Here is a 112,516-nt window from a genome sequence, read left to right as displayed (position 1 = left end):
GTCCGGGCGAGAAGCTCATCGCCGTGGCCAGCACCAGCAGCGCGGTGAATTCTTGCCAGTTCATGTCACAGACTCTAAACTTTGGACCATTACAGTTCCAGTACAGATGGTCGAACAAATCTGAAATCTGTATTGGTCATTCCTTCGACACACGCCGCCCTTTTCTCGCTCTCTGTGCGATGCAGCCCGACTCGATGCTGACCCGAACCTCCACCCAGTCGCTGACCGGGCAACTGGCCGACCGCCTCGCCGAGCGCATCCGCAACCGGCTGCTGGCGCCCGGCGCGCGCCTGCCTTCGGTGCGCGAATGCGCGCGCCAGCAGGGCGTGAGCCCGTACACCGTGGTCGCCGCCTACGACCAGCTGCTCGCGCAGGGCCTCGTCGAGGCGCGCCGCCAGCGCGGCTTCTACGTGCGCGACGCGGCGCCGGCGCCCGAGAGTTCGCGCAACCCGGCGCATGCCGTGCCCGTGGTGCCGCCGATGATGGCCTCGCGCGTGCCGGCCGACGCCAGCTCGCTGATCCGCAGCATGTTCCACCGCCCGAGCGACAAGCCGCAGCCGGGCATGGGCGTGTTCCCGCCCGACTGGATGGCCTCGACCTTCCTGGCGACCGCGGTGCGCCGCGTAACCACCACGTCGGCGCTGCAGGAACTGTCGCTGCAATACGGCGAGCCTTCGGGCGACCTCGCGCTGCGCCGCAGCCTGTCGCAGAAGCTGGTGCGCATCAACGTGCCGGCCGGGCCGGACCAGATCGTGACCACCATCGGCGCCACGCATGCGCTGGACATCGTGAGCCGCACGCTGCTGCGCGCGGGCGATCCGGTGATGGTCGAGGAGCCCGGCTGGGCGCTGGAGTTCGCGCGGCTCGAAGCGCTGGGCATGCGCATCCTGCCCGTACCGCGCCGTGCCGACGGGCCCGACCTCGACGTGATGGCGCAGTACTGCAAGCTGCACAGCCCCAAGCTGTTCGTCAGCGTGAGCGTGCTGCACAACCCGACCGGCTACAGCCTCACGCCGGGCAGCGCGCACCGCGTGCTCAAGCTGGCCAACGAACACGACTTCCACATCGTCGAGGACGACACCTACAGCCACCTCGCGCCCGAGCACGCCACGCGCCTGAGCGCGCTCGACGGGCTGCAGCGCACCATCTACGTCAGCGGCTTCGCGAAGATCCTGGCGCCCAACTGGCGCATCGGCTTCCTGGCCGCTTCGCCCGCGCTGAAAGAGCGGCTGCTCGAGACCAAGCTGCTGGCCACGCTGACCTCGCCCACGCTGTTCGAGCGGGCGCTGTCGTGGTGCATCGACCAGGGCCAGCTGCGCCGCCATTCGGAGCGCGTGCGCATCCGCCTGGACGGCGCGCGCGGCCGCGCGGTGAAGCTGGCCATGTCGCACGGCTGCACCTTCGCCTCGGAGCCGGCGGGGCTGTTCGGCTGGGTCGACACGGGCGTGGACACCGACGCGCTCACGCAACGCATGCTCGACCAGGGCTACCTGCTGGCGCCGGGCTCGCTGTTCCATGCGCGCCGCCCGCCGAGCACGATGATGCGGATCAACTTCGCGACCTCGCAGGACGCGAATTTCTGGAAGGTTTTCAGCCGGGTCAGGGACGAGCTCTGATTCGCTGGCAAGGGGCTTGGAGTAAGCTGGCAACACAAGAAAACCCAGCCAGGAGACCTCCCGCATGAGCAACGCCAGCAAACCCTTCGACTTCAGCCAGTTCGTCCCCGGATTCGACTTCCTGAAGAACCTCGCCGGCGGTGCCGCCGCGGGCTCCGGCTCGGTGCCCGGCATCCCCAGCCTGGCGAGTTGGGTCGCGCCGACCATGAGCGTCGAAGAGGTCGACAAGCGCATCCAGGAACTCAAGACCGTCCAGTACTGGCTCGAACAGAACGGCCACGCGCTCAAGGCGACCATCCAGGCGCTCGAGGTGCAGAAGATGACGCTGTCGACCCTTCGCGGCATGAACGTGCGGATGGAAGACATCGCCAGCGCGTTCACCAAGCAGGCCGCGGCGATGGCGCCTGCACCGGCTCCCGCCCCGGCCCCCGCACCGCGGCCCGAACCGGAAGCTGTCGAGGAAGAGGAAGAAGAGTTCGACGAGGCCGAGGAAGAGGCGGAAGAAGAGGAAACCCCGGCGCCGAAGAAGGCGTCGCGCGCCAAGCCCGCAGCGTCCAACGGCGCTGCCGGTGTGGTCGACCCGATGCAATGGTGGGGCTCGCTCACCGAGCAGTTCCAGCAGATCGCGAGCACCGCGCTGCAGGATGCGGCGCAACTCAAGGTGCCCGCCATGGCGCAGCCGCTGGCCGACGCCGTGGGGCAGGTCATCGGCAAGGCAACGGCGGCGCGCAAGCCGGCCGCCAAGACTGCCGCGAAGAAGGCCGCAGCGAAAAAAGCCGCGCCGGCACCCGCCGCGCGCAAGAAAACCACGTCCACCGCCGCGCGCAAGCGAACCTCCGGCCGGCGCTGACGTCTTACAGACACCTTTCCAGACGACGACGCACGGGTCGGTACGCACCATGAAACTGTTTCCCACCGGCCATGCCACCCACCCGCAATGGCGCATGGCCGCCGGCCTCGTGCTGGCCCAGTTGCGCGCGCAGATGGCGCTGCCCGACTACGCGTCGAACCCGACGCTCGGGCTGCTCTACATCACCGACCACTACGCGGCCGAGGCGCAGGAGATCCTCGATCACCTGAGTGCCGAGCTGCCCGAGGTCACCGACTGGTCGGGCACGGTCGGCATCGGCGTGTCGGCCAACAACGCCGAGTATTTCGACGAACCCGGCCTGAGCCTGATGCTGTGCGCGCTGCCCAGCGACCAGTACCGCGTGTTCTCGGGCGTGGCGCCGCTGGGCAGCTCCGAAATGAGTGGCTTCGAGGCGCACACCGCGCTCGTGCACGCCGACCCGGCCACGCCCGACCTGGGCGAGCTCATCGGCGAGATGGCGGGCCGCACCGACACCGGCTACCTGTTCGGCGGGCTCTCGTCCGGTCGTGGCGGGGCGCTGCAGTTCGCGGTCGGCGGCAACGGCAACATCCGCGGCCACGGCGCGGCGGGCGGCGTGTTCTCGGGCGGCTTGTCGGGCGTGGTGTTCGGCGAGGGCGTGCGGCTGGTGTCGCGCGTCACGCAGGGCTGCCAGCCGCTACGCACCGGCGGCGCACGCGAGCGCGAGATCACCGAGGCCGACGGCAACCTGCTGCTGTCGCTCGACGGCGAGCCAGCGCTCGACGTGCTGCTGGCCGATTTGCAGGTGTCGCTCGACCGGCCGCAGGAAGCCATCGACGCCGTGCGCAACACGCTGGTCGGCCTGGCCGACGCGGGCAGCGACGGCATCCGCCGCACCGGCGACCTGGGCGCCGACGTGCTGGTGCGCCACATCATCGGGCTTGATCCGACGCGGCGCGGCATCGCCATTGCCGACAACGCCGAGGCCGGCATGCGGCTGAGTTTCTGCCGCCGCAACGCGCAGGCGGCGCGCGCCGACCTGATGCGCATCTGCGCCGAGATCCGCGAAGAACTCGAGCCCGAAGAACAGACACTGGCCACCGCGCGCGCCGTGGCGGCCGGCGAGGCCGAGGCCGCACCGCATCCCGCGCGGCGCATCGCGGGCGCGGTGTACGTGAGCTGCTCGGGGCGCGGCGGCCCGCACTTCGGTGCGCCGGGCGCCGAATTGCAGATCGTGCGGCATGCGCTGGGCGACGTGCCGCTGGTCGGCTTCTTCGCCGCCGGCGAGATCGCGCGCCATCACCTGTACGGCTACACCGGCGTGCTGACGGTGTTCACGGCGCCGGACTGACTGACGGGAAAAAACGACGCGGCGCCTGCGCCCTGTGTTCGCAGGCGGTTCGCGTCGCTAGAATCCGCCCGCTTTCTTGAATCTCTGCTGCTGCAAGAAAGAGTGATCCGCGCGCCCCGAGGCACGCGGTCGATCTCTTTCGCCCCGCCATGCGATGTGACGGGGCCCGGAAACCGACACGGTTTCCCCGAATGGAATTGCAGCCATGGGCAGCCCCACCAATAGTCATTTTTCGAGACTTCAGCGCGCCTTTTCGCGCGCCCACATCGCCGTCGATTACCGCGACGGCATCTATCACCTGCGCAACGAAGCCGCGCAGGCGACCGTTCTTCTGCCGCAGAGCCTGCCGCTGGAAGAAAAAGCCGTGAACCAGCTGCTGGCCTTTGCCAGCGTGCGCTCGCCCGACGGCGCGCACGGCGTGTGCAAGGCCTGCGCGACGCCGGACTTTCATCCGGGCTCGGTCGCGCCGGTGGGCAGCGTCGTCGCCACCGATGGCGACTTCGTGATCCCCGCCGCGGTCGGCACCGACATCAACTGCGGCATGCGCCTGCTGACCACCGGCCTCACGCTGGACCAGGTGGCGCCGCACAAGACGCAGCTGCTCGCGCGGCTCACACGCAGCCTGCTCGACAACGGGCGCGACGTGCCGGTGCACACGGCGGCGTTTCGCGCGCTGTTCGACGAAGGGCCGGCCGCGTTCCTGGATGCCGTGCGCAACGACGGGCTCTGGGCCGCGTGCGACCGCGACCGGCTGCAGGCCGAGATCGGCGCGTGCATCGGCCTGGCGAGCTTCGGCGGGCAATCGCGGCACGCACCGCCGGCCTACACCGGCGCGCGCCACGAGGTGTTCCGCGATCCGTGCCTGGGCACGCCGGGCAGCGGCAACCACTTCGTCGAACTGCAGGTGGTCGACCAGGTGATGGACCGGCACGCGGCGTACCGCGCGGGGCTCAAGGTGGGCGAGGTCGTGGTGATGATCCACAGCGGCTCGCGCGACATCGGGTTCCATGTCGGCGGCCGCTGGATGGACCGCGCACGGGCCGAGTGGCCGCAGGGCCTGCGCCATCCGAAGAGCGGGCTGTACGGTCTGGCCGGGCCGCTGGCGCAGGAGTACCTCGAGGCCATGGGCGTGGCCGCGCGCTATGCGTGGGCAAACCGCGTCGTGCTGGCCGAGCTGGTGCGCAAGGACTTCGCCGAGCTGCTGGGCGCCACGGCGTCGACGCTGGTGGTCGACGTGCCGCACAACGTGGTGCTGCGCGAGCACGGCATGAACATCCATCGCAAGGGCGCGACGCCGGCGCACGCGGGCGACCTGGCGCTGATTCCCGGGTCGATGGGCGATCACTCGTACCTCGCGACCGGGCTGGGGCATGAGGACTGGCTGTGGTCGTGCAGCCATGGTGCCGGCCGGCGCATGCGTCGGCAGGAAGTGCGCGCGATGCGGCCCGCACCCGGCGACGCTGATGCCAGCTGGCAATGCGTGACGCTGCGCGAAGAGCGCCGCATCGAGGAGGCGCCGCAGGCCTACAAGCCGATCGGCGCGGTGATCGAGGCGCAGGAAAGCGCGGGGCTCATCCGCTGCGCCGTGCGGCTCAAGCCCTGGGTCACGTTCAAGGCATGACCCGAGGGCGCGTGTCGTGTCAGCCCAGTGCGGGTTGCACGGCGCGCGGCGCGGGCGCCGGCATGCCGGCGAACGCGAAATCGACCTCGGGCGCCAGCCCGCTCACGATGCGCGCGATCGACTTGCCCGAGCCGCAGGCGTGCGTCCAGCCGAGCGTGCCGTGGCCGGTGTTGAGGAACAGGTTCGGCAGTTTGGTCTTGCCGATCAGCGGCACGTTGCTCGGCGTGGCCGGGCGCAGGCCGGTCCAGAACTGCGCGCGTTCGGTGTCGCCGGCGCCGGGGAAGAGCTCTTCGACGCGCCGCACGATGGCTTCGCAACGCACGCGGTTCAGGTCGCGGTCGTAGCCGTTGAGCTCGGCCGTGCCGGCGATGCGCAGGCGGTCGCCCGATTCGGAGGTGTAGCGCGAGAACACCAGCTTGTATTCGTCGTCGGTGAGCGAGACCTGGTGCGCCTTCGACGCGTCCTTCACGGGCAGCGTCACCGAGTAGCCCTTGGCCGGGTAGATCGGCAGGCGGATGCCCAACGGCGCCGCGTACAGCGGGCTCAGCGAACCCATCGCAAGCACGAAGGCATCGCCGCGGATGCGCTGGAAGCGGCCTTCGTTGTCGGTCGCCTCGACGTGGTCGATGCTGCCGCCGGCTTCGCGCAGCGCGGTCACCGTGTGGCTCATGAGGAACTTCACGCCGGCCGCTTCGGCCAGCTTCACCAGCTCGCGCGCGAAGCGGTTGGCGTCGCCCGATTCGTCTTCGGCGGTGTAGGTGGCGCCGGCGAGTTGGGGGCGGATGTGGGCGAGGGCGGGTTCGATCTTGATGGCTTCGTCGGCCGAGATGACCAGGCGTTCGCAGCCCAGGGCGCGCATCTGCTCGGCGGGCGCGAGGGCGCCGTCGAATTCTTTTTGCGTCGTGTAGAAGTGCAGGATGCCTTGCGTGCGCTGGTCATAGTTCAGGCCGGTGTCTCGACGCAATTGCTGCAACATTTCCCGGCTGTATGTACCGAGACGAACGATCTGTTCGATGTTGTGGCGGGTGCGCGCGGGGGTGCATTCGCGCAAAAACTGCAGGCCCCAGAGCCACTGGCGCATGTCGGCGCGGATGCGGAACAGCAGCGGCGCGTCTTCCTTGCCGAGCCATTGCAGCACCTTCAGCGGCGCGCTCGGATTGGCCCACGGCTCGGCATGGCTGACCGAGATCTGGCCGCCGTTGGCGAAGCTGGTTTCGGCGGCCGGGGTGGCCTGCCGGTCGATCACGGTCACCTCGTGGCCGAGTTGCTGGAGGTAGTAGGCCGAAGTCACGCCGAGCAGGCCGGCGCCAAGAACGATCACACGCATTGCAAGTGCCTTTGAGTTTGCAGCGCTTGAACGGCGGGCGTGGAGTGCTATTGAAAAAATAGCAAGCAACCGGACGACCGATGTCCAAGTTGCCGCTCCCCCTGTCCTCGGTACCTGAGAGATTCACCCTGCTGCACCCGCAGCGGGTTTGCTCCTTCGGTGCGCCACATGGCGTGGCGGCTCTCCAGACGGCTGTATCGATGAGTGCAGTACTGACCCCTTGCCGAAGTTCCTGGGCGTTGCCTGGAATTTCGTCGGGCCGACCTGAGCGTTTATGGGAGTTTGCGCCTTCGGTAGGGCCTCCGTGGAGGCCCGCTCTCCTGCAATTGTTGGCGATTGTAGGCGGGCCCCGCAAGCCGGCCAAGCCCTGTACATCGGCACTTCACACCGATGGGATAATTGAATGTTGATTTTTGGTAAAGCAAACTTTTTTCTACATGCAGGGGACTCCATGATCCTGGTTACCGGCGGCGCAGGCTTCATTGGCGCCAATTTCGTGCTCGACTGGATCGCGCAGGGCAACGAGCCCGTCGTGAACCTCGACAAGCTGACCTACGCAGGCAACCTCGAGACCCTGGCGTCGCTCAAGGGCAACGCGAACCACGTCTTCGTGCAGGGCGACATCGGCGACAGCGCGCTGCTCGATCGCCTGCTGGCCGAGCACAAACCCCGTGCCGTTGTGAACTTTGCCGCGGAATCGCACGTGGATCGTTCGATCCACGGCCCCGAAGACTTCGTGCAGACCAACGTGCTCGGCACCTTCCGCCTGCTCGAATCGGTGCGCGGCTACTGGAACGCCCTGCCGGCCGACCAAAAGGCGGCCTTCCGCTTCCTGCATGTGTCGACCGACGAGGTCTACGGCTCGCTCTCCAAGACCGACCCGGCCTTCACCGAAGAGAACAAGTACGAGCCCAACAGCCCGTACTCGGCCAGCAAGGCCGCCAGCGACCACCTCGTGCGCGCCTGGCACCACACCTACGGCCTGCCGGTGGTCACCACCAACTGCTCGAACAACTACGGCCCGTTCCACTTCCCCGAGAAGTTGATCCCGCTGATGATCGTCAACGCGCTGGCCGGCAAGAACCTGCCCGTGTACGGCGACGGCATGCAGGTGCGCGACTGGCTCTACGTGAAGGACCACTGCAGCGCCATCCGCCGCGTGCTCGAGGCCGGCAAGCTCGGTGAGACCTACAACGTCGGCGGCTGGAACGAGAAGCCCAACATCGAGATCGTCAACACCGTGTGCGCGCTGCTCGACGAACTGAGCCCCCGCGCCGACGGCAAGCCGTACAAGGAACAGATCACCTACGTCACGGACCGCCCGGGCCACGACCGCCGCTACGCCATCGATGCACGCAAGCTCGAGGCCGAACTCGGCTGGAAGCCCGCCGAGACCTTCGACACCGGCATCCGCAAGACCGTCCAGTGGTACCTCGCCAACGGCGAGTGGGTGCGCAACGTGCAAAGCGGCGCGTACCGCGAATGGGTCGAGAAGCAGTACGACGCCGCACCCGCGAAGGCTTCCGCATGAAGTTGCTGCTGCTCGGCAAAGGTGGACAGGTCGGCTGGGAGCTGCAGCGCAGCCTCGCGCCGCTCGGCGAAGTGGTCGCGCTGGACTTCGACAGCACCGACTTCCACGCCGACTTCAGCCGCCCCGAGCAGCTGGCCGCCACGGTGCTGGCGGTGCGCCCCGACGTCATCGTCAATGCCGCCGCGCACACCGCCGTCGACAAGGCCGAGAGCGAGCCCGACTTCGCGCGCAAGCTCAACGCCACCTCGCCCGGCGTGGTGGCCGAGGCCGCGCAGCAGATCGGCGCGCTGATGGTGCATTACTCCACCGACTACGTCTTCGACGGCAGCGGCACCCGCCCCTGGAAAGAAGACGACGCGACCGGCCCGCTCAGCGTGTACGGCCAGACCAAGCTCGAAGGCGAACAGTTGGTGGCGCAGCATTGCGCGAAGCACCTGATCTTTCGCACCAGCTGGGTGTACGCCGCACGCGGTGGCAACTTCGCCAAGACCATGCTGCGGCTGGCCAAGGAGCGAGACAAGCTCACGGTCATCGACGACCAGTTCGGCGCCCCGACCGGTGCCGAGCTGCTGGCCGACATCACCGCGCACGCCATCCGCGCCACCTTGCAAGACCCGGCCAAGGCAGGGCTGTACCACGCCATCGCCGGCGGCGAGACCACGTGGCACGGTTACGCGCGATTCGTGCTCGAGATGGCGCAGCAGGCCGGCGTCGAACTCAAGGCCGGCCCGCAGGCCGTGGAGGCCGTACCCACCAGCGCCTTTCCGACGCCCGCGAAGCGGCCGCACAACTCGCGGCTCGACACCACCAAGCTGCAGACCACCTTCGGCCTGCGCTTGCCGCCCTGGCAGGAAGGCGTGGCACGCATGCTGCGCGAGACGCTCTGACCGACTGATTTTTCCCGGCCTCCCACACTAGAAGACCCCATGACGCAACGCAAAGGCATCATCCTTGCCGGTGGCTCCGGCACCCGCCTGCACCCGGCCACGCTCGCCATGAGCAAGCAACTGCTGCCGGTGTACGACAAGCCCATGATCTATTACCCGCTGAGCACCCTGATGCTCGGCGGCATGCGCGACATCCTGATCATCAGCACGCCGCAGGACACGCCGCGCTTCCAGCAGCTGCTGGGCGACGGCAGCCAGTGGGGCATCAACCTGCAGTACGCGGTGCAGCCGAGTCCCGATGGCCTGGCGCAGGCGTTCATCATCGGCGACAAGTTCGTGGGGAACTCGCCGAGCGCGCTGGTGTTGGGGGACAACATCTTCTATGGGCATGACTTTGCCCATCTGCTGTCGGACGCTGATGCGAAGCAGAGCGGTGCGACCGTGTTCGCGTACCACGTGCACGACCCGGAGCGTTATGGCGTGGTGGCCTTCGATGCCAACGGCAAGGCCAGCAGCATCGAAGAAAAGCCCGTGAAGCCCAAGAGCAGCTATGCCGTGACCGGCCTGTACTTCTACGACAACCAGGTCGTCGACATCGCCAAGGCCGTGAAGCCGAGCGCGCGCGGCGAACTGGAGATCACGGCGGTCAACCAGGCGTACTTGGACTTGGACCAGCTCAACGTGCAGATCATGCAGCGCGGCTACGCGTGGCTCGATACGGGCACGCACGAGAGCCTGCTCGAAGCCGGCCAGTTCATTGCGACGCTGGAACATCGGCAGGGACTGAAGATCGCCTGCCCTGAAGAAATTGCATGGCGCAATGGCTTCATCGACAGCGCCCAACTCGAAAAGCTCGCTGCACCGCTGCAGAAGAACGGGTACGGAAAGTACCTGAAGCACCTGCTGACCGAAGAGGTGCGTTCGTGAATGTCATCCAAACCGAGATCCCCGACGTTTTGATCATCGAGCCGAAAGTCTTCGGCGATGCCAGGGGGTTTTTCTACGAGAGCTTCAACCAGCGCGCCTTTGAAGATGCGGTCGGGTCGAAGGTCGACTTCGTGCAGGACAACCATTCAAGGTCGTCCAAAGGCGTGCTTCGCGGCCTGCACTATCAGGTCCAGCAAGCGCAAGGAAAACTGGTGCGCGCGGTGCGTGGCGCGGTGTTCGATGTGGCCGTGGACATCCGCAAGTCGTCGGCGACCTTTGGGAAATGGGTTGGCGTGGAACTCAGTGAGGACAACCACAGGCAGCTGTGGGTTCCGCCCGGTTTCGCACATGGTTTTCTCGTGCTTAGCGACAGTGCCGACTTCCTCTACAAGACCACCGACTACTACGCGCCTGCGCATGAGCGATGCATCTTGTGGAACGACGCCTCACTCGGTATTGCGTGGCCGGATGTGGGGCAGGCCCCTGCGCTTTCAGCCAAGGACAGCGCTGGGCTGTCGATGAAGCAGGCGGAAGTTTTCGAGTAAGAGACGAGCGCTGCGGATTGGTTTGCCGCCGCGATGTGACACAGGGGTAGTCAAGGCCGTGGGATCTGCCTGCCACCCCGAATTTTTATAACTACTACTACCCGGGATTTTTATGCCTTCGTTCTTTCCAGATCACCAGATACAAGATGCTGGGCTTTACGCGGACGCGTATTTCGAAAGAATCACGGCCGCAGCCAAGACCGTGGACCGTGGCGCGCTGGCAGCCGCAGGGCGCCTTCTTGCGGAACGTGCTGCCCAGGGAAAGATGATCTTTTCGTGTGGCAATGGGGGCTCCGCAGCCATTTCCAACCACCTGGTCTGCGACTGCATGAAAGGTGTTCGCAGCAACAGCTGGCTGAAGCCCAAGGTGAACAGCCTCTCGTCCGCCGTCGAGCTGATTACCGCGATCGTCAATGACATCGGGCCCGACGAGATGTTCTCGTTCCAGCTGACGTCGATGGCGTCCGAAGGAGACGTCCTGATCGCCATCAGCTCGTCTGGCGCATCGCCCAACATCATCAAGGCGCTCAACACGGCGCGCGAGATGAAGATGGCAACGATTGCCATGACCGGGTTTGCGGGTGGCGATGCCGCTCGCCTGGCCGACGTCAGCCTTCATGTCGATGCGCAGAACTACGGTGTCGTCGAGGACGTGCACCAGTCGCTCATGCACATCCTGGCGCAATACCTTCGCCAGAGCCACCTGACCGATCCTTCCTTGCTGGGAACGCTCAAGTTCTAGCAGCCGACATGCCGGCCTGGGCCAGCAACTTCCAGCTCGAGGTCGGCCTTCTTATTGTGAGATCCCCATGAAATTGCACCTGATCACTGGTGGCGCTGGTTTTGTCGCCGTCAATCTGACGCGCCGTCTGCTTGAAGAAGGTGACGCTGTTCTGGCCCTGGATGACCTGTCGCGTGGACGGCGTGAGCTGGTGGCGGAATTCGACAGCGAGCCCCGTTTCAGTTTCAAGCAGGTGGACTGCTCCGATCTGGAAGCCCTGTCGGCAGCGATCCGCGAGGCTGGTGCCCCTGTGGCGCATGTCTGGCACCTGGCCGCCAATTCGGACATCCCGGCCGGGGTGGCCGATCCGCGCATCGACCGCGATCGCACGTTCCTGACCACCTTTGCCGTGCTCGAGGCGATGCGCCGGCATGACATTCCCGAGCTGCACTTCGCATCGAGTTCGGCCATCTACGGCGATCTCGGCGAGCGCGAAATCCACGAAGACATCGGCCCGTTGCAGCCGATTTCCAACTACGGGGCCATGAAGCTGGCATCGGAAGCGCAGATCCGGGCGGCCGTCGAGGCATTCCTCCCGCGCGCAGACATCTTCCGATTCCCGAACGTCATCGGCGTGCCCGCGACGCACGGCGTGATCTTCGATTTCATCCGCAAGTTGAAGGCAACCCCCGAGCAACTGCAGGTTCTCGGGGACGGTACGCAGCAGAAGGCGTATCTGCATGTCGACGACCTGATCGACGCCATGCTGCACGTGAGCCGGCTCGAGGGGCGCTACAAGGTGTTCAACATCGGGCCGAAGGACGATGGCGTCACGGTGCGCATGATTGCGCAGACGGTGCGCGACCGGGTGTCTCCGAAAGCCGACATCGTCTTTGGTGAGGGCAACCGCGGCTGGGTGGGCGATGTGCCGCGCTTCCGCTATTCGACCCAGCGCCTGGCCGCCAGCGGCTGGAGCCCTCAGCTTGATTCGACGCAGGCCATGGTGCGCGCGGTCGACGAGATCGCGCGCGAGGAGCTGGCGGAGTGACGCAGGCGGTCATTCTTGCGGGCGGCAAGGGCACCCGGCTGGCAGAGCGCCTGAACGGGCGTCCCAAGCCGCTCGTGGATGTCAATGGCACGCCATTGCTGGAGCTTCAGGTCCGAACGCTCACGCACCACGGGATTGATGACGTCGTCGTTCTGGTCAACCACGCAGCAGACCAGATCCAAGCCTTCTTCGAGCAGCGCCAGTTTCCCAGCCGGGTGCGCCTTTTCGACGATGGCGAGCCGCGCGGAACGGCGGGCGCCCTCCTGGCATGCCTGGACGACCTGGACGATCGATTCATCGTCGTCTATGGCGACACGCTGTTCGACATCGATATCGGGCACATGCTGGCCGCACACGAGGCTTCGGGTGCGGATGCCACGCTGCTGCTGCATCCGAACGACCATCCGGCGGATTCGGACCTGGTGGAAATCGATGCCTCCGGTCGGGTGCAGGCGTTTCATGGTTACCCGCACCCGGATGGCGCCGAGTTGCGCAACCTCGTCAATGCTGCCTTCTACATCGTCGAAAAGAAGGCGCTCCTGGCTTGGCGCGACTTTCCCGTGCCCAGTGATTTCGCCAAGGATCTCTTTCCGGCCATGGTGCGCGCCGGGGCGCACATCTCGGGCTATGTCAGCTTCGAGTACATCAAGGACCTGGGCACGCCCAAGCGACTCGACAAGGTGGAAAAGCACCTGCGTTCAGGCGTGGTCCAGCGCGCTAGCCGGCAGCACTTGCAAAAGGCTGTGTTCCTGGACCGGGACGGAACCCTCAATGTGCTTCGCGACTATGTGCGCAGGCCCGCGGATTTCGAACTTCTTTCGCATGCCGCTGAAGCGGTGCGTGCATTCAACAACGCGGAGTACCGCGTCGTCGTGGTGACGAACCAACCGGTGCTTGCGCGTGGGGAGGCCAGCTTCGATGACCTGCAGCGCATCCACAACCGGCTGGAAAGCCGGCTGGGTGAGGCCGGCGCCTATGTCGATGCGATCTACTTCTGCCCGCATCACCCCGATGCCGGTTTTGCCGGCGAAGTGCCGGCGCTGAAAATCGCCTGCGATTGCCGCAAGCCTCAGCCCGGCATGATGCGCGAGGCCATGGCGGCGATGAACATCCAGGCCGCCGACTCCTGGATGATCGGTGACAGCACCGCCGACATGCTGGCAGCGCGGCGAGCCGGGCTGCGTTCGGTTTTGGTAGAAACCGGAGAAGCCGGGCGCGATGGCAAATTCACCGCTGCGCCGGACTTCCGCTTCGCAGACGTCGGCGCTGCAGCGCATTTCATCGTTCACATCTATCCGCTGCTCGCTGCTGCCGTCAATGAATGGGCGCTCAAGGTCCAGCCGGGCGATCTGGTGCTGGTGGGCGGCTTGGCGCGCAATGGGAAGTCGACCCTTGCCAGCGTCTTGAAGTCCGAGCTGGTGGCTCGCAAGCTGGATGCCCAAGCGCTGTCACTCGATCGCTGGCTGCGGCCCGCCGCCGAACGCGGCGCGGGCGTGCTGGGGCGCTATGCGCTGGAAGAAGCGCAAGAAGATCTCAAGGACTGGCTCCGCGGTGGCGCGATCGACGCTGACCTGCCGACCTACGACCGGATGCTTCGCGAACGGGGGCAGCCCGAGCGCACTGTGCTGGCGCAAGACACGGTGCTGATTCTGGAGGGGGTTCCCGCGCTGCTCGCCGATTGGCGGGGCGAGCGGCGGATCTGGCGCCTTCACATCGAAGCGACCGAAGCGCCGCGGCGCGCTCGCGTCGAATCCGACCTCATCGCACGTGGCCTCGCCGATGCACAAGGGGCGGCGCACGCCTACGAGCAGCGACAGCAGGACGAAATGCCCTCGGTGGCCGCTGCGCGGGCCACGGCGGACGGCGTGCTCGACCTTGATTCCATTTTTTCCATCGACACCCCATGATCATTAGCCGGACACCGTTGCGGATGAGCTTTGTCGGCGGCGGAAGCGACCTGCCAAGCTACTACCGACAGCATGGCGGAGCGGTGCTTTCGACCGCCGTGGACAAATACGTCTATGTGAGCGTCAACAAGAAGTTCGACGGCGGGATCCGAATCGCGTATTCCAAGACCGAAGAAGTCGATCACATCGAAAAGATCGAGCATCGCCTGGTTCGTGCGACGCTTCAAATGCTCGAAATCCCAGGAGGAATTGAAGTCACAAGCACCGCCGATATTCCATCGCGCGGCACCGGGCTGGGGTCGTCCAGCGCCTTTACCGTCGGTTTGATCAATGTTCTCTCGGCCTATTTGGGTCGGCATGTCTCGGCTGAACAGCTGGGACGTTTGAGCTGCGAAATCGAAATAGATCGGTGTGGTGAGCCGATCGGAAAGCAGGACCAATACGCGTCTGCATACGGTGGGTTGAGCCTTATCGAATTCAAGCCGGATGACAGCGTCCTGGTGACGCCGCTCGTGTTGCAGCGAAAGATCCGGGAGGCCGTCGAAAGCAATATTCTGGTTTTCTATACGGGAATTACGCGCAGCGCGTCGGGCATCCTGAAAGAGCAGTCGTCGAATGTGGCCGACAGTGCGGGCAAGCAAAAAATGCTGAATCGCATGGTCGAGCTGGTTTATGAATTGCGCGACGAATTGCAGAGCGGGCATCTGGATTCGATGGGCGAAATTCTCGATGAAAACTGGCGGCTTAAAAAGCAGTTGGCCTCAGGCATCACCAGCAATGCAATTGACGACTGGTATGAGAAGGCCAAGGCCAATGGTGCGCTCGGCGGCAAGTTGTTGGGTGCCGGCGCAGGCGGTTTTCTGATGTTCTACGCGCCGTCCGAACGCCATGACGCTATTGAGAAGGCGCTTGGCCTGCGCCGGATTAATTTTGGATTCGAGCCGTTGGGCAGTCGGATAATTTTCTACAACCCGACCGACCTGTAGTTTGAATGAGCACCTGCCCCGCGCTTGCATTGATTTTGCGCAAACGATCACTTTGAATTAAAAAATAAAACTGCTCATGTATCCACCACGCGTATCAGTCGTCATTCCAACGCGAAACTCCGAAAAATATCTAAAGGAGGCGCTGGATAGCATTCTGGGGCAGACCTTCACGGATTTCGAGCTGCTGATTGTTGATGACAATTCAACGGACGGCACTCTGGATCTCATCCGTGGCTATGAGGATGCTCGCATCACAGTGTTGAAAGGGCCGGGCAAAGGCCTTGCTGCTGCGTTGAATTTTGCTTTTCGCGAAGCACGAGGTGAATTCATAGCACGCATGGATGCGGATGACATCGCGGAAGCGACGAGGCTCGGAAAGCAGGTAGCGTTTCTCGATGAGCATCTCGACGTGGGGGTGTGCGGCACGAAGTTTCAGCAGTTCATGGACGGTGATGCCATTCATCATCACATGGAGAACGTCCGCTATGCCGACATGCTCATGGGCTGCTATATCGCGCATCCCACGGCCATGCTGCGACGCCAGTTGTTCGTTGAAAACAATCTTTTCTACGACGAGTCGATGCGTTTCAGCGAGGACTACGATTTGTGGACGCGTGCCATTCGCGTCACGAAACTGGGAAATGTCCAGGAGATCCTGCTTCGCTATCGCCGACACAATGAGAGTGCGTCGATTGCCCACATGGACGAGATGCACCGGCTGGATGTCGGTGTCAAGCTCCGGATGATCGGGTATCTGGTGGGCGACCTGCCACCAGCCGATGTGGAACAGGTCACGGCGATGCTGAAAGGCGAGTCCGGCAATGAGGCGGCCAAGCTCGACATGCTGGCGAAATTGATGGCTTCCATCAAGCGCCCCGACCTTTGCTCGCCGCTTGAGCTGGCCTCCGTATTCCACCAGATCAAGCCACTGCCCAAGGACGATTTCGTTCACCTGTGCAAAGACGTCATCCGCGAAATTCCGATCTTCGTCATCTCGTTCAACCACCTGACGTACCTGCAGGCAAGCATTGCGTACTTCGAAAAGGCAGGATTCAAGAACATCCACATCATCGACAACGCGTCGTCCTATCCGCCGCTTGTCGAGTACCTGCGTGCCTCTCCCCACAGAGTGCACTACATGGGCGTCAATTACAAACACACAGTATTGTTCGACTCGTTGAAATTCAAGGAGATCGTCGATTCGAACTATTTCGTGTTGACCGACCCGGATGTCCTGCCCGTCGATGAATGTCCATTTGACTTCTTGTATGTCTTTCTTGATGTCTTGCTGAGTCATCCAGCCAAGAACAAGATCGGTTTTTCCCTCAAACTGGACGATCTGCCCGATCACTACGAGCTGAAGGAAAACGTTCTCAAATGGGAGGGTCGATTCTACGAAAAGGTGAAGGAGCACGGCACGCTGACGGTTTACGATGCACCGGTGGACACGACATTTGCGCTGTATCGTCCGCGAGAAGAATGGCGCACCTCCGATTTCTTCTCGGCATTTCGAATGGGCTATCCCTATGAAGCAAGGCATTTGCCCTGGTACCGGGATCTGACGAAGCTGACAGATGAAGAGCTTTTCTATCGCAGCCTGGATCAGGGAAGCAGCAATTGGAATGGCACGATGAGTGCTGAGCAGCTTCACAAGAAATACGGCACAGGTGTGACGCCGGACGCGAATGCCGATCAGGCCGCATTGGACGCGCAAGCCGCGCTGCAGGGCACCTTCAGCGATACCTTTCGACGTCGCCGTGTGGGCGAACTGCGCGGATATTTTCTCAACGGGCGTTGGCCATTGCTCAATTTGCAAACTATTCCGGGCGAGAGCATCTGTACCACGCTTTATGTCTTTGGAAAGTTGCCTTTGATGAGCAAGACCACGGACGCTCAGCATCACGTGTATCGCGCCTTCGGCGTGCTTCCGATCTGGAAGATGATTAAAGAGGATATTGAATGAAGCGTTTGTGCCTTTTTGCCGGGTATAGCCCTGAGAGTCGGGTTGATGACTATGTGGTTCACTACCTACGTGAGCTTTCAAGGTTTGCCGATGTCTATTACCAGGCGGCAAATGAGGCCAGTGAGGAAGAGCTCAAGAAGCTGGATTCGGTCACCCGTGGGCGATGGGCGGAAGCGCACGAAAAGTATGATTTCGGATCTTGGCAGAAATTGATTTTTCGGCTGGGGTGGCAAGAAGTCGAGAAATACGACACCGTCATCCTGGCGAATGACAGCAATTACGGACCTGTGCGGGAGCTGGCGACAGTCTTCGCCCGCATGGATGCTGCCGGTCTGGATGCCTGGGGCATCACTGAAAACTATGGCAACACGCGACACCTGCAGAGCTATTTCCTGACACTGAACCGGCCTGTGGTGGGGAGTGCAGTTTTCCGGGATTTCTTCGAGTCCATCGCGGTCGAAGAATCGAAGCAAAAGATATGTGAAAAGTACGAAATCGGACTCAGCAGGTTGCTGGCCGCGAATGGATTTTCCTTTGCGCCGCTGATTGACCGGTCTGTTCTTGACGTTCCGTTCGGTGCAGATATTTCGACCTATCAGAACACGCTTCTTCAGAAGGGTTCGCCGTTCCTGAAGCGCAAGGTGTTTTCATCGCGCAACTTTGCGAATGAAGACCTCACGCTGACGCGAACGCTGTTGGAAGAGTTGAAGTACCCACTCGACTGGATTGCCCTCCCTGCGGCATTGCAAGAGCCGGTGGGCGAGAGTGGCCCGGAAGCCACGCAAAGGTCGTCGGACGCGGTGGAGTCTCAGGCGCAAGCGGGACCACCGCCTGCGGGGGGGCTGTCCATTCGCGCGGTGATCAAGCGGATGTTGTGGCCGCTCTACCTGCCATTCAAAGCGAGGGTGGTCGACAAGCTGGCCGGTATCGAGCAGCGGGTCGGGCATCTGGCGGAACGGACCGTCAAGATCGATGGTGATGTCGGCCATCTGCGAGGCTCGGTTAATGGCTTGGTCGATGGCTTGCCCAGCTTCTTCGTCGATGTCCGCGCACAAATGTCGGGCCTTGCTCAAGGGGCCCGGGACGCCGCCTCGCAAATTGCTGCGCTCCAAGTCCAGATGACGGCGCTCTCTCAGAATTCGACGAACGCGGTCGCCCGTGTGAGTGACGTTCAGACTTCCGTCGCGGAGCTGCACGGGCATCTGGATTGGGTGCAACGGGATATCCTGATTGCGCTGATGTCGAACATCGACCTCGAGAGCTTGAAGGGCTTCAAGTGCGTCACGGACTATCCGGTGGCCTATGACAGCCCGGATCACATCCATCCCGTCGGAACCGTTCTCGATCACACGCGGCACCCGCGCTTCATCCGCGCGTGCGAGGACTACTTTGCTGGTTCAGGCAAGCAGTTGTCCTTCCTGGACCTCGGCTGCTCGGCGGGCGGGATGGTGCTCGACGCAGTCCTGCGGGGTCATATTGGCGTTGGCCTCGAGGGAAGCGACATCTCCAGGCTGCAGCAACGTGCTGAGTGGCGGCTCCTGCGCGATTCTCTTTTCACGTGTGATGTGACCCGCCCTTTTGAACTGGGTCGCGGCGAGATCGAGACGTTCAAGTTCGACGTGATCTCGGCCTGGGAAGTGCTCGAGCATCTGACGGCGGAGGGGGTCGAGGGCCTGTTTACCAATCTTGCGCGCCATACCCGTCCGGGAAGCATCTTCGCCTGCTCCATCTCCCAGGTGGACGGCGGCTTCACGGAAGATGGCACGCCCTTGCACCAAACGTTGGAGCCGCTGCCATGGTGGCAGGAACGGGCAGCGAAGCACGGCTTTGATGTGCTGGAGTCCCAGGCGTTCTTGCCGCTGGACTTCGCTCGGGGCAATGGCAATTCCAGCGTTTACTACCGCCCGGCGCACAGCTACCAGGAGAAGGAAGGCGATTGCTTCCTCGTCGTTTTCCAGCGCCGGTGAGGCTGGCACGGCGTGCGGGTCGGGGCCGGCATGCTGCCGCATGTGGCCCGGTGCACTACCGGCCCTTCACGCTGAATTTCAGCTTTCGACGATCCGCCCGTGTTCCATATGGATCACGCGATTGCACTCCTTGGCAATCAGCTCGGGCGAGTGCGATGCCAGCACCAGGATGCCCGACTTGGAGACCACGTCGCGCATCCGCTTCTCTGCCTTTTCGGTGAACGCGGCATCGCCCACCGACAGCCATTCGTCCATCAGCAGGATGTCGGCTTCGACGCTGGTCGAGATCGAGAACGCCAGCCGCATCATCATGCCGGTCGAGTAGGTGCGAACGGGCATGTTGACGTACTCGCCCAAGCCGCTGAACTCGCAGATCTCAGGCGTGAGCCGTTCGATCTCCTTCATGCTCATGCCCATCACGAGGCCGCGCAGCATGATGTTCTCGATGCCGGTGGCGTCCATCTCGATGCCCAGTGCGGGATCGATCAGGCTGGCCACGGAGCCCTGGCGCGTGAATTCACCCGCTGAAGGTTCGTAGACCCCTGCCAGCGTGCGCAGCAGCGTGGACTTGCCCGCGCCGTTGTGACCGACCAGGCCCAGCCGGTCACCGCTCTTGAGCTCCAGGTTGAGGCCGCTGAGCGCCTGCACCACGGTGACCCCGGTTTCCTTGCCGAAGCGTCCGCCGGTGACCGAAGCCGCCAGCGTTTTCTTGAGCGATGCCGAGCCCGCCCCGTAGATGGGGAAGCTGACCGAAACGTTTTTGAGTGAAATGGATGCCATGGATCAGAGCCAGTAGACGACGCGGCGGCGGTATTTGACGAACAGCACGCTTGCGATAGACACGCACAGCACGGTCCACACGGCGATGCCGATCCAGCTGTGCAGGTGCGCCACGCCGCCCATGAGCGGCGTGCGCAGCAGGTCGAGCATCTGTGCGAAGGGGTTCCACAGCACGTACTTGGCGCGGCTTGGAAGGTTCTCGGGGAGCCAGAACACGGGCGTGAGGAACATCAGCATCTGCATGAGGCTGGTGATGATCTGGGTCACGTCGCGGTAGCGCGTGCAGATGAGGCCCAGCAACAGGCCCAGGGCGTGCGCGTTGATGATGAGGATCGCGAAGGCGGGAATGATCAGGAGCACCGACCACGACAGCGTGACACCCGCCCAGATGGCCACGGGGATGTACAGCACGATCTGGTGGAGGAACTGGATCAGGTTGCGCGCCAAGCCTCGCCAGACGAACAGGCTGATGGGAAAGTAGCCCTGCTTCAGGTAGTTGGACGAGCCGACGAAGGCATTGCAGGCGTCGGTGACCACCGCGGAGAACGTGCCCCAGAAGATCACGCCCAGTGCCAGGTGCGGGAAGAACTTGTCCAGGTGGGTGCCGAAGAGCGAGGCATACAGCGGCCCCATGCCGCCGATCATGACGCCCATGCTCAGCGTGAGCCACAGCGGCCCCAGCATGGAGCGGCGATAGCGCAGCACGATATCGAACCAGGCCAGCGTCCACCAGATGTCGGTGCGGCGGGTGCCTTCCCACCAGTCGGCCAGGGGGCTTCGATGGAGATTGGAATGAACTTGGCTCATGCGTGTGCGTCAGTGTCTTTGTCTGCCATGCGGACGGTGATGTGCAGGGTCAGGGTCCCACCGCCGCATGAAACGGCGATGAGCAAAAGCGCTTCGTGGCCGAGGGGGTCAAGCGGGATTTCTTGGAGGGCTATGGCCGCAGGGGCCGGGACGGTGCTCGTGCGAGCCCGCGCATTTTATTCAGAGTATCAACTGAGAGATAATTTTACCGGCTCCGGTTCCGCTGCAATTCGTAACCATCGAAGAGCCCCCCGCTCCCCGATCGGACGGGCTGCGGCTGCCATCGGCAGCATGCCCGACAGAAAATCGATCAACCCATGCGTATGTCCCGTCCCCTCGAAGTCTCCGTCGCCCTGTGCACCTACAACGGCGCCCGCTTCCTGCGCGAACAGGTGCGCAGCATCTGCCTGCAGACCCGCCCACCGATCGAAATCGTGCTCTCTGACGACGCCTCGCGCGACGGCTCGGTCGATGTGGTACGCGCCACGGTCGCCGAATGCGCAGCGGAGCGTCCCGGCCCGCCCATCGCCCTGCGGGTCTTCGAGAACCCCGTGGCCCTGCGGGTCGTCAAGAATTTCGAGCAGGCCATCTCGGCCTGTACCAGCGACCTGATCGCGCTGAGCGACCAGGACGACGTGTGGGTGCCCGACCGGCTCGAGCGGATGGCGGCGCCTTTCGTGCAGGACGACAACCTGTGGCTGCTGCACACCGACGCGCGTCTGGTGGATTCGCAAGGCAGCGACCTGGGCAACACGCTGTTCCATGCGCTCGAAGTCACGCCGTCCGAAATCGAGCGGATCCACACCGGCCGGGCCTTCGACGTGTTCCTGCGCCGCAACCTCGTGACCGGCGCCACCACGGTTTTCCGTCGTACGCTGCTCGCCGATGCGCTGCCGCTGCCCGTCGAGTGGGTGCACGACGAATGGCTGGGGATCGTCGCATCGACGACGTCGCGGGTCGACCTGCTGGAAGAGCCGCTCATCGAGTACCGCCAGCACGAATCCAACCAAATCGGTGCCCGCCGCGACACCTTCAAGGAAAAGGTGCGCAAGGCGCTCGCCTCGCGGGGCAACACGCACGTCGAGCGCGCGATCAAAGCCGAGTTGTTGCTGGAGCGCCTGCTCCAGCTCGGCGATCGCGTGCCCCCCGAGATCATCGACAAGGTGCGCAGCAAGATCGTGCACCAGCGCTTCCGCGCCGCCTTGCCCGCCTCGCGCCTGGCCCGGTGCGTGCCGATCCTGCGCGAGGCCATGACCGGTCGCTATGACAAGTTCGGCCGCGGGGTGCGCGGCGTGGTCCGCGATCTTTTCGAATCAGTCTGACACAACAACAATGAACCCAACCAACGTCCCCGCGAACCCTTCCCGGCCCGGCGAGCCGACGGCCTGGCCGAACGTCGTGGTCATCATCCCGTTCTACAACGGCGCCGATTTCATCGAGCGCTCGGTGAGGAGCGTGTTCGAGCAGTCGGTGCCCGCGCACGAGGTGATCCTGGTCAACGACGGCTCGCGCCCCGAGGAGCGCGACGCGCTCGACGCGCTGGCCGCGCGCTACCCGTTTCGCATCCTCGACAAGGAGAACGGCGGCCAGGGCTCGGCGCGCAACGCAGGTGTGAAGGCCTCCACCTCGGACTTCATCTGCTTTCTCGACCAGGACGACTTCTACCTGCCCAATCACATCGAGACGCTGGCAGCCGCGATCCCGCCCGGCGACCGGCTGTTCGGTTATGTCTATGCCGACCTGTACGAGGCCGATGCCGATGGCAACGTGATCCGCACCGGCGTGATCAAGGAGCACGCGACGCACCCCAAGCGCAACATCAACGACCTGCTGCGCAACGACATGTTCGTGCTGCCGTCGGCCGCGCTGGTGAGCCGCAGGGCCTTCGAGGCCGTAGATGGCTTCGACTCGCAGTTCATGGGCTTCGAGGACGACGACCTGTTCCTGCGCATCTTCCGCAAGGGGTTCAGCAACTACTTCGTGGACAAGGCTGTCACCGTCTGGTGCATCCACACGGCGAGCACGTCCTTCGGCATCCGGATGATCCGCAGCCGCTTCAAGTACTTCAACAAGCTCGTCCAGATGTTCCCCGACGAGCACCTGCGGGGGCGCTACTACCTGCGCGATTTCCTGGTGCCGCGCTTCCAGCCGTACTTCGTCAACCACGCGATCGAGTCGATCAAGAACAACGACCAGTACCGCGAGGAGATGAGCGCGATCCTCAACGAGTACGGCGCGATGGTGCTTTCCAACCCGTATGTGGGACGCAAGAAGAAGCTGCGCCTGCGGATCACGCTGTTCCTGCTCAACCACTGCCCGCCGGGCGTGGTGCGCCTGGTCGGCACGGTGACGAAGCTGCCGGGCATTCGCAGCCTGCGCAAGCTCTATAAGGCCTGATGCGCACCGCGGCGGCCGGGAGGCCGCCGCAGCCCCATTCTCAGCGCGCCGGCGCCGGTGTCGTCATCGCCGGGTCCATGTAGGTGGCGTGCTTGCGCACGTACTCGGCGCGCAGGTGCCCGGCGTCCTTGTAGATCGGCGTGGCGTCGGCGTCAGCCCGGGTGCACTGGTCTTTCTCGCACAGCGTCGGGATCGGGTCGATCACGATGGCGCCGCTGCGCTGCGCCATCTGGCGCATGCGCTCGTGCAGCGCCTTCTGCTCGGAAGCCCAGGGCGCGGTCGACGACATGCGACCGACGGTCATGCTGCCCAGGCGGCCCCCCTTCACGAACTCTTCGGGACCGAAGCCCGCGCCGACCGGGTTGTCCAGCAGCAGGTAGACCTGCTTGTGCTTGGAAAGTGTGGTCATCACGGTCTCGAGCGTGCTGAGGGCCAGTTCCGCGCCGTTGCCGCCCATGAAGCGGTGCTTGTTCTTGCCGTCGAAGTAGTAATAGCGGTCCGCCGCGGCATCTTCGGCGGTGGGCTTGCGGGTCACCGAGAAGTAGCAGTTCCAGCAGCCGCCGAAGACGACGGCATCGAACTTGTCGCTCATCGCCAGACGCATGCCGCCGTCGCGGCGCTCCGCACACAGGTTGTTCTGCTCGTCGACGACACCGGGAACCGGCGGGCAGGCGCCCCAGGTCGTGAATGACAGCGAGTCCAGCCTGTCCGGCGCGATCTTGCTCAGCTCTACCGCGCGCGGCCCGTACTGCTCGATATGGCTGTCCCCGAAGAACAGCACCCGCCGCTTGCCTTGCCCGATCTGCTGCAGCACCTCGCCGTCGACCTTGATCGGGCTCAGGCCGTCCGGGTAGGCCCAGTCCTTGGCGGCTGCGGCGGTCTTGTTGAAGTACGGATCGCTGTGGCGGCCGACGTAGTAGCGCGTGGTCGCCAGCAGGCCGAGCACGACGAAGCCGATCATCACGGCCACCAGCCCCGCCGTCACCGTCGGGTTCTCGCTGCGGCGCGTGTAGCGCTCGACGAACCGGTAGGTGAGCCACGCCAGCACGAACGACGCCACCAGCATCAGCGCGCGGATGCCGTCCGACGGCAGTTTGCCCTCGAGGATGCGCGCATAGGCCAGCAGTGGCCAGTGCCACAGGTACAGCGGATAGCTGATCAGGCCGACCCACACCATCGGCTTGGAGGCCAGCACATAACGATTGAGCACGCCGCTCGGTCCGGCCGCGATGCAGAAGAAGGCGCCCACCGACGGCAGGATGGCCCAGAACCCGGGGAAGGCCTTGCCGCCGCGGATGTAGCACAGGCCCAGCACGATCAGCACGAGGCCGGCGATCGACTGCGCGTGGCGGCTCCAGCCCGCCTTCGGCGGCGGGCGGTGCAGCCGCGCGTAGGCCAGCATGCCGCCGATCATCAGCTCCCAGAAGCGCGACAGCGGCGAATAGAACGCGGCCGTGCGGTGGCTGTGGATGGTCGTCACGTTGAGCAGGAACGACATCGCCGCCACCGTGCCGAGCACCGTGAGCATGCGCCACTTGCGCTTCCAGGCCAGGCCCAGCAGCACGGGCCAGAAGATGTAGAACTGCTCTTCGATGGCCAGCGACCACAGGTGCAGCAGCGGCTTGGTCTCGGCGGCGTTGTCGAAGTAGCCGGCCTCGCTCCAGAAGGCGAAGTTCGAGACGAAGCCCGCGCCCGCGGCCACGTGCTTGCCCAGTTGTTCCCATTCGTGCGGCAGCAGGGCGAACCAGCCGAAGGCCATGGTGGCCAGCAGCACCAGCGCCAGCGCCGGAAAGATGCGCTTCACGCGCCGCGCATAGAACTCGCGGTAGCTGAAGCCGTCGCCCTGGAAGCTGCCCAGGATGATGGTGGTGATCAGGAAGCCCGAGATGACGAAGAAGATGTCGACGCCGATGAAGCCGCCCTTGATCCACTGCGGGAACGCGTGGTAGCCGAGCACCGACAGCACCGCGACGGCGCGCAGCCCGTCGATGTCCGGGCGGTATTTCGGGTGAACCAGGTGGGCGTGTTCGGGGAGGGAGGTCGGGCTGCTCGTGGTCGTCATCGTCGGTGCTGAAAGCGGCGCTAGCGGGCTTTTCGTGCGGGGCTTTTCGGCCCCGATTGTCCTCGCAAACGCCGCCGTGCCTTTTTCAGGCGGCGGCGCGCTGCAGCCGCCAGTAGCGCCAGAAAGCGCCCGACAGCCACACCTTGAGCAGGCTGGTCACGTGCCAGTACAGGTACTTCTTGCTGCGGTGGCTGGCGCGCTGGGCGTCGTGGCGCGCGCGCAGGTCTTCGGTCACCTGGAGCTTCCAGCCGGCCAGGCGGGTGCGGGCGCAGATGTCGAAGTCTTCCCCGTACATGAAGAAGCGTTCGTCGAAGCCGCCGATCTTGCGGTAGGCCTCGCTGCGAAACAGCATGAACAGGCCGGGAATCCAGGCCGGCACGGTCGGCGGCTGGTAGCCGGGCTTCTTGCGGCCCAGGATCTCGAAGGGGGTCAGCAGCGCGCGGTGCGGCTCGGGCTCGGGCCGGCCCGACTCCAGGATGCGCGGCGTCATCAGGCCGGCGTCGGGCGCGGCCTGGGCGAGCATCGGGGCGAGCACGTCGGCGTCGAAGCGGATGTCGGGGTTGAGCACCAGGAACCAGGGCGTGTCGCAGCGCGCGAAGGCCTGGTTGTGGTTGGCGCCGAAGCCCAGGGGCGCCGCGTTCTCGATGCGCTCGATGGCGAAGCCCCACTGTCGTCCTGCGAGCAGGTCGGCCTCGGGAATGTTCAGCGTGAGCACGACCTTGGCGATCGCGTCCCGGCTGTGCCGGTCGAGCTGCTCGAGCAGCGGCAGCACCAGCGCGAGCTGGCCGTGGCTCACGATCGACAGGGTGACCGGGGCGTGGGGTGAAGAAGGGGGCGTGGGCATGGTCTAATTTCGCTCGGGAATTCTAGGGTTCCCCCAACCCCACTCATGATTGCCCTGATCATCCTCAGTTTCTTCGTCTCCGCCATCGCGGTGCAGCTGTTCATGCGCCGCGCGCGCAGACACGCACGCCGCTACGGCGCCGACATGCCCCAGCGTTTCCACAAGGGCCACGTGCCGCGCCTGGGCGGGGCCGGCATCATGCTCGGCATGAGCGCGGCCTGGCTGGGCGCCGGCCTGATCGAGCCGCTGAACATCGCCTGGCCGCTCAAGTCCTCGATGCTCACGCTGGTGTGCATCCTGCCCGCTGTGCTCGGCGGCATCGTCGAAGACGTGACGCAGCAGGTCAAGGTGCGCTACCGGCTGGGCCTGACCATCGGCTCGGCGCTGCTGGTGTGCTGGGTGCAGGGGCTGGGCGTGGCGCGCACCGGCTTCGAGACGCTCGACGGCTGGCTCGCGCTGCTGCCCTATGCCTCGCTGGTCTTCGCGGCCCTGGCCATCGGCGGCCTGCCGCATGCCTTCAACATCATCGACGGCTACAACGGGCTGGCCGGCACCGTGGCCGTGCTCGTGTGCCTGGCGATCTCGCACGTCGCGCTGCAGCTGGGCGACCGGCAGCTGGCCGCGATGGTGATCTGCCTGGTCGGCGCCACCTTCGGCTTCCTGGTCTGGAACTACCCGCGCGGCAAGATCTTCGCCGGCGACGGCGGCGCCTACGTCTGGGGCATGGTGATCGCCGTGGCCTGCGTGACGCTGGTGCAGCGCCACCGCGTGGTGTCGCCGTGGTTCCCGATGCTGCTGCTGATCTACCCGGTGTGGGAGACGCTGTTCTCCATCTACCGCAAGCTGGCCCGGGGCCAGTCGCCGGGCACGGCCGACGCGCTGCACTTTCACCAGCTGATCTTCCGGCGCATCGTGCGCGTGGCCTTCGCGGACGACGAGGCGCGCCAGCTGCTGGCGCGCAACAACCGCACTTCGCCGTACCTGTGGATGTTCGCCGCGCTGTCGGTGGTGCCCGCGGTGCTGTTCTGGAACAACACCTTCGTGCTGATGCTGTTCTGCCTTCTGTTCGTCACGACCTACGTCGGGGCGTACCTGATGATCGTGCGCTTCAAGGTCCCGCGCTGGCTGCGGCCCTGACCGCCGGCGCCGCCTTGTTGCGAGAATTCTTCCCATCGTCCACCGCTTTGGAGCCTGACCGCCCATGACCGACCCCGTCCTCAACATCCCTCCGCGCGACAAGGCCGAGATCCTGGCCCAGGCGCTGCCGTACATCCGCAAGTTCCACGGCAAGACCATCGTCATCAAGTACGGCGGCAACGCCATGACCGACCCGGCGCTGCAGGCCGACTTCGCCGAAGACGTGGTGCTGCTCAAGCTGGTCGGCATGAACCCGGTGGTGGTGCACGGCGGCGGCCCGCAGATCGAGGCCGCCCTGAACAAACTGGGCAAGAAGGGCAGCTTCGTGCAGGGCATGCGCGTGACCGACGCCGAGACCATGGAAGTCGTCGAATGGGTGCTGGCCGGCGAGGTGCAGCAGGACATCGTGGGCCTGATCAACCAGGCCGGCGGCAAGGCCGTGGGCCTCACGGGGCGCGACGGTGGCCTCATTCGCGCGCAGAAGCTCAAGCTGGCCGACCGCACCGACCCGAACGTGCACCACGACGTGGGCCAGGTCGGCGACATCGTCTCCATCGACCCCAGCGTGGTCAAGGCGCTGCAGGACGACGCCTTCATTCCCGTCGTGAGCCCGATCGGCTTCGGCGAGGAGAACGAGAGCTACAACATCAACGCCGACGTCGTCGCCGGCAAGCTGGCCACGGTGCTCAAGGCCGAGAAGCTCATGCTGCTGACCAACACGCCCGGCGTGCTCGACAAGAACGGCAATCTGCTCACCAACCTGAGCGCGCGCGAAATCGACGACCTGTTCGCCGACGGCACCATCTCGGGCGGCATGCTGCCCAAGATCGAAGGCGCGCTCGACGCGGCCAAGAGCGGCGTGAACGCGGTGCACATCATCGACGGCCGCGTGCCGCACGCGATGCTGCTCGAGATCCTGACCGACCAGGCCTACGGCACGATGATCCGGGCGCGCTGAGCGCCCTCCGCGTGCCTTCCGTCGGCGGAAGGCGCGCGCTCACTGCGCTGTGCGAGAATCAATTGATTACATCTTTGCACGCGCTCCCATGCAGAACGAAGAGACAGCTGCCCCCGGCGTAGAGACCCCGGCCGACACGCCCGCCGCCGCACCGACGCGCAAGCGCCCCAAGCCGGGCGAGCGACGCGTGCAGATCCTGCAGGCGCTGGCCGCCATGCTGGAGCAGCCCGGTGCCGAGCGGGTCACCACCGCCGCGCTGGCCGCGCGGCTCGAGGTGAGCGAGGCGGCCCTGTACCGCCACTTCGCGAGCAAAGCCCAGATGTTCGAGGGCCTCATCGACTTCATCGAGCAGAGCGTCTTCACGCTGGTCAACCAGATCCTCGAGCGCGAAGGCGCCACCGGCAGCCAGCAGGCGGCCCGCATCCTCGTGCTGCTCGTGCAGTTCGCCGAGCGCAACCCCGGCATGACGCGCGTCATGGTCGGCGATGCGCTGGTGTTCGAGAACGAGCGCCTGCAGCAGCGCATGAACCAGTTCTTCGACAAGATCGAGGCCACGCTGCGCCAGGTGCTGCGCGGCGCGGCCGCCGCCGACGGCTCGGCCACGCCCAGCGTCGATGCCCAGGTGCGCGCCGCGGCGCTCACGGCCTTCGTGGTCGGGCAGCTGCAGCGCTTTGCGCGCTCGGGTTTCCGCCGCGCGCCGTCCGAACACCTGGAAGCCACGATCGCACTGATCGTTTGACGGCAAGGCTGGCTGGTCCGGCGCAGCCATGCTGAACTCGACGCGGCCCTTTGCGGCGCGTACGATCAATCTCCTCCCTTGCCGCCACGCGGTGCCGCGGTGACAAGCCCGTTTCGCATGACCTCTGGATCGGAGGCTCGCATGAGTGCTTGTCCTTCTCGCAGCCGCCGGCCTTCCGGGGCGCGCCATGCCTGACGCCGCCGCTGCCCGCCCGGCTCTTCTCCTGCACGCCGTCGCGCTCACCGCGGTCGCCATGGTCGCGTTCGCGGCCAACTCGCTGCTGTGCAGGCTCGCGCTGCAGCACGGCGGCATCGACCCGGCCAGCTTCGGCAGCATCCGGCTCGCGTCGGGGGCGATCACGCTGGCGCTCGTCGTGCGCTTCCGGGCGCAGCCGTCCACCCTCGGGCGCACCGGCTGGCTGCCGGCCGTCATGCTGTTCGCGTACGTCGCGTTCTTCTCCTTCGCGTACCTCAGCCTCCCGGCGGGCACGGGCGCGCTGATCCTCTTCGGCGCGGTGCAGCTCACGATGCTGGGCGCGGGCCTGGGCGGCGGCGAGCGCTTCGGGGTGCTGGCGTGGTGCGGCTTTGTCCTTGCGGCGGCCGGCCTCGTCTACCTGGTGTCGCCGGGCGTTGCCGCGCCGCCGCTGCTCGGCGCCGTGCTGATGGCGGTGGCGGGCGTGGCGTGGGGCGTGTATTCGCTGCGCGGCCGGGGCGTGGCCGATCCGCTGGCTGCGACCGCGCGCAACTTCCTGCGCGCCGTGCCATTGGCTCTGGCACTGAGCCTGGTGTTCGCCACGCGCGCGCACGCCGATGCGCACGGCGTCGCGCTGGCCGTGGCCTCCGGCGCGCTGACCTCGGGGCTCGGCTACGTCGTCTGGTACGCGGCGCTGGGCCGCCTGTCGGCGTTGCGGGCGGCGACCGTGCAGCTGTCGGTGCCGCTGCTGGCGGCGTTCGGCGGCGTGCTGTTCCTGTCGGAAGCGATCACGCCGCGGCTGGCGCTCGCCTCGGTGGCGATCCTCGGCGGCATTGCGCTGGTGCTGAGCCAGAAGTCGCGCCAGGCGGCGCGGCGTTAGGCGACGGCCACGCCCACCTTCGCGCCGGCGGCGACGATCTCGCCCCAGGTCGCGTCATCGACCCATACCCCGTCGCGCCGGCGTGCCGCGCGCGCCCGGCGCTCCGGCTCGCCCGCGATCTGCACGGCCTCGAAGCCCTGGCCCGGCGGGCTTTGCCGCAGCCAGCCGATGAACTCGCGCGCCTCCTCGTCGAAGGCCTTCTGCGTGCCGAGCTTCACGGGGTCGATCAGCACCGTCAGCATGCCGTTGAGCACCGTGCGCGCCGTGTCCGCGGGCCGGTGCCAGGTGCCGCCGCCCGTGAGCGCGCCGCCCAGCAACTCGCAGGCCACGGCCATGCCGTAGCCCTTGTGTTCGCCGAAGGTCATGAGCGCGCCGAACAGGCCGTTGCCCTGCGGCACCACGACCACGCCCGGGTCGTTGGTGGGCGCGCCGTGTTCGTCGATCAGGTAGCCGTCGGGCACCTGCTCGCCCTTGTTGTGGGCCACGCGCATCTTGCCCTGCGCCACGCGGCTGGTCGCGTAGTCGAGCACGAAGGGCTCGGCGCCCGCCAGCGGAATGCCGATGCAGCACGGGTTGGTGCCGAAGCGCCCGTCGCCGCCGCCCCAGGGCGCCACCACGGGCCGCGAGAGCACGTTGACGAAGTGCATCGCCACCAGCCCCTGGGCCGTCGCCATTTCCGCGAAATGGCCGATGCGCCCCAGGTGGTGCGCGTTCGCGAGCGTGAAGATGCAGCTGCCGTGCTGCTTCGCGCGCGCGATGCCGAGCTCCATCGCCTGCACGCCGACGATCTGCCCGTAGCCGTGCTGGCCGTCCAGGCCCATCAGCGTGCCGATGTCGAGATTGACCTTCACGGCGGCGTTGGGCACGAGCCCGCCTTCGGCCACCGCATCGATGTAGCGCGGCAGCATGCCCACGCCGTGCGAGTCGTGCCCGCTGAGGTTGGCCAGCACGAGGTTGGCGGCCACCTGCTGTGCTTCGGCGGCGCTGCTGCCCGCGGCTTCGAGGATGCGGGCGACGTTGGCTTGCAGGCCGTCGGCCGGCAGGGTTCTGGACATGGATCAGGCTCCTCGTGCGTTCAATGGGATGGCATAGCCGAAGGGGAGGGCGGGCCTCACATCACCGCGCCGACTTGCCACGGCACGAACTCGTTCTGCCCGTAGCCGTGCTGCTCGCTCTTCGAGTGCGCGCCCGAGGCCGTGGCCAGCACCAGTTCGAAGATGCGCTGGCCCATCTCCTGGATCGAGGCCGTGCCGTCCACGATCTCGCCGCAGTTGATGTCCATGTCTTCTTCCTGCCGCTGCCACAGCGCCGAGTTGGTCGCCAGCTTGAGCGAAGGCGAGGGCGCGCAGCCGTAGGCCGAGCCGCGACCGGTCGTGAAGCAGATCAGGTTCGCGCCGCCGGCCACCTGGCCCGTGGCGCTCACCGGGTCGTAGCCTGGCGTGTCCATGTAGACGAAGCCATGCGCGGTGACGGGCTCGGCATATTCGTACACCGCCTCGAGGTTGCTGGTGCCGCCCTTGGCGACCGCGCCCAGCGACTTCTCGAGGATGGTCGTGAGCCCGCCCGCCTTGTTGCCCGGCGAGGGGTTGTTGTTCATCTCGCCTTCGTTGATCTCTGTGTAGTGCTCCCACCACTTGATGCGATCGACGAGCTTCTGGCCCACCTCGCGCTTCACCGCGCGGCGCGTCAGCAGGTGCTCGGCGCCGTAGACCTCGGGCGTTTCGCTCAGGATGGCCGTGCCGCCGTGCGCCACCAGCAGGTCGACTGCCGCACCGAGCGCCGGGTTCGCGCTGATGCCCGAGTAGCCGTCGGAGCCGCCGCACTGCAGCCCGATGGTGATGTGCGCCGCGCTGCACGGCTCGCGCTTCACCGCGTTGGCGCGCGGCAGCATCTCGTTGATGAGCGCCACGCCTTTCTCGACCGTCTTGCGCGTGCCGCCCGTGTCCTGGATGTTGAAGGTGCGAAAGTTCTCGCCCTCGGCCAAGTGACCCGTCGCGAGCCATGCGTTGATCTGGTTGGCTTCGCAGCCCAGCCCCACCACCAGCACGCCCGCGAAGTTCGGGTGCGTGGCGTAGCCCGTGAGCGTGCGCTCCAGGATCTGCATGCCCATGCCCTGCGTGTCCATGCCGCAGCCCGTGCCGTGCGTCAGCGCGACGATGCCATCGACGTTCGGGAACGCCGCCAGCGCCTGTGGGTTGGTCTTGCGCGAGAAGTGGTCGGCAATGGCGCGCGCAGCGGTGGCTGAGCAGTTCACGCTGGTCAGCACGCCGATGTAGTTGCGCGTGGCCACGCGGCCATCGGCGCGCTTGATGCCCATGAAGGTGGCCTCGCGTTTCGCGGGCGCGGGCTTCACGTCGGCGCCGAAGGCGTAGTCGCGCTCGAAGTCGCCCTTGTCGGGGCCCATGTCCAGGTTCTGCGTGTGCACGTGTTCGCCGGCCGCAATGGGCTTGCTCGCGAAACCGATGATCTGGTTGTAGCGCCGCACCGGCTCGCCCTGCGCGATGGCGCGCATGGCGACCTTGTGCCCCGGCGGAATCAGGCCGCGCACGGCCACGTTCTCGACGAGCGTGCCGCCCAGCAGTTGCGAGCGCGCGATGACGACGTCGTCGGCGGGATGGAGTCGGATGTAGGGGGTCATCGTGGGTATCGTTCTCGGAGCCGGCGCGGGGGCGCCGGCGGTGGTCGTTACTGCATGATCTTCGGCAGCCACAGCACGGTGGCAGGCCAGTAGGTGATGATGCCCAGGCTCAACAGCAACGGCACCAGCCAGGGCAGGATCGCCATCGTCGTGCGCTCGATGCTCAGGTTGGCGATGCGCGCCAGCACGAACAGCACCATGCCCATCGGCGGGTGCAGCACGCCGATCATCAGGTTGAGCACCATCACCACGCCGAAGTGCACCGGGTCGATGCCCAGCTGGTTCGAGATCGGCAGCAGGATCGGCACCAGGATCGTGATGGCCGCGGTGGTCTCCAGGAAGCAGCCCACGAACAGCATCAGCAGGTTCGCCAGCAGCAGGAACACCCACGCTTCCTTGGTGAAGTTGAGCACCCAGCCCGCGATGTCGGCTGTGACGCCGGTGGCCGTCAGCATCCAGCCGAAGATCGAGGCGGCCGCCACGATGAAGAGCACCGTCGAGGTCGACTCCACCGTCTCCAGACAGACCTTGACGAACATCTTCCACTGCAGCGTGCGGTACCAGAAGAAGCCCAGCACCATCGCCCACACGCAGGCGGCAATGGCGCCTTCGGTGGCAGTGAACAGGCCCGTCGCCATGCCGCCGATGAGCAGCACCGGCGTCATGATCGGCAGCACCGCCTCGAACTTGAAGACCTTGTCGGCCGCGAAAAGAATCACCAGCGCAATGGCCACCGCCGGTTGGGCCGGCGCGCCGAACTTGTCGACCGCGAACCACAGCAGCGTGGGCCACAGGCACACCACCAGCAGCTCGACCAGCGCCTTCATGAGCCGTGGCCACTGGAACTTCACGTCCGCGCCCCAGCCGTTCTTGTGCGCGTAGTAGGCCACCGTGAGCATCATGAGCAGCGTCATGATCAGCCCCGGCATGAGCCCCGCGATGAAGAGCGCACCCACCGACACGTTGGCCATCATCCCGTAGATCACGAAGGGCAGGCTCGGCGGAATGATCGGCCCCAGCGTGGCCGAGGCCGCGGTCACGCCGACCGCGAACTCGGTCGAGTAGCCGTGCTCCTTCATGGCCTTGATCTCGATCGTGCCCAGGCCTGCCGCGTCCGCGATGGCGGTGCCGCTCATGCCCGAGAAGATCACCGAGCCCAGGATGTTCACGTGCCCCAGGCCGCCCTTGAGCCAGCCCACCAGCGCGAGCGCGAAGTTGTAGATGCGGTTGGTGATGCCGGCGTTGTTCATCAGGTTGCCGGCGAGGATGAAGAAGGGAACGGCCAGCAGCGGAAAGCTGTCGACGCCGCTCACCATGCGGTGAATGACGACGAAGCCCGGCAGGTTGCCGCTCCAGAGGATGTAGACCAGCGAGGCACCGGCCATGGCCACGGCGACCGGGATGCCGGCGCTCATGAAGAGCAGGAAGGCGATCTTCAGCATGTTGTTGTCGTGATGGAGTGGGGTTGCGACCTCAGCGGTCGTCGATCGTGGATTCGGGCCGCTCCAGCACGCAGTAGCCGCGGCGCCAGTGCACCACGCTCACCTGCACCGAGCGCACGCACATGGCGACGAAGCCCAGGAGGCACACGCCGTAGACGATGTTCATCGGCAGGTCGACGATGGTCATGCTCGCGTTGTTGCCGATCTTGAGCATCATCTGCACCGTCATGACCACCGCCGCCGCGAAGAACGCCGTGCGCAGCACGTCGACCAGCAGGCCCAGCGCGCGGCCCATGGCCGGCGGCATGTGGCGGTAGAAGAAGTCGACCTGGATGTGGTTGTTGCGCGCCACGCCGATCGACGCGCCCACGAACACCGTGCCCACCAGCAGGTAGCGCGCGATCTCCTCGGTCCAGGAGGCCGAGTCGTTCAGCACGTAGCGCGTCACGAACTGGTAGAGCACCGTGAGGCCCAGCACCCAGAAGATGCCCAGGGCGGCCCAGGCCTCCACGGTGGTGCCGGACAGGTCGACGACCTCGTCCTTGGCGTGGAACTCGCCGTCGTCGCCCAGCAGCTTGTCGTCGCTCATCGTGTGGCCTTACTTGATCGCGATGATGCGGTCGTAGTCCTGCTGGCGGTAGCCGTGGTCGGTGGGCTTGGTGTTCTTGAGCACGGCCTCGCGGAACGCGCCCTTGTCGACCGTGATCACGTTGTTGCCCTTCTTCTTGAACTCCTCCACCAGCCGGGTCTCGGAGGCGATGATCTCGCGGCCGGTTTTTTCGGCGGCTTCCTGCATCACGTCGTTGAACATCTTCTTCTCGTCGGCGCTGAGCTTGGCCCACAGCTGGCCCGAGACCACGGTGAGCAGCGAGTCGACGATGTGGCCGGTCAGCGAGATGTTCTTCTGCACCTCGTAGAACTTCTTGGCCTCGATGGTGGGCAGCGGGTTCTCTTGCGCATCCACGGTGCCGCTTTGCAGCGCGAGGTAGACCTCGGCGAAGGCGATCGGCGTGGCGTTGGCGCCCAGCGACTTGGGGAAGGCCAGGTAGGCGGGCGCGTCGGGCACGCGGATCTTCAGGCCCTTCATGTCCTCGGGCTTGCTCACCGGCTTGGCCGCGCTCGAGGTGACGTGGCGCGCGCCGTAGTAGTTGAGCGCCGTGATGTGGTTGCCGGTCTTGTCGTCGTAGCCCTTGGCGAGCTCCTTGAACACGTCGCTCCTGGCGTACTTCAGCTGGTGCTCCGCGTCGCGGAAGATGAACGGAAAGTAGGTGATGGCCAGCGGCTTGTAGCTGTTGCCCGCGAAGCTCGCGCCGGTCAGCACGATGTCGACCGTGCCCAGCGTCAGGCCCTGGTTGATGTCGGCTTCCTTGCCCAGGCTGGAGGCCGGGAACACCTGGATGTCGTACTTGCCGTTGCTGCGCTTCTTGATCTCCTCGGCCGCCCACACCGAGTACTTGTGGAAGGGCTCCGAGGTCTCGTACACGTGCGCCCACTTGAGCTTGGTCTGCGCCGAGGCGATGCCCGATACGCCCAGCGCGCCGGCTGCGAGGGCGCAGGCGGCCAGGGCCTTGAGGGCGGTGCGTTTGCTGTTCTTGCTGCTGCTGATCATGGGGTGTGTCTCCGTTGTAGTGAACTGGCAGGAAGGCTGGCGAGAAATCAGGCGGGCTTGGCGCGGCGCCAGCTCGCGCTGAAACGGTGGTGCGAGTTGTCCATGTGCGTGTGCATCGCGCTGCGCGCGGCGTCGGCGTCGCGCGCGGCAATGGCGTCGCGGATCGCCTCGTGCTCGGTGATGGCGGCGCGCCACGAGGTCACGGTCTCGAAGTAGCCGCCCAGCCGCGTGAAGATCGGGCCGCGGCGCGAATCCCAGAAGCCCTGCACCGTCTCGACCAGCACCACGTTGCCGCTGGCGCCGACGATGGCCAGGTGAAAGGCGCGGTCGCCGTCCAGCGGCATGACGTTGCGGTCGGCCATCTCGCGCATGGTGGCGATGGCGCGCGTCATCGCGTCCACGTCCTTGCGCTTGCCCGAGAGGGCGGCGATGGCGGCGGTCTCGCCCTCGATCACGCGGCGCGCGCGGATCAGCTCCAGCGGCCCCCATTCGGTGGGCGCCACCGGCGCGCTGGCGCGGTGCGAGCGGTCGAGCACGTACACGCCCGAGCCGGTGCGCACCTCGACCCAGCCCTCGACCTCCAGCGCGATGAGCGCCTCGCGCACCGACGGCCGGCTCACGCCGAGCTGCTTGGCCAGGTCGCGCTCGGCGGGCAGGCGCGCGCCCACGTCGAATTCGCCCTTGGCGATCAGCCCCCGGAGCTGGTCGGCAATCTGGCGATAGAGGCGTTGGGGTTCGACGGTCTGGAGCGGCACGGGAGCAGGGTGTGGGTGCGGGCGAGGCGGTGGATCGGCTTAAGGGTTGTCCTGAATTGGACAAGTGGTAAGGCCAATTCAGAATACGGCGATTCACAGATGTCACCCATCGGGCCTAACCCGAACCCACCCCGCATCCGCAGAACACCCCAGGAGACACCGACCATGAGATTGAAGGGAAAGACCGTGCTCGTCACCGCCGCCGGCCAGGGCATCGGCCGCGCCAGCGTGCTGGCGCTCGCGGCCGAGGGCGCCCATGTGTGGGCCACCGACGTCAACGAGCAGCTGCTGTCGGCCTATGCCGGCGTGGCGAACGTCACGGCCCTGAAGCTCGACGTGCTCGACAAGGCCGCCATCGGCGCGGTCGTGGCGCAGCTGCCCACGCTGGACGTGCTGTTCAACTGCGCGGGCGTGGTGCACAACGGCACCATCGAGCAGGCCGGCGACGACGACCTCGACTTCGCCTTCCGCCTCAACGTGCGCGCGCAGATGTGGACCATCCAGGCCGTGCTGCCCGGCATGCTCGCGGCCGGGCGCGGCAGCATCATCAACATGGCCAGCGTGTGCTCCAGCATGAAGGGCCTGCCCAACCGCTTCGTCTACGGCACCACCAAGGCGGCGGTGCTCGGCCTCACCAAGAGCGTGGCGGCCGACTACGTGGCCCGCGGCATCCGCTGCAATGCCGTGTGCCCGGGCACGGTCGACACGCCCTCGCTGGGCGATCGCATCAACGCCAACGCCGACCCCGAAGCCGCGCGCAAGGCCTTCGTGGCGCGCCAGCCCATGGGCCGGCTCGCGCAGGCCGAGGAGATCGCGCCGGTCGTGGTGTTCCTGGCGAGCGACGAATCCATCTTCGCCACCGGCCAGTACTTCACGGTCGACGGCGGCATCACGATATGAACCGGCTCGATTTCGAAGGCCGCCACGCCGTGGTCACCGGCGGTGCCACGGGGCTGGGCTTCGGCATCGCGCAGCGGCTCGTCGCCTCGGGCGGCAGCGTCACGTTGTGGGACCGCGACGAGGCCGCCGCGGTGCGCGCGGCCGAAGCGTTGGGCGCCAAGGCCTTCGCACTGAAGGTCGACGTGACGCAGCAGTCCTCGGTCGCGAAAGCCGTGGCGGCCACGCTCGCGCACGCGCCGCGCATCGACGCGCTGGTCAACAGTGCCGGCATCACCGGGCCCAACGTCAAGCTGTGGGACTACCCGGTGGACGAGTGGCGCCAGGTGATGGAGGTCAATGTCAACGGCGTGTTCCTGTGCTGCCGCGAGGTGGTGGCACAGATGCGCAGGCAGGGCACGAAGGGCGAGGGCCGCATCGTCAACATCGCCTCGGTGGCGGGCAAGGACGGCAACCCCAACGCCAGCGCGTACAGTGCGAGCAAGGCCGCCGTCATCGGGCTCACCAAGTCGCTCGGCAAGGAGCTGGCCGACACCGGCATCCGCGTGAACTGCGTGACGCCCGCGGCGGTGAAGACCGCCATCTTCGACCAGATGAGCCCCGACCACATCGCCTTCATGCTCTCGAAGATTCCCATGGGCCGCTTCGGCACGGTGGAAGAGGTGGCGGCGATGGTCGGCTGGCTGTGCACCGACGATTGCTCCTTTTCCACCGGCGCCGTGTTCGACCTGTCGGGCGGCCGCTCCACCTACTGATTCCCCATTCAATGCACTGAAAGGAACGCATGAAACTCGTCCGCTACGGCAACCCCGGCAAAGAAAAGCCCGGTCTCATCGACAACGAAGGCAAGCTGCGCGGCCTGAGCGCCATCGTCAAGGACATCGGTCCCGACCAGCTCGGCGATGCCGCCCTTGCCAAGCTGCGCAAGACCAAGGTCGACAAGCTGCCGCTGGTCAAGGGCAAGCCGCGCTTCGGCAGCCCCGTGGCCAACGTCGGCAAGTTCATCGCCATCGGCCTGAACTACGCCGACCACGCGGCCGAATCGGGCCTGCCGGTGCCCAAGGAGCCCATCGTCTTCATGAAGGCCACCAGCTGCATCCAGGGCCCGAACGACCCGGTGATGCTGCCCAAGGGCTCGGTCAAGTCCGACTGGGAGGTCGAGCTCGGCGTGGTCATCGGCACGAAGGCGCGTTATGTGTCGCAAAAGAGCGCACTCGACTACGTGGCTGGCTACTGCACCATCAACGACGTGAGCGAGCGTGAATACCAGATCGAGCGCGGCGGCACCTGGGACAAGGGCAAGGGCTGCGACACCTTCGGCCCCATCGGCCCCTGGCTCGTCACGCGCGACGAGATCGAGAACCCGCAGAAGCTCGCGATGTGGCTCGACCTCAACGGCCAGCGCGTGCAGACCGGCAGCACCAAGACCATGATCTTCAGCGTGGCCAAGCTCGTGAGCTATGTGAGCCAGTTCATGACGCTGATGCCCGGCGACGTGATCACCACCGGCACGCCGCCCGGCGTCGGCATGGGCATGAAGCCGCCGCTGTTCCTGAAGAAGGGCGACGTGATGACGCTGGGCATCGAAGGCCTGGGCGAGCAGCGCCAGGAAGTCGTGCCCTTCAAGCTCTGAGCACGCGCACCAGCTCGTCGTACACCAGCCGCACGCGCGCCGGCACCGGCGCGCGCTGCGGGCGGTAGACGTGGATCGGCCAGGGCTCGGGCGCCTCGGCTGCCAGCACCTCCACCAGCGCACCCGACTGCAGCCACGGCTGCGCCAGCGGCCCGATGAGCTGGCCGAAGCCGATGCCCGCCAGCACCGCGGCGCATTCGGCGTCGATGTTGTCCGACACGAACGCGGGCGACGACACGGTGAACACCCGTTTCTTGCTGAAGGCCCACGGCCACGGCCGGCCCGAGCTGTGGTCGATCAGCGCCGTCACCGGCAGCCCGGACAGCGCATCGACGGTGCGCGGCGCACCGACCCGCTCGATGAGCGCCGGTGAGCCCACCACGCACAGCGACATCTTTCCCACACCCCGGGCCACGAAGCGCGCGTCGCGCATCGGGCCGACGCGCACGCCGAGGTCGATCTGCTGGTCGACCACGTCGGCATGCTGCTCCGACAGCCGCAGGTCGAGCACCAGCCCGGGATGCTGCGCCAGCAGCGGCGCCAGCGCTTGCGGAATCAGCCGGGCGTACACATGCGGCGCCGTGACCCGCACCGTGCCCGTGTGCTGCGACAGCGCGCGCCGGTCGATGCGGTGAAAGAGGTCGTCGACGCCGCCCACCGCGATGCGGGCGCGCTCGGCGAGTTGCCGCCCGAAATCGGTGAGCTGCACGCCGCGCGTGCTGCGGTGAAAGAGCGGTTCGCCCAGCTCGTCTTCGAGTTCGCGCACCGCGCGCGTCACCACCTGCGGCGACACCGACAGGCGCACGGCCGCCTCGCGGAAGTTGGCGGCATCGGCGGCGGTGAAGAACACGCGCAGGGCTTCGAGGCGGTTGGACATGGGGTGTTCCTGATTGGGGAATTCTGAAGTCGCCAGAGTTTCATTTACGGGAACGCGTGGATTTTCCACACTGCATGCACTTCTTCAACACACCCCAAAGGAAATCTTCATGACCTCCGTTCAAGACAACATCCAAGGCAAGGTCGCCATCGTCACCGGCGCGAGCAGCGGCCTGGGCGAATCGACGGCGCGCCACCTGGCCGCGCGCGGCGCCAAGGTGGTGCTCGCGGCCCGCCGCACCGACCGGCTCGACAAGGTCGTCGCCGAGATCCGCGAGGCCGGCGGCGAAGCCATCGCCGTGGCCACTGACGTGGCCAAGCGCGCCGATCTCGAAAAGCTCGCTGCCGCCACGGTCGAGGCCTTCGGCCGCATCGACGTGCTGGTCAACAACGCGGGCGTGATGCCGCTGTCGCCGCTGGACAAACTCAAGGTCGACGAGTGGGACCGCACCATCGACGTCAACATCAAGGGCGTGCTCTACGGCATCGCCGCCGTGCTGCCGCGCATGCAGGCGCAGGGCAGCGGCCACATCGTGAACGTCGCCTCGATTGCCGGGCTGAAGGTGTTCACGCCCATCGGCACGGTCTACAGCGCCACCAAGCACGCGGTGCGCGCCATCTCCGAAGGCCTGCGCGTGGAGGTGGGCAACAGCGGCGTGCGCGTGACCATGGTGTCGCCCGGCGCGGTGGACTCGGAGCTGAAGTTCGGCAGCAGCGACGCCGAAAGCGCCGCCGGCGTGAAGGCCTTCTACGACGCCAACCAGATTCCGGCCGACTCGGTGGCTCGCGCCATCGTCTACGCGGTGGAGCAGCCGGCGAACGTGGACATCAACGAGGTCGTGCTGCGGCCTGTGTCGCAGGAGTTCTGATCCCGCCGGAGCAAGGGTGCGGCCCCCTGGCGGCCGCCCCTTGCTTTGGCTAACCTTTATTAACCCAGCGCCGCCCAAGGTCATTTGCGGTCAAAAGTGCAAAGCCCCTGCAAAATAGAACGACCGTTCGTTTTATTCGGAGCTTTCACGATGTCTGCCACCGCCGTTCCCGCCAAGCCGGCCCGCGCCGCCCCCAAAGGCCAGCAGACCAAGGCCATCATCGTCGACGCCGCACTGGCGCTGGCCGCGCAGATCGGGCTCGAGGGCCTGTCGATCGGCGCCGTGGCCGAAATCACCAAGATGAGCAAGTCGGGCGTGTTCGCCCACTTCGGCTCGCGTGAAGAGCTTCAGATTTCCGTGGTGCGCGAATACCACGCCCGCTTCGAGCAGGAGGTGTTCTTCCCGGCTCTGCAGGCGCCGCGCGGCCTGCCGCGCCTGCGCGCCATGTTCGCCAACTGGATGAAGCGCACCTCGACCGAGATCGACTCGGGCTGCATCTACATCAGCGGCGCCTCCGAGTTCGACGACCGCCCGGGCCCCGTGCGCGACGCGCTGGTCGAGTCGGTCAGCATCTGGCAGGCCGCCGTGCTGCGCGCCATCGTGCAGTCCAAGACCGAAGGCCACCTGCGCGCCGACGCCGACGAGCGCCAGGTCGGGTTCGAGATCCACGGCCTGATCCTCGCGCTGCACTACGAAGCCCGCTTCCTGCAGGTGCCCGGCTCCATCGGCCGCGCCAACGTCGGCTTCGACAACATCCTTGCGCGCGCCGCCACGCCGGACGCGCCGCCTGCTTCCAACGCCGCCGAGTCCGCGCCCGCTGCGCGCGGCACGCGCCGCCTCAAGACCGTGCGCTGAGCGCCACGGCTGCCCGTTTCGTTTTTCCGTTTTCGTTTTTTCCAATCTATCTAGCTTCGACCAGGAGAGTCCCGGATGCCTACCTACAACCCCCCCGTGCGTGACATGCAGTTCGTGCTGCACGAAGTGCTCAACGTCGCCGAGGAACTCAAGGCACTGCCGGCCCACGCCGAGACCGATGCCGACACCATCAACGCGGTGATCGAAGAGGCCGGCAAGTTCGCCGCCGAAGTCACCTTCCCGCTGAACATCAGCGGCGACGAAGAAGGCTGCGTGCTCGACAAGGCCACGCACGAAGTGAAGACGCCCACGGGCTTCAAGGACGCCTACGCCAAGTACGTCGAAGGCGGCTGGCCCGCGCTGTCGTGCGACCCGGCCTTCGGCGGCCAGGGCCTGCCGTTCGTGGTGAACCAGTGCCTGTTCGAAATGCTCAACAGCGCCAACCAGGCCTGGACCATGTACCCGGGCCTGTCGCACGGCGCCTACGAGGCCCTGGCCGCGCACGGCACCGACGACCAGAAGAAGACCTACCTGCCCAAGCTCACGAGCGGCGAGTGGACCGGCACCATGTGCCTGACCGAACCCCATTGCGGCACCGACCTGGGCCTGCTGCGCACCAAGGCCGAGCCGCAGGCGGACGGCACCTACCGCATCACCGGCAGCAAGATCTTCATCTCGGCCGGCGAGCACGACATGACGAGCAACATCATTCACCTGGTGCTGGCCCGCCTGCCCGATGCGCCCAAGGGCAGCAAGGGCATCAGCCTGTTCGTGGTGCCCAAGTTCCACGTCAAGGCCGACGGCTCGCTGGGCGAGCGCAACCCGATCTTCTGCGCCGGCCTGGAGCACAAGATGGGCATCCACGGCAACGCCACCGCACAGATCGTGATCGAAGGCGCCACCGGCACGCTGGTGGGCGAGCCCAACAAGGGCCTGGCCGCCATGTTCGTGATGATGAACGCCGCCCGCCTGGGCGTGGGCAACCAGTCGCTCGGCCTGACCGAAGTGGCCTACCAGAACGCGCTGGCCTACGCCAAGGACCGCATCCAGATGCGCTCGCTCTCGGGCGTGAAGGCCAAGGACAAGGAAGCCGACCCCATCATCGTGCACCCCGACGTGCGCAAGATGCTGCTCACGGCCAAGGCGTACGCCGAAGGCGGCCGCGCGCTGCAGATCTTCTGCACGCTGCTGCTCGACAAGGAACACAACCACCCCGACGAGAAGGTGCGCAAGGACAGCGGCGAGCTGGTCGCGCTGCTCACGCCCATCGTCAAGGCCTTCATCACCGACAACGGCCACATCGCGACGAACTCGTGCATGCAGGTCTTCGGCGGCCACGGCTTCATCAAGGAATGGGGCATGGAACAGTTCGTGCGCGACAACCGCATCAACATGATCTATGAAGGCACCAACACCATCCAGTCGCTGGACCTGCTGGGCCGCAAGATCCTGGGCAACAACGGCGCGTCGCTGAAGAAGTTCGGCAAGCTCGTGGCCAAGCTGGTGGAAGAAGAAGGCGTGAACGAGAAGATGGCCGAGTTCATCAACCCGATCGCGATGCTGGGCGACCAGCTCACCAAGTTCACGACCGAGATCGGCTTCAAGGGTTTCCAGAACCCCGACGAAGTGGGCGCTGCCGCCGTCGACTACCTGCGCGTGGCCGGCCACTTCGTGTTCGGCTACCTGTTCGCCCGCATGGCGCAAGTGGCCCTGCGCGAAATCGCCGCCGGCAACAACGACCCGTTCTACGTCGCCAAGCTGCAGACCGCACGCTTCTACTTCGCCAAGCTGTTCCCCGAGACCGTGATGCTGATGCGCACCGCGCGCGCCGGCAGCAAGGTGTTGATGGACACCGACGCCGCACTCGCTTAAGCGACACACAGCCTTTCTTCATCGACCCACCGGGAGCCCGCTCATGAAAGCAATGCTTGCAGCCGTCTTGTTCACCGTCACCGCCGCTTCGGCCATGGCCCAGAGCACGCCGGTGGGCCTGTGGCGCAACGTCGACGACAAGACCGGCGAGGCCAAGGCCGAGATCCGCATCGCCGACGCCAACGGCGCGCTGCTCGGGCGCATCGAGAAGTCGTTGAAGAAAGACACCAAGCCCGACGCCACCTGCGACGAATGCGCCGACGACCGCAAGGGCAAGCCCATCGCGGGCCTGGAGATCATCCGTGGCGGCAAGAAAGCCGAGGGCAAGGACGTCTGGGAAGGCGGGAAGATCCTCGACCCCGAGAACGGCAAGGAGTACCGCGCGAGCTTCACGCCGATCGACGGCGGCAAGAAGCTCGAGGTCCGTGGCTACCTCGGCCCGTTCTGGCGCACCCAAACCTGGAACCGTGTGCAGTAAGTGTGCAACGGAGGGCAGGTGACATGAGCGTCTCGTCGGGAAAGTTGATCGGTGGCCTTGCTCTCGTGGTGGTTGCTGCTGGTGCGGCCGCTGTCATCACCTTTATTGGGGTACTCGCAACTGTCCCCCTTGCACCCGGGTACAGAGGTGGCGGCGGCGCGATGGCATTCCCGTGGTGGGTCGGTTTCGGTTGGGCGATCTGCGGTCTGTTGGGTTTTGGAGGACTGGTTCTCTTTGCAAATTCACTGGAAGCAGACGAATCGCCATCGACACCAGGTGCCGAGTCGGACTCGGCGTAGCGCATCACCGATGCAGCGGAGGTTCCCTTTTGTTTTTTGATAGCTTGACCCACTCCCGTAGCTGCTCACTTCGTGTAGCAGCCTCCCCCTCAAGGGGCAGCACCAGCGGTCCGGCCAAACCGGTTCCGCGGTGTTTCCCGAACTGATTCATAACTTCGAAACTCAGCCATGTCCCGATTTCAAGTGAAGAAGGTCGCCGTGCTCGGCGCCGGCGTGATGGGCGCGCAGATTGCCGCCCACCTCGTCAACGTGCGCGTGCCTGTCGTGCTGTTCGATCTGGCCGCCAAGGAAGGCCCGAAGAACGGCATCGTCACGCGCGCCATCGACAACCTCAAGAAGCTCAAGCCCGCGCCGCTCGGCGACGTGGCCGATGCGGGCCTGATCGAGCAGGCCAACTACGAAGACGACCTGGCCAAGCTCGGTGAGTGCGACCTCATCATCGAGGCCATCGCCGAGCGCATGGACTGGAAGCTCGATCTGTACAAGAAGATCGCGCCCCACGTCGCCAAGCATTCGATCCTGGCCTCGAACACCTCGGGCCTGTCGATCACCAAGCTCAGCGAAGCACTGCCTGAAGCCCTGAAGCCGCGCTTTTGCGGCATTCACTTCTTCAACCCGCCGCGCTACATGTTCCTGGTGGAGCTGATCAACACGCCCACCACCCAGCCCCAGGTGCTCGACGACCTCGAGGCCTTCGTCACCAGCACGCTCGGCAAGGGCGTGGTGCGTGCGCACGACACGCCCAACTTCATCGCCAACCGCGTCGGCATCGCCGGCATGCTGGCCACGCTGAAGGAAGTCGAGAAGTTCGGTTTGACGCCCGACGTGGTGGACGACCTCACCGGCAAGAAGCTGGGCCGCGCGAGCTCGGGCACCTTTCGCACCGCCGACGTGGTGGGCCTGGACACCATGGCCCACGTCGTGAAGACGCTGCAGGACAACCTCAACGCCGAGACCGATCCCTTCTACGCCAACTTCGCGACGCCACCCGTGCTCGCCAAGCTGCTCGAGCTGGGCAACCTGGGCCAGAAGACCAAGGCCGGTTTCTTCAAGAAGGCCGGCCGCGACATCCTGCGCTTCGACCTGAAGAGCGGCGAGTACGTGCCCGCCGGCGCCAAGGCCGACGAGGTGTACGGCCGCATGCTCAAGAAGCCCGCGGGCGAACGCCTGAAGCTGTTGCGCGAGAGCGAAGGACCGCAGGGCCAGTTCCTCTGGGCCATTCTGCGCGACGGTTTCCACTACGCCGCCGTGCACCTGGCCGACATCGCCGAGAGCGCGCGCGACATCGACTTCGCGATGCGCTGGGGCTTCGGCATGAAGCAGGGCCCGTTCGAACTCTGGCAGGAAGCCGGCTGGGCGCAGGTCGCCAAGTGGGTGCAGGAAGACATCGACGCGGGCAAGGCGCTCAGCACCGCACCGCTGCCGAAGTGGGTCTTCGAAGGCCCGGTCGCGCAGGCCGGCGGCGTGCACACGCCCGAAGGCTCGTGGAGCGCCTCGCAGAACAAATTCGTGCCGCAGCGCAAGCTGCCCGTGCACGACCGCCAGCTGTTCCCCGAGAGCGTGCTCGGTGCGAACGCGGCCGATGCCAACACGGCCGGCACCACGATCAGCGACGAAGGCGATGTGCGCGTGTGGACGCTCGACGGTGAAGTGCTCATCGCGAGCATCCAGTCGAAGATGCACGCCATCAGCCCCGACGTGGCCGAGGCGCTCGGCGCCGCGGTCGACCTGGCCGAAGCCGAATACAAGGGCCTGGTGATCTGGTCGCCCGACGAGGTGTTCTCGGTCGGCGCCGACCTGCAGGCGATGCTGCCGGCCTTCGTGGTCGCGGGCATCGGCGCGGTCGAAGGCGCGGAAGAAGAGCTGCAGAACGTCATGCTCAAGATCCGCTATGCCAACGTGCCGGTGATCTCCGCCGTGCGCGGCATGGCACTGGGCGGCGGCTGCGAGCTGGCCATCCACTCGGCCAAGCGCGTCGTCGCCATGGAAAGCTACATCGGCCTGGTCGAAGTCGGCGTGGGCCTCATCCCCGGCGCGGGCGGCCTGACCTACATCGCACGCCGTGCGGCGGAGAACGCCTCGGCTTCCACGGGCACCGACCTGCTGCCGTTCCTCACCGAAGGCTTCACCGCCGCGGCGATGGCGAAGGTGGGCACCGGTGCGCTCGACTCGAAGAAGCTGGGCTACCTGCTCGACAGCGACGTGATCGTGCCGAACAAGGACGAGCTGCTCTACGTGGCACTGCAGCAGGCCAAGGCCATGGCCGACGCCGGCTACCGCCCGCCGCTTCGCCGGACCTTCCGCGTCGCGGGCCGCAGCGGCGCCGCGACGATCAAGGGCCAGCTCGTGAACATGCGCGACGGCGGCTTCATCAGCGCGCACGACTTCCACATTGCCAGCCTGATCGCGAACGTGGTCACCGGCGGCGACGTGGACGCGGGCTCGCTCGTGACCGAGGAATACCTGATGACGCTGGAACGCAAGGCGTTCTGCTCGCTCATCGTGCACCCCAAGACGCAAGAGCGAATCATGGGGATGCTCAGCACCGGCAAGCCCGTGCGCAACTAAGGACAGATTTCATGAGCAAGCAAGTACAAGACGCCTACATCGTCTCCGCCACCCGCACGCCCATCGGCAAGTCGCACCGCGGCTACTTCCGCAACTACCGTCCCGACGACCTGCTCGCGACCACGCTGAAGGCCGCACTCGCGGCAGTTCCCGGCCTCGACCCGAAGGCCATCGAAGACATCATCTGCGGCTGCGCGATTCCCGAATCGCAGCAGGGCCTGAACGTCGCGCGCATCGGCGCGGTGCTGGCCGGCCTGCCGACCAGCATCGGTGGCATCACCGTCAACCGCTTCTGCGCCTCGGGCCTGTCGGCCGTGCAGATGGCGGCGGACCGCATCCGCGTCGGCGAGGCCGACGTGATGATCGCGGCCGGCGTCGAGAGCATGAGCATGGTGCCGATGATGGGCAACTCGCCCTCGCTGTCGCCCTCGATCTTCGAGCGCGAAGGCGACGTGGGCATTGCCTACGGCATGGGCCTCACGGCCGAGAAAGTCGCGCAGCAGTGGAAGGTAAGTCGCGAGGCGCAGGACGCGTTCGCGCTGGCCTCGCACCAGAAGGCACTGGCCGCGCAGGCCGCCGGCAAGTTCGCCGACGAGATCACGCCGATCGAAGTGACCGACCGCACGCCGAACCTGGAAACCGGCGAGTCGATCGCCAAGACCCGCACCGTGAGCCTGGACGAAGGCGCGCGCCCCGACACCAGCATCGAAGGCCTCGCCAAGCTGCGCACCGTGTTCGCCGCGCGCGGCACGGTGACGGCCGGCAACAGCTCGCAGACCTCGGACGGCGCGGGCGCGCTGATCCTGGCGAGCGAGAAGGCCATCAAGCAGTACGGCCTCACGCCGCTCGCGCGCTTCGTGAGCTTCGCCAGCAAGGGCGTGCCGCCGCACATCATGGGCATCGGCCCGATCGAGGCGATTCCGGCCGCGCTGCGCTATGCGGGCCTGAAGCACGAAGACATCGACTGGTTCGAACTCAACGAAGCCTTCGCCGCGCAATCGCTCGCGGTGATGAACACGCTGGGGCTCGATCCGTCGAAGGTCAACCCGATGGGCGGCGCCATTGCACTGGGCCACCCGCTGGGCGCGACCGGCGCGATCCGCGCAGCCACCGTGGTGCACGCGCTGCGCCGCGAGAAGCTGAAGTACGGCATGGTCACGATGTGCGTGGGCATGGGCCAGGGCGCAGCGGGCATTTTTGAAAGGGTTTGAGCTAACCCCCAGTCTTCGCGCACTTCGTGTCGCTTCGCCAACCCCCTTGCAGGGGGCGACACCAGCGGCCCGGCAAAGCCGGTTCCGCGGTGTCTCGCGAAGGGACCGTGTCTGTTTTGAGGAGAAGGGCATGCAACAGCAGGTTCTGCCGGTCGACGCCGGCGCCCACGTGGCGGTGCGCCGCTACGACCCCGCCGGCGCCCCGCGCGCCAGCATCGTCATCGGCGGTGCGATGGGTGTGCGCCAGTCGTTCTACGAGCCCTTCGCGCACTGGCTCGCGGGGCAGGGCCTGCGGGTCTGGACCTTCGACTACCGCGGCAGCGGCGACTCGCTCGGCGATGCGCCGCTGCGTGGTTTCCAGGCCGACCTGTTCGACTGGGCGCGCGACTACGAGGCGGTGATCGACGCCGCCAAGGCCGCGCTGCCCGACGAACCTCTGTACCTGCTGGGCCACAGCCTCGGCGCGCAGCTGCCGGGCTTCCTGCAGCGGCCCGGGCAGGTCGACGGCCTCGTGAGCATCGCGGCCGGCAGCGGCTACTGGCGCGAGAACGCGCCGAAGCTGCGGCGCAGCATCCTGTACTTCTGGTTCGTGCTGGTGCCGCTGGCGACGCGCCTGTGGGGCTACTTCCCGGGCCGCAAGCTGAAGAAGGTCGGCGACCTGCCGCGCGGCGTGATCCTGCAATGGCGCCGCTGGTGCCTGAACCCGCGCTACAGCGTGGGCGCCGAAGGCGAGCCCGCGCTGCAAAGCTATGCGCGCGTGCGCTTCCCGGTGCTCGCGCTCTCGATGACCGACGACGAACTCATGACGCATGCCGGCACGCGCAGCCTCGTGAGCTTCTACGCGGGCGCGCCGAGTGCGGTCGAGCGCATCGCGCCGGCCGACGTGCAGGCGCGGCGCATCGGCCACTTCGGTTTCTTCCGCGAGCAGTTCAGTCAGAGCCTGTGGCCGAGCACGCTCGACAAGCTGCATCGGCTCGCCGCACTGACCGCGCCTGCGGCAGTGCAGCACGCCAACGTCCCGCACACGACTGCGTGACGTCATCCTCCGCAGGCACACTGGCGATCACCATGAGCAGTACGACCCCACACCCCCTCGACAAAGCCCTGGCCCTGCACCACAGCGACATCCGCGTGGGGCACTTCACGGGCACCACGAGTCCCGACTACTGGAACATGGTCGGCCCGTTCGGCGGCACCACCGCGGCGCTCGCGCTGCAGGCGGTGCTCCAGCATCCCGACCTGCTCGGCACGCCCATCGCGCTGACCGTCAACTACGCGGCCGCGCTCGGCGAGGGCGCGTTCGACATCCAGGCCACCGCCGTGCGCACCAACCGCTCGACGCAGCACTGGACGGTGACGATCACGCAGCCCGGCGCCGACGGCACCGCAAACATGACGACCACCGCCACCGTGGTCACCGCCGCGCGCCGCGACACCTGGAGCCAGGCCGACCTCACGATGCCCGAGGCGCCCAAGCCCGAGGCGGTCGATCGCATCCGCATCGGCCCGTCGGGCGTGGCCTGGCTCGAGCAGTACGAGATGCGTCCCTTCAGCGGCGGCATCCCCGCCAAGTGGGACGGCAGCCTGCAGCACAGCGAAACCCGCCTGTGGGTGCGCGACGCGCAGGCGCGCCCGCTCGACTTCGCTTCGCTCGCCGCGTTGAGCGACGTGTTCTACCCGCGCGTGTGGCTGCGCCGCGCCACGCACGTGCCCGCGGGCACGGTGTCGATCACCACGTACTTCCATGTCGGTGCCGCCGAGCTGGCCGAGGTCGGCACGGGCTACCTGCTGGGCTGCGCGGCGGGGCAGCAGTTCTTCAACGGCTTCTTCGACCAGAAGGCGCAGCTGTGGAGCGAGAAGGGCACGTTGCTGGCCACGTCGAACCAGATCGTCTACTACAAGGAATGACGCGATGACGCTCACCAAGGCCGCATTGATCGTCGGCGCGGGCGATGCCACCGGCGGCGCCATCGCCCGCCGCTTCGCGCGCGAGGGCTACGCCACCTGCGTCACGCGGCGCAGCCTCGACAAGCTGCAGCCGCTGGTGGCGCAGATCGAGGCCGACGGCGGCCGGGCCCACGCCTTCGCCTGCGATGCACGCAAGGAAGAAGAAGTGGTGGCGCTCATCGAGCAGATCGAATCGACCGTCGGGCCGATCGAGGTGATGGTGTTCAACATCGGCGCGAACGTGCCCGAGAGCATCCTCACCGAAACCGCGCGCAAGTACTTCAAGGTGTGGGAAATGGCCTGCTTCTCGGGTTTCCTCAACGGCCGCGAAGTGGCCAAGCGCATGGTGGCGCGCGAGATGCCCGCAGGCGGCCACCGCGGCACGATCATCTTCACGGGCGCGACGGCCTCGCTGCGCGGCGCGGCCAACTTCGGCGCCTTCTCGGGCGCCAAGATGGCCCTGCGCGCGTTGGCCCAATCGATGGCGCGCGAGCTGGGGCCGCAGGGCATCCACGTCGCGCACGTCGTGGTCGACGGCGCCATCGACACCGAGTTCATCCGCAGCAACTTCCCCGAGCGCTATGCGCTGAAGGACAGCGACGGCATCCTGAACCCGGACCACATCGCCGACAGCTACTGGATGCTGCACGCGCAGTCGCGCGATGCGTGGACGCACGAGCTGGACCTGCGCCCCTGGTCCGAGAAGTTCTGACCGGCGCCGCGCTACGCATCGCGGCGCGGCGCACAGACCCAAGGAGACGACACCCATGACGAAATCCGTCGCGTTCTATTTCGACGTCGGCAGCCCCGCCGCCTACCTGGCCGCCACGCAGCTGCCGCACGTGTGCGCCGACACCGGCGCCGAGCTGGTCTGGAAGCCCATGCTGCTGGGCGGCGTGTTCCAGGCCACGGGCAACCATTCGCCCGCCGAGATCAAGGCCAAGGGCCCGTACCTCACGACCGACCTGCAGCGCTTTGCCAGGCGCTACGGCGTGCCCTTCGTGCACAACCCGCACTTCCCGATCAACACGCTGCTGCTGATGCGCGGCGCCACCGGCGTGCAGATGAAGATGCCCGAACGCTTCGGTGCGTACATCGACGCGGTGTTCCACGCGATGTGGGTCGCGCCGAAGAACCTGAACGACCCTGCGACCGTCGGCGCCGTCTTGCAAAATGCGGGCTTCGACGCCGCGGGCCTGCTCGCGCTGGCCGGCGCGCAGGAAGTGAAAGACCGCCTCAAGGCGGTCACGCAGGAGGCGGTGGAGCGCGGCGTGTTCGGCGCCCCCACCATGTTCGTCGGCGACCAGATGTTCTGGGGCCAGGACCGCCTCGATTTCGTCCGCGAATCGCTCGAAGCCTGAGCGCGTCGCCCCCCGTTTTACCTACCCAAGGATCTTTCCATGAGCGACATCCTCGTCCACACCGAAGCCGGCGTGATGACCATCACCTTCAACCGCGTCGACAAGAAGAACTCGATCACCAGCAGCATGTACGCCGCGCTGGCCGACGCGCTCGCCACGGCCGAGAGCGAAGCGGCCGTGCGCTGCGTGCTGATCCAGGGCGACCCGACGATCTTCAGCGCTGGCAACGACATCGGCGACTTTCTCAACGGCCCGGCCTCCACGCAGGAATCGCCGGTGTTCCGCTTCCTGCGCGGCATCGCCACCTTCCCCAAGCCCATCGTCGCCGCCGTGTGCGGCCCGGCCGTGGGCATCGGCACCACGATGCTGTTCCACTGCGACCTCGTCTACGCGGGCGACAACGCGGCCTTCTCGATGCCCTTCGTCAACCTGGGCCTGTGCCCCGAGGCCGCGTCGAGCCTGCTGGTGCCGCAGATGCTGGGCTACCACCGCGCCGCTGAAGCCCTGCTGCTGGGCGAGCCCTTCATGGCCGAGGCCGCGCTCGAAGTGGGCCTGGTCAACCGCGTGGTGCCGCCGACCGAAGCCAACGGCATCGCACAGACGCAGGCGCGCAAGCTCGCGGCCAAGCCGCTGAGCGCGCTGATCGAGACCAAGCGCCTGCTGAAGAAGGCGCAGATGCCCGCCGTGCTCGAGCGCATGGGCGAAGAAGGTGCGAGCTTCGGCCGCATGCTGCGCGAGCCTGCTGCCAAGGAAGCCTTCGGTGCTTTCATGGAGAAGCGCAAGCCGGATTTCTCGAAGGTCTAAGCCTTCCGTGGACTTGCCTGCGGACGGTGCCTGCGTACACTGTTCCTTGTGCCTGCTCCAGACATCAACCCGCCCACAACGCCCGCCAAGCGGGCGATGCGTGCTACTGAAAAAGTAGCATTCGGGCCGACGCGCCGGCATGCTTTGGGCTTACTCGCGGGCACGCTCGCGGCGCCCTCGCTGGTGCTGGCACGCGTGCGGCCGTTGCGCATCGGGGTCATCGGTTCGTGGTCGGGGCCCTATGCGGGCGGCGGGCGCCAGTTCGACGCCGGCATGGCGGTCTGGCTGGCCGACCACAAGCAGCAGATCGCGGGCCGGCCGGTGGAGCTGCTGCGCCGCGACGTGCCCGGCAGCGCGCCCGAACAGGCGCGGCGCCAGGCGCAGGACCTCATCGAGAGCGAGCGCGTCGACCTGCTCACGGGGCTGGACTTCAGCTCCAACGCCTACGCCGTCGGCACGGTCGCCACGCAGGCGCGCGTGCCGACCGTGATCATGAACGCCGCCTCCTCGGGCATCCCCGGGCGCTCGCCGTTCATGGTGCGGGTGTCGTTCACCATCGCACAGGTCACGGCGCCGCTGGCGCGCTGGGCGCTGCAGCAGGGGCTGCGCGACGTGTGCACCGTGGTGGCCGACTACGCCTCGGGCGTCGACGCCGAAAGCGCCTTCGTCTCCGGCATCACCGCGGGCGGCGGGCGCGTGGGCGCGATGCTGCGCGTGCCGCTGAACACACTCGACTACTCGGCCTACATGCTGCGTCTGCGCGAGCTCAAGCCGCAGGCCGTGTTCTTCTTTTTGCCGTCGGGTCAGATGCCGGCCATCTTCCTGAAGTTCTGGCGCGACCGCGGCATGGCCGACACCGGCATCCGCCTGCTCGCCACGGGCGACGCGACCGACGACCACTACCTGGACGGCATCGGCGAACTGGCCGAGGGGCTGGTCACCAGCCACCACTATTCCTTCGCCCACGAGTCGCCGGCCAACCGGCGTTTCGCGGGCGCCTTCGAGACCGAGTACGGCAGCCACCTGCGCCCGGGCTACTTCGCCGTGGCGGCGCACGACGGGCTCGCGGCCATCGACGCCGCGCTGAGCGCGCCGGGCGCGCGCGGCGGCAAGGCGGGCGCCGAGCGGCTGGTGGATGCGTTCCGCGGCCTGCAACTGGACAGCCCGCGCGGGCCGGTCGAGATCGACGCCCACACGCGCGACGTGGTGCAGTCGGTCTACATCCGCCGCGTGGAGCGGCGCGACGCGCGCTGGATCAACCGCGAGTTCGAATGCTTCGAGCGCGTGCGCGACGCCGGCATGGGCGTCGCCTGAAGGCGGCTCAGGCCGCCGGCTGTTCGATGGGGCGGGGGCGGCCGTTGTCGTCGATCGCCACGTAGGTGAAGGTGGCCTGCGTCACCTTGATGTACTCGCCCTGTGCCCGGAAGCGCTCGGCGAACACCTCGACCGTCACGGTGATCGAGGTGCGGCCCACGCGCACCAGCTTCGAATAGAACGAGAGGATGTCGCCCAGCCGCACCGGCTGCTTGAAGATGAACTCGTTGACCGCCACCGTGGCCTGGCGGCCCTTGGCGTAGCGCGCCGGGATCACCGAGCCGGCCAGGTCGCACTGCGCCATGACCCAGCCGCCGAAGATGTCGCCGTTGGCGTTGCAGTCGGCCGGCATCGGGATGACCTTGAGCACCAGCTCCATGTCGGTGGGCAGGCTCTTGAGGGTGGCGGCGGCGGCCGCTGCGGCGGAAGCGGCACTGGAAGGGGTGGACATGGGCACAATCTGAAGCAACAACAACACCCACGATTGTCCCCCATGCGCCGAAGCGGCGAAGCCCTTTCCTCCTCTCCCCATGCGCCCGGCGGCCATCCGCCCGCGCGCTCCGACCGTTCCGACTGGGCGACCCTGCGCCGCCTGTTTCCCTACCTCTGGCAGTACAAGTGGCGGGTGATCGCCGCGCTCGGCTTCATGATCGCGGCCAAGGTGGCGAACGTGGGCGTGCCGGTGCTGCTCAAGAACCTCGTCGACACGATGACGCCCAAGCCCGACATGGCGCAGGCGCTGCTCGTCGTGCCGATGGCGCTGCTGGTGGCCTACGGGCTGCTGCGCTTTTCGACATCGCTGTTCAACGAGCTGCGCGAGCTGATCTTCGCCAAGGCCACCGAGGGCGCGGCGCGCAGCATCGCGCTGCAGGTGTTCGGCCACCTGCATGCGCTGAGCCTGCGCTTTCACCTGGAGCGCCAGACCGGCGGCATGACGCGCGACATCGAGCGCGGCACGCGCGGCGTGCACTCGCTCATCTCGATGTCGCTGTACAGCATCGTGCCCACCATCATCGAGCTGGCGCTGGTGCTCACCATATTGGGCGTGAAGTTCGACGCGCTGTTCGTGTGGATCACGGGCGCGGCGCTGGTGCTGTACATCACCTTCACCGTGACGGTGACCGAGTGGCGCACGCAGTTCCGCAAGACCATGAACGAGCTCGATTCGATGGCTCAGAGCCGTGCGGTCGATTCGCTCCTGAACTACGAAACGGTCAAGTACTTCAACAACGAGGAGTTCGAGGCCAAACGCTACGACGCGAGCCTCGACCGCTACCGCAAGGCCGCCATCAAGAGCCAGCGCACGCTGAGCATGCTCAACACCGGCCAGCAGCTGCTGATCGCCGTGAGCCTCGTGCTGATGCTGTGGCGCGCCACCTCGGGCGTGGTCGAAGGGCGCATGACGCTGGGCGACCTGGTGATGGTCAACGCCTTCATGATCCAGCTCTACATTCCGCTCAACTTCCTGGGCGTGATCTACCGCGAGATCAAGCAGAGCCTGACCGATCTGGACAAGATGTTCGTGCTGATGGAGAAGGAGCGCGAGGTGCGCGACGCGCCCGGCGCGCAGCCGCTGGCGGGCGTCGACTCGACCATCCGCTTCGAGGACGTGAGCTTCGCTTACGAGCCCGACCGCCCGATCCTGAAGCACGTGAGCTTCGAGATTCCTTCCGGCAAGACGGTGGCCGTGGTCGGCCCGTCGGGCTCTGGCAAGTCGACGCTCGCGCGGCTTCTGTATCGCTTCTACGACGTGCAGCAGGGCCGCATCACCATCGGCGGCGAAGACATCCGCGCCGTGCAGCAGGCCAGCGTGCGCCGCGCCATCGGCATCGTGCCGCAGGACACGGTGCTGTTCAACGACACGGTCGAATACAACATCGCCTACGGCCGCCCCGGCGCGACGCGCGAGGAGGTCGAGGGCGCCGCACGCGCTGCGCGCATCCACGACTTCATCTCGGCCACGCCCAAGGGCTACGAGACGACGGTGGGCGAGCGCGGCCTGAAGCTCTCGGGTGGCGAGAAGCAGCGCGTGGCCATCGCGCGCACGCTGCTGAAGAACCCGCCGATCGTGATCTTCGACGAGGCGACCTCGGCGCTCGACTCGGCCAACGAACGCGCGATCCAGTCCGAGCTGCGCAGCGCCGCGCAGGGCAAGACCACGCTGGTCATCGCGCACCGCCTGTCGACCGTGGTCGAGGCGCACGAGATCCTGGTGCTCGAATCGGGCGTGATCGTCGAGCGCGGCACGCATGCCGATCTGCTCGCGCAGCAGGGCCGCTATGCCCAGATGTGGGCTTTGCAGAAGAGCGAAGCAGTGCCGATGCTCTAGCCCGATCATTCACCCCTTCTTTCCTTTCACCGACCCCAGGAGTTCAGACGTGTCGACCAAGATTCCCCTGCTGGTGCTCAACAGCCTCTCGAGCGCCCACCAGGCCCAGATTGCCGAGGTCTACGACATGACCTACGCCTTCGGCGACGCCCAGCGCGCCGCCGCCATCGCCGAGCACGGCCCCAAATTCCGCGCGGTGCTGACCATCGGCGTCATCGGCCTCACGCCCGCCGAGATCGACGCCATGCCGGCGCTCGAGCTGGTCTGCTGCATGGGCGCGGGCTACGAAGGCGTGCCGCTCGAGGTCACGCGGGCACGCGGCATCGCCACCGCCAACGGCGCGGGCACCAACGACGACTGCGTGGCCGACCACGCCTTCGGCCTGCTGATCGGCATCGTGCGCGAGTTCCGCACGCTCGACCGGCTGTGCCGCGAAGGCGTGTGGCGCGAGGCCATTCCGCAGCCGCCGAACGTGTCGGGCAAGAAGCTCGGCATCCTGGGGCTGGGCACCATCGGCCAGAAGATCGCCAAGCGCGCCGCCGCCTTCGACATGGAAGTCGGCTATCACAACCGCAAGCCGCGCGAAGGCGCCACGCACCGCTACTTCGACGACCTGAAGTCGCTTGCCACCTGGGCCGACTTCCTGGTGCTGGCCGCGCCGGGCGGGCCGGCCACGAAGCACCTGGTCAACGCCGAGGTGCTCGATGCGCTGGGGCCGCAGGGCTACCTCGTGAGCATCGGCCGCGGCAGCGTGGTCGACACCGAGGCGCTGGCGAAGGCGCTGCGCGAACACCGCATCGCGGGCGCGGGCCTGGACGTGTACGAGAGCGAACCCAAGCGCCCCGAGCCGCTCGTCGGCCTGGACAACGTGCTGCTCACGCCGCACATGGCGGGCTGGTCGCCCGAGGCCACGCAGAAATCGGTGGACCACTTCCTCGCGAATGCCCAAGGGCACTTCGCGGGGCGGGGCGTGCGCACGCCGATCTGATCTGATCAGATCGGATCGGATCAGGACAGGGCCGGCGGGCGCCGCGCCGCCCAGCCGCAGGCCTGGTCGTAGGCATGCCCCAGCCGCAGCACCTCGAGGTCAGCATGGATTGGCCCGGCCAGTTGCAGGCCCATCGGCAGCCCGCCGTCGCCGAAGCCCGCGCGCACATTGAGCGTGGGCAGGCCCGCCAGCGTGAAGGGCGTGACGATCTCCATCCAGCGGTGGTAGGTGTCGCTCTTCACGCCGTTCACCTCGGCCGGCCAGTGCAGCTCGGCATCGAAGGGGAACACCTGCGCGGTCGGCGCGACCACGAAGTCGAAGCGCTCGAAGAGCTTCAGGAACGCGCGGTACACGTTCGAGCGGTAGTGCGAGGCCTGGTACAGCGAGGCGGCGTCCAGGTGCCGGCTTTGCTCGATCTCCCATTGCGCCTCGGGCTTGAGCTGGGCGAACAGCTTCGGGTCGCTCAGGTAGGCACCGAGCTTGCCGCCCACCAGCAGCTGGCGCAGGCGCAGCCAGGCGCTCCAGTTGTGCTCGCGCGGCACGTCGAGCGTGCAGGGTTCGACCTCGCAGCCGATGGTGCGGAAGGTGTCGAGCGCCTGCTCGCCGAGTTCGCGCACGCCCGGCGCCAGCGGCAGTTCGGGCCAGAGGCTGCCGAGCCAGCCGATGCGCAGGCCGCGGCCGTCGCCGCCCAGCTGCAGGTCGTCGGGCGAGGGCAGGGCGTGCGGCGACGACAGCGGCACGCGCGTGTCGAAACCCGCCTGCACCGCCAGCAGGCGGGCCGTGTCTTCCACGGTGCGGCCCATCGGGCCTTCGCAGCCCAGCTGCTGGAAGAAGAGCTCCTGCTCCGGGTCGCCGGGCACACTGCCGCGCGAAGGGCGCAGGCCGATCACGTTGTTGAAGGCGGCGGGGTTGCGCAGCGATCCCATCATGTCGCTGCCGTCGGCCACGGGCAGCATGCCCAGGGCCAGCGCCACGGCCGCGCCGCCGCTGCTGCCGCCCGCGCTGCGATCGGGCGCGTAGGCGTTGCGCGTGATGCCGAACACCGTGTTGTAGGTGTGCGAGCCGAGCCCGAACTCGGGCGTGTTGGTCTTGCCGATGACCACGGCGCCGGCCGCGCGCATGCGCGCCACATGCAGGCTGTCGGTGCGCGCGGGCGAGCGCGGCGACAGCGGCGAGCCCATCGAGGTCGGCAGGCCGGCGGCGTGGCTCAGGTCTTTCACGGCCAGCGGAAAGCCGTGCATCCAGCCGCGCCGTTCGCCGCGCGCCAGCTCGGCGTCGCGTTCGTCGGCCTCGGCCAGCAACTGGGCGGGGTCGCGCAGGGAGACGATGGCGTTGAATCGCGGGTTGAGCGCGTCGATGCGGGCGAGCGACGCCTGCATCACCTCGCGGCAGGACACGTCGCGGGCCGCGATCTTGCGCGAAAGTTCGGTGGCGCTGAGCTCAGGCAGGTCGTCGAAAGGCATGGCGCATGCGGGAAAAGGAGGGGGCGCCCAGTATGGCGCGGCGCTCGCATAATCGCCGCGTATGGAAACAAAGTGGCTCGAAGACTTCATCAGCTTGGCGGAAACCCGCAGCTTCAGCCGCTCGGCCCAGTTGAGGCACGTGACGCAGCCGGCGTTCTCGCGGCGCATCCAGGCGCTCGAGGGATGGGCCGGCACCGACCTGGTCGACCGCAGCTCCTACCCCACGCGCCTCACGCCCGCGGGCCAGACGCTCTACAGCCAGGCCATCGAGATGCTGCAGTCGCTGCAGAGCACGCGCGCCATGCTGCGCGGCCACTCGGCCGCCGGCCAGGACGTGATCGAGATCGCCGTGCCGCACACGCTGGCCTTCACCTTCTTTCCCTCGTGGGTCACCAGCCTGCGCGAGCACTTCGGGCCGATCAAGAGCCGGCTCATCGCGCTCAACGTGCATGACGCGGTGCTGCGGCTGGTCGAGGGCAGCTGCGACCTGCTGATCGCCTACCACCACCCCTCGCAGCCGCTGCAGCTCGATGCCAACAAGTACGAGATGGTCAGCCTGGGCGAAGAAACCGTCGCCCCCTGGGTCAAGGCCGATGCCGAGGGCGCGCCGCGCTACCGGCTGCCCGGCCGCCCGGGCCAGCCGCTGCCCTACCTGGGCTATGCGCCGGGCGCCTACCTCGGGCGCGTGGTCGACCAGCTGCTGAAAGAGTCGGGCACCGCCATTCACCTCGACCGCGTCTACGAGACCGACATGGCCGAAGGCCTGAAGGTGATGGCGCTCGAAGGCCATGGCATCGCCTTCCTGCCGCAAAGCGCGGTGCGCAAGGAGATCAAGGCGCGCAAGCTCGTGAGTGCGCTGCCGCCCGAGATCGACAGCCTCGAGGCCAAGATGGAAATCCGCGCCTACCGCGAGCGGCCCACCGCGCCGGTCCCGGTGAAGGGCGGCGCCGGCCGCTCGGCGGCCCGGGCCGGGCTGTCCGAAAGCCTGCAGCCCAAGCGCACGGCCGACGCCCTGTGGTCCTACCTGGTCGGAACCCAGCCGCCGCAGTGAACGGGCGAGTGTGAATGGTCGTGGATTTGTGCGCTGCACAATCTATAAGCACCACGCATACGACCCCCCGCAATCAGCATTGGCGGCCCGGCCACGGCGCCACTACAGTCGCGGCAGTTTTTTTCGGCCGTTGTACGCCGGGGATCGCCGGTCGCTGCTCGCGCCACGCACAGCCGCCCGAATGCCGGGCACAAAGGCTGCTTAGTGAAAGTCGGACAATGCGAAATGTCTGGATTGCACCAGGCTGGCGCCCCGATGGGCGCAGCCGGTGCGAGGTGGGCGGCGATGCCCGTGGAATGCACCGGGTTGGTCCGGGTATCCCGCAAAATGCGAGTGTCTAGAATTTCGTTCTATTTGTTTCAGTCACCCTCAGGAGCTTTTCGTATGAAAAAACAAGTATTGGCATTGGCTGTCGCAGCGCTCGCCACCAGCGGCGCCTTTGCACAGGCCAATGACACCCTGGCCAAGATCAAGGCCTCGGGCACCATCACCGAAGGCGTGCGTGAGTCCTCCGGCCTTTCGTACACGCTCGGCAATGGCCAGTACACCGGCTTCCATTACGACGTCTGCGCCAACATCATCAAGGACCTGGAGAAGGCCGCCGGCAAGAAGCTCGAAGTCAAGTACCAACCCGTGACTTCGCAGAACCGCATCCCCCTCGTGCAGAACGGCACCGTGGACATCGAGTGCGGCTCCACCACCAACAACGCCACCCGCCAGAAGGACGTGGCTTTCGGCGTGACCACCTACGTCGAAGAAACCAAGATCGTCGTCAAGGCCAACTCGGGCATCAACTCGCTGGCCGACCTGAAGGACAAGACGGTCGCCACCACCACCGGCACCACGCCGCTGCAGACCGTGCGCAAGCAAAAGCGCGCCGAGAACCTGACCTTCAAGGAGGTCTACGGCAAGGACCACTCCGACAGCTTCCTGCTGCTGGAAACCGGCCGTGCCGACGCCTTCGTGATGGACGGCTCGATCCTGGCCGCCCTGGCCGCCAAGTCGAAGTCGCCCAAGGACTACAAGATCCTGAACGACGTGCTGGCCGTGGAACCCATCGCCATCATGATCCGCAAGGACGACCCTGCCTTCAAGAAGGCCGTGGACGACAGCATCAAGGCCCAGGCCAAGTCGGGCGAACTCGCCAAGCTGTATGACAAGTGGTTCCTCAAGCCGATTCCCCCGGCCAACGTGACCATCAACCTGCCGCTGGGCGAAGCCACCAAGAACGCGTGGGCCAACCCGAACGACAAGCCGGCCGAAGAGTACGTCACCAAGGAATAAGCGCGCGTCGCTGCGTGAATGGACGCCCACCTTTCGCGGTGGGCGTTTCTTTTCAAGGGACGGTTTTTCGAAAAGAAGCTGAAGGAGTAAACACACATGGGAAACTGGGATTGGCAGGTCTTCCTGCAAGACCCCGGGGGGGAATATCCGAGCTACCTGCAATGGATGCTCTCGGCCTGGGGCTGGACCGTGTCGGTCGCGCTGCTGGCGCTGATCGTCGCGCTGGTGTTGGGCTCGCTGATCGGCATCATCCGCACGCTGCCCGACAGTCCGTGGCTGGTGCGCTTCGGCAATGCATGGGTGGAGCTCTTTCGCAACATCCCGCTGCTGGTGCAGATCTTCCTCTGGTACCACGTGATTCCGGCGCTGGTTCCCGTGATGAAGGGCGTGCCGAGCTTCATCCTCGTGGTGCTGGCACTGGGCTTCTTCACCTCGGCGCGTATCGCCGAGCAGGTGCGCTCCGGCATCCAGGCGCTGCCCAAGGGCCAGCGCTACGCGGGCATGGCGGTGGGTTTCACCACGCCGCAGTACTACCGCTACGTGATCCTGCCGATGGCGTACCGCATCATCATCCCGCCACTCACGAGCGAGACGATGAACATCTTCAAGAACTCGTCCGTCGCGTTCGCCGTGTCGGTCACCGAACTCACCATGTTCGCCATGCAGGCGCAGGAAGAAACCTCGCGCGGCATCGAGGTCTACCTGGCGGTGACGGCGTGCTACGTGGTGTCGGCCCTGGCCATCAACCGGCTCATGGCGTTCATCGAGAAGAAGACCCGCGTGCCGGGCTTCATCGTCTCGGCCAGCGCTGGCGGCGGAGGACACTGACATGATGAATCTCGACCTGTCCTTCTACAACTGGGACGTCATCAGCAACTTCGTCATCAAGGGCTTCTACTTCAGCATCATGCTGACGGTGGTGGCCACGATCGGCGGCGTGATCTTCGGCACGATCCTGGCGCTCATGCGCCTGTCGGGCAAGAAGTGGCTCGATGCGCCCGCGGCCCTGTACGTCAACGGCATGCGAAGCATCCCGCTGGTGATGGTGATTTTGTGGTTCTTCCTGCTCGTGCCGGCGTCGTTCTATTCGCTGTTCGGTTCGCTCGGCTCGAACTACCGCTCCGAGATTTCGGCGGTGATCACCTTCGTGGCGTTCGAAGCGGCCTACTTCAGCGAGATCATGCGCGCGGGCATCCAGTCGATCCCGCGCGGCCAGGTGAACGCGGGCCAGGCGGTGGGCATGACCTACGGCCAGAACATGCGCCTGGTGGTGCTGCCGCAGGCCTTCCGCAACATGCTGCCGGTGCTGCTCACGCAGACCATCATCCTGTTCCAGGACACCTCGCTGGTCTACGCCATCGGTGCCTACGACATGCTCAAGGGCTTTGAAACGGCGGGCAAGAACTTCGGCCGTCCGATCGAGGCCTACCTGCTGGCGGCGGTCGTGTACTTCGCCATGTGCTACGCCCTTTCCTGGCTGGTGAAACGCCTGCACAAGAAAATCGCCATCATTCGCTGATTGAGTGGCTGAACTGAACCGGAGAGAAACAAATGTCCGAAAAAATGATTGAAATCAAGAACGTCTCCAAGTGGTACGGCCCGGTGCAGGTGCTCAACGACTGCTCGGTGAACATCTCCAAGGGCGACGTGGTCGTGGTGTGTGGCCCGTCGGGTTCCGGCAAGTCCACACTCATCAAGACCGTGAACGCGCTCGAGCCCTTCCAGAAGGGCGAGATCACCGTCAACGGCATTCCGCTGCACGACCCCAAGACCAACCTGCCCAAGCTGCGCTCCAAGGTCGGCATGGTGTTCCAGCACTTCGAGCTGTTCCCGCACCTGTCGGTGACCGAGAACCTCACGATCGCGCAGATCAAGGTGCTGGGCCGCACGCCCGACGAAGCCAAGACCCGCGGCCTCAAGATGCTCGACCGCGTGGGCCTGATGGCGCACAAGGACAAGTTCCCGGGCCAGCTGTCGGGCGGCCAGCAGCAGCGCGTGGCGATCGCCCGTGCGCTGAGCATGGACCCGATCGTGATGCTGTTCGACGAACCCACCTCGGCGCTCGACCCCGAGATGGTCGGCGAAGTGCTCGACGTGATGGTGAGCCTGGCCAAGGAAGGCATGACCATGATGGTGGTCACGCACGAAATGGCCTTCGCCCGCAAGGTCGCGAGCCGCGTGATCTTCATCGACGTGGGCGGCAAGATCCTCGAAGACTGCCCGAAGGACGAGTTCTTCAACCACCCAGAGAACCGTCAGCCGCGCACCAAGGACTTCCTCAACAAGATCCTGCAGCACTGATTCGCTGCGCGCTCCAAGCAAAAAGCCACGCTGTTCGCAGCGTGGCTTTTTGCATGGGCGCGCCTTGTTCAGGGCAGCCGCGCGATGTGCTCCGTCAGCAGGTCGAAGAAGCCCTGCGCATCGCCGTCGATGACCCACTGAACATTGGCCGGCCGCTTCAGGCTGCCGTGCCAGTCGGCCACGGTCTGGCCGAAGCCCATGCCTTCGCGGCTGTCGATCTCGACGTGGATGCGGCGACCCTGGAACAGGTCCGGCCGCAGCAGGTAGGCCGTCACGGTTGCATCGTGCACCGGGCCGCCCGGCATGCCGTAGTGGGCCATCTCCTGCGGCGCGTAGGCGTCGAGGATGTCGGCGACGATCGCGCCGGCGCGGTTGCCCAGCTGGCGCAGCCGCGCGATACGCGCGTCGCTCGTGAGGATCTTGTGCGTCACGTCCAGCGGCAGCATGGTGATCGGCACGCCGCTTTTGAGCACCGCTTCGGCCGCATGCGGGTCGGCGAACACGTTGAACTCCGCCACCGGCGTGATGTTGCCGCCGTTGAAATGCGCGCCGGCCATGAGCACCAGCTCGCGCAGGCCGCGCACGATGTCGGGCGCCTGTTCGAGCGCGAGTGCGAGGTTGGTCTGCGGGCCGAGCATGGCGAGCGTCACGCTGTGCTCGGGCGCAGCGCGCAGCGTGCCAACGAGGTAGTCGACGGCGCTGCCTTCGGCCAGCGGCACGGCGGGCTCGTGCACGGTCACGCCGGTGAGGCCTTCTCGGCCGTGGATGTTGGCGGCGTAGATCGGTGTGCGCTGCAGGGGCCGCTCGGCACCGGCGTAGACCGGAAGCTCCGGCCGTCCGGCCCATTCGCAGGCCAGGCGCGCGTTGCGCGAGGTCTTGGCCAGGGGGACATTGCCTGCCACCGTGGTCAGCGCCTGAATCGCCAGCGATTCGGGCGCCGCCAGGGCGAACAGCAGCGCGATCACGTCGTCCGCGCCGGGGTCCGTGTCGATGATCAGGGTGTGCATGGCGACATTGTCATGCCACCCCGATCCACCGACGGCGATGCGCGGCTTACTTCGCGCGTGCGGCGATGGCCTTCTCGGCCTTGGCCACCAGGTCGACGCCGACGGTCGACTTCCACTTGTCGTACACCGGGCGCGTGGCCTTCACGAAGGCGTCGCGCTCGGCCGGCGTGAGGTTGGTCACCGTCACGCCCATGGCGGCGATGTCCTTCAGCACGGGCTTGTCGGCTTCGACCAGGCCCTTGCGCGCGATGGCGATTTCCTGCTTGCCGGCATCGAGCGCGGCCTGGCGCACGATGGCCTGGTCGGCCGGCGTCCACGAGGCCCAGATTTCCTTGTTCACGACGAACACCAGCGGGTCGGCCACGTAGCCCCAGGTGGTGACGAACTTCTGGCCCACCGTGTGCATCTTGAGCACGGTGAACAGGAACAGCGGGTTCTCCTGGCCGTCGACCGCGCCGCTGGCGAGCGCGGGCTGCGCGTCGGCCCAGCTCATCTGCGTGGGGTTGGCGCCCAGCGCGGTGAGCATGTCGGAGTAGATGGGCGAGCCCACCACGCGGATCTTCATGCCCTTGATGTCGGCCGGCGACTTGATCGGCTTCTTCGAGTTGGTGATTTCGCGGAAGCCGTTCTCGCCCCAGGCGAGAGGCACCACGCCGGCCTTGTCGAGCGTCTTGAACATGTCCTTGCCCACCTCGCCCTGCGTGAGCGCGTCGATGGCCGCGTAGTCGGGCATCAGGAAGGGCATGGAGAACAGGTTGAGCTGCTTCACTTGCGGCGACCAGTTGATGGTCGAGCCCACGGCCATGTCGATCACGCCCTGGCGCAGCGCGCTGAACTCGCGCGTCTGGTCGCCTTGAATCAGCGACACGCCTGGGTACAGCTTGATGTTGATGCGGCCCTGGGTGCGCTCCTTCACGAGGTCGGCCCAGATCTTGCCGGCCTGGCCCCACGGCGTGGGCGGGCCCAGCACCAGCGACATCTTGTACTCGGGCTTGTAGGTGGCCTGCGCCATCGCGCCGGTCGAGAACAGGCCGAGCGTGGCGGCGACGGCGGCAAGGCCCAGCAGGGTGCGGCGGAATTTCATAAGAGAGGTCTCCTCTTTGTCTGTCGATGGATCGAAAAAATCAGTAGCCCAGCTTGCGCGGCAGCCAGAGCGCGAGTTCGGGGAAGGCGATCACCAGCACCATCACCACGAACATCGAGAACAGCATCCAGCCCACCCACTGCACGGTTTCTTCCATGCGCACCTTGGCGATGCGGCACGAGACCATGAGGTTGACGGCCAGCGGCGGCGTGAACTGGCCCAGTGCCACCTTCAGCGTGAGGATCACGCCGAACCACACCGGGTCCCACTTGTAGTGCTGCACGATGGGCAGCAACAGCGGCACGAAGATCAGGAAGATCGACACGCCGTCCAGGAACATGCCCACGGTGATCAGCAGCAGGATCAGCAGCGCCAGGATGCCGTACTCGCCCAGCCCCGAATTCACGATGGCGCGCGTGACCGGATCGATGACGCCCAGCGTCGACAGCGAGTACGCGAAGATGCCCGCCAGCGACACCACCAGCAGGATCACCGCCGACAGCTCGCCCGACTCTCGCAAGATCACGAACAGGTCGCGCACCTTGATCGTCCGGTGGATGCACATGCCCACGAACAGGCCGTAGAACACCGCCACCACGGCCGCTTCGGTGGGCGTGAACCAGCCCGCGCGCATGCCGCCCAGGATGAGCACCGGCGCCGCCAGGCCCCAGATCGCTTCGCGAAAGCTCTTCCAGAACGGCGGGCGCGGCAGCGTCGATTCGAGCGCGCCCATCTTGTGCTTGCGCGCCAGCCACACGGCCGGAATCATCAGCGCCAGGCCGGCCATCACGCCGGGGATCATGCCGGCCGCGAACAGCGCCGGCACCGAGGCGCCGGGCACCAGCACCGAGTACACGATGAACGCGACCGACGGCGGAATCAGGATGTCGGTGGCCGCCGCGGCGCCCACCACGCTGGCCGAGTAAGCGGCCGGATAGCCGGCGCGGCTCATGGCCGCGATCATCACCGCGCCCACGGCGGCGGCGTTGGCCGGGCCCGAGCCCGAGATGCCGCCCAGGAACATCGCCACCGCAATCGCCACCAGCGGCAGCATGCCGGGGCCGCGGCCCACGATGGCGATGGCGAAGTTGACCAGCCTCAGCGCCACGCCCGAGCGGTCGAAGATGGAGCCGACCAGCACGAACATCGGAATCGCCAGCAGCGGGTACTTGCCCAGGCCGGCGTAGAAGTTCTGCGGCACGGCCAGCAGGCCGAACCACTGCGCGTCGGCGTTGGCCAGCGCGATGCAGGCCGCACCCGCCAGGCCGAGCGCGGCGCCGATGGGCACGCCCACCAGCATCATCACGACGAAGGCGACGAAGAGCAGGGTGGCGATCACTTGGCGTCGCCCTTCTTGCTGCTGCTGTTGTCGTCAGACTTGTAGTTCGTCTTGCGCCCACGGCGGACCATCAGGCCGATGGCGCGCCCCGCGATCGCGAACGACACGATGGGTAGCCAGATCGAATACCACCAGGCCGGCAGTCCGATGCCGGGCGTGGTTTCCTCGAAGCGGTAGTCGTCCCACACCATGCGGATGCTGAGCGCGCCGATCAGCGCGAACAAAATGGCGATCATCAGCGCGCCGAACTGGGCCAGGCGCTTGCGCCGCGCCATGGAGCCGCTTTCCGAGAAGTACTCGATGCGGATGTGCCGGTCGCGCGCCACCGCGGCCGAGCCGGCCACCAGCGCCAGCATGATCATGAGGAACACCGAGAACTCTTCCGTCCACGCGAAGGACGAGTCGGTGAAGTAGCGCACGATGACGTTGGCAAACGTGATGAGCGCCAGCGCGCCCATGATGAGAACCGTGAGCCAGTCTTCGATGGCGAGGGGAACCTTGGTGGGTTCGTCGGCGGCTTCGATGTCGGGGGGGAGGGGACTGGCGGCGTCCAGCATGGGGCCGGACTCGGGAGGAGTTGTCATCGCAGAAAGGGCAGCTGAGGCAGGCGCCAGGTCACCGGGCGGACGCCGGGACGCGATCCGTACACCTTGACAGGCGAGCAGCGCTCGATGCTAGGGGGTCAATGACCATTCATATATCGGGGGTTTCCTTAGCTGTGGCCTTGTTCTGGACGCTTGTCCGGGGCGCGTGCGCAGGCCGCCGGGTACTCCCCTCCGCGAATGTCCCCCGGCCTGCGGCCTCCTCCTTGGTTTCGCTGCGGGGAGCACCCGATGCCCTGCGCACGATGAGTGCGGCTGTGACGTTGGCGGGCTGACCGCTGTGGTGGATTGCAGATGTTCGCTTCAGACTGGATGCAGTCGGGCCATTCGAGATTTTTAGCGGTCGCAGTTCCCCACCGAGGCGTCAATCGACCTGTATTGATTTCCAAGGAAATTCTCGATCTGGGTTGAGCTACCATTGCAGAACGCTAGCGTTTTTCACACAGGAGTTCTGCATTGGCTGTAACGAAGACGGAGGTGGTCAGTGCAAGAGTGCCTCCCGATGTGAAGTCCGCGCTGTCCGCTGCCGCAGAGGCGGAGAGACGCAGCGTCGCGTCCATGCTCGAAGTCATGGTTCTCAGCTACTGCCGTGATCACGGCATCGCCGCATCGCGCGCCGCGTCTACAGACAGGGGCCCTGCTAAGGCACCCCGCAAGCAACGCCAGCCTTCGAGCTGAAATGGCCTGATATGCAGGGCGATAAGGCATCGAACTTTGGATATCTCAAGGCGCACGACCAGCAGCTCGTACGCCTCGGGATGCTCGCTGAGCGCTACTTCGCAGACGATCCGAATACGTGCCTCCTGAAGCTGCGCCAACTGACGGAATTGCTCGCGCAACTCGCAGCTTCGAACGTCGGGGTTTTCACTTCTCCCGAAGAAAAGCAGGTCGACCTGCTTCGCCGTCTGCAGGACCAGGGCATCGTTCCGCGAGAGGTCGGGGCGTTGTTCGCGCAGGTCCGCAGGTCGGGCAACAACGCGAACCACAGTTTTGGCGGCGACCACCGCACCGCGTTGCTCAGCCTCCGGCTCACGTGGCAGCTGGGCGTGTGGTTCCACCGGACCTTCAAGGATCCCGCCTTCAAGTCCGGCCCGTTCCTGCCCCCCGTGCCACCGGCGAACGAGAGCGTGGAACTCACGGCTGAACTCAACGCACTTCGGGTCGAACTGGCCCAGTACCGAGCTACGCATCAGGATGCGGCGCAGGTGATCGATCAGGCGCAGGCACAGATCAGGCGCGCCGAAGAAGATCGCGCCTTCTGGGAGAACATGGCCACGGAGGCCGAATCGGCCAAGTCCGCACTGCTCCAGCGACTGGAGCTGCTCCAGGCCCAAGCCGGTGCAGAGCCACCACAAGCCATCGCCAGGCTCGTGGCAGCCGCAAACTCGGCGGCAGCGGTCATTCAGATCAGCGAAGGCGACACGCGCAAGCTCATCGACGACCAACTGACCAGCGCGGGCTGGACGGTCGACTCGGCACAGCTGACGTTCGCCAAGGGTGCCCGGCCTCAACGTGATCAGAATCTCGCCATTGCCGAATGGCCCACCGAGACTGGGCTTGCCGACTACGCGCTGTTCATCGGCCTCACGCCGGTCGCCATCGTGGAGGCCAAGCGCAAGAACATCGACGTCTCCGCTGCATTGCAACAAGCCAAGCGCTACAGCCGTGGCTTCCGTGCATCACCCGAGGTGGAACTTCCTGCAGACAACTTCGGCGCCAACGCCGAGTTCCGTATCCCCTTTGTCTTTTCCGCCAACGGCCGTCCTTACCTACGGCAGTTGGCCGAGAAAAGCGGCGTCTGGTTCTGTGACCTGCGGCGCCCGGAAAACCTCGGCCATGCACTGGACGGTTGGTACACGCCCGAAGGCCTGAGCGCGCTGATGGAGCGGGACGAAGACCGCGCGCACTCCGAACTCGCCAATGCGCCATTCGATTACGGTTTTCCACTACGCCCCTACCAGCAGAACGCCATCCGGGCGACCGAGGCCAGCATCCACGAGGGCCAGCGCGCCGTCTTGCTGGCCATGGCCACTGGCACCGGCAAGACCAAGACCTGCATTGCCCTCATCTACCGCCTGCTCAAGGCCAAGCGCTTTCGCCGCATCTTGTTTCTGGTCGACCGTTCAGCCCTGGGCGAGCAGGCCGCGAACGCCTTCAAGGACACGCGGATGGAGCGCCTGCAGACCTTCGCCGATATTTTCGGCATCAAGGAGCTGGATGCCCCACGGCCCGACGCCGACACCGCCGTCCACCTGGCCACGATCCAGGGCATGGTGCAACGTGTTCTGTACACCGCCGAGGGTGAGCCACCGCCTCCCGTCGACCAGTACGACTGCATCGTTGTCGACGAATGCCATCGCGGTTACCTGCTGGACCGTGAGTTGTCGGACACCGAGCTCAGCTTCCGTGGCTACGACGACTACGTTTCCAAATACCGGCGTGTGCTGGACCACTTCGACGCGGTGAAGGTCGGGCTCACCGCCACGCCAGCGCTGCACACCACCCAGATCTTCGGGCCGCCGGTGTTCACCTACGGGTACCGCGAGGCCGTCGTCGATGGCTGGCTGGTGGACTATGAACCGCCCATCCAGGTGCACACGCACTTGTCCAGCGAAGGCATCGCCTGGAAGGCTGGCGAGGAAGTCAAGGTCTACAACACAGGCCGTCAACAGATCGACCTGTTCAAGGCGCCGGACGAGATCAAGCTCAAGGTCGACGATTTCAACCGCAAGGTCATCACGCGAGCGTTCAATGAAGTAGTTTGCAATTATTTGGCGCAGGAGCTGGACCCCGCGTCGCGCCGCAAGACCTTGATCTTCTGCGTCAGCGACAGTCATGCCGACATGGTCGTGGACTTGCTCAAGCAGGCCTTTGCCGCGCAGTACGGTGCAGTGGAAGACGACGCCGTCATCAAGATCACTGGCGCGGCCGACAAGCCGCTGCAGTTGATCCGCCGCTACAGGAACGAACGCCTGCCCAACGTTGCCGTGACGGTGGACCTGTTGACCACCGGCGTGGACGTGCCCGAGATCTGCAACCTGGTTTTCCTGCGGCAAGTGAATAGCCGGATTCTGTTCGATCAGATGTTGGGCCGCGCCACGCGGCTGTGCGACTTCGGCGGTACGGACGTAAAGGATGCATTCCGCGTGTTCGACGCCGTGCGCATCTTCGAGGCTATCGGCGACATGACGGCCATGCAACCCGTGGTCGTGAACCCGAAAATCAGCTTCAGCCAACTTGCCCAGGAGCTGGCAACGCTCAAGGACGAAGCCGCCACCGCCCTGGTGCGTGACCAGTTCCTGGCCAAGCTGCAGCGCAAGAAGCGTCACCTGTCTGACAACGACCGGCAAGACTTCGAAGCCAAAGCCGGCATGCCCGTGCAGGCCTTCATCCAGAAACTGAAGGCCATGCCCCTGACCGATGTGGCCGCATGGTTCGTTCAAAACCCGGAGCTGGGCGAACTGCTGGACCGCCGCGGCGATGGCCCCGAACGCGAGATGTATGTGTCAGAGCATGCCGACCGCTTTGAGCGTGCCGACCGCGGCTACGGCAAGGCCCAGAAGCCAGACGACTACCTCCGCGCGTTCGGCGACTTCATCCGGGCCCAGGGCAACCAGATTCCGGCCTTGGTGACCGTGCTCACCCGCCCGCGTGAACTGACCCGTGCCCAGCTGCGCGAGCTGGTGCTGACCCTGGACCGCGCCGGCTTCACCGAAACCAGCCTCGCTTCGGCCTGGCGCGAGCTGACCAACCAGGACATCGCCGCGCGCATCGTCGGCTATATCCGCCAGGCCGCCATCGGCGACGCGCTGGTGCCCTACGCCGAGCGGGTGGACCACGCGCTGCAACACCTGCTGGCGCACCCGCCCGGCGGCAAGCCTTGGAGTACACCGCAGCGCGACTGGCTCAAACGCATCGCGGCACAGACCAAAGCCAACGTGCTGGTGGACCGCGCCGCTCTCGACGACCCCGACCTCATCTTCAAGCGCGAAGGCGGCGGCTTCAACCGCCTCGACAAAGTCTTCAACGGCCAGCTCCAGCCCGTGCTGGAGGCCTTCAACGACGCGCTGTGGGCCTCGCCATCATCGGCCAACCGCTGACCTCTACTGACCCCCTGCTACCCCATGACCAACCACTCTGCCGCGCTCGACATCGGCGCCAAGCTCTGGTCGCTGTGCCACGTGCTGCGTGACGACGGCGTCACCTACCACCAGTACCTGAGCGAACTGACCTACCTGCTGTTCCTGAAGATGATGAAGGAGACCGGCCAGGAAGACCGGCTCAAGGTGTGGACGCGACCCAAGAAGTCCGAGCCCCCGGTCGAACAACCCGGCACCCGCTGGGACGACCTGCTCAGCGCCTCCGCCCCCGAACGGCTCGACCTTTACAAGGAGATGCTGCTCGACTACGGCCTGCGCGGCCGCGGCGCGGTGCAGGAAATCTACGCCAACGCCAACACCTTCATCACCAAGCCCGCCACACTGAGCAAGCTGGTCACCGACATCGACAGCCTGGACTGGTACAGCGTGGAACGCGACGACCTGGGCGACATGTACGAAGACCTGCTGGAGCGCAACGCCGGCGAGAAAAAGAGCGGCGCCGGCCAGTACTTCACGCCAAGGCATCTGATCGACAGCATCGTTGCGGTGATGCAGCCGCAGCTGGGCGACGTGATCCAGGATCCGGCGGCCGGCACCTGCGGCTTCCTGATCGCTGCCAACAACTACCTGCGTCATCACAACGACTTCGACAGCCTGACCGATGCCCATCAGCGCCGCTACGCCAAGGAAACCTTCTTTGGCATGGAGCTGGTGCAGGACACGCACCGCCTGGCGTTGATGAACATGCTGCTGCACGGCATCGAAGGCGGAGTGATCTATGGCGACACGCTCAGCGATGACCACAACCAGTTGCCGAACGCCACGCTGATCCTCTCCAACCCACCCTTTGGCACCAAGAAAGGCGGCGGCCTGCCCACGCGTGGCGACCTCACCTTCGAGACCAGCAACAAGCAGTTCGCCTTCCTGCAGCACATCTACCGTGCGCTGAAGCCGGGTGGGCGCGCTGCCGTGGTGCTGCCCGACAACGTGCTGTTCGAAAGCAACATCGGCACCGAGATCCGCCGCGACCTGATGGACAAGTGCAACCTGCACACCATCCTGCGCCTGCCCACCGGCATCTTCTATGCCCAGGGTGTGAAGACCAACGTGCTGTTCTTCACCCGCGGCAAGACCGACAAGGGCAACACCAAGGAGGTGTGGGTCTACGACATGCGTGCCAACATGCCGCAGTTCGGCAAGCGCACGCCCTTCACGCGCGACTACTTCCGCACATTGCACGATGCCCCCGCCGAGCGCCCGCGCGACAAGTTTGAAGACGTGTTTGGAGACGATCCCTCCGGCGGCCCCGCTGCGTTGGCCGCACGTCAGGACACCGGCGCGACAGGCCGCTGGCGCCGCTTCGCGCGCGAACAGATCGCGCAACGCGGCGACAACCTCGACATCAGCTGGCTCAAGGACGACAGCGCTGAAACCGCCGACGCCCAGCGCGACGACCCGGCCATGGTGGCTCGCCTGCTGCAGCGTGAGCTGGGCGACGCCATGGCCGAATTGCGGGCCTTGCTGGAGGAATTGGGCGAAGACCCCGATGCGGCGCTGGACGACCTGCCCTTGGACGAACCGCAGGCCGTCGAGACCCAGGCATGAATACGGTGACAACAGCTGTGGCCGGCGCTCCACCGGACAACCTGCACGCCGAGCTGCGCGCGCTGATCAGCGCCAGCCGCCAGCGCCTGGCCGTCGCGGTCAATACCGAGTTGACCCGGCTGTACTGGACCGTCGGGCACCGCCTGGCCTCCGAAGTGCTGGGCGGCGAGCGTGCCGGCTACGGTGCCCGCTTGCTCGACCAGTTGGGCCAGCAGCTGGCGCAGGAATTCGGCCGCGGGTTCGAATCCCGCAACCTGCGCCGAATGGTGAAGTTCGCAGAGGCTTTCCCCGACGCGGAGATTGTGTCGACGCTGTCGACACAATTGAGCTGGAGCCACCTGGTAGCCATCGTGGCGCTCAAGACACCCGAGGCCCGCGCCTTCTATGCCCAGTGTGCTGCGCGGGATGGATGGAGTGTGCGGGAACTGAGCCATGAGATCGAGCGCAAGGCCTTCGAGCGCACGGAAATCGCCGCATCCCAGACGACAGCGCTGGTTGCATCGCCTGCGCTGGTCTTCAAAGATCCGTACTTTCTGGACTTCCTGGGCTTGCGCCAGGGCCATGACGAAGCCGACCTCGAAGCCGCGATCCTGCGCCAGCTCGAAGCCTTCATCCTGGAACTGGGGCGCGGCTTTGCGTTTGTCGAACGGCAAAAGCGCATGGTCATCGATGGGGAAGATTTCTACCTCGACCTGCTGTTCTTCCACCGCCGGCTGCGCCGACTCGTAGCCATTGAACTCAAGCTTGGCCGCTTCAAGGCTGCGCACAAAGGCCAGATGGAGCTGTACCTCAAGTGGCTGGACAAGCACGAACGCCAGACCGGTGAAGAAGCGCCCATCGGCCTGATCCTGTGTGCCGAATCCAGCCGCGAGCAGGTGGAGTTGCTACAGATGCACAAGGACGGGATCACTGTGGCGGAGTATTGGACGGAGCTGCCGCCGAAGGCGGAGTTGGAGCGGCAATTGCATGCGGCGCTGGTGGAGGCGCGGGAGCGGTTGGCGCGGCGGGGTTTGTTGTTGGACGAGAAAGACAAAGATGAGTGAGTTACCGGCTGGATGGGGCGTCATCCCGCTTGGCACATTGCTGCGAACAATTGAAGCGGGGCAGAACGTCAAGTGTGAGGAGCGGCCACCCACCGCGGGTGAAGCTGGACTCGTCAAGATCAGCGCGGTGACCTGGGGCCGATTCAACGAAGAGGCAAGCAAGACACTGCCCAAAGACACGCTGCTCAACGAACGAAATCGGATCCGCTCTGGCGATCTTTTGATATCACGAGCCAACACTATCGAGCTCGTTGGCGCGAGCGTGATTGTCGGCTCGATCGAGAAGCGCCTCTATTTGAGCGACAAGGTGCTGAGGCTGGTCGTCGATGAGCCTGCAAAGCGATGGATCAACTACGCGTTGAAGACGCCCCAATTGCGCCAAGCCATCCAAGCTGCGTCTACTGGAAACCAGCTCTCGATGCGCAACATTCCACAGGAAAAGTTGCGTTCACTGAGTATTCCTATGGCACCTGCGGCGGAGCAAATCCGCATTACCGACCAACTCGACACCCTGCTGGCCCGCATCCAAGCCTGCAAGGACCGCCTGGATGTCATTCCGCCGTTGCTCAAGCGGTTTCGACAAGCGGTTCTGCGCGCTGCAACGTCAGGTTTCCTCACAGTAGATGTTCGGGGTCAAACATCCGGCAAACGGAATGGCCCTTTGCCAGACGGATGGCGACTGGTCACATTCAAAGATGTTTGTACCGAAATCACGGTGGGCTATGTCGGAAAGATGGCGGACCAATACCTAGCTACGGGCGTGCCATTTCTCAGATCGATGAACGTCCGCGCATTCAAGTTTGACCCCAAGGGGCTCTTGTATGTGAGCGATGTTTTCCATCGCCAAATCTCCAAGTCATCACTGCGCCCTGGAGACCTCGCGATAGTTCGATCTGGCGCCCCGGGGGTGTGCTGCGTTGTCCCGCCTGAATTGAAGGAGGCCAACTGTTCCGATCTTGTGATTGCGCGACCCTCCTCCGAGCTGATGTCGGACTACGGGTGCATTGTTATGAACTCATCTTTTGCTGCAGACTTTGTGCGCTCGAATCAAGTAGGTGTTGCTCAGGCGCACTTCAATGTCGGCTCGATGAAGATCACACCGTTGCCATTGCCGCCTGTCGAAGAGCAAATTGAAATCGTCCGCCGCGTTAAGGCTCTCTTTAGACTTGCCGACCGAATTGAAGCCCGTCACGCTGCTGCTGTTGCGCACATTCAGCGTCTCATCCCGTTGACCCTTGCCAAGGCGTTCCGCGGTCAACTGGCACAAGAAGGTCCGACTGACGAAACCGCAAGCGTCCTGCTCCACCGTGCTGTCAAGACACCGACCACGGCAGTGAAGACGTCACGTGACCGGCCTCGAAGCAAGCAAGCGAATCTGTCCACTCTTCTGCCCACCGTGCATCCCGATTGGGCTGCGCTGCCCACTGGCGCATGGGCCACAAGTCGCCAATCCGACGAGCACGCATCAGCAGCGCAGCTCATCGCCGTGCTGAAAGCCTGGGGCCAACCCATGCCCCAAGATCAGGCTCGGCTGGCCGTCGTGCTGTGCCTTCAGCCGCGCCTCTTCACTGCCGCACTACCTGCCCAAGACGCCGCCCAATGGTGTCGTCTGGTGGGTGCTGAAGCCGAGCCCTTGCCGGCATCGGTGGTCGCCTTGCAACCGGCCGTCAATACCCATTGGCGTCGTGCGCTCGCCGGTCTGCGGGCGCGTGGCGACTTGGTGGTGTCTGACGCTAGCCCGCAGGCCACCTGGGTTTTGGGGGCTGGGGCGGATCGCGTGGACACGACAGGTTGGCCTGATGGCCGCGCCGGCTGGGTGGCGGCGTACTTGCGGACTCATGGCGTCGAGGCGCTGTTGCCCTTGCTGCCCCCTTCAACAGTGGACTTCGTTCATGCCCGCGCAGCCTGATCTGTTCGCCCCTGCACCGCTCTCGGTCACTCTGCCGCCGGGCGGTGAACTGCCGGCGCTGTGGGTGCGCCGGCTCACTCTCTGGAAGGAGCCAGGCCAGGTCGTGCGCGACATCGAGTTGCGGCCGGGCCTGAATTTCATCTGGTCGCCCGACCCAGCCGATATGGGTGGCTTGGTCGAATCTGGCGAGTTGGGGCACGGCGCGGGCAAGACGCTGTTCTGCCGCTTGCTTCGCTACTGCCTGGGGGAGGATCGCTTTGCCCCGGACGCGCAGCGGCTGAGCATTGGTGCTGTCTTCCTGAACGGCTGGGTGTCGGCCGAGGTGATGCTGAGCGGCACGCCCTGGGCGGTGCTGCGGCCTCTCGGGGTGGGGCGGGGGCATTTCGCGGTCGCAGGGGTTTCGCCAGAGCAGCTTTTTGACCGCTTGACCGAGCCCACCGGCATTGCACCCTTGCTCGACGCCATCGAGCAGCAGGTGCTCACTGCCCGGGTGGCGGACCTGATGCCTGTGGATCATCAGCATGACGCCTGGCGCGTGGCGCTCGCCTGGTTGACGCGCGACCAGGAATGCCGCTTCGACCATGTGCTGGACTGGCGCGCGGCCGAGTCAGATTCGGACTCGCCGACCCGGTCCATGTCCCGCGGCCGCCTGCAAGATGCGATGCGGGTGCTGATCGCGGCCATTTCTCCTGAAGAAATCGAACTGCAGGCCGCAGCCAGCACGCAGGTAGAAGCGCACAAGGCCAAGCTCGCCGAGGTTGGGCGTTGGCAATGGGCCTGCGGGCAATTGCATGCTGAAGTGCTGCGCGCGGTGGGGCTGTCTGCGACGTCAGTCCCCGACGGCCGCCTGGGCCTCGAAGTGCTGCGCCAGGCGGCACGACAGAAGCTGGCGCAAGCCGCAAAGGTCGACCCCTCCGTGGACGTGTCGAATCTGAGCGATCTGCGGCAGCGGGCGCGCGATGCCGCACAAGAAGTTGCTGAACTCGACAAGCAAAGGGCCGTGCTGAACAGCAGCCTGCCCTTGCACGAATCGTTGCTGCGGCAACTCCGCGCTGAGTTGCCCGGCGCTTCGGCGCAGATCCGGGATGCGGAGGTGCCCACTTGCCCTGTCTGTGAAGTGCCTATCGACCGAGTGCTGGCAGAGGGGTGTCAGCTGTCGCGCGAATTGCCGGACCTGGCCGCCTTGCGCGAACGGCACGACGCGCTGAAGCGGCAGGTCGATGCAAAGCAGGAAGAGATCAATGCGGTGAAACAGCAGGCCGCCTCGCTGGACCAGCAGCTGCCGTTGGAGCGCGCCAGGCGTGACGCCCTGCGGCAAGCACTGACCCAGGCAGAAAAACTCAGCGACAACCGCTCATCGGCCTGGCGCCAGGGCAAGAAGAATCTTGACGATATCGAGCGTCTGGAACGCGAATGGGCCGCGTGGGAGCAAGCGCAGACGCAGGTCGCGCAGTTGCAGGCGCAGATCGATGCCAAACGCGACGCTTTGGGGGCTTTCCGCGAACAGCAGGCCGCTGTCTTCGCCCGCTTGTCCACCTACTTTGATGCGGTGATCCGGGCGGTGGTCGGGCCGACCGCCTCGGGGCGGGTCGGCCTCGACGGCAATGGCTTGAAGCTGGCCGTGCAGTGGGGCGGCGAGCGCTCCACTGCCGCCATCGAATCGCTGAAGGTGATCGCCTTCGATCTGGCGGTGATGTGCATGAGCATGGAAGGCGCGACACGCTTGCCCGCGTTCCTGCTGCACGACAGCCCGCGCGAGGCCGATCTGGGGCTCAGCGTCTACCACCAGCTGTTTGACGTGGTGCGCAAGCTGGAGGGTGAGTCTTCTTCGGCCTTCCAATACATCGTGACCACCACGACGCAACCGCCGCCAGAGTTGCAGAAGTCACCGTGGCTGCGCCTGGAACTGCGCGGTGCGCCGCCCAATGAACGACTTCTGCGCTGCGATCTGCCATGAGCGACATCAAACTCTTCCGCCTCAACTCTGGCCGCGCCTTCGAACTACAAGGCGACGCCTCCGACCTCGAGAAGCCACTCCAGACCCTGATCGAGTCCAACCTCGACACGCTGCTCGGCATCCGCTTCCTGGCCACCGAGTACTTCACCGGCAAGACCCACGCTGGGCGAATCGACTCGCTGGGCCTGGACGAGAACAACTGCCCGGTGATCCTGGAATACAAGCGATCGGTCGGTGAGAACGTCATCAACCAGGGCCTGTTTTACCTGGACTGGCTGATGGACCACCAGGCCGAGTTCAAGCTACTGGTGATGGACAAGCTGGGCAAGCCGGCGGCCGATGCCATCGACTGGACGGCACCGCGCCTGGTGTGTATCGCGGCCGACTTCACCAAGTACGACGGCCATGCGGTGCAACAGATCAACCGCAATATCGAGCTGATCCGCTATCGGCGCTTTGGCGAAGAGCTGCTCCTGCTGGAACAGGCCAACGCCGCCAGCGCGAACGGCGGCCGTGCGTCGGTGGCCAAGACGGTGAAAGTGCCGAAGCCTCCGCCCGTGGAGGCCAGTGTGGCGAAGCCAGTGACGGGAGATCGGTCGTTTGCCGAATGGTTGCCCTTGCTTCCGCCCCACTTGAACGAGCTGCTGGCGTCGCTCGAGGGGCATGTGCTCTCGCTGGGCGACGACGTCCAACGTAAAGAGCTGAAGTTGTACGTGGCCTTCAAGCGCCTGAAGAACTTTGCCACCGTGGTGCCGCAGAAGGCGCGCTTGCTTCTGTACCTGCACGTCGACCCAGCCCAAGTGCTGCCGCTACCGCCGAACGGACGGGATGTCAGGCAGCAAGGACATTGGGGAACGGGTGACCTGGAACTGTCCCTCGCGTCGCAGTCGGATCTGGATGCAGCGAAGCCGCAGATCCTGTTGGCGTATGAGGGACGTGCGATGGGTCCGGTGACTTCGTCAGGCAGTTGACGGTTTGCCCAGGCGAGCCGCGAAAACCGCAGCCCGCAGACCAGCCGCTAACCGCCAGTCTCAAGCGCTCCGCGTCGCGCCTTCTCGCTCATCTGAAACAGCTCCCCTGCCTTGCGAGCCAGTTCAGCCGCAAGCCAGAGCAGGTTGTCCAGTCGCCGAGGTCCATCCCCGCTACACCAGTCGATCTCTTCCCCGTGGCAGACCCACAGGAGAGCTTCGAGTTGCGAGCGGGTGTTTTCGAGAAGATCCGCCGGGTCTTGGGCGTTGTCTTCGGAAGCTAGCTGAAGTTAACCTGCAGCCAACAGAAGCCTCGAAGGCTTCTGGAGCCCCTCATAATCAAAACCTGCCCCCGCTTGTTAGAGATACCGACCTTTCGTCATGGATAAATTCTTGCTGCAACAGCAGGTGCTGGAACGGCTCGCCGAAGACCTGCTGCAAGCCGAACAGGCAGTGCGGGCAGCCCATGAAACGGCGACTCACGAAGAGAACATCGCCGAAAACAAATACGACACATTGGGACTCGAAGCCGCCTACCTGGCCACCGGCCAAGCTCGGCGCGCCGAAGCCATACGCCAGGCGATGGCCAATTGGCGCCGATTCCGCCCGCGTCCCTACGACGCCATCAAAGGCATACAGCTCGGCTCGCTGGTCTGCCTGGTCGATTCCGACGACAAGCAGCAACAGCTCTTTCTCGGCCCGGATGGGGGCAGCATGACGTTGGTCAGCGGCACCCAGCTTGTTCAGGTCATCAGCAGCGAAGCCCCTTTGGGCAGGGCAATGCTGGGCAAATGCGAGGGTGATGAGGTGTCGATACAGGTCGCTCCAATCCGACAGCAGTTTGAGGTGCTGCGGGTTCTTTAAGCCGCGACTGGACAGAAGCGGCGCGCGTGACGTTGAGAGTCAGTCGAAGGCGGCGGACCTCGACCTGCGTTGACGCTAACTAGGGTCTCGACGAACGTTGCTCGAAAATTGGCTCCGATTTCCCAGTTGTAGATTTCAGCTGCGCGTTGGCGAGATCTCCAAGACTCCTGATAGCCCCTTCCAAGCGCGGGTCGCCGAGATACCCGTAGTTGATGCGCAGGTGCCGGGTGTATCGGCGGTCGGCTGAAAACAGATGGCCCGGCGCTACGCCTATGCCGAGCCGAAGAGCGTCCTGGTGCAGTGCGAGCGAGTCGACACCTTCTGGCAGCGCGAGCCACAGGAAATAGCCACCCTCGGGGCGCGTGACCCGCGTTCCAGTCGGAAAGTATCGATCGATAAATCGCAAGCATGCAGCCTGCTGGCGGCTGAGCGAATGCCGCAGGGCGCGCAGGTGACGATCGAAACTCTTGTGTTGCAGGTACTCCTGCAACGCCAGTTGCGAGGGGAGTGCCGTCGCCAGCGAGCTCATCAACTTGTTGCGACCCAAAGTGGCTGCAAAGCGACCGCCCGCTACCCAACCGATGCGATATCCGGGTGCCAGGGATTTCGAGAAAGAACTGCAGTGCAGCACCCAGCCATCCCGGTCCCAGGCCTTGGCTGGTGGCGGTCTCCGAGCCCCATGCGCGAGCTCGCCGTACACGTCGTCTTCGATCAGCGGTATGGCGCGGGTGGCGAGCATGCTGACCAGTTGCTCTTTGGCTGTGTCGCTCATGGTGCAGCCCATTGGATTCTGGAAGGTCGGCATGAACCAGCAGGCCTTCACCGGATGCTGGTCGATCACGCGAGCAAGAGAGTCGAGATCTACGCCTGTTCGCGGGTGGGTCTCAACCTCGACCGCGCGAAGACCGCGCCGCTCCAGTGCCTGCAACGCACCGTAAAAGGTTGGCGTTTCGATCGCCACGACGTCGCCTGGCTGCGTCACCGATTCGAGCGCAAGATTGAGTGCTTCCATCGCCCCGCTGGTGATGACCAGTTCAGACGCAGGAACATCCATCCCGACGCTGCCGTAACGCAGGGAGATTTGATGGCGCAATTGGGCGTTTCCTGGTGACAAATCCTCGACGGTCTGCCAAGGATCCATCCGCTTGAGCGCTCGCGTCAGGCCGGCGGCAAGTTGCTCGAAGGGAAACAGCTCTGGCGACGGAAAGGCCGAGCCGAGCGGGACCATGTCGCGTTCGCGAGCCTGTGCAAGGACCTGAAAGACAAGCGACGAGACGTCGACCGACATGGACCGCAGGACAGGCTCGCTGGCGGCGAGTTCGTTGGCCGGCATTTCCGCGCCCGCTCGAACGAAGTATCCCGACCGCTGCCGCGCTTCGACAAGCCCTTGCGCCTCCAGCAGGTAGTAAGCAGAGAACACGGTGGACGCACTGATGCCCATTTGCGACTTCAGTTCGCGCACGGAGGGAAGGCGATCGTTCGCCTTCAGGCTACCCGCGCGAATACGCTGAGCGATGTTGTCGGCAAGCTTTTCGTAGCGGTTCATGGGCATCTCTTTCTGATACGGTCGTTCTGGACCGCTCCAGAGATTGTCATATCAGACGTCGGCCCGCCCCGGCGCGACTACCGGCCTCCTTGCATCTGATACGAAAATTTTCAGCCGATCTGGTTCTGTACGTATCAGTCTGGAAGATGAACACTCGACAGCACGATGAGAGTGCTTCTGTGGTGCAGGCAGACTGCTCCGCCTTTCGACCCATGTCTTGCGTGCCTTTCGACGCGCCTTGCGGACGCCCATTTAGCTCACCGCAACCGTTTCGTTAGATTGATTGATTGAATTTCCGTTTCTTCATCGGTCTATTGAGCTACTCGCCGCACTCGGGCACTTCACCGTCTGTCACCATTGATATCCCTTCAATCATGAATTCAATCCCTATCTCTTTTGTTATTTTCAAGGTTCTCGTGCTCAGCGTGGGCATGTATTTAGCCGTCAAGTGGCATTACGAACGGGGACAGAAGGACAAGAATCAGAAGACAGCTGCAGTGGTACTGACATCCATCAAGGTGGGCGGGGCGTTCGTCGCTTCAGCGTTCCTCGTGCTCTTCCTCACCTTTGAATTTTGCAATTGGATGGGTCTGGACCTGGCCATGCAGTGATTGGAAGTTTTCGGTCGATAGCCCGGATACGGTGCGACTGACGGCACGACCCTTTCAAAGACGGACATCGACATGATGGCGCGGTATTTGGCTGGCATGCCGACGTGCGAGGCGAGCTCGCCGATGGCAAAGTGCTCGCCCAGAATTCATGTCAAGTGATCGCCCGGCTGCATCGTCTCTGCTCCTGCGCCAACCTGCGTTGGTGCCGGGCATCAGGCCAGTTACCTTCTTGCCAGCAGCCTTGAGGCGGCGCCGGAACTCGATCTGGCCATCTTCGATTTTCATATTCGATGAGCCCGCCGAGTGGCTGCTTGTGGCCGCAACGAGCCCTGGTCATCGACCTCAACAATCTGAGGCCCCAATCGACTGAGCTCGTTCCGCTGACTCTCGGTGAAGGTGCGTCGCGCGAGCACAAGCGACTGCAACCCGGTGATGCCTGCCAATGCCGCGACGGTCGCAATGGAGAGCCGCGAGGCGTCGAGCGCAATTTGCTGGATGCCTCGCAGACCGCAAAGCGGAATGACCTTATCGTCCGCCAAAGATACATCCATAAGAGTGACCGCAAAGACCTCCGCGTCCCACACGTAGCCGCCACCGACGGCTTCCACGCCGTCGAGAATCGACTGATTGGCTTGGCTTTCTTCAGGCGTCATTTTCGGTTCACTGTATTGAAGGCGGCGGGAAGCAGGCGCGCCCCGTCTGGAAAGCTGAGAGGCGCCGACGAACTTCCGCTCTTGGCCGACTGCAGCCGGTCGCCTTGCCATCGCAAAGGGCGCTGCTCTCGACAATTTCGCGCGATCATGAAAGCTGGAGCTGGAATGGATTGACACACCCCCGAGGCAATGGAAAAGGCCCATTTAGGATGTGTGAATCCCCGTCCCACCATCAAAAATTCCTACGGATTTCGACTGGGGCCCAGTGTCGATTCATGTACTTCATTGTGAAGATGGGCCCTTCGATAATCCGGAGACGGACAACGTGCGTCTGATGAGTTCGCGCACATGAGATTAACTAAATAGAAACAACGCTTGTGGAGCAACATCGCTTTGGGCCTATGCTGCCACCGTACCTCCAGGTTTCGCGCGAAGGCCGTGTGCAGCACTTGGCCGAACACAGCGGCACCTGCCGCGGTGCAGTCCTGCGCATTGCATGCAACGGAATCGATGGCTTTCATGCCGGGATGGCAGCCAAGCAGTACGGCCACGCGTGTCCTGGCATCGAGGACACGGGGTGGGGCACGCGTGAGGTGACAGTTCGGCATTCCTTCGGGAATCGGTTGACGTTTGCCAACGCAGTGAGCACGTGACGGGCCGTCCGAATGCCCCGAACCGCCGACGGCCGTGGCTACAGTCGATGGCAGCCCTCGCCGTCGCGGCCTTGATCGGCTGGGGGTGCCTTGTTGGAGCGATCGAAGTGGTGGAAAGCGTGCGCACCGGGGTGCTCAACAACCGCAAAGGACCTGACATCCTTGCCGTCGAGCAGCCTGTCCTTTACTGGGCCCTGATCAGCTTCTACGCGGCGGCAACCCTGACCGCCGCCGGCTTGGCGCTTTTGGTGATGGCCATTGCCGTGCGCGATCTGATCAGTGCAAGAGGCCCTGAGCGATGAATGCGTCGTCTACGCGCTTGGCGACCTGCGTGCGCGTTGCCGAGGTGTAAAAGTGGCGCGATCTTTCCTATGCCGACTGGAGCGCGAGATTCCGGCTTGAAGATGGCCCGCGGACCTCGAAGGGTCGAGGTGGTGACGAGCCCGTTGCCGGCTGTCAGTGCGGCGTAGTTCTCCTAGTCAACTCGCAAGCGACTGCGTGGCGACGCCGAATGACTGCTTCTGTCCGAAGCCGGGCTTCCGCTGATTCACAGAAAGATGGTGTGAGGCTGCAGTTTCACTCCTTCCTACATACGCACTCACAAAGAGTTGACGAGTTGTCTGTTCGCTGTGATTTGTCAGTGCGCCGAGAGCAGATACTTCATGCCCTGCGTAAAGCCACGCGGCGCGACGGTGAGATGGTCTTCGTCGTTCAGGACCGCTGACTTCAGCTTCAAGCTTGGGTACTTTCTGCTCTGTAACGCCGTCTCCAGCGCCTGGTTGTCGGCAACCATGTCTACCGTCTGGTTGTAGCGCCGAACACCTTTGCGCAGCGCCTCATAGGCGCCGACATAAAGATAGACATTCGCCTTCAGGTCCCGATTCTGTTTGGCGTAGCTCGCTTCGAGCTTCAAGGCATGTCGCTTGTCGTACCAGAGAGATGGGCTGCCGAGGATATAGCCGTTGAACAAGCCGGGCTCGGTGAAAAGGATCTGCATCCCAAGCAGGGCGCCGTAGGAGTGACCGAGAAAGATTGTTCTGGCCGGGTCGGCCCGGTAGCGAGCGGCGATGAACGGCTTTACCTGGTTGCGCAGATATTCTTGATAGGCGCGTGCCTGACCGTGGACCGCATTGGCAGGCGCGGTGCTGGGGCCGTTCGGTGTCGGTGTGTAGTCGCGCTGGCGGCTGACCGCGCCGTCCTCGCCCTTTGCGTAAGACAGGCCGACGAGGATGAATTCCTCGATCTGAGGTCCTTCAACGTTCAGGCGGCGCCCCAACTGCCGGACGATCGGGAAAGCGTAGTCGGCGTCAGTCACATACAGCACGGGGTAGCGCTGCCGCGGCTGCTTCGCATAGGACGGCGGCAAAGCAATGAAGACTTGGTAGCCGCGGCCTGAAACCGGATCGGGCACGTCCCATACCTCGCTGTCGACAACCTCGTAAGGCCGCCCCTCGCCGGGCTGCACCTTGGGCGTCGTTTGGGCCTGGGCGCGTGCCGGATCGCCAGAGATGCCGAAGCTGGCGATGAGGGCAACCAGCAAGGCATTCAGAAAACGTTGTTGCATGTGATGAGGTCTTCGCAGATCGGGGGGAATTCTGGTGCAGACCGAGAGGATGGCTTTCGTTCGACACCTGTCCCATGTTGAGTGTCTGCTTGTGACCGAATCGTTCCGGCGCAAAAAAACGGACGGTTGTTGGCCCCTGGTGACCTTAGGGTGTTCGCGAACTGGGCGGCGTGAGCCAAGGTCCGGTTCTGGCCGATAGCACTCATTCGCGCGAGGCCAGAAGATGTCGGCAACCGCTGCATCGCCGTCCTTCGTGTGCGCCCGCTTCAGTCTGTTGCGAGACCGGCCTGCACGCCTGGCTACCTCGCGAATGCACAACCATTCATTTCATTTGCATCTTTTACTCAGAGCAAATCAGCCGGCGCATCATGCCTTGTGCATGTCGTATGGATGCACTTTGGGTCTCGGCTCGACCCACCCGGCCGCTCCGGTATCCAACTACTTCAATTGGAGACCCAAATGAAAAAATTCATTCCCAGCGCCATCGCCAGCCTCCTGATCGCAGGGGCCATCTTGCCGGTCGCCGCCAAGGAGAAAGTCGTCGACCGGAGCATCACGGAAGCGGAAGTCCTGGGGGCCCAGCAGGCCTGGTGCAAGGCGCTGGTCGACATCAGCGCTGCGAATTCCAGCGGAGGGCAGCCGGCCGCCAGGGCGCTGGCCGAGAAGGTCATCGACAGCGCCTACGCCTACCAGCTGGGCGCAGTGCTGTTCAAGCCGACGCTCACGACATCGCCGCAGACCTTTCGCACCGCTCGCGACGGCGCGCTGGCGTACTTCGTGGGCGGCAACCCTGCCTTTCCCAACGACACCGGCTTCGCCCTGAAGGGCTGGACTAAATGCGAGATTGCCAACAGTGCCGTGCTCATCCACGGCGACGTGGCCAGCACGCTGGGTAACGTGCTGTTCACCGACCCGGACGGCAAGGTCACCACGGTCGACAAGACCTGGACGTTCGTGAAGGACGGTGCCGGCAAGCTGCGCATCGTCGTGCATCACTCGTCGCTGCCGTACGCCGGCCGTTGAACACCGCGTTCGAGTGCCGGCAGGCCCAGGCTCTGGTGCGGCGCCTTCAAGGGGCCTTCATCGGGTGATGAAGGCCTCTCGGAGGACCGTCGTTGGTGGCTCAAAGGCGCGAATCGGTGGCAGCACGCCGCACGCTTGCACTTCGAGCGGCAGTGGCCAGAGTGGCTGAACGCCTGTCCGTCTTGGGTCAGTAGGCACCCATGTAGTCGCGCTTGCCGATCTCCATGCCGTTGTGGCGCAAGATGGCATAGGTGGTGGTCACGTGGAAGAAAAACTGCGGCAGTCCATAGTGCAGAAGATATGCGCCTGCGGTCAGCTTCTTTTCCTTGGGGGTGCCGGGGCGCAACACGATCTCGCGGCTCTCGCTTGAATCGAATTGCTCAGGCTTGAAGGAGCCGATATGGGCCAGAGCTTTGGCGATCAACGCTTGCAGGTCGGCGAAGCTGACCTCGGTGTCGGGCCAGGACGGCACCTCGGCACCCGCCAGGCGGGAGGCAATGCCCTTGGAGAAGTCTGCGGCGATCTGTACCTGACGTAGCAGCGGAAACATGTCAGGGAACAGCCGCGCCTGCAGCAGCGCATTTGGATCGATATTTCTTTGCGTCGCCTGGTCTTCGGCCTTCTTGAGCACGTCGGACAGGGCGCGCAGCATCTGCTGCATGACGGGAACGGAGGCGTTGTACAGCGGGCTGGTCATGGTGAGTTCACTTCTAAAATTTTGGGCACGATGGCCGGAGTTGGCGTGGCAGAGGCCCTGCCGACCATGCAAGGCTAACAGCACAGGGTGAACTGAATCGCCTCGGCTTTTGTGGCTAGCTCTTCTTCCCGCTGGCAGTCGGAGCAGCCGCGTTGAAGGGCAGTTCACTGGCAAGAAGCGGAGCGCGCCGCGAACCCAGCAGCCCGCAGACCAGCCGCTAACCGCCGGTCTCCAGCGCTGCGCGTCGCGCCTTCTCGCTCACCTGAAACAGCTCTCCCGCCTTGTGAGCAAGTTCAGCCGCAAGCCAAAGCACGTTGTCCAGTTGTCGAGGCCCGTCACCGCTGCACCAGTCGATGCCTTCCCCGTGGCAGACCCACAGAAGAGCTTCGAGTTGCGAGAGGGTGTTTTCGAGAAGATCCGCCGGGTCTTGGGCGTTGTCTTCGGAAGCTACCGGCGTAGTTGGCCGGGCTATAGTCTTGGTAGCCATTTTTGTGCGTTCCTTCCAAGGTAGTTGCACGAACTTGGTTAGACGGCTGGGGTGCTAGTAACACCTCGGCCGTCGCCTTTTGATACCTCGCATCTGCATCGCTGCTTTCGGAACGACGACCTGCCGCGAGGCAAGCAGCCTTCAAGCATCTCGGTAGTGGTGGGGGTGGCGCCTTTCTTCTTCCCTTGGTGGGGTGTCGAGTGACAGGGGCATTCACTCTAGAGAAGAACCCGGCGAAGTAGCCGGTTCATGCGGCACGAAGTCTCGGCGAGCGCCAACAAATGCAGCTTCTGCGATGCGCCGCGCACGGACCTCGTGGGCCCGTGCCGCGCCAGTCCGAAGCGGCTCTGAACGCTCACGTCGATGGGGTGCCTTGCGCAGCGAAATAAAGGAAGAGGGCGAAGCCCGGGGGACATTCGCGGAGCAAGGCAAGGCGCCCCGTCGGCGGGAGCGCGGCAGAGCTTCAGTTCATCCAGCTGCGGGCGCGGTCCAGATGCTCACGGCACTCGCGCACCATGCGTTCCAGCAGTTCCGCGCAGGTCGGGATGTCGTCGATCAGCCCGATGCACTGGCCGGCCGAGACCACGCCGTTGTGCACCTCGCCCGACTCCAGCGCCGCGCGACCGCGTGCGCCGGCCACCAGCGGACGGATGTCCTCGAACTCGCAGCCGCCCGGACGGCGTTCGGTGGCCACCACTTCTTCGGAGATCGCGTTGCGGAACACGCGCGCCGTGTTGTGCAGCGTGCGGAACATCAGCTTGGTGTCGCGCTCGGTCGCGGCCACCAGTGCCTGCTTGATGTTGTCGTGGATCGGCGCTTCCTGGGTCACGCAGAAGCGCGTGCCCATGTTGATGCCTTCGGCGCCCAGCGCCAGCGCGGCGGCCATGCCGCGGCCGTCGGCGATGCCGCCCGATGCGATGATCGGAATGCGCAGCTTGCGCGCCGCCACCGGCAGCAGCACGAGGCCGGGCACGTCGTCCTCGCCCGGGTGGCCCGCGCATTCGAAGCCGTCCACGGACACCGCGTCGACGCCGTTGCGCTCGGCCGAGAGTGCGTGGCGCACCGAGGTGCACTTGTGGACGATCTTCACGTCGTGGCGCTTCAGGGCCTCGATGAAGTCCTTCGGGCTGTTGCCCGCGGTCTCCACGATCTTCACGCCGCTGTCGATGATGGCCTGCACGTACGCGGCGTACGGCGGCGGCTTCACCGCCGGCAGGATGGTGAGGTTCACGCCGAAGGGCTTGTCGGTCATCGTGCGCGTGCGCGCGATTTCTTGGCGCAGGTCGTCGGGCGTGGGCTGCGTGAGCGCCGTGAGAATGCCCAGGCCGCCGGCGTTCGACACGGCCGCGGCCAGCTCGGCGCGGCCCACCCATTGCATGCCGCCTTGGATGATGGGGTAGCGGATGCCGAGCAGTTCGGTGATGCGGGTCTTCATCGTCGCAGCCGCTTACAGCGTGGTCACGAGTTCCGGCACGGCCGTGAACAGGTCGGCCACGAGGCCGTAGTCGGCCACCGAGAAGATCGGTGCTTCTTCGTCCTTGTTGATCGCGACGATGACCTTCGAGTCCTTCATGCCGGCCAGATGCTGGATGGCGCCCGAGATGCCCGCGGCGATGTACAGCTGCGGCGCGACGATCTTGCCGGTCTGGCCCACTTGCCAGTCGTTCGGGGCGTAGCCCGCGTCCACGGCGGCGCGGCTGGCGCCCAGGCCGGCGTTGAGCTTGTCGGCCAGCGGCGTCATCACTTCGTTGAACTTCTCGGCGCTGCCCAGGGCACGGCCACCGGAGACGATGATCTTGGCAGCTGTGAGTTCGGGGCGGTCGCTCTTGGTGACTTCACGGCCCACGAAGGCGCTCTTGCCGCTGTCGGCGACGCCTTCAGCCGTTTCAACGGTGGCGCTGCCACCGGTGGCGGCTGCGGCGTCGAAGCCGGTCGTGCGCACGGTGATCACCTTGGTGGCGTCGGTGCTCTGCACGGTGGCGATGGCGTTGCCTGCGTAGATCGGACGCTCGAAGGTGTCGGGGCTGTCGACCTTGGTGATGTCGCTGATCTGCGCCACATCGAGCTTGGCGGCCACGCGCGGTGCGACGTTCTTGCCGTTGGCAGTCGAGGGGAACAGGATGTGGCTGTAGTTGCCGGCGATCGCCAGCACTTGGGCTGCGACGTTCTCGGCGAGGTTCTCAGCCAGGCTGGCGCTGTCGGCAGCGATGACCTTGGACACGCCGGCGATCTGTGCGGCGGCCTTGGCGGCTTCCGCTGCGTTGGCACCGGCCACGAGGATGTGGACGTCGCCACCGCAAGCCAGCGCGGCGGTCACGGTGTTGAGGGTGGCCGGCTTGATGCTGGCGTGGTCGTGTTCGGCAATGACGAGTGCGGTCATGTTCGTTTCTTCCTCAGATCACTTTGGCTTCGTTCTTGATCTTGTCCACCAGGGTGGCAACGTCGGGCACCTTGATGCCGGCGCCACGCTTCGGAGGCTCGCTGACCTTGAGGGTCTTCAGGCGGGGCTTGACGTCCACACCCAGGTCTTCGGGCTTGAAGGTGTCCAGCTGCTTCTTCTTGGCCTTCATGATGTTGGGCAAGGTCACGTAGCGTGGCTCGTTCAGGCGCAGGTCGGTCGTGATGACCGCGGGCAGCGTGAGCGTCAGCGTTTCCATGCCGCCGTCGACTTCGCGGGCCACGGTGACCTTGTCGCCGGCCAGGTCGACCTTCGAGGCGAAGGTGGCTTGGGGCAGGTCGGCCAAGGCAGCCAGCATCTGGCCGGTCTGGTTGGCGTCGTCATCGATGGCTTGCTTGCCGAGGATGATCAGCTGGGGCTGTTCCTTGTCGACCAGTGCCTTGAGCAGCTTGGCCACGGCCAGGGGCTGCAGCTCTTCGCTCGTCTCGACCAGGATGCCGCGGTCGGCGCCGATGGCCATCGCGGTGCGCAGGGTTTCCTGGCACTTGGCATCGCCGCAGGACACGGCGATGACTTCGGTCACGATGCCCTTTTCCTTCAGCCGAACCGCTTCTTCGACAGCGATCTCGTCGAAGGGGTTCATGCTCATCTTGACGTTGGCAATGTCCACCCCGGTGCCGTCGCTCTTGACGCGCACCTTCACGTTGTAATCGACGACCCGTTTGACAGGCACCAGAACTTTCATGGCTGTTCCTCTTGAATGACAAAAATGGGAAAAGGGGTTACTCGAGCTTGGCGCCCGACTGCTTGATCAGGCGCTCCCACACGGGGCGCTCCTGCTTCCAGGCTGCGGCAAAGAGTTCGGGCGAGCTGTCCTTGATCTCGAAGCCCATGGCCGCCACGCGCTCGCGCACGTCGGGCTGCTGCGTGGCCTTGCGCACTTCGTCGGCGATGCGGTCGACGATGGCCTTGGGCGTCTTGGCCGGCGCGGCGATGGCGAGCCAGCCGGTCACGCGGTAGGCCTCGTCCTTCAGGCCTTGCTCGGCCAGCGTGGGCACATTGGGCAGCGTGCTCATGCGGCGCTCGCCGGTCACGCCGACGGCCTTGAGCTTGCCCGCGTCGATGTGCGGCTTGGCCGCGAGCGCGCTGGCGTAGGCCATCTGGATCTGGCCGCCGATGAGGTCCTGCACCATCGGTGCCTCGCCCTTGTAGGCGACGTGGTTCATGTCGGCCTGCTGCGTGAGGCTCATGTGCGCGCCGGCCAGGTGCGGGTAGGCGCCCACGCCGTACGAGCCGTAGGCCACCTTGCCCTTGTTCGCGGCCACGTACTTCAGCAGCTCGGGGCCGGTCTTGGCGGGCACGCTGGGATGCACCACGAGCACCAGCGGCGCCATCGCGATCTGGTAGACCAGCGTGAGGTCGCGCTGCGTGTCGTAGGGCAGCTTCTCGTAGAGGAACTCGTTGGTCATGAGCGAGTTGCTCAGCGACAGCACGATCGTGTAGCCGTCGGGCGCGGCCTTGGCGACCGTGTCGGTGCCGATGATGCCGGCCGCGCCGGGCTTGTTGTCGACCACGATGGGCTGGCCCATGCTGGCCGACATCTTCTGGCCCAGCACGCGCGCCAGCACGTCGGTCGCGCCGCCAGCCTGGAAGGGCACGACGAGGCGGATCGGCTTGTTCGGGTAGGGCGCCTGCGCATGCGCGGGGGCTAGCGCGAACAGCGCGGCGGTCGAGGCGGCGGCGCACAGCAGGGCGCGGCGGGTCGAGGGTTGATGGGTCATGGTTTGTCTCCCGTTCGGTTTCAGAAAATCGTGTCGAAGAAGAAGCAGGGGGTCACTTCAGCGCGATGCGCGTCTTGAAGGGCAGCGGCTCCAGGGCCTTCTGCAGCCGTTCCTGCAGTGCCGCGGCTTGCGCGCCCGCTGTGGCGGCGTCGATCTGCACGTGCACGAGGCTTTCGCCTTCGGTGCTCACCGCCGGCCGGGCCGCATCGCCCACGCCGAGCGCGGCGCAGACCTCGGCGACCGTGGCCGCCACCACCTGCCGCGCGGCCATGGCGCGCAGCTCGGGCTTGTAGATCTTGCCGACGTTGGTCATCGGCATCGTGGCGATCACCGACACCCACTTGGGGCGCGCGGGCGCCTCGTCGACGCGTGCAGAAGTGAAAGCCAGCAGCTCGTCTTCGGTGGCCGAGGCGCCGGGCACCAGCGTCGCGAAGATCACGGGCAGTTCGCCCGCGTAGGCATCGGGGGCGCCGACGGCGGCGCACAGCTGCACGGCGGGGTGCGCGCCCAGCGCGTCTTCGATGGTCTTGGGGTCGATGTTGTGGCCGCTGCGGATGATCAGGTCCTTCGAGCGGCCCGTGAGGTGCAGCCGCTCTTCGGCGTCCATCCAGCCCAGGTCGCCGGTCGCGAGCCAGCCGTCGGCGGTGAAGGCCTTGGCGTTGTCGGCCGGATCGACGAAACCCGAGAACACGTTGGGCGACTTGAACAGCACCATGCCGGTCTCGCCCTGCGCCACTTCGCGGTCGCTGGCGTTGCCGTTCTCGTCGAGCGCCACGATGCGCACCTGCGCATAGGGCAGCCGAAAGCCGACGCAGCCCGCGGGCCCGTTCACGCCGGGCGGCGTGATGGTCGAGATGCCGGCCATCTCGGTCATGCCCAGGCTCTCGTGCACATGCAGGCCGAACAGGCGCTCGAAGCGCGCGGCCAGCTCGGGCGCGAGCACGGCGGCGCCGGTGCGGCAGTAGGTGATGGAGGAGATGTCGGCGCCGTCCAGCGGCACGTTGGCCAGCGCGGCGAGCACCGTGGGCACGGCCGACAGCGAGGTCGGGCGGTACTTCTCGACCAGCTTCCAGTAGTTGGCCAGCACCTCCTTGTTGCGCAGCAGCGAGGGCGTCGGAATGATCACCTCCACGCCCGCCGACAGCGACGAGAGCGAGGCCGGCAGCACGCCCGCCACATGGAACAGCGGGTAGCCGTTGATCGAGATGCCCTGTTCGTTCATGCCCGCGAGCTGCACGCTGGCCCACGCGGTGAACACCTGCGCGCCGTGGCTGTGGCGCGCGAGCTTGGGCGCGCCCGTGGTGCCGCCGGTGTGGAAGTAGGCGGCGATGTCGGTGGGCGCGATGTCGCGGCCGCTCACGAGGCGGTCAGACGGTTGCGCGGCGCGCAGCGCGTCGAACTCGGCCACGCCGTCGGGCAGCGTGCCGGCCGCGCCGGATGCTTCGTCGTGCGGCGCCACGCGCAGCACGGTGGTGAGCGTGGGCACCTGGCCGCGCAGGCGCATCGCCTTCGACCACATGCCCGATTCCGCGTCGGAGCCGTAGGCGATGAGCACCTTGGCGCGGCCCGCGGTCATCAGCGCGACCAGCTTCTCGTCGGTGAGCAGCGGGTTCAGCGGTTGCACGATGCCGGCCGCCTCGCCGCCCCACAGCGCGAGGTGGTACTCGAGGCAACCGGGCAGCAGCACCGCGACCGCATCGTCAGGCCCCACGCCCAGCGTGTGCAGCAGGTTGGCGGTCTGGTGGATGCCCGCGAGCAGCTGCGCATACGACCAGCGGATGGGTTCGTCCGCCGGGTTGCCGCTGCGCAGGAAGGTCAGCGCGGTCTTGTCGCCGAAGGCCGCGCCGGAGTTGCGGAAGAGCTCGTAGGTGCTGCGCACCGTGAGCGCTTCTTCGAGCGGCGTTTCTTCCAGCCGCCGGATGTCGGCGAGACCGCGCACCGGAAACAGGGGGCGGAACGGCGCGCTGGCCGTTCCCGTGGGGTTGTTCTTGTCGTTGCCTGTTGTCATGTTGTCTCCTTGAGGGGGTCTTGCCGGCTGCGGACGGAGGCCGTGTCTTACTGGTTCGTGATCTTGTTGTCGCGAATGACCTTGCCCCAGCGCTCGAAGTCCTGGCGCATGCGTGTGCCGGTCTGCTCCGGCGTGCCGTAGGCCGCGAAGGAGCCCACGCTCTGCAGCTTCTCGCCGACTTCCTTGTCGGCCAGCGCCTTCTTCAGCTCGGCGCTCATGCGGTCGACCACGGCCTGCGGCGTGCCGGCCGGGGCCAGCAGGCCGCCCCACGAGGTGGCGTCGAAGCCGGGGAAGCCCTGCTCGGCCACGGTCTTCACGTCGGGCAGCAGGCTCACGCGCTTGCCGGAGCCCACGGCGATGGGGCGCAGCGTGCCGGCGCGGATGTGCGGGATCACGGCCACGAGGTCGGAGAACATCGCCGGCACCTGGCCGCCGATGAGGTCGGTCACGGCCGGGGCGCTGCCGCGGTAGGGCACGTGCTGCATCTCGAACTTGCCGATGTTCTTCAGCTGCTCGGTCGTCAGGTGGCCGAAGCTGCCGGCACCTGCGGTCGTGTAGTTGAGCTTGCCGCCGTCGGCCTTGGCCTTGGCGATCAGGTCCTGCAGGCCGTTCACGCCGGGCAGCACCTTCGGGTTCACCACCATCACGATCGGCAGGTCGTACACGGTGCCCACGGGCGTGAAGTTCTTGAAGATGTCGTAGGGCACGGTGCCGTACAGGTGCGAGGCCAGCAGCGTCGGCGTGGCCAGCATCACGAAGGTGTAGCCGTCGGGTGCGGCCTTGGCCGCAAAGGCCGCGCCGATGGTGCCCGAGGCGCCGCTGCGGTTGTCGACCAGGATGTTCTGCTTGAGCGACAGCGACATCTTCTGCGCCACGATGCGCGAAGCCACGTCGGTCGGGCCGCCGGGCGGGAAGGGCACGACCAGCGTGATGGGCTTGGTCGGCCAGGCCTGGGCGAAGGCGCTGCCTGCGAGAAGGGGAAGGGCCAGCGCGAGCAGGGCGCGGCGCACGGGGTTGCGGGGGGTACGGAGGAACGGGAAGGCCATGGATTTCTCTTCAGGGATGCGGGCGTTGTCTTCGCGTGGTGCGATCAGACGACGCCATTCGTTTTCAGCGCTGCCAGCTTTTCATCCGACAGGCCGAGCAGGGACTTCAGCACGTCGTGCGTGCCTTCGCCCAAAGTGGGCGGCGCGCTGCGCACGGGCAGGCGCTCGCCATCGAAACGGTAGGGCGGCGCCAGCACATTGACCTCGCCGGCCACCGGGTGCGGCTGCTTGGTCACCAGGCCAGCGTCGGTCGCGCGCTTGGAGTTCAGCGCCTCCAGCAGGCCCAGCACTTCGCCGCAGGGAATGCCCGAAGCGTTGAGCTTTTCGAGCAGCGCGGCGCGCGGGCGCTTCGCGAGTTCGGCGTTCAGTTCGGGCAGCAGCGCCGCGCGGTTGGCCGAGCGCAGGATGTTGGTCTTGAAGCGCTCGTCGGCCGCGAGGTCGGGGCGCTCGATCACCTCGGTGCAGAAGCGCATGAACTGCGCGTTGTTGCCCACGGTGATCACCAGCGGGCCGTCGGCCGCGTCGAACACGCCGTAGGGCACGATCGACGGGTGCGAGTTGCCATACCGTGGCGGGTCTTCGCCCATCAGCAGCGCTTCGAGGCCGTAGTAGGCGGTGATCATCAGGCCGCAGTCGAACAGCGCCATCTCGATGTGGCGGCCCGTGCCGGTCTTCTCGCGCTGGTAGAGCGCGGCCAGCACGGCCTGCGCCGAGTACATGCCGGTGAACAGGTCGACGGCGGCCACGCCGAACTTCAGCGGCGGCTGGTTGGCTTCGCCGTTCAGCGCCATCAGGCCGGCCTCGCCCTGCACCACGAGGTCGTAGCCGGGGCGTGCGGCCTCGGGGCCGGTGCGGTCGTAGCCAGAGATCGAGCAGTAGATGAGGCCCGGGTTGTCCTTGCGCAGCTGTTCGTAGCCCAGGCCCAGCTTGTCGATGCCGCCGAACTTGAAGTTCTGCAGCACCACGTCGCACTGCTTGGCGAGGTCGCGTGCGATCTGCTGGCCTTCGGGCGTCTGCAGGTCGAGCGTGACGGAGCGCTTGTTGCGGTTCACGCTGTTGAAGTAGGCGGTCTCGGTCTTGCCCACGCGCAGGCCCCAGTCGCGCGTGTCGTCGCCGCGGCCCGGGTGCTCGACCTTGATCACCTCGGCGCCCATGTCGGCCAGCACCATGCCGCACCAGGGGCCGGCAAGGATGCGGGACAGATCGAGGACGCGCACGCCGGCGAGCGGCAGCGAGGAATTCAGCGAGGGCATGGGAACAACTCCAGGAAAACGAAAGACCCCCGCATCTGCGTCGGCATGCACACGCGGGGAGGGGCTCAGCGCGTCAGGACGCGTCGGGCTGGGGTGCGTGGCGCAACGCGACGAAGTCGGCCTTGCGCTTGCCGAGGAAGGCGCCGATGCCTTCGGCGGCTTCGGCATCGGCCTGCGACGCCACCATGTAGACCGCTTCGGCCTCGAGTTGTTCCTCGAGCGTCGCACGATGGGCCTGGCGGCACAGCGTCTTGATGCGTGCGCTCGCGCGCTGCGGGCCGTTGGCGACCTTGGCGGCGAGGGCGATGGCCTCGGCCAGCGCGCCGCCCTTGTCGGTCAGGCGGTTCACCGCGCCCATTGCGTGCAGGCGCTCGGCCGTGAGGCGGTCGCCGGTGAGGCACAGCTCGGTGAGCAGCTGGCGCGAGACGAACTCCGCGAGGAAGGCCGTGGCGCCGCCGTCGGGCGTGAGGCCGACCTTGACGTAGGCCACCGTGTAGAACGCATCGCGCGCCGACACCAGCATGTCGCAGGCCAGCGCCATCGACAGGCCCGCGCCGGCCGCGCCGCCTTCGACGGCCGCGATCACGGGCTTGCCGCAGTCGCGGATCGCGCGGATCAGGTCGTGCAGGCCTTCGAGCTTCTCGCGGCGTTCGGCCTCGGGCAGTTCGCGGCGCTTGGCCAGCAGGTTCAGGTCGCCGCCCGAGCAGAAGAAGTCGCCCGCGCCGGTGAAGACGATGGCGCCCACCTCGGGGTCGTTCTGCGCATCGGTGAGCGCGGCCGACAGCTCGGCGTACAGCGTCGGCGTGATCGCGTTGCGCGCGGCCGGGTTGCTGTTGGTCAGGATGCGGACGGCGCCTTCCTGCGAGATGAGGACGGTCTTGTCCGTCATGCCGCGACCTCTTTGCCCAGAGCGATGTAGCGCTGCAGGTGGTGGTCTTCGTCGCCGAGCTGGTGGTCGATCATCACGAGGCGCTTGGCGTAGTGGGGCAGCGGCAGCTCCCAGGTCATGCCGATGCCGCCGTGCATCTGGATGCTTTCCTCGGCCACCAGCGCGCCGATGCGGCCGATGCTGAACTTGGCGGCCGACAGTGCACGCTCGCGCGCCACGCGGTCGCTGCTGTCGATGGCGGCGGCGGCGTTGATCACGGCCGAGCGGGCCTGTTCGATCTCGAGCAGCAGGTCGGCCATGCGGTGTTGCAGGGCCTGGAAGCTGCCGATGAGGATGCCGAACTGCTTGCGCGTGCGCAGGTACTCGAGCGTGGCGGTCTTGGCGGCTTCCATCGCGCCCAGTGCTTCGGCGCACAGCGCGAGCACGCCGCGGCCGATGGCGCGTTCCAGCGTGGCGGCGCCCTGGCCCTCGGCACCCAGCAGCGCGTCGGCGCCGAGCGTCACGCCGTCGAGCGTGAGTTCGGCCACGCGGCCCCCGTCGATGGCGGGGCAGCCGCGCACGGTGAGGCCGGCGGTCTTGGCGGGCACGAGGAACAGCGAGATGCCGGCTTCGTCATCCACATGGCCCGAGGTGCGGGCCGAGACCAGGAACAGGTCAGCCTGCTCGCCTTGCGGCACCACGGCTTTGGCGCCCTTGAGCACCCAGCCGTCGCCGCTGCGTTCGGCGGTCGTGGCCACGCGCGTGCGTTCGTAGTGCGTGTCGGCTTCATCGTGCGCAAAGGCCGCCACGGTCACGCCGTTGACGATGTCGCCGATCTTCTCTTTCTGCGCGTCGCTGCCGGCGGCGCTGATCGCCTCGCCGACCATCACGGCGCCCAGCAGCGGCTCGACCACGAGGCCGCGGCCCAGTGCTTCGAAGACCACGGCGATGTCGAAGCCGCTGCCGCCGAAGCCGCCGTCGGCCTCGCTGAACAGCGCGCCGATCACGCCGAGCTCGGCGAAGTTCTGGAAGATCTCCTTGCTGAAACCGTGTGCCGACTTCGCGATGCGGTCGCGCGCATCGAAGGCGTACTGCTCGGCGATGAAGCGGTTCAGGCTGTCGGCGAGCATGCGCCGGTCTTCGGTGTGTTCGAAGTTCATGTGCGTGTCTCCTTTACAGCCCGAGGATCATCTTGGAGATGATGTTCTTCTGGATTTCGTTCGAGCCGCCGAAGATCGACAGCTTGCGGTTGTTGAAGTAGCGCGACGCGGCGGCCTTGGCATAGGCCGGGCCGAAGGTCTCGCCGGTGAAACCGTCCTGCAGCGCTTCGGCGACGAAGGGCCGGCCGTACACGCCCATGGCGCGGCGCGCGAGCGACGAGATCTCCTGGCGGATCTCGGTGCCGCGAATCTTCAGCATCGAGCTTTCCGCACCGGGCACGCCGCCGCCGGCCACCGCCGCGATCACGCGCAGGTTGGTGGTCTTCATGTTCTCCAGGTCGATCTCGACGCGCGCCAGGCGCGCCGCGAAGGCCGGGTCTTCGGCGAGCGGCTTGCCGTTCTTGGTCTGCGACGCGGCAATGCCCTTGAGCTGTTCGAGCGCGGCCACCGAGAAGCCCACGCCCGCGATGTTGGTGCGCTCGTAGGTCAGCAGGTACTTGGCGCAGGTCCAGCCCTTGTTCTCTTCGCCCACGAGGTTCTCGGCGGGCACGCGCACGTCGGAGAAGAACACCTCGTTGACTTCATGCTCGCCGTCCAGCGTGATGATCGGGCGCACTTCCACGCCGGGCGAGGTCATGTCGACCAGCAGGAAGCTGATGCCTTCCTGCTTCTTCGCCTCGCGGTTGGTGCGCACCAGGCAGAAGATCATGTTGGCGTGCTGGCCCAGCGTGGTCCAGGTCTTCTGGCCGTTCACGATGTAGTGGTCGCCCTGTGCGTCGATGCCGCGCACGGCCGTGGTCTTCACCGCGGCCAGGTCGGAGCCCGCGCCGGGTTCCGAGTAGCCCTGGCACCACCAGTCGGCGCCGCTCAGGATGCGCGGCAGCCAGTAGCGCTTCTGCGCTTCGTTGCCGTACTTGATGAGCACCGGGCCCAGCATGTTGACGCCGAAGGGCACGATGCGCGGCGCGAAGGCCAGGGCGCATTCGTTCTCGAAGATGAACTTCTCGACCGCGGTCCAACCCGGGCCGCCGTACTGCTCGGGCCAGTGGTTGGCGAGCCAGCCGCGCTCGTTCAGGATGGCGTGCCATTCCTGCATGTCGGCCTTTTCCAGGATCTTGCCGCTGCGCACCTTGTCGGACAGCCGCGCGGGCAGCTTGTTCGCCAGGAAGGTGCGCACTTCGCTGCGGAAGGCTTCTTCTTCGGTCGTGAAGTTCAGGTCCATCGCGGACTCCTCAATGAATCAATAAATTTCGAACAGGCCCGCGGCGCCCATGCCGCCGGCGATGCACATCGTGACCACGGCGTACTTGGCGCCGCGGCGCTTGCCTTCGAGCAGCACGTGGCCCGTGAGGCGCGCGCCGGTCATGCCGAAGGGGTGGCCGATGGAGATCGCGCCGCCGTTCACGTTCAGGCGTTCCGACGGAATGCCCAGCTTTTCCTGGCAGTAGATCGACTGCGAGGCGAAGGCTTCGTTGAGTTCCCACAGGTCGATGTCCTGAACCTTCAGGCCGTGGCGCGCGAGCAGCTTGGGCACAGCGAAGACCGGGCCGATGCCCATCTCGTCGGGCTCGCAGCCGGCCAGCGCCAGGCCGCGGAAGGCGCCCAGCGGCTTCAGGTTGGCGCGCTCGGCGTCCTTGGCTTCCATCATCACGCAGGCCGAAGCGCCGTCGGACAGCTGCGAGGCGTTGCCGGCGGTGATGAACTTGTCGTCGCCCATCACGGGCTTGAGCTTGGCCAGCGCTTCGTAGGTGGTGCCGCGGCGGTTGCAGTTGTCTTCCGTGGCGGTGACTTCGCGGTGGGTGACCTCCTTGGTCTCCTTGTCGGTCACGGCCATCGTGGTGGTGCAGGCCACGATCTCGTCCTTGTAGCGGCCGGCCAGTTGCGCTTCTTCGGTGCGGCGCTGGCTCTCGGCGGAGAAGCGGTCCTGCGCCTCGCGGCTGATGCCGTAGCGCTTGGCGACGATGTCGGCGGTCTCGATCATCGCCATGTAGAGGTCGGGCTTGTGCTGGACGATCCACGGGTCCATGCCGCTGTCGCCACTGTCGGTGGCGCTGCGGCTGCGGATCTGCGAGATGCTTTCGACGCCGCCGGCGATCATGGCCGGCGCACCGTCCACCACGATGCGGCCCGCGGCCATGGCAATGGCTTGCAGGCCCGAGGCGCAGAAGCGATTCACCGTGGTGCCGGCAATGCTGATCGGCAGTCCCGCGCGGATGACCGCCTGGCGCCCGACGTTGCGGCCGGTCGTGCCTTCGGGGTAGCCGCAGCCGAGGATCGCGTCCTCGATCAGCGCGGGGTCGAGGCCCGAGCGCTCGACCGCGGCCTTCACCGCGAAGGCCGCCAGCGTGGGGCCGGGGGTGATGTTGAATTCGCCGCGGTGCGCCTTGGTGAGCGGGGTGCGGGCGGTGGAAACGATGACGGCTTCACGCATGGGGATGTCTCCTGGACAGTTGGCTTTGCGGATTACTCGGATTGATTGAGGCTCGCGAAATCGGCGCCGCGTTCGACCAGCTCGACCAGGAGCGGCGACGGCTTCCAGAAGATCGGGTCTTCCTTGGCGAACTCGCGGATGTCGGCCAGCACCTTCGGCAGGCCCACCATGTCCGCGTACTTCATCGGGCCGCCGCGGTGGCGCGGGAAGCCGTAGCCGTAGAGGAAGGTCACGTCCACGTCGAGCGGGCGCAGCGCGATGCGCTGGAGCACGACGTTGGCGCCCTCGTTGATCATCGCGGCCATGTAGCGGCGGATGATTTCCTCGTTCGTGAAGCTGCGCCGCACGATGCCCGCGCGCTCGCGCTCGGCGTCGATGATGGCGAGCACCGCTGGGTCGGGCGAGCCGGTGCGCGCGCCTTCGGGGTACAGGTAGTAGCCGCGCTGCGTCTTCTGGCCGAACCAGCCGCGCTCGCAGATGCGGTCGGCAATCTGCACGTAGCGCGCCTGCGGGTCGCGCGTGGCGGCCTTGCGCTTGCGCGTGGCCCAGCCGATGTCGCCGCCCGCGAGGTCCGACACCTGGAACGGGCCCATCGGGTAGCCGAACTCGCGCACGGCTTCGTCGATCTGGTAGGGCGAGGCGCCGTCTTCCATCATGTGGTCGGCGGCCTGGCGGTACACCGCGAGGATGCGGTTGCCGATGAAGCCGTCGCACACGCCGGCGCGCACCGGCACCTTCTTGAGTTTCTTCGCGAGCTCGAAGCCGGTGGCGACCACGTCGGCGCTCACCTTGGCGGGCACCACGATCTCCAGCAGCTTCATGATGTTGGCCGGCGAGAAGAAGTGCAGGCCCACCACGTCCTGCGGACGCGAGATGCTGGCGGCGATCTCGTCGATATCGAGGTACGAGGTGTTGGTGGCGAGCACGGCGCCGGGCTTGCACACGCGGTCGAGTTCGGCGAACACGGCCTTCTTGACGCCCATTTCCTCGAACACGGCCTCGACCACGATGTCGACGTTGGCGAAGGCGTCGTAGCTGGTCGAACCCGAGAAGCGCGCCATGACGGCGGCCTTGGCCTCTTGTGTCATGCGGCCCTTGGCGATGAGGCCGTCGTACACCTTCTCGACGTGCGCATGGCCGCGCGCCAGGCTGGGCTCGTCGCGCTCGACCATGGTCACGGGCAGGCCCGCGTCGAGCATCGCCACGGCAATGCCCGCGCCCATGGTGCCGCCGCCGACGATGCCGGCCGAGGTGAGCGGGCGCGGGCTGGCCGAGCGGGTCTCGGGCGCCTTCAGCACTTCGCGTTCGGCGAAGAAGGCGTGGATCAGGCCGGCGCGCTGCGGGCTGTCGATGCACTGCAGGAACAGCTTGCGCTCCAGTGCCATGCCTTCGTCGAAAGGCAGCGTGAGCGCGCCTTCGACCGCTTCGACGATCTTCATCGGCGAGAACAGGCCGCGGCTCTTCTTGGCGGTGTCGGCGCGCGCGGCGTCGAGGGCGGCGCGGGCTGCGTCCTTGTCGGCCAGGCCGGCGGCTTCGCGCGTGCGGCGCACCGGGGCGTTGGCAGTGACGAGTTCCTGCGCGTAGGCGAGGCCTTCGGCGCGCGCATCGGCTTCAGCGCCGAGGCGGTCGACGAGGCCGAGCGTCAGCGCTTCTTTCGCGCCCGCATGGCGGCCGCTGAGCATCAGTTCGAGCGCGGGCTTCACGCCGATGAGGCGCGGCGTGCGCTGCGTGCCGCCCGAGCCGGGCAGCAGGCCCAGTGCCACTTCGGGCAGGCCCAGCTTGGCGGTGGGCGAGGCGAGGCGGTAGTGCGCCGACAGCGCAATTTCCAGTCCGCCGCCGAGCGCGGCGCCGTGAATGGCGGCAACCACCGGCTTGGTGCAGTTCTCGATCTTCAGGCAGACCTCGGGCAGCGAGGGTTGCTGCGGCGCCTGGCCGAACTCGCGGATGTCCGCGCCGGCGATGAAGTTGCGGCCCGCACCGACGATCAGCACCGCCTTGGCGCCGCTGTCGGCCTCGGCCGCATCGATGGCGGCGGCCAGGCCGCGGCGCACGTCCACGCCCAGGGCGTTGACGGGCGGGTTGTCGATGGTCACCACGCACACGTCGCCTTGACGCTGGAAGGTGACGGGACCGTTGGACGTGGAAGGGCTGGGAGTGGGGGTGGCCATGTGCGTGTCGCTTGTCTCTTGCTTGCGTGGCAGGCCCTCGTGAAGTCTCGAGGGGTCCGGGGCTCTGGGGAGCCCTGCATTCTTGGCCGGCATCGCTGCTTTGACAATTGCATAGGTGGTTGACAGACTGTCAAAGAATTTTTGACACAATCCGCCCATGGACCTGCAATCGCTCACCCTGCTGGTGGAAATCCTTGACGCGGGCAACCTGAGCGCGGCGGCGCGCCGGCTCAAGATGACCCGCGCCAACGTCAGCTATCACCTGAACCAGCTGGAGCGCTCGGTGGGCGCGCAGTTGATCCGGCGCACCACCCGGCGCGCCGAGCCCACCGAGATCGGCCTGCGGCTGTACCAGCACGGCGTGGCCATCCAGGGCGAGCTGCTGGCGGCGCGCGAGTCGGTCACCGCGCTGGGCGAGGGCCTGCAGGGCCGCGTGCGCCTGAGCGTGCCCAGCGGCTACGGCCAGCTCGTGATGGCCGACTGGCTCATCGACTTCAAGCGCCAGTACCCCGGCATCGTGCTCGACGTGGTGTTCGAGAACCGCATCGAAGATTTGCTGCGCGACGAGGTCGACATCGCCATCCGCGTGATCCCCGAGCCGCCGCAGAACCTCGTGGCGCGCGAGATGGGCCCGGTGCGCTACGTGGCCTGCGCCACGCGCGCGTACGCCGAGCGCCACCCGCTGCCCGTGCAGCTGGACGCACTGCGCGCCACGCCGGTGGTCACGGCCGCCGTCATCGGTCGGCAGCTGCGCATCTCGGCCTACCAGGGCGAGACGCGGCGCGAGGTGATCCTGGAGCCGACGCTGATCTCGGAAAACTTCCTGTTCCTGCGCCAGGCCATCCTCGCGGGCCTGGGCGTGGGCCTCGTGCCCGACTACGTGGTGCAGGAAGACGTGCGCCGCGGCGACGTGGTGACCACGCTGGACGACTGGCGCCTGTCGATCTTCGGCACCCAGATGTTCATGCTCTACATGCCGAACCGCCAGCACACGCGGGCGATCCGGACGTTCATCGATTTCATCCTGGCGCGGGTGCGGCCGGAGGAAGCTGAAGAAGCTCAGTCGCAGCGGTAGACGACTTCCCCCGCCGGCACACCCTGCGCCGGCACCTCCGACAGCGTGCTGCTCAAAAAGCGCATCGGCGCGCCGAAGTTGCGGCAGTAGTTCTCGGCGTCCTGCGCGGTGGGCGACTTGAACACGCCGTCGGCCAGGAAGGTGACGCGCGGCGCGGGTCGCGAGACGCAGCCCGCGCCGATGAGCAGGGCCGGAACGAGGACGGAGAAGGCAGCGAATCGGCGCATGGGGCAGGGCGGAAAGAAGAGGTCGCGACTGTAGCCGCTCGGCGGCGTCAGTCGGCCAGCCACACGCTGCCGTCCGCCGCCTCGCGCAGCGCCAGCGGCGTGAGGCGCGCGCCGCGGCAGGGGCCGCCCACGCAGCGCCCGGTGTCGGGCTCGAAGATCGCGCCGTGCCGCGCGCACATCAGGTAGCGCCCGGAGCTTTCGAGGATCTGGCCTTCGAAATCGAGCGGGCCGCCGGCGTGCGGGCACTGGTTCAGGTAGCCGTGCACGGCGCCCTGCCAGCGCACCGCGAAGGCCGGCGCGCCGCCGGGCGCGGTGAACAGGGCCGCGAGGCCGCCGTCGGCGAGTTCGGTGGCGATGGGCTGGGCGGTCGGGGCGGGCGCGGTCATGGGGAGCGAGCCTACCAAGGTCCGCCGCGGGGCTGGCGCCCCGGGGGACACCCCCGCGTCATCACATGTTTCGGCTATGTCATCCGACCAATAGACGCAGGGGCGTGCCGTTTTCACAATGCATCCGCTCGCTTTCATTCGTCCGTGCATCCTTGTGTCAAGGGGGATTCCCACCGATGAGCACGCTGAAACAGGGCTGGCGCGGGGCCGATGTCCGTCGCCTGCAGGAGGCCCTGAACCGCAAATTGCAGCCCAGCCCCGGCCTCGCGCCCGACGGCGACTACGGCCCCGTCACCCGGGCGGCCGTGCTGCGCTTGCAGGCCGCGCACTGGCTGTGCGAAGACGGCGAAGCCGGACCCTGCACCCGCAACGTGGCCTTCGACCACGAAACCCACGCGCCGCTGCTGCACCCGGTGGCGCTGATCCCGCAGCCCGCGCCCGCGCTGTGCTGGGCGGCGGCCACCGCGATGCTCACGCGCGCCACCGTGCAGACCGTGGTCGCGCGCACGCCCTCGGAGCTGATGGGCGCCGACGGCGCCTTGCGCCGCCGCGTGGACAGCGACCGCCATGCGCAGGGCAGCGACCCCGATGACGACGACAACCGCCGCTTCGCCGCCGCGCACGGCCTCACGCTGCGGCCCCACGGCCCGTGGACCGTCGCCGCGCTGCGCACCGCGCTGCACGCCGGGCCGCTGATGTTCGACCTGCGCTGGGGCGCCAAGGGCGGTGCGCCCGCCGGCCAGCCGGGCCACATGGTCGTGCTCGCGGGCATCCGCGGCGACAACGACCCCGGCGGGGGCGGCACCACGCTGCGCCTGTTCGACCCCTGGCCGCCGGGCCGGGGCGCGCGCAGCTCGACCAGCCACGTGCGCTGGATGCAGGCCGTGGCGGACCGCATCTGCGGGGTGTTCCAGCGGTAGTGGCGCCCGGCTGCTGTGGCCGTTGGCACCGGTGCATGAAAAAATCCTGACTTTCCGCGAACCGTTTCGGCGGGTGGCCGCCTCTTTCCATGCGGGAGGGGCGTTCTGTTCCCCCGCATTCACACGTCACGGATCGAAGGAAACCACCATGCTTTACGTCAAGAATGTTCCCGGCTGGGAACGCGCCCTGCGCATCGCCCTGGGCCTCGCCGGCCTCGCCTTCGCCGCCATGAACTGGCCGGCGGACGTCCTGGCCGTCGCGGTCGGCCTCATGGGCGCGATGCTGGCCCTCACCGGGCTGGTCGGCTTCTGCCCGATGTGCGCGATGGTCGGGCGCACCCTCGACAAGGGCCGCTGACCCATGGCCACCGCAGCGATCGACCGCACCTGCCTGATCCTGGCCGCGCAGACCGGCGACCCCGTCGCCCTCGAGGGCCTGCTCGCCGCCTGCCAGACCGACGCGCGCCGCTACGCCCGCCGGCACTGCCAGGCCAGCGACGTCGACGACGCCGTGCAGGAGTCGCTGCTGGTGGTTGCGCGCCGCGTGCGCGGGCTGCAGGCGGCCGCGGCGTTCTCGTCGTGGCTGTTCACCGTCATCCGGCGCGAATGCCTGCGCCTGCAGCGCGCGATGTTCCGCCACGACCCGCTCGACGAAGACGTGGTCGAACGCCAGCTCGCGGCCCGCAGCGACGATGCGCTGCGCATCGACCTGGCCCACGCGCTCGAATCGCTGCCGGCGCACTACCGCGAGGTCGTGCTGCTGCGCGACTTCGAGGAACTCACCATCGCCGAGATCGCCGAGCGCCTGGGCGAGCCGCCGGGCGCCGTGAAGAGCCGGCTGCACCGGGCGCGCCTGCTGGTGCGGGAGTACCTGCTGGGGTAGCCCGGGGTGCTCCGGTCGAGGGGCGATGCGACAATCTCGCCGCAATGACAGACACCCTCACGATCACCCGCCCAGACGACTGGCACCTGCACGTGCGCGATGGCGCCGCCCTCGAAGCCGTCGTGCCCCACAGCGCCCGCCAGTTCGGCCGCGCGCTGATCATGCCGAACCTGCGTCCGCCCGTGACCACCGCCGCCCAGGCCGTGGCCTACCGCGACCGCATCCGCGCCGCCGTGCCCGCGGGCACGTCCTTCGAGCCCGTGATGTCGCTCTACCTGACCGACAAGCTGCCGCCCGAAGAAATCGCGCTGGCCGCTGAGGCCGGCGTGCGCGCGCTCAAGCTCTACCCGGCCGGCGCCACCACCAACAGCGATGCCGGCGTGACCGACATCCGCAAGACCTACAAGACGCTCGAGGCCATGCAGAAGCACGGCCTGCTGCTGCTGGTGCACGGCGAAGTGACCGACCCGGCCATCGACCTGTTCGACCGCGAAGCGGTGTTCGTCGACCGCGTGATGATTCCGCTGCGCCGCGACTTCCCCGAGCTCAAGGTGGTGTTCGAGCACCTCACCACCAAGGAAGGCGCCCACTACGTGCGCGACGCCGACCGCTTCACGGCCGCCACCATCACGGCGCACCACCTGCTGTACAACCGCAACGCCATCTTCACCGGCGGCATCCGCCCGCACTACTACTGCCTGCCCGTGCTCAAGCGCGAGACGCACCGCGTGGCGCTCGTCGAAGCCGCCACCAGCGGCAGCGACCGCTTCTTCCTGGGCACCGACAGCGCGCCGCACCCCGCGCACCTGAAGGAACACGCACTCGGCTGCGCCGGCTGCTACACCGCGCTCACCGCCATCGAGCTGTACGCCGAGGCCTTCGACAGCGTGAACGCGCTCGACAAGCTCGAAGGTTTCGCCAGCTTCCACGGCCCCGACTTCTACGACCTGCCGCGCCACACCGACACCATCACGCTGAAGCGCGAAACCTGGACCCTGCCCGAGACCGTGCCCTACGGCGAAGCCACGCTCAAGCCGCTGCGCGGCGGCGAGACGGTGAACTGGAAGCTCGCATGACGGCGCCGGTGCCCCTGTCGTCGCTGCGCGTGATGCTGCTGATCGACGCCGACAACGTCTCGGCCGACGTGATCGAGCAGGCCGTGCAGCGCACGATGGAGGACTACGGCGCCATCCACGTGCGCCGCGCCTATTGCAACGCCGAGATGGCCGTGAACCGCCAGGCGCTGTTCAAGCGGCTGTCGGTGCGGCCCATGGTGAACCTGTCGGCGGGCAAGAACAGCACCGACATCGCGCTGGCCGTCGACGCCATCGACCTCGTGATCGCCGAGCGGCCCGACGTGGTCGTGCTGGTGTCGTCCGACTCCGACTTCGCGCCGCTGGTGATCCGCCTGCGCGAAAAGGGCTGCCGCGTCTGCGGCATCGGCCAGCAGGGCAAGACCGGCGAAGAGACCGTCGGCATCTACGACAGCTTCATCGACCTCGCGCACCACGGCATCAAGCCGGCCGTGCGCACCGCACCGGCCAAGAAGGTGGCGGCTGCGAAGAAGACGCCGGCCGCGAAGACCGCCCCCGCGAAGAAGGCTGCGGCCAAGACCGCGCGCAAGACGGCGGCGAAGACGGCCAAGCCGGTGGCACCGCCACCGCCGCAGCAGCCTGAAATCTCCGAAGCCGCCGAGTTCATCCTGCAGGCCGTGCCCGCGCTGCGCCGCGGCACCGACGTGCCGCTGAACGACGTGGCCAAGGCCCTGCGCACCGCCGGCCTGCTCAGCAAGAGCGGCAGCTCGCTCAAGCTCTTCGACAAGCTCACGGGCGAGTTCGCGGTGATGCAGCATCCCGACCGCATCCGATGGACGGGGGCGTCCGCGCCTTGACCCCGGGCCTGCCGGCGGTCGCGGCCATCGATTGGGCCGCACCCTGGCTGGCCCCTTACCGTGATCCCGGCGAAGCCGTGGCGCGGGCCGTTGCACAGACCGGCACCGTCGCCGCCGCGCTGCAAAGCGCCAAGCCACCCGCCGTGCCCGACTTCGTCACGCAGGACGCACTGCCCGAGGGCCAGGCCTACGAGGCCCACATCTTCCGCACGCGCACCGTGCCCACGCGCGACAACCTGCACGACTTCTTCAACGGCCTGGTCTGGCTGGCCTTTCCCGAAACCAAGCGCCGGCTCAACGAACTGCAGGCCGCCGAGATCGCACGCGCCGGCGTCGGCGCCACGCGCGGGCCGCTGCGCGATGCGCTCACGCTGTTCGACGAGAACGGCGCGGTGCTCGATGCACCGCCTGCGCTGTGGGAGGCGCTGGTGGCGCGCGACTGGCAGGCGTTGTTCGTCACGCGGCGCGCACTCTGGGCGCAGGCCCGGCTGCGCGTGTTCGGCCATGCGCTGCTCGAAAAGCTGGTGGTGCCGCGCAAGGCCGCGACCGCGCATGTGCTGCTGCTGCCTGCCGTCGCAGGCCCGCTCGACGACGCGGCGTTGGCGCGCCACCTCACGCCCGAACACATGGCACGCAAGCCCTTCGCACCGTTGCCGGTGCTTGGCGTTCCGGGGTGGTGCGGTGCCAACGAAACACCCGATTACTACGACGATCCGAAGGTCTTCCGGCCCCGTTCGTAGAACTTTTACTCCTATCATTGCTCTACCGCACGCCACCGCGCCGCGCCCGTCACAACCTACGACAACAGCGGTATTCCCGACCGGGCAGGCTTGAAGCGGGCCTTCTGGCCCTCATCTGGACGGCAGTGTTCCCCACGGAGAATTCAACTTGAAACGTATCCTTCTGTTTGTCCTGACCAACGTGATGGTCGTCGCGGTGCTCGGCGTGGTCGCCAGCCTGCTCGGCGTCAACCGCTTTCTCACGGCCAACGGGCTCAACCTGACGGCGCTGCTCGGCTTCGCGCTGGTGATGGGCTTCGGCGGCGCGATCATCTCGCTGCTCATCAGCAAGCCCATGGCCAAGTGGACGGCCGGCCTGCGCATGATCGACAACCCCCAGTCGCCCGACGAGGCCTGGATCGTCGGCACCGTGCGCAAGTTCGCCGACAAGGCCGGCATCGGCATGCCCGAGGTCGGCATCTTCGAAGGCGAGCCCAATGCCTTCGCCACCGGCGCGTTCAAGAACTCGTCGCTCGTGGCTGTGTCCACCGGCCTGCTGCAGGGCATGACGCGTGAAGAGGTCGAGGCCGTCATCGGCCACGAAGTCGCGCACATCGCCAACGGCGACATGGTCACGATGACGCTGATCCAGGGTGTGATGAACACCTTCGTCGTGTTCCTCTCGCGCGTGATCGGCTACGCGGTCGACAGCTTCCTGCGCCGCGGCGACGACCGCTCGTCGGGCCCCGGCATCGGCTACTACGTGAGCACCATCGTGCTGGACATCGTGCTCGGCTTCGCCGCCGCGATCGTGGTGGCCTGGTTCTCGCGCCAGCGCGAGTTCCGCGCCGACGCCGGCGCCGCCGCGCTCATGGGCAACCGCCAGCCGATGATGAACGCGCTCGCGCGCCTGGGCGGCCTGCCGGCCGGCGAACTGCCCAAGGCCGTCGAAGCCATGGGCATCACGGGCGCCATGGGCAAGCTGTTTGCGACGCACCCGCCGATCGAAGAGCGCATTGCGGCGCTGCAGAACGCGCGCTGAGCAAGCTGCAGGCACGGCGGCCCACAACGCGGTCGCCCATGAAAAAAGCCGCCACAGTGATGTGGCGGCTTTTTTCATGGGCGGGCGTGCTGCGTCAGTCCGCGGCGGGCGCTTCGGGGGCGGCCGGCGCGGCTTCTGCTTCGGGCGCTGCCTGCGCTTCAGGCGCTGCTGCTGCCGTTTCAGCGGCCACCGCTGCGGCAGCGGCCGCTGCCTCGGCCCGCTTCTTGTCGTCCCGCACGCGCTGCAGCGTGCGCGTCACGTCGCCGGGCTTCATGCCGTACATGTCGGCGAACTCCTGTTCGCTGCGGCCGCTGGCTTCGAAGGCGCGCAGCAGGGCTTCGCGCTTGGCGGCCTGCTGGGCGAGTTCGGCCAGGGCTTCGTCGACGACGGCGTTGTTGTTGGCGTCGCGCGAGCGCACCAGCACGGCATAGGCCTCGTGGTCGAGGCCCGAGGCCTCGATGGCCTTGGCGATGCGCGTCACCAGCTGCGGGCGCAGGTCTTCGCCGGGGTTGCGGTGCGAGCGGCGGCGGTGCAGTTCGAGGATGGCGTGGTGCACGTGCTCGGGCGCGACCGGGTCGAGCGCGTTGCCGTCCAGATCGTGGCGCGCATGGCCGGCGGCCACGCTCTCGAGGTAGCGCGTGGAGCGCGCATGCTGGCCCATCGCGATCTTCAGGTCTTCGGCCTTGAAGTCTTCGGGATGGCGCGCGATCAGTTCTTCGTACACGCCGAGCTTCAGCGGCACGAAGCGCGCGCCGAACAGCTGCGGGTACAGCTCGAACAGGCGCTCGAGCACCGGGTTGACCTTGCGCGGTGCGCGCTGGGCTTCGGGCTGTTGTTGCTGTTGCGGCTGCTGTCCGCGCGGCTTGCGCCCTTGCTGCGGCTGTTGCTGCCCGTGCGGGCGCTGCTGCTTCGCCCGCGGCGGGCGTTGCTGTTGCTGCTGTTGCGCGGGAGCGGGCTGCGTTGCCGACGCGTCAGCGCCTGCGTCGGTGCTGCCCGCGCCGGACTTCAGCTGCTGCAGCTGCTCGGCCATGTCCGGGCGCTGGCGCCGTGCGTTGCGCGAGTTCGTGTTCGGGGCGGCGGTGGATGCGTCGGTCATACGGAAGGCTCGGCGATGGGCGCGAGGGGATGGAAAGAGAAGAAAAAGAACAACCGGTCCCGCGCGGTCAGCGCGGCCGGAACATCCTGCGGGTATTGTCAGGGCGGATGGTCATGCGCGTGCAGCGCCTCGGTCACCTCGGTCAGGGACCTGCCGCCCGATCAGCAGCCGGAACGGCAGCAGCATCAGCACGCCGACACCGAGCTTCACGCCCAGGTCGCCGAGCGCCCAGGTGAGCCAGGGGCCGTCGGTGCCTGCGAAGGCGATGCCCCAGAAGACGATGCTGTCGAGCACGGCCGCGATCACCGTGGCCACCAGCGGCGCGCGCCACCACAGGCCCCGGCGCAGGCGGTCGAACACGCGGATGTCGAGCAGCTGCGAAGCGATGAAGGCCAGGCCCGAGGCGGCGGCGATGCGCGCCGGCGCCAGCAGCAGCGACACCGCCACGGCGACCGCGAAGCCGACCCACGCCACGCGCCGCGCCATGCCGGGGCCGAAGCGTCGGTTGACGAGGTCGCTCACGAGGTAGGCCACCGGGTAGGTGAAGGCGCCCCAGGTGAGCCAGTCGTTGATCGCGAACTGCACCAGGAGGTTGGACGCGAGCACCACGGCGGCCATCGCCAGCGTGGCGACGGCCAGCTGGCCGGTGGTGGGGCGGTGGAAGTGCATCGTCAAACGGCGCTGCCGAGCACGCTGCGCGCCACGGCCTCGGCCACCTTGATGCCGTCCACGCCGGCCGACAGGATGCCGCCCGCGTAGCTCGCGCCTTCGCCGGCCGGGTAGAGGCCGCGCACGTTGAGGCTCTGGAAGTCGTCGCCGCGCGTGATCCTGATCGGCGACGAGGTGCGCGTTTCCACGCCGGTGAGCACGGCGTCGTGCGTGTCGAAGCCCTTGATCTTGCGACCGAAGGCCGGGAAGGCCTCGCGCATCGCCTCGATGGCGTAGGCGGGCAGGGCCTGGTGCAGGTCGGTCGGCGTCACGCCGGGCTTGTACGACGGGATGATGCTGCCGAGCGCGGTCGACGGCTTGCCGGCGATGAAGTCGCCCACCAGCTGGCCGGGCGCGTGGTAGTTGCTGCCGCCGAGCACGTAGGCGTTGCTTTCGAGCTGGCGCTGCAGCGCGATGCCCGCCAGCGCATCGCCCGGGAAGTCGCGTGGGTCGATGCCCACCACGATGCCCGCGTTGGCGTTGCGTTCGTTGCGCGAGTACTGGCTCATGCCGTTCGTGACCACGCGGCCCGGCTCGCTGGTGGCCGCGACCACGGTGCCGCCGGGGCACATGCAGAAGCTGTAAACCGAGCGGCCGTTGCTCGCGTGGTGCACCAGCTTGTAGTCGGCCGCACCGAGCAGCGGATGGCCCGCGTGGCGGCCCCAGCGGGCGCGGTCGATCAGGCCCTGCGGGTGTTCGACACGGAAGCCGATCGAGAAAGGCTTGGCCTCGATGTACACGCCGCGCGCATGCAGCATCTCGAAGGTGTCGCGCGAGCTGTGGCCCAGCGCCATCACGACGTGGTCGGCGCGCAGTTCGCTGCTCAGGCCCGTGGTCTGGTCGAGCACCGTCAGGCCGCGCAGGTGGCCGTCTTCGATGTGCACATCGGTCACGCGCTGCTCGAAGCGGATCTCGCCGCCGAGCGCGACGATCTGCTCGCGGATGTTCTCCACCACCTTCACCAGCTTGAAGGTGCCGATGTGCGGGTGCGCGACGTACAAGATTTCGGGCGGCGCGCCGGCCTTCACGAACTCTTCCATCACCTTGCGGCCGAGGAAGCGCGGGTCCTTGATCTGGCTGTAGAGCTTGCCGTCCGAGAAGGTGCCGGCGCCGCCTTCGCCGAACTGCACGTTCGACTCGGGGTTGAGCACGCTCTTGCGCCACAGGCCCCAGGTGTCGCGGGTGCGCTGGCGCACGGTCTTGCCGCGTTCGAGCACGATGGGCTTGAAGCCCATCTTCGCGAGCATCAGCGCCGCGAAGATGCCGCAGGGGCCGAAGCCGATCACCACGGGGCGCGTGGCGTCCGCAGGCGCCTGGCCCGGCGGCGTGTAGCGCATGTCGGGCGCGGGCTGGATGTGCGGGTGGCTGGCGTGCTTGGCCAGCAGCGCGGCTTCGAGCGCCGGGTCGGCTAGCTGCACGTCGCAGATGTAGACCGTGAGCAGGTCGACCTTGCGGGCGTCGAAGCTGCGCTTGTAGACGGTGTGGGAGGCGATCGCTTCGGGTGGAACGTCGAGCGTTCGGGCGATCAGGGTGGCCAGCGCGTCAGGCGCGTGGTCGAGCGGGAGTTTGAGTTCGGAGATTCGCAGCATGTCGTGGGGCTTGTGGTTATCAAGCAGACCGACGATTTTAAGCGCCCGAGGCGCTATGAAACTTGTAGCTGGATCAGGCGGGCAGGAAGCCTTCGACGGAGAGGTAGCGCTCGCCCGTGTCGTAGTTGAAGCCCAGCACCACCGCATCGGGCGCCAGCGAGGGCAGCTTCTGCGCAATGGCCGCGAGCGTCGCGCCCGACGAGATGCCGACCAGGATGCCTTCCTCGACCGCGCAGCGGCGCGCCATTTCGCGCGCCGGTTCGGCGTCGACCTGCAGCACGCCGTCGAG

103 protein-coding genes and 2 riboswitches (2 of these 105 cut by a window edge) are annotated in these 112,516 nt (G+C 66.3%); of the genes, 61 read left to right on the top strand and 42 right to left on the bottom strand.

Annotation, left to right across the window (positions count from 1 at the left end; translation table 11 throughout):
* Positions 1 to 64, bottom strand: partial view of a LysE family translocator gene (locus AC07SQ_RS18875; RefSeq protein WP_070060269.1) — the beginning only. Its footprint begins 536 nt before the window's first position; 64 of the gene's 600 nt are visible here — the first part of the coding sequence; its start codon is at positions 62 to 64; its stop codon lies off the left edge, out of view.
* Positions 65 to 194: 130 nt separating this feature from the next.
* On the opposite strand from AC07SQ_RS18875, the gene AC07SQ_RS18870 reads away from it, so the two are divergent.
* The 4 genes from AC07SQ_RS18870 (at position 195) to AC07SQ_RS18855 (ending at position 5,417) form a co-directional block, all read left to right on the top strand.
* Positions 195 to 1,616 carry an aminotransferase-like domain-containing protein gene (locus tag AC07SQ_RS18870; protein WP_070060300.1) on the top strand — a complete coding sequence of 474 codons (1,422 nt, stop codon included), beginning with the start codon at positions 195 to 197 and terminating at the stop codon, positions 1,614 to 1,616.
* 64 nt (positions 1,617 to 1,680) lie between these two features.
* Positions 1,681 to 2,466, top strand: coding sequence for a PhaM family polyhydroxyalkanoate granule multifunctional regulatory protein (locus AC07SQ_RS18865; protein WP_495272243.1), 786 nt, complete (start codon positions 1,681 to 1,683; stop codon positions 2,464 to 2,466).
* A gap of 49 nt (positions 2,467 to 2,515) precedes the next feature.
* Complete coding sequence (locus AC07SQ_RS18860) at positions 2,516 to 3,796, top strand: FIST signal transduction protein (protein WP_070060267.1); 1,281 nt, start codon at positions 2,516 to 2,518, stop codon at positions 3,794 to 3,796.
* 205 nt (positions 3,797 to 4,001) lie between these two features.
* Positions 4,002 to 5,417 carry an RtcB family protein gene (locus AC07SQ_RS18855; RefSeq protein WP_495272244.1) on the top strand — a complete coding sequence of 472 codons (1,416 nt, stop codon included), beginning with the start codon at positions 4,002 to 4,004 and terminating at the stop codon, positions 5,415 to 5,417.
* 19 nt (positions 5,418 to 5,436) lie between these two features.
* On the opposite strand, the gene AC07SQ_RS18850 is transcribed toward AC07SQ_RS18855, so the two are convergent.
* Entirely contained in the window at positions 5,437 to 6,744 is a 1,308-nt protein-coding gene (locus AC07SQ_RS18850) for a D-amino acid dehydrogenase (RefSeq protein ID WP_062471173.1), read from the bottom strand.
* Between the two features lie 91 nt (positions 6,745 to 6,835).
* Positions 6,836 to 6,942: riboswitch (glycine riboswitch) on the bottom strand.
* Positions 6,943 to 6,986: 44 nt separating this feature from the next.
* Positions 6,987 to 7,077, bottom strand: a riboswitch (glycine riboswitch).
* A gap of 118 nt (positions 7,078 to 7,195) precedes the next feature.
* Here AC07SQ_RS18850 and rfbB point away from each other — a divergent pair.
* From rfbB to AC07SQ_RS18800, 10 genes are all read left to right on the top strand, one after another.
* On the top strand, positions 7,196 to 8,275 hold the full coding sequence (gene rfbB / locus AC07SQ_RS18845; protein WP_095743503.1) for a dTDP-glucose 4,6-dehydratase: 1,080 nt from the start codon (positions 7,196 to 7,198) through the stop codon (positions 8,273 to 8,275).
* Complete coding sequence (gene rfbD, locus AC07SQ_RS18840) at positions 8,272 to 9,162, top strand: dTDP-4-dehydrorhamnose reductase (protein WP_492698234.1); 891 nt, start codon at positions 8,272 to 8,274, stop codon at positions 9,160 to 9,162. Before rfbB ends, rfbD begins: the two co-directional genes overlap by 4 nt.
* A 39-nt stretch (positions 9,163 to 9,201) precedes the next feature.
* Positions 9,202 to 10,089, top strand: a complete 888-nt coding sequence (rfbA, locus tag AC07SQ_RS18835; RefSeq protein WP_492686377.1) for a glucose-1-phosphate thymidylyltransferase RfbA — start codon at positions 9,202 to 9,204, stop codon at positions 10,087 to 10,089.
* Positions 10,086 to 10,634 carry a dTDP-4-dehydrorhamnose 3,5-epimerase gene (gene rfbC / locus AC07SQ_RS18830; RefSeq protein WP_495272245.1) on the top strand — a complete coding sequence of 183 codons (549 nt, stop codon included), beginning with the start codon at positions 10,086 to 10,088 and terminating at the stop codon, positions 10,632 to 10,634. Before rfbA ends, rfbC begins: the two co-directional genes overlap by 4 nt.
* Before the next feature lie 112 nt (positions 10,635 to 10,746).
* Positions 10,747 to 11,376: an SIS domain-containing protein gene (locus AC07SQ_RS18825; RefSeq protein ID WP_495272246.1), complete on the top strand. Its 630-nt coding sequence runs from the start codon at positions 10,747 to 10,749 to the stop codon at positions 11,374 to 11,376.
* Between the two features lie 67 nt (positions 11,377 to 11,443).
* On the top strand, positions 11,444 to 12,403 hold the full coding sequence (locus AC07SQ_RS18820; protein ID WP_307696605.1) for an SDR family NAD(P)-dependent oxidoreductase: 960 nt from the start codon (positions 11,444 to 11,446) through the stop codon (positions 12,401 to 12,403).
* Positions 12,400 to 14,310, top strand: coding sequence for an HAD-IIIA family hydrolase (locus AC07SQ_RS18815; RefSeq protein WP_495272247.1), 1,911 nt, complete (start codon positions 12,400 to 12,402; stop codon positions 14,308 to 14,310). Before AC07SQ_RS18820 ends, AC07SQ_RS18815 begins: the two co-directional genes overlap by 4 nt.
* Complete coding sequence (locus AC07SQ_RS18810) at positions 14,307 to 15,296, top strand: GHMP family kinase ATP-binding protein (protein ID WP_495272248.1); 990 nt, start codon at positions 14,307 to 14,309, stop codon at positions 15,294 to 15,296. Before AC07SQ_RS18815 ends, AC07SQ_RS18810 begins: the two co-directional genes overlap by 4 nt.
* Positions 15,297 to 15,372: 76 nt before the next feature.
* A complete protein-coding gene (locus tag AC07SQ_RS18805) occupies positions 15,373 to 17,259 on the top strand; it encodes a glycosyltransferase family 2 protein (RefSeq protein ID WP_495272249.1) in 1,887 nt (628 codons plus the stop codon).
* A complete protein-coding gene (locus tag AC07SQ_RS18800; RefSeq protein ID WP_495272250.1) occupies positions 17,256 to 19,226 on the top strand; it encodes a rhamnan synthesis F family protein in 1,971 nt (656 codons plus the stop codon). The genes AC07SQ_RS18805 and AC07SQ_RS18800 overlap by 4 nt, the downstream gene beginning before the upstream one ends.
* A gap of 78 nt (positions 19,227 to 19,304) precedes the next feature.
* Here AC07SQ_RS18800 and AC07SQ_RS18795 read toward each other — a convergent pair whose 3' ends face one another.
* Together AC07SQ_RS18795 and AC07SQ_RS18790 are read right to left on the bottom strand one after the other, a co-directional pair.
* Entirely contained in the window at positions 19,305 to 20,006 is a 702-nt protein-coding gene (locus AC07SQ_RS18795; protein ID WP_056575985.1) for an ABC transporter ATP-binding protein, read from the bottom strand.
* A gap of 3 nt (positions 20,007 to 20,009) precedes the next feature.
* Entirely contained in the window at positions 20,010 to 20,813 is an 804-nt protein-coding gene (locus AC07SQ_RS18790; RefSeq protein WP_307582828.1) for an ABC transporter permease, read from the bottom strand.
* Positions 20,814 to 21,136: 323 nt separating this feature from the next.
* On the opposite strand from AC07SQ_RS18790, the gene AC07SQ_RS18785 reads away from it, so the two are divergent.
* Together AC07SQ_RS18785 and AC07SQ_RS18780 are read left to right on the top strand one after the other, a co-directional pair.
* The gene (locus AC07SQ_RS18785; RefSeq protein WP_495272251.1) at positions 21,137 to 22,135 is read left to right on the top strand and encodes a glycosyltransferase family 2 protein; all 999 of its coding nucleotides are present in this window, start codon (positions 21,137 to 21,139) and stop codon (positions 22,133 to 22,135) included.
* A 10-nt stretch (positions 22,136 to 22,145) separates the two neighbouring features.
* Entirely contained in the window at positions 22,146 to 23,210 is a 1,065-nt protein-coding gene (locus AC07SQ_RS18780) for a glycosyltransferase family 2 protein (protein ID WP_495272252.1), read from the top strand.
* Between the two features lie 40 nt (positions 23,211 to 23,250).
* Here AC07SQ_RS18780 and AC07SQ_RS18775 read toward each other — a convergent pair whose 3' ends face one another.
* Together AC07SQ_RS18775 and AC07SQ_RS18770 are read right to left on the bottom strand one after the other, a co-directional pair.
* Positions 23,251 to 25,272 carry an acyltransferase family protein gene (locus tag AC07SQ_RS18775; RefSeq protein WP_495272253.1) on the bottom strand — a complete coding sequence of 674 codons (2,022 nt, stop codon included), beginning with the start codon at positions 25,270 to 25,272 and terminating at the stop codon, positions 23,251 to 23,253.
* 85 nt (positions 25,273 to 25,357) lie between these two features.
* On the bottom strand, positions 25,358 to 26,116 hold the full coding sequence (locus AC07SQ_RS18770) for a glycosyltransferase family 2 protein (protein ID WP_495272254.1): 759 nt from the start codon (positions 26,114 to 26,116) through the stop codon (positions 25,358 to 25,360).
* Between the two features lie 45 nt (positions 26,117 to 26,161).
* Here AC07SQ_RS18770 and AC07SQ_RS18765 point away from each other — a divergent pair, with 45 nt between their 5' ends.
* The 4 genes from AC07SQ_RS18765 to AC07SQ_RS18750 all read left to right on the top strand — a co-directional run bounded on the left by AC07SQ_RS18765 (position 26,162) and on the right by AC07SQ_RS18750 (position 30,022).
* Positions 26,162 to 27,253, top strand: coding sequence for a glycosyltransferase family 4 protein (locus tag AC07SQ_RS18765; protein ID WP_062471143.1), 1,092 nt, complete (start codon positions 26,162 to 26,164; stop codon positions 27,251 to 27,253).
* A 64-nt stretch (positions 27,254 to 27,317) separates the two neighbouring features.
* A complete protein-coding gene (gene argB / locus AC07SQ_RS18760; protein ID WP_062471140.1) occupies positions 27,318 to 28,211 on the top strand; it encodes an acetylglutamate kinase in 894 nt (297 codons plus the stop codon).
* Positions 28,212 to 28,299: 88 nt separating this feature from the next.
* Complete coding sequence (slmA, locus tag AC07SQ_RS18755) at positions 28,300 to 28,950, top strand: nucleoid occlusion factor SlmA (RefSeq protein ID WP_062471138.1); 651 nt, start codon at positions 28,300 to 28,302, stop codon at positions 28,948 to 28,950.
* 187 nt (positions 28,951 to 29,137) lie between these two features.
* Complete coding sequence (locus AC07SQ_RS18750) at positions 29,138 to 30,022, top strand: DMT family transporter (protein WP_495272255.1); 885 nt, start codon at positions 29,138 to 29,140, stop codon at positions 30,020 to 30,022.
* Here the strand turns inward: AC07SQ_RS18750 and AC07SQ_RS18745 are convergent.
* Genes AC07SQ_RS18745 through AC07SQ_RS18720 form a run of 6 tightly spaced genes read right to left on the bottom strand, consistent with a single transcriptional unit; the run spans position 30,019 to position 36,466 of the window.
* Positions 30,019 to 31,077, bottom strand: a complete 1,059-nt coding sequence (locus AC07SQ_RS18745) for a malate/lactate/ureidoglycolate dehydrogenase (protein ID WP_495272256.1) — start codon at positions 31,075 to 31,077, stop codon at positions 30,019 to 30,021. The genes AC07SQ_RS18750 and AC07SQ_RS18745 overlap by 4 nt on opposite strands.
* 56 nt (positions 31,078 to 31,133) lie before the next feature.
* A complete protein-coding gene (locus tag AC07SQ_RS18740; protein ID WP_390346802.1) occupies positions 31,134 to 32,660 on the bottom strand; it encodes a UxaA family hydrolase in 1,527 nt (508 codons plus the stop codon).
* A gap of 47 nt (positions 32,661 to 32,707) precedes the next feature.
* The gene (locus AC07SQ_RS18735; RefSeq protein WP_070060226.1) at positions 32,708 to 34,102 is read right to left on the bottom strand and encodes a TRAP transporter large permease; all 1,395 of its coding nucleotides are present in this window, start codon (positions 34,100 to 34,102) and stop codon (positions 32,708 to 32,710) included.
* A 31-nt stretch (positions 34,103 to 34,133) separates the two neighbouring features.
* On the bottom strand, positions 34,134 to 34,691 hold the full coding sequence (locus AC07SQ_RS18730; RefSeq protein WP_495272257.1) for a TRAP transporter small permease: 558 nt from the start codon (positions 34,689 to 34,691) through the stop codon (positions 34,134 to 34,136).
* Between the two features lie 9 nt (positions 34,692 to 34,700).
* Complete coding sequence (locus AC07SQ_RS18725; RefSeq protein ID WP_070060224.1) at positions 34,701 to 35,711, bottom strand: sialic acid TRAP transporter substrate-binding protein SiaP; 1,011 nt, start codon at positions 35,709 to 35,711, stop codon at positions 34,701 to 34,703.
* A 47-nt stretch (positions 35,712 to 35,758) separates the two neighbouring features.
* Positions 35,759 to 36,466 (bottom strand): FadR/GntR family transcriptional regulator, encoded by a 708-nt coding sequence (locus tag AC07SQ_RS18720; protein ID WP_062471117.1) that lies wholly within the window; start codon positions 36,464 to 36,466, stop codon positions 35,759 to 35,761.
* Between the two features lie 165 nt (positions 36,467 to 36,631).
* Between AC07SQ_RS18720 and AC07SQ_RS18715 the strand changes: the two genes are divergently transcribed.
* Genes AC07SQ_RS18715 through AC07SQ_RS18705 form a run of 3 tightly spaced genes read left to right on the top strand, consistent with a single transcriptional unit; the run spans position 36,632 to position 38,996 of the window.
* A complete protein-coding gene (locus tag AC07SQ_RS18715) occupies positions 36,632 to 37,366 on the top strand; it encodes an SDR family oxidoreductase (RefSeq protein WP_062471114.1) in 735 nt (244 codons plus the stop codon).
* On the top strand, positions 37,363 to 38,118 hold the full coding sequence (locus tag AC07SQ_RS18710) for an SDR family NAD(P)-dependent oxidoreductase (protein WP_495272258.1): 756 nt from the start codon (positions 37,363 to 37,365) through the stop codon (positions 38,116 to 38,118). Before AC07SQ_RS18715 ends, AC07SQ_RS18710 begins: the two co-directional genes overlap by 4 nt.
* Before the next feature lie 29 nt (positions 38,119 to 38,147).
* On the top strand, positions 38,148 to 38,996 hold the full coding sequence (locus tag AC07SQ_RS18705; RefSeq protein ID WP_495272259.1) for a fumarylacetoacetate hydrolase family protein: 849 nt from the start codon (positions 38,148 to 38,150) through the stop codon (positions 38,994 to 38,996).
* Here AC07SQ_RS18705 and AC07SQ_RS18700 read toward each other — a convergent pair.
* On the bottom strand, positions 38,986 to 39,873 hold the full coding sequence (locus AC07SQ_RS18700; protein WP_495272260.1) for a LysR family transcriptional regulator: 888 nt from the start codon (positions 39,871 to 39,873) through the stop codon (positions 38,986 to 38,988). The two genes, AC07SQ_RS18705 and AC07SQ_RS18700, sit on opposite strands and share 11 nt — an antisense overlap.
* Before the next feature lie 109 nt (positions 39,874 to 39,982).
* On the opposite strand from AC07SQ_RS18700, the gene AC07SQ_RS18695 reads away from it, so the two are divergent.
* From AC07SQ_RS18695 to AC07SQ_RS18640, 12 genes are all read left to right on the top strand, one after another.
* Positions 39,983 to 40,741, top strand: coding sequence for an SDR family oxidoreductase (locus AC07SQ_RS18695; protein ID WP_495272261.1), 759 nt, complete (start codon positions 39,983 to 39,985; stop codon positions 40,739 to 40,741).
* 150 nt (positions 40,742 to 40,891) lie between these two features.
* Entirely contained in the window at positions 40,892 to 41,596 is a 705-nt protein-coding gene (locus tag AC07SQ_RS18690; RefSeq protein WP_070060219.1) for a TetR/AcrR family transcriptional regulator, read from the top strand.
* A 75-nt stretch (positions 41,597 to 41,671) separates the two neighbouring features.
* On the top strand, positions 41,672 to 43,468 hold the full coding sequence (locus tag AC07SQ_RS18685) for an acyl-CoA dehydrogenase C-terminal domain-containing protein (protein WP_070060218.1): 1,797 nt from the start codon (positions 41,672 to 41,674) through the stop codon (positions 43,466 to 43,468).
* 43 nt (positions 43,469 to 43,511) lie between these two features.
* Positions 43,512 to 43,946 (top strand): DUF2147 domain-containing protein, encoded by a 435-nt coding sequence (locus tag AC07SQ_RS18680; protein ID WP_495272262.1) that lies wholly within the window; start codon positions 43,512 to 43,514, stop codon positions 43,944 to 43,946.
* Positions 43,947 to 44,413: 467 nt separating this feature from the next.
* Positions 44,414 to 46,813, top strand: a complete 2,400-nt coding sequence (locus AC07SQ_RS18675) for a 3-hydroxyacyl-CoA dehydrogenase/enoyl-CoA hydratase family protein (protein ID WP_159278636.1) — start codon at positions 44,414 to 44,416, stop codon at positions 46,811 to 46,813.
* Between the two features lie 11 nt (positions 46,814 to 46,824).
* Entirely contained in the window at positions 46,825 to 48,024 is a 1,200-nt protein-coding gene (locus AC07SQ_RS18670; RefSeq protein ID WP_062471086.1) for an acetyl-CoA C-acyltransferase, read from the top strand.
* 130 nt (positions 48,025 to 48,154) lie between these two features.
* Positions 48,155 to 49,060 (top strand): alpha/beta hydrolase family protein, encoded by a 906-nt coding sequence (locus AC07SQ_RS18665; protein ID WP_159278635.1) that lies wholly within the window; start codon positions 48,155 to 48,157, stop codon positions 49,058 to 49,060.
* 32 nt (positions 49,061 to 49,092) lie between these two features.
* A complete protein-coding gene (locus AC07SQ_RS18660) occupies positions 49,093 to 49,932 on the top strand; it encodes an acyl-CoA thioesterase (protein WP_307696587.1) in 840 nt (279 codons plus the stop codon).
* Positions 49,933 to 49,936: 4 nt separating this feature from the next.
* On the top strand, positions 49,937 to 50,683 hold the full coding sequence (locus AC07SQ_RS18655) for an SDR family oxidoreductase (protein WP_495272263.1): 747 nt from the start codon (positions 49,937 to 49,939) through the stop codon (positions 50,681 to 50,683).
* Between the two features lie 55 nt (positions 50,684 to 50,738).
* A complete protein-coding gene (locus AC07SQ_RS18650) occupies positions 50,739 to 51,332 on the top strand; it encodes a 2-hydroxychromene-2-carboxylate isomerase (protein ID WP_495272264.1) in 594 nt (197 codons plus the stop codon).
* A 39-nt stretch (positions 51,333 to 51,371) separates the two neighbouring features.
* Positions 51,372 to 52,136: an enoyl-CoA hydratase gene (locus AC07SQ_RS18645; protein WP_070060210.1), complete on the top strand. Its 765-nt coding sequence runs from the start codon at positions 51,372 to 51,374 to the stop codon at positions 52,134 to 52,136.
* A gap of 195 nt (positions 52,137 to 52,331) precedes the next feature.
* Positions 52,332 to 53,450: an ABC transporter substrate-binding protein gene (locus tag AC07SQ_RS18640; RefSeq protein WP_370870116.1), complete on the top strand. Its 1,119-nt coding sequence runs from the start codon at positions 52,332 to 52,334 to the stop codon at positions 53,448 to 53,450.
* Positions 53,451 to 53,457: 7 nt separating this feature from the next.
* Here AC07SQ_RS18640 and AC07SQ_RS18635 read toward each other — a convergent pair whose 3' ends face one another.
* Complete coding sequence (locus AC07SQ_RS18635; RefSeq protein WP_139701454.1) at positions 53,458 to 53,901, bottom strand: acyl-CoA thioesterase; 444 nt, start codon at positions 53,899 to 53,901, stop codon at positions 53,458 to 53,460.
* Positions 53,902 to 53,943: 42 nt separating this feature from the next.
* On the opposite strand from AC07SQ_RS18635, the gene AC07SQ_RS18630 reads away from it, so the two are divergent.
* Together AC07SQ_RS18630 and AC07SQ_RS18625 are read left to right on the top strand one after the other, a co-directional pair.
* A complete protein-coding gene (locus tag AC07SQ_RS18630; RefSeq protein WP_495272265.1) occupies positions 53,944 to 55,779 on the top strand; it encodes an ABCB family ABC transporter ATP-binding protein/permease in 1,836 nt (611 codons plus the stop codon).
* A 49-nt stretch (positions 55,780 to 55,828) separates the two neighbouring features.
* A complete protein-coding gene (locus AC07SQ_RS18625) occupies positions 55,829 to 56,767 on the top strand; it encodes a 2-hydroxyacid dehydrogenase (RefSeq protein WP_495272266.1) in 939 nt (312 codons plus the stop codon).
* Positions 56,768 to 56,787: 20 nt separating this feature from the next.
* Here AC07SQ_RS18625 and AC07SQ_RS18620 read toward each other — a convergent pair whose 3' ends face one another.
* Positions 56,788 to 58,230 (bottom strand): amidase, encoded by a 1,443-nt coding sequence (locus AC07SQ_RS18620; RefSeq protein WP_495272267.1) that lies wholly within the window; start codon positions 58,228 to 58,230, stop codon positions 56,788 to 56,790.
* A 61-nt stretch (positions 58,231 to 58,291) separates the two neighbouring features.
* On the opposite strand from AC07SQ_RS18620, the gene AC07SQ_RS18615 reads away from it, so the two are divergent.
* From AC07SQ_RS18615 to AC07SQ_RS18595, 5 genes are all read left to right on the top strand, one after another.
* Positions 58,292 to 59,281, top strand: a complete 990-nt coding sequence (locus AC07SQ_RS18615; RefSeq protein WP_095949530.1) for a LysR substrate-binding domain-containing protein — start codon at positions 58,292 to 58,294, stop codon at positions 59,279 to 59,281.
* Positions 59,282 to 59,665: 384 nt separating this feature from the next.
* Positions 59,666 to 60,565 (top strand): amino acid ABC transporter substrate-binding protein, encoded by a 900-nt coding sequence (locus AC07SQ_RS18610; RefSeq protein WP_062471058.1) that lies wholly within the window; start codon positions 59,666 to 59,668, stop codon positions 60,563 to 60,565.
* Positions 60,566 to 60,661: 96 nt separating this feature from the next.
* A complete protein-coding gene (locus AC07SQ_RS18605; RefSeq protein WP_139701450.1) occupies positions 60,662 to 61,393 on the top strand; it encodes an amino acid ABC transporter permease in 732 nt (243 codons plus the stop codon).
* Position 61,394: 1 nt separating this feature from the next.
* Positions 61,395 to 62,084, top strand: a complete 690-nt coding sequence (locus AC07SQ_RS18600; protein ID WP_070060204.1) for an amino acid ABC transporter permease — start codon at positions 61,395 to 61,397, stop codon at positions 62,082 to 62,084.
* 44 nt (positions 62,085 to 62,128) lie between these two features.
* Entirely contained in the window at positions 62,129 to 62,866 is a 738-nt protein-coding gene (locus tag AC07SQ_RS18595; RefSeq protein ID WP_056576214.1) for an amino acid ABC transporter ATP-binding protein, read from the top strand.
* A 68-nt stretch (positions 62,867 to 62,934) separates the two neighbouring features.
* Here AC07SQ_RS18595 and AC07SQ_RS18590 read toward each other — a convergent pair whose 3' ends face one another.
* The 4 genes from AC07SQ_RS18590 to AC07SQ_RS18575 are packed head-to-tail and all read right to left on the bottom strand — an operon-like array spanning position 62,935 to position 66,880.
* Positions 62,935 to 63,873, bottom strand: coding sequence for a nucleoside hydrolase (locus tag AC07SQ_RS18590; RefSeq protein ID WP_495272268.1), 939 nt, complete (start codon positions 63,871 to 63,873; stop codon positions 62,935 to 62,937).
* Between the two features lie 46 nt (positions 63,874 to 63,919).
* The gene (locus AC07SQ_RS18585) at positions 63,920 to 64,957 is read right to left on the bottom strand and encodes a DctP family TRAP transporter solute-binding subunit (protein ID WP_062471046.1); all 1,038 of its coding nucleotides are present in this window, start codon (positions 64,955 to 64,957) and stop codon (positions 63,920 to 63,922) included.
* 40 nt (positions 64,958 to 64,997) lie between these two features.
* Positions 64,998 to 66,296 carry a TRAP transporter large permease gene (locus tag AC07SQ_RS18580; RefSeq protein ID WP_062471043.1) on the bottom strand — a complete coding sequence of 433 codons (1,299 nt, stop codon included), beginning with the start codon at positions 66,294 to 66,296 and terminating at the stop codon, positions 64,998 to 65,000.
* Positions 66,293 to 66,880 (bottom strand): TRAP transporter small permease, encoded by a 588-nt coding sequence (locus AC07SQ_RS18575; RefSeq protein WP_495272269.1) that lies wholly within the window; start codon positions 66,878 to 66,880, stop codon positions 66,293 to 66,295. Before AC07SQ_RS18575 ends, AC07SQ_RS18580 begins: the two co-directional genes overlap by 4 nt.
* A 707-nt stretch (positions 66,881 to 67,587) precedes the next feature.
* Between AC07SQ_RS18575 and hsdR the strand changes: the two genes are divergently transcribed.
* The 7 genes from hsdR (at position 67,588) to AC07SQ_RS18540 (ending at position 79,344) form a co-directional block, all read left to right on the top strand.
* Complete coding sequence (hsdR, locus tag AC07SQ_RS18570) at positions 67,588 to 70,998, top strand: type I restriction-modification system endonuclease (protein WP_495272270.1); 3,411 nt, start codon at positions 67,588 to 67,590, stop codon at positions 70,996 to 70,998.
* Positions 70,999 to 71,022: 24 nt separating this feature from the next.
* Positions 71,023 to 72,603 carry a class I SAM-dependent DNA methyltransferase gene (locus tag AC07SQ_RS18565; protein WP_495272271.1) on the top strand — a complete coding sequence of 527 codons (1,581 nt, stop codon included), beginning with the start codon at positions 71,023 to 71,025 and terminating at the stop codon, positions 72,601 to 72,603.
* Positions 72,600 to 73,646, top strand: a complete 1,047-nt coding sequence (locus AC07SQ_RS18560) for a PDDEXK nuclease domain-containing protein (RefSeq protein ID WP_495272272.1) — start codon at positions 72,600 to 72,602, stop codon at positions 73,644 to 73,646. The genes AC07SQ_RS18565 and AC07SQ_RS18560 overlap by 4 nt, the downstream gene beginning before the upstream one ends.
* Positions 73,639 to 75,555 carry a restriction endonuclease subunit S gene (locus AC07SQ_RS18555; protein ID WP_495272273.1) on the top strand — a complete coding sequence of 639 codons (1,917 nt, stop codon included), beginning with the start codon at positions 73,639 to 73,641 and terminating at the stop codon, positions 75,553 to 75,555. Before AC07SQ_RS18560 ends, AC07SQ_RS18555 begins: the two co-directional genes overlap by 8 nt.
* Complete coding sequence (locus tag AC07SQ_RS18550) at positions 75,539 to 77,512, top strand: chromosome segregation protein SMC (protein WP_495272274.1); 1,974 nt, start codon at positions 75,539 to 75,541, stop codon at positions 77,510 to 77,512. The genes AC07SQ_RS18555 and AC07SQ_RS18550 overlap by 17 nt, the downstream gene beginning before the upstream one ends.
* Complete coding sequence (locus AC07SQ_RS18545) at positions 77,509 to 78,483, top strand: DUF5655 domain-containing protein (RefSeq protein ID WP_495272275.1); 975 nt, start codon at positions 77,509 to 77,511, stop codon at positions 78,481 to 78,483. The genes AC07SQ_RS18550 and AC07SQ_RS18545 overlap by 4 nt, the downstream gene beginning before the upstream one ends.
* 378 nt (positions 78,484 to 78,861) lie before the next feature.
* Complete coding sequence (locus AC07SQ_RS18540; RefSeq protein WP_099794983.1) at positions 78,862 to 79,344, top strand: GreA/GreB family elongation factor; 483 nt, start codon at positions 78,862 to 78,864, stop codon at positions 79,342 to 79,344.
* Between the two features lie 79 nt (positions 79,345 to 79,423).
* Here the strand turns inward: AC07SQ_RS18540 and AC07SQ_RS18535 are convergent, their stop codons facing one another.
* Positions 79,424 to 80,890 (bottom strand): aminotransferase-like domain-containing protein, encoded by a 1,467-nt coding sequence (locus AC07SQ_RS18535; protein ID WP_495272276.1) that lies wholly within the window; start codon positions 80,888 to 80,890, stop codon positions 79,424 to 79,426.
* Positions 80,891 to 81,177: 287 nt separating this feature from the next.
* Between AC07SQ_RS18535 and AC07SQ_RS18530 the strand changes: the two genes are divergently transcribed.
* Positions 81,178 to 81,501: a hypothetical protein gene (locus AC07SQ_RS18530; RefSeq protein WP_143599117.1), complete on the top strand. Its 324-nt coding sequence runs from the start codon at positions 81,178 to 81,180 to the stop codon at positions 81,499 to 81,501.
* Between the two features lie 281 nt (positions 81,502 to 81,782).
* Here AC07SQ_RS18530 and AC07SQ_RS18525 read toward each other — a convergent pair whose 3' ends face one another.
* Entirely contained in the window at positions 81,783 to 82,154 is a 372-nt protein-coding gene (locus AC07SQ_RS18525; RefSeq protein WP_495272277.1) for a hypothetical protein, read from the bottom strand.
* Between the two features lie 377 nt (positions 82,155 to 82,531).
* Here AC07SQ_RS18525 and AC07SQ_RS18520 point away from each other — a divergent pair, with 377 nt between their 5' ends.
* Both AC07SQ_RS18520 and AC07SQ_RS18515 read left to right on the top strand, forming a co-directional pair.
* A complete protein-coding gene (locus AC07SQ_RS18520; RefSeq protein ID WP_495264891.1) occupies positions 82,532 to 82,807 on the top strand; it encodes a glyoxalase superfamily protein in 276 nt (91 codons plus the stop codon).
* Positions 82,808 to 82,854: 47 nt separating this feature from the next.
* Positions 82,855 to 83,109: a hypothetical protein gene (locus tag AC07SQ_RS18515; RefSeq protein WP_492698149.1), complete on the top strand. Its 255-nt coding sequence runs from the start codon at positions 82,855 to 82,857 to the stop codon at positions 83,107 to 83,109.
* Between the two features lie 335 nt (positions 83,110 to 83,444).
* Here AC07SQ_RS18515 and AC07SQ_RS18510 read toward each other — a convergent pair whose 3' ends face one another.
* Entirely contained in the window at positions 83,445 to 84,371 is a 927-nt protein-coding gene (locus tag AC07SQ_RS18510; RefSeq protein WP_159273795.1) for an alpha/beta hydrolase, read from the bottom strand.
* Between the two features lie 459 nt (positions 84,372 to 84,830).
* Here AC07SQ_RS18510 and AC07SQ_RS18505 point away from each other — a divergent pair, with 459 nt between their 5' ends.
* Positions 84,831 to 85,394, top strand: a complete 564-nt coding sequence (locus AC07SQ_RS18505; protein WP_495261861.1) for a metal-independent carbonic anhydrase family protein — start codon at positions 84,831 to 84,833, stop codon at positions 85,392 to 85,394.
* 187 nt (positions 85,395 to 85,581) lie between these two features.
* Here AC07SQ_RS18505 and AC07SQ_RS18500 read toward each other — a convergent pair whose 3' ends face one another.
* The 14 genes from AC07SQ_RS18500 to AC07SQ_RS18435 all read right to left on the bottom strand — a co-directional run bounded on the left by AC07SQ_RS18500 (position 85,582) and on the right by AC07SQ_RS18435 (position 101,691).
* Positions 85,582 to 86,091: a DUF1993 domain-containing protein gene (locus AC07SQ_RS18500; protein ID WP_495272278.1), complete on the bottom strand. Its 510-nt coding sequence runs from the start codon at positions 86,089 to 86,091 to the stop codon at positions 85,582 to 85,584.
* Between the two features lie 217 nt (positions 86,092 to 86,308).
* Entirely contained in the window at positions 86,309 to 86,578 is a 270-nt protein-coding gene (locus AC07SQ_RS18495) for a hypothetical protein (protein ID WP_495272279.1), read from the bottom strand.
* A 463-nt stretch (positions 86,579 to 87,041) separates the two neighbouring features.
* Positions 87,042 to 88,013: an NAD(P)H-dependent flavin oxidoreductase gene (locus AC07SQ_RS18490; protein WP_495272280.1), complete on the bottom strand. Its 972-nt coding sequence runs from the start codon at positions 88,011 to 88,013 to the stop codon at positions 87,042 to 87,044.
* Between the two features lie 12 nt (positions 88,014 to 88,025).
* Positions 88,026 to 88,958, bottom strand: a complete 933-nt coding sequence (locus AC07SQ_RS18485) for an electron transfer flavoprotein subunit alpha/FixB family protein (RefSeq protein ID WP_070060186.1) — start codon at positions 88,956 to 88,958, stop codon at positions 88,026 to 88,028.
* 13 nt (positions 88,959 to 88,971) lie between these two features.
* A complete protein-coding gene (locus tag AC07SQ_RS18480) occupies positions 88,972 to 89,721 on the bottom strand; it encodes an electron transfer flavoprotein subunit beta/FixA family protein (RefSeq protein WP_495272281.1) in 750 nt (249 codons plus the stop codon).
* Between the two features lie 37 nt (positions 89,722 to 89,758).
* Entirely contained in the window at positions 89,759 to 90,757 is a 999-nt protein-coding gene (locus AC07SQ_RS18475) for a Bug family tripartite tricarboxylate transporter substrate binding protein (protein ID WP_447741022.1), read from the bottom strand.
* A 52-nt stretch (positions 90,758 to 90,809) separates the two neighbouring features.
* On the bottom strand, positions 90,810 to 92,765 hold the full coding sequence (locus tag AC07SQ_RS18470; RefSeq protein ID WP_495272282.1) for an acyl-CoA synthetase: 1,956 nt from the start codon (positions 92,763 to 92,765) through the stop codon (positions 90,810 to 90,812).
* 47 nt (positions 92,766 to 92,812) lie between these two features.
* On the bottom strand, positions 92,813 to 93,811 hold the full coding sequence (locus tag AC07SQ_RS18465; protein ID WP_495272283.1) for a Bug family tripartite tricarboxylate transporter substrate binding protein: 999 nt from the start codon (positions 93,809 to 93,811) through the stop codon (positions 92,813 to 92,815).
* A 44-nt stretch (positions 93,812 to 93,855) separates the two neighbouring features.
* Positions 93,856 to 95,064, bottom strand: coding sequence for a CaiB/BaiF CoA transferase family protein (locus AC07SQ_RS18460; RefSeq protein WP_495272284.1), 1,209 nt, complete (start codon positions 95,062 to 95,064; stop codon positions 93,856 to 93,858).
* Between the two features lie 73 nt (positions 95,065 to 95,137).
* Positions 95,138 to 95,953, bottom strand: a complete 816-nt coding sequence (locus AC07SQ_RS18455; protein WP_495272285.1) for an oxepin-CoA hydrolase, alternative type — start codon at positions 95,951 to 95,953, stop codon at positions 95,138 to 95,140.
* Complete coding sequence (locus AC07SQ_RS18450; protein ID WP_495272286.1) at positions 95,950 to 97,092, bottom strand: acyl-CoA dehydrogenase family protein; 1,143 nt, start codon at positions 97,090 to 97,092, stop codon at positions 95,950 to 95,952. The genes AC07SQ_RS18455 and AC07SQ_RS18450 overlap by 4 nt, the downstream gene beginning before the upstream one ends.
* Positions 97,093 to 97,105: 13 nt before the next feature.
* Entirely contained in the window at positions 97,106 to 98,314 is a 1,209-nt protein-coding gene (locus AC07SQ_RS18445; protein ID WP_495272287.1) for an acyl-CoA dehydrogenase family protein, read from the bottom strand.
* 18 nt (positions 98,315 to 98,332) lie between these two features.
* Positions 98,333 to 99,523, bottom strand: a complete 1,191-nt coding sequence (locus AC07SQ_RS18440) for an acetyl-CoA C-acyltransferase (protein ID WP_495272288.1) — start codon at positions 99,521 to 99,523, stop codon at positions 98,333 to 98,335.
* A 32-nt stretch (positions 99,524 to 99,555) separates the two neighbouring features.
* Positions 99,556 to 101,691, bottom strand: coding sequence for a 3-hydroxyacyl-CoA dehydrogenase NAD-binding domain-containing protein (locus AC07SQ_RS18435; protein ID WP_495272289.1), 2,136 nt, complete (start codon positions 101,689 to 101,691; stop codon positions 99,556 to 99,558).
* 157 nt (positions 101,692 to 101,848) lie between these two features.
* Between AC07SQ_RS18435 and AC07SQ_RS18430 the strand changes: the two genes are divergently transcribed.
* The gene (locus AC07SQ_RS18430; protein ID WP_062478562.1) at positions 101,849 to 102,766 is read left to right on the top strand and encodes a LysR family transcriptional regulator; all 918 of its coding nucleotides are present in this window, start codon (positions 101,849 to 101,851) and stop codon (positions 102,764 to 102,766) included.
* Here the strand turns inward: AC07SQ_RS18430 and AC07SQ_RS18425 are convergent.
* Both AC07SQ_RS18425 and AC07SQ_RS18420 read right to left on the bottom strand, forming a co-directional pair.
* On the bottom strand, positions 102,751 to 102,993 hold the full coding sequence (locus AC07SQ_RS18425) for a hypothetical protein (RefSeq protein WP_390346755.1): 243 nt from the start codon (positions 102,991 to 102,993) through the stop codon (positions 102,751 to 102,753). The genes AC07SQ_RS18430 and AC07SQ_RS18425 overlap by 16 nt on opposite strands.
* Positions 102,994 to 103,040: 47 nt before the next feature.
* Positions 103,041 to 103,379, bottom strand: coding sequence for a Rieske (2Fe-2S) protein (locus AC07SQ_RS18420; protein WP_070060176.1), 339 nt, complete (start codon positions 103,377 to 103,379; stop codon positions 103,041 to 103,043).
* 176 nt (positions 103,380 to 103,555) lie between these two features.
* Here AC07SQ_RS18420 and AC07SQ_RS18415 point away from each other — a divergent pair, with 176 nt between their 5' ends.
* From AC07SQ_RS18415 to htpX, 7 genes are all read left to right on the top strand, one after another.
* Positions 103,556 to 104,299: a peptidoglycan-binding protein gene (locus AC07SQ_RS18415; protein ID WP_495272290.1), complete on the top strand. Its 744-nt coding sequence runs from the start codon at positions 103,556 to 103,558 to the stop codon at positions 104,297 to 104,299.
* Between the two features lie 148 nt (positions 104,300 to 104,447).
* Positions 104,448 to 104,657 carry a YgaP family membrane protein gene (locus tag AC07SQ_RS18410; protein ID WP_070060174.1) on the top strand — a complete coding sequence of 70 codons (210 nt, stop codon included), beginning with the start codon at positions 104,448 to 104,450 and terminating at the stop codon, positions 104,655 to 104,657.
* Between the two features lie 3 nt (positions 104,658 to 104,660).
* Positions 104,661 to 105,182: an RNA polymerase sigma factor gene (locus tag AC07SQ_RS18405; RefSeq protein WP_495272291.1), complete on the top strand. Its 522-nt coding sequence runs from the start codon at positions 104,661 to 104,663 to the stop codon at positions 105,180 to 105,182.
* 44 nt (positions 105,183 to 105,226) lie between these two features.
* A complete protein-coding gene (gene pyrC / locus AC07SQ_RS18400; RefSeq protein ID WP_070060172.1) occupies positions 105,227 to 106,258 on the top strand; it encodes a dihydroorotase in 1,032 nt (343 codons plus the stop codon).
* A complete protein-coding gene (locus AC07SQ_RS18395) occupies positions 106,255 to 107,073 on the top strand; it encodes an NYN domain-containing protein (RefSeq protein ID WP_369644790.1) in 819 nt (272 codons plus the stop codon). Before pyrC ends, AC07SQ_RS18395 begins: the two co-directional genes overlap by 4 nt.
* On the top strand, positions 107,070 to 107,813 hold the full coding sequence (locus AC07SQ_RS18390) for a DUF3025 domain-containing protein (RefSeq protein WP_495272292.1): 744 nt from the start codon (positions 107,070 to 107,072) through the stop codon (positions 107,811 to 107,813). The genes AC07SQ_RS18395 and AC07SQ_RS18390 overlap by 4 nt, the downstream gene beginning before the upstream one ends.
* A 148-nt stretch (positions 107,814 to 107,961) precedes the next feature.
* Positions 107,962 to 108,834, top strand: coding sequence for a protease HtpX (htpX, locus tag AC07SQ_RS18385; protein ID WP_056575841.1), 873 nt, complete (start codon positions 107,962 to 107,964; stop codon positions 108,832 to 108,834).
* A 94-nt stretch (positions 108,835 to 108,928) separates the two neighbouring features.
* Here the strand turns inward: htpX and AC07SQ_RS18380 are convergent, their stop codons facing one another.
* The 4 genes from AC07SQ_RS18380 to cysK form a co-directional block, all read right to left on the bottom strand.
* Positions 108,929 to 109,930: a ProQ/FinO family protein gene (locus AC07SQ_RS18380; protein ID WP_495272293.1), complete on the bottom strand. Its 1,002-nt coding sequence runs from the start codon at positions 109,928 to 109,930 to the stop codon at positions 108,929 to 108,931.
* Positions 109,931 to 110,041: 111 nt separating this feature from the next.
* Positions 110,042 to 110,599 carry a VUT family protein gene (locus tag AC07SQ_RS18375; RefSeq protein WP_139701420.1) on the bottom strand — a complete coding sequence of 186 codons (558 nt, stop codon included), beginning with the start codon at positions 110,597 to 110,599 and terminating at the stop codon, positions 110,042 to 110,044.
* 2 nt (positions 110,600 to 110,601) lie between these two features.
* Entirely contained in the window at positions 110,602 to 112,227 is a 1,626-nt protein-coding gene (locus tag AC07SQ_RS18370; RefSeq protein WP_495272294.1) for an NAD(P)/FAD-dependent oxidoreductase, read from the bottom strand.
* Positions 112,228 to 112,300: 73 nt separating this feature from the next.
* On the bottom strand, positions 112,301 to 112,516 hold the 3' portion of the coding sequence (gene cysK / locus AC07SQ_RS18365) for a cysteine synthase A (RefSeq protein WP_062478599.1). Its footprint extends 705 nt past the window's final position; only the last 216 of its 921 coding nucleotides appear in the window; its start codon lies off the right edge, out of view; it ends in the stop codon at positions 112,301 to 112,303.

The organism is Variovorax sp. GW821-FHT06D12 (genome assembly GCF_059419205.1).
Note: the sequence above shows the minus strand (reverse complement) of the source record. Positions and strands in the feature narration are given on the sequence as shown.

Coding starts and splice junctions, on each gene's coding strand:
- AC07SQ_RS18490 (WP_495272280.1), bottom strand. CDS start 88,013: ATGAAGACCCGCATCACCGAACTGCTCGGCATCCGCTACCCCATCATC.
- AC07SQ_RS18660 (WP_307696587.1), top strand. CDS start 49,093: ATGAGCAGTACGACCCCACACCCCCTCGACAAAGCCCTGGCCCTGCAC.
- AC07SQ_RS18725 (WP_070060224.1), bottom strand. CDS start 35,711: ATGATCAGCAGCAGCAAGAACAGCAAACGCACCGCCCTCAAGGCCCTG.
- AC07SQ_RS18715 (WP_062471114.1), top strand. CDS start 36,632: ATGAGATTGAAGGGAAAGACCGTGCTCGTCACCGCCGCCGGCCAGGGC.
- AC07SQ_RS18485 (WP_070060186.1), bottom strand. CDS start 88,958: ATGACCGCACTCGTCATTGCCGAACACGACCACGCCAGCATCAAGCCG.
- AC07SQ_RS18565 (WP_495272271.1), top strand. CDS start 71,023: ATGACCAACCACTCTGCCGCGCTCGACATCGGCGCCAAGCTCTGGTCG.
- AC07SQ_RS18855 (WP_495272244.1), top strand. CDS start 4,002: ATGGGCAGCCCCACCAATAGTCATTTTTCGAGACTTCAGCGCGCCTTT.
- AC07SQ_RS18785 (WP_495272251.1), top strand. CDS start 21,137: ATGTCCCGTCCCCTCGAAGTCTCCGTCGCCCTGTGCACCTACAACGGC.
- AC07SQ_RS18860 (WP_070060267.1), top strand. CDS start 2,516: ATGAAACTGTTTCCCACCGGCCATGCCACCCACCCGCAATGGCGCATG.
- AC07SQ_RS18870 (WP_070060300.1), top strand. CDS start 195: ATGCTGACCCGAACCTCCACCCAGTCGCTGACCGGGCAACTGGCCGAC.
- slmA (WP_062471138.1), top strand. CDS start 28,300: ATGCAGAACGAAGAGACAGCTGCCCCCGGCGTAGAGACCCCGGCCGAC.
- rfbA (WP_492686377.1), top strand. CDS start 9,202: ATGACGCAACGCAAAGGCATCATCCTTGCCGGTGGCTCCGGCACCCGC.
- AC07SQ_RS18425 (WP_390346755.1), bottom strand. CDS start 102,993: ATGCGCCGATTCGCTGCCTTCTCCGTCCTCGTTCCGGCCCTGCTCATC.
- AC07SQ_RS18610 (WP_062471058.1), top strand. CDS start 59,666: ATGAAAAAACAAGTATTGGCATTGGCTGTCGCAGCGCTCGCCACCAGC.
- AC07SQ_RS18375 (WP_139701420.1), bottom strand. CDS start 110,599: ATGCACTTCCACCGCCCCACCACCGGCCAGCTGGCCGTCGCCACGCTG.
- AC07SQ_RS18590 (WP_495272268.1), bottom strand. CDS start 63,873: ATGCACACCCTGATCATCGACACGGACCCCGGCGCGGACGACGTGATC.
- AC07SQ_RS18515 (WP_492698149.1), top strand. CDS start 82,855: ATGGCAGCCCTCGCCGTCGCGGCCTTGATCGGCTGGGGGTGCCTTGTT.
- AC07SQ_RS18370 (WP_495272294.1), bottom strand. CDS start 112,227: ATGCTGCGAATCTCCGAACTCAAACTCCCGCTCGACCACGCGCCTGAC.
- AC07SQ_RS18550 (WP_495272274.1), top strand. CDS start 75,539: ATGCCCGCGCAGCCTGATCTGTTCGCCCCTGCACCGCTCTCGGTCACT.
- AC07SQ_RS18790 (WP_307582828.1), bottom strand. CDS start 20,813: ATGAGCCAAGTTCATTCCAATCTCCATCGAAGCCCCCTGGCCGACTGG.
- AC07SQ_RS18685 (WP_070060218.1), top strand. CDS start 41,672: ATGCCTACCTACAACCCCCCCGTGCGTGACATGCAGTTCGTGCTGCAC.
- AC07SQ_RS18500 (WP_495272278.1), bottom strand. CDS start 86,091: ATGACCAGCCCGCTGTACAACGCCTCCGTTCCCGTCATGCAGCAGATG.
- AC07SQ_RS18705 (WP_495272259.1), top strand. CDS start 38,148: ATGAAACTCGTCCGCTACGGCAACCCCGGCAAAGAAAAGCCCGGTCTC.
- AC07SQ_RS18630 (WP_495272265.1), top strand. CDS start 53,944: ATGCGCCGAAGCGGCGAAGCCCTTTCCTCCTCTCCCCATGCGCCCGGC.
- AC07SQ_RS18700 (WP_495272260.1), bottom strand. CDS start 39,873: ATGTCCAACCGCCTCGAAGCCCTGCGCGTGTTCTTCACCGCCGCCGAT.
- AC07SQ_RS18600 (WP_070060204.1), top strand. CDS start 61,395: ATGATGAATCTCGACCTGTCCTTCTACAACTGGGACGTCATCAGCAAC.
- AC07SQ_RS18605 (WP_139701450.1), top strand. CDS start 60,662: ATGGGAAACTGGGATTGGCAGGTCTTCCTGCAAGACCCCGGGGGGGAA.
- AC07SQ_RS18750 (WP_495272255.1), top strand. CDS start 29,138: ATGCCTGACGCCGCCGCTGCCCGCCCGGCTCTTCTCCTGCACGCCGTC.
- hsdR (WP_495272270.1), top strand. CDS start 67,588: ATGCAGGGCGATAAGGCATCGAACTTTGGATATCTCAAGGCGCACGAC.
- AC07SQ_RS18575 (WP_495272269.1), bottom strand. CDS start 66,880: ATGACAACTCCTCCCGAGTCCGGCCCCATGCTGGACGCCGCCAGTCCC.
- AC07SQ_RS18440 (WP_495272288.1), bottom strand. CDS start 99,523: ATGCGTGAAGCCGTCATCGTTTCCACCGCCCGCACCCCGCTCACCAAG.
- AC07SQ_RS18635 (WP_139701454.1), bottom strand. CDS start 53,901: ATGTCCACCCCTTCCAGTGCCGCTTCCGCCGCAGCGGCCGCCGCCGCC.
- AC07SQ_RS18825 (WP_495272246.1), top strand. CDS start 10,747: ATGCCTTCGTTCTTTCCAGATCACCAGATACAAGATGCTGGGCTTTAC.
- AC07SQ_RS18735 (WP_070060226.1), bottom strand. CDS start 34,102: ATGCTGAAGATCGCCTTCCTGCTCTTCATGAGCGCCGGCATCCCGGTC.
- AC07SQ_RS18795 (WP_056575985.1), bottom strand. CDS start 20,006: ATGGCATCCATTTCACTCAAAAACGTTTCGGTCAGCTTCCCCATCTAC.
- AC07SQ_RS18645 (WP_070060210.1), top strand. CDS start 51,372: ATGAGCGACATCCTCGTCCACACCGAAGCCGGCGTGATGACCATCACC.
- AC07SQ_RS18415 (WP_495272290.1), top strand. CDS start 103,556: ATGAGCACGCTGAAACAGGGCTGGCGCGGGGCCGATGTCCGTCGCCTG.
- AC07SQ_RS18395 (WP_369644790.1), top strand. CDS start 106,255: ATGACGGCGCCGGTGCCCCTGTCGTCGCTGCGCGTGATGCTGCTGATC.
- AC07SQ_RS18850 (WP_062471173.1), bottom strand. CDS start 6,744: ATGCGTGTGATCGTTCTTGGCGCCGGCCTGCTCGGCGTGACTTCGGCC.
- AC07SQ_RS18535 (WP_495272276.1), bottom strand. CDS start 80,890: ATGAACCGCTACGAAAAGCTTGCCGACAACATCGCTCAGCGTATTCGC.
- AC07SQ_RS18805 (WP_495272249.1), top strand. CDS start 15,373: ATGTATCCACCACGCGTATCAGTCGTCATTCCAACGCGAAACTCCGAA.
- AC07SQ_RS18450 (WP_495272286.1), bottom strand. CDS start 97,092: ATGAACTTCGAACACACCGAAGACCGGCGCATGCTCGCCGACAGCCTG.
- AC07SQ_RS18765 (WP_062471143.1), top strand. CDS start 26,162: ATGATTGCCCTGATCATCCTCAGTTTCTTCGTCTCCGCCATCGCGGTG.
- AC07SQ_RS18405 (WP_495272291.1), top strand. CDS start 104,661: ATGGCCACCGCAGCGATCGACCGCACCTGCCTGATCCTGGCCGCGCAG.
- AC07SQ_RS18615 (WP_095949530.1), top strand. CDS start 58,292: ATGGAAACAAAGTGGCTCGAAGACTTCATCAGCTTGGCGGAAACCCGC.
- AC07SQ_RS18475 (WP_447741022.1), bottom strand. CDS start 90,757: ATGACCCATCAACCCTCGACCCGCCGCGCCCTGCTGTGCGCCGCCGCC.
- AC07SQ_RS18770 (WP_495272254.1), bottom strand. CDS start 26,116: ATGCCCACGCCCCCTTCTTCACCCCACGCCCCGGTCACCCTGTCGATC.
- AC07SQ_RS18690 (WP_070060219.1), top strand. CDS start 40,892: ATGTCTGCCACCGCCGTTCCCGCCAAGCCGGCCCGCGCCGCCCCCAAA.
- AC07SQ_RS18800 (WP_495272250.1), top strand. CDS start 17,256: ATGAAGCGTTTGTGCCTTTTTGCCGGGTATAGCCCTGAGAGTCGGGTT.
- AC07SQ_RS18745 (WP_495272256.1), bottom strand. CDS start 31,077: ATGTCCAGAACCCTGCCGGCCGACGGCCTGCAAGCCAACGTCGCCCGC.
- AC07SQ_RS18775 (WP_495272253.1), bottom strand. CDS start 25,272: ATGACGACCACGAGCAGCCCGACCTCCCTCCCCGAACACGCCCACCTG.
- AC07SQ_RS18435 (WP_495272289.1), bottom strand. CDS start 101,691: ATGGCCACCCCCACTCCCAGCCCTTCCACGTCCAACGGTCCCGTCACC.
- AC07SQ_RS18495 (WP_495272279.1), bottom strand. CDS start 86,578: ATGGCTACCAAGACTATAGCCCGGCCAACTACGCCGGTAGCTTCCGAA.
- AC07SQ_RS18695 (WP_495272261.1), top strand. CDS start 39,983: ATGACCTCCGTTCAAGACAACATCCAAGGCAAGGTCGCCATCGTCACC.
- AC07SQ_RS18865 (WP_495272243.1), top strand. CDS start 1,681: ATGAGCAACGCCAGCAAACCCTTCGACTTCAGCCAGTTCGTCCCCGGA.
- AC07SQ_RS18620 (WP_495272267.1), bottom strand. CDS start 58,230: ATGCCTTTCGACGACCTGCCTGAGCTCAGCGCCACCGAACTTTCGCGC.
- AC07SQ_RS18480 (WP_495272281.1), bottom strand. CDS start 89,721: ATGAAAGTTCTGGTGCCTGTCAAACGGGTCGTCGATTACAACGTGAAG.
- AC07SQ_RS18430 (WP_062478562.1), top strand. CDS start 101,849: ATGGACCTGCAATCGCTCACCCTGCTGGTGGAAATCCTTGACGCGGGC.
- AC07SQ_RS18675 (WP_159278636.1), top strand. CDS start 44,414: ATGTCCCGATTTCAAGTGAAGAAGGTCGCCGTGCTCGGCGCCGGCGTG.
- AC07SQ_RS18510 (WP_159273795.1), bottom strand. CDS start 84,371: ATGCAACAACGTTTTCTGAATGCCTTGCTGGTTGCCCTCATCGCCAGC.
- argB (WP_062471140.1), top strand. CDS start 27,318: ATGACCGACCCCGTCCTCAACATCCCTCCGCGCGACAAGGCCGAGATC.
- rfbD (WP_492698234.1), top strand. CDS start 8,272: ATGAAGTTGCTGCTGCTCGGCAAAGGTGGACAGGTCGGCTGGGAGCTG.
- AC07SQ_RS18810 (WP_495272248.1), top strand. CDS start 14,307: ATGATCATTAGCCGGACACCGTTGCGGATGAGCTTTGTCGGCGGCGGA.
- AC07SQ_RS18540 (WP_099794983.1), top strand. CDS start 78,862: ATGGATAAATTCTTGCTGCAACAGCAGGTGCTGGAACGGCTCGCCGAA.
- AC07SQ_RS18670 (WP_062471086.1), top strand. CDS start 46,825: ATGAGCAAGCAAGTACAAGACGCCTACATCGTCTCCGCCACCCGCACG.
- AC07SQ_RS18740 (WP_390346802.1), bottom strand. CDS start 32,660: ATGACCCCCTACATCCGACTCCATCCCGCCGACGACGTCGTCATCGCG.
- AC07SQ_RS18465 (WP_495272283.1), bottom strand. CDS start 93,811: ATGGCCTTCCCGTTCCTCCGTACCCCCCGCAACCCCGTGCGCCGCGCC.
- rfbB (WP_095743503.1), top strand. CDS start 7,196: ATGATCCTGGTTACCGGCGGCGCAGGCTTCATTGGCGCCAATTTCGTG.
- AC07SQ_RS18560 (WP_495272272.1), top strand. CDS start 72,600: ATGAATACGGTGACAACAGCTGTGGCCGGCGCTCCACCGGACAACCTG.
- AC07SQ_RS18420 (WP_070060176.1), bottom strand. CDS start 103,379: ATGACCGCGCCCGCCCCGACCGCCCAGCCCATCGCCACCGAACTCGCC.
- AC07SQ_RS18455 (WP_495272285.1), bottom strand. CDS start 95,953: ATGACGGACAAGACCGTCCTCATCTCGCAGGAAGGCGCCGTCCGCATC.
- AC07SQ_RS18380 (WP_495272293.1), bottom strand. CDS start 109,930: ATGACCGACGCATCCACCGCCGCCCCGAACACGAACTCGCGCAACGCA.
- AC07SQ_RS18470 (WP_495272282.1), bottom strand. CDS start 92,765: ATGACAACAGGCAACGACAAGAACAACCCCACGGGAACGGCCAGCGCG.
- AC07SQ_RS18555 (WP_495272273.1), top strand. CDS start 73,639: ATGAGTGAGTTACCGGCTGGATGGGGCGTCATCCCGCTTGGCACATTG.
- AC07SQ_RS18410 (WP_070060174.1), top strand. CDS start 104,448: ATGCTTTACGTCAAGAATGTTCCCGGCTGGGAACGCGCCCTGCGCATC.
- AC07SQ_RS18680 (WP_495272262.1), top strand. CDS start 43,512: ATGAAAGCAATGCTTGCAGCCGTCTTGTTCACCGTCACCGCCGCTTCG.
- AC07SQ_RS18505 (WP_495261861.1), top strand. CDS start 84,831: ATGAAAAAATTCATTCCCAGCGCCATCGCCAGCCTCCTGATCGCAGGG.
- AC07SQ_RS18710 (WP_495272258.1), top strand. CDS start 37,363: ATGAACCGGCTCGATTTCGAAGGCCGCCACGCCGTGGTCACCGGCGGT.
- AC07SQ_RS18545 (WP_495272275.1), top strand. CDS start 77,509: ATGAGCGACATCAAACTCTTCCGCCTCAACTCTGGCCGCGCCTTCGAA.
- AC07SQ_RS18820 (WP_307696605.1), top strand. CDS start 11,444: ATGAAATTGCACCTGATCACTGGTGGCGCTGGTTTTGTCGCCGTCAAT.
- AC07SQ_RS18460 (WP_495272284.1), bottom strand. CDS start 95,064: ATGCCCTCGCTGAATTCCTCGCTGCCGCTCGCCGGCGTGCGCGTCCTC.
- pyrC (WP_070060172.1), top strand. CDS start 105,227: ATGACAGACACCCTCACGATCACCCGCCCAGACGACTGGCACCTGCAC.
- AC07SQ_RS18585 (WP_062471046.1), bottom strand. CDS start 64,957: ATGAAATTCCGCCGCACCCTGCTGGGCCTTGCCGCCGTCGCCGCCACG.
- AC07SQ_RS18655 (WP_495272263.1), top strand. CDS start 49,937: ATGACGCTCACCAAGGCCGCATTGATCGTCGGCGCGGGCGATGCCACC.
- AC07SQ_RS18650 (WP_495272264.1), top strand. CDS start 50,739: ATGACGAAATCCGTCGCGTTCTATTTCGACGTCGGCAGCCCCGCCGCC.
- AC07SQ_RS18665 (WP_159278635.1), top strand. CDS start 48,155: ATGCAACAGCAGGTTCTGCCGGTCGACGCCGGCGCCCACGTGGCGGTG.
- AC07SQ_RS18780 (WP_495272252.1), top strand. CDS start 22,146: ATGAACCCAACCAACGTCCCCGCGAACCCTTCCCGGCCCGGCGAGCCG.
- AC07SQ_RS18525 (WP_495272277.1), bottom strand. CDS start 82,154: ATGACGCCTGAAGAAAGCCAAGCCAATCAGTCGATTCTCGACGGCGTG.
- AC07SQ_RS18595 (WP_056576214.1), top strand. CDS start 62,129: ATGATTGAAATCAAGAACGTCTCCAAGTGGTACGGCCCGGTGCAGGTG.
- AC07SQ_RS18445 (WP_495272287.1), bottom strand. CDS start 98,314: ATGGACCTGAACTTCACGACCGAAGAAGAAGCCTTCCGCAGCGAAGTG.
- AC07SQ_RS18730 (WP_495272257.1), bottom strand. CDS start 34,691: ATGAGCGACGACAAGCTGCTGGGCGACGACGGCGAGTTCCACGCCAAG.